Source organism: Marinobacter sp. F4216 (assembly GCF_019931195.1).
In the GTDB taxonomy this organism is placed as follows: domain Bacteria; phylum Pseudomonadota; class Gammaproteobacteria; order Pseudomonadales; family Oleiphilaceae; genus Marinobacter; species Marinobacter suaedae.
The window spans coordinates 1-115343 of sequence record NZ_JAIOUO010000008.1 but is presented as its reverse complement, the minus strand read 5'-3'; the positions used below and the strand labels follow the sequence as shown (position 1 = coordinate 115343).

The 115343-nt window shown below is 57.1% G+C and carries 96 protein-coding genes and 1 riboswitch (1 of these 97 running past the window's edge); of the genes, 68 read left to right on the top strand and 28 right to left on the bottom strand.

The features are described from left to right. From glnE to K8I84_RS15530, 3 genes are all read left to right on the top strand, one after another. Positions 1-2001 carry the 3' portion of a bifunctional [glutamate--ammonia ligase]-adenylyl-L-tyrosine phosphorylase/[glutamate--ammonia-ligase] adenylyltransferase gene (gene glnE / locus K8I84_RS15540; RefSeq protein ID WP_223795696.1) on the top strand. Its footprint begins 903 nt before the window's first position, so the window shows 2001 of its 2904 coding nt (coding positions 904-2904); its start codon lies beyond the left edge, outside the window; it ends in the stop codon at positions 1999-2001. A gap of 80 nt (positions 2002-2081) precedes the next feature. Next, positions 2082-3005: a branched-chain amino acid transaminase gene (locus tag K8I84_RS15535; protein WP_223795695.1), complete on the top strand. Its 924-nt coding sequence runs from the start codon at positions 2082-2084 to the stop codon at positions 3003-3005. A gap of 13 nt (positions 3006-3018) precedes the next feature. Further along, positions 3019-3729: a 3-deoxy-D-manno-octulosonic acid kinase gene (locus K8I84_RS15530; protein ID WP_223795694.1), complete on the top strand. Its 711-nt coding sequence runs from the start codon at positions 3019-3021 to the stop codon at positions 3727-3729. Here the strand turns inward: K8I84_RS15530 and K8I84_RS15525 are convergent, their stop codons facing one another. Then, a complete protein-coding gene (locus K8I84_RS15525) occupies positions 3730-4608 on the bottom strand; it encodes a lysophospholipid acyltransferase family protein (protein ID WP_223795693.1) in 879 nt (292 codons plus the stop codon). Positions 4609-4814: 206 nt separating this feature from the next. Here K8I84_RS15525 and K8I84_RS15520 point away from each other — a divergent pair, with 206 nt between their 5' ends. From K8I84_RS15520 to K8I84_RS17025, 3 genes are all read left to right on the top strand, one after another. Continuing rightward, positions 4815-5714, top strand: a complete 900-nt coding sequence (locus K8I84_RS15520) for a glycosyltransferase family 2 protein (protein WP_223795692.1) — start codon at positions 4815-4817, stop codon at positions 5712-5714. A gap of 99 nt (positions 5715-5813) precedes the next feature. Then, complete coding sequence (locus K8I84_RS15515; protein WP_223795691.1) at positions 5814-7031, top strand: hypothetical protein; 1218 nt, start codon at positions 5814-5816, stop codon at positions 7029-7031. 86 nt (positions 7032-7117) lie between these two features. Beyond that, complete coding sequence (locus K8I84_RS17025; RefSeq protein ID WP_223795690.1) at positions 7118-8401, top strand: O-antigen ligase family protein; 1284 nt, start codon at positions 7118-7120, stop codon at positions 8399-8401. Positions 8402-8426: 25 nt separating this feature from the next. Here K8I84_RS17025 and K8I84_RS15505 read toward each other — a convergent pair whose 3' ends face one another. From K8I84_RS15505 to K8I84_RS15495, 3 genes are all read right to left on the bottom strand, one after another. Next, a complete protein-coding gene (locus K8I84_RS15505; RefSeq protein ID WP_223795689.1) occupies positions 8427-9326 on the bottom strand; it encodes a glycosyltransferase family 2 protein in 900 nt (299 codons plus the stop codon). Continuing rightward, positions 9323-10147 carry a glycosyltransferase family 2 protein gene (locus K8I84_RS15500; protein WP_223795688.1) on the bottom strand — a complete coding sequence of 275 codons (825 nt, stop codon included), beginning with the start codon at positions 10145-10147 and terminating at the stop codon, positions 9323-9325. The genes K8I84_RS15505 and K8I84_RS15500 overlap by 4 nt, the downstream gene beginning before the upstream one ends. A 397-nt stretch (positions 10148-10544) precedes the next feature. Next, positions 10545-11960: a mannose-1-phosphate guanylyltransferase/mannose-6-phosphate isomerase gene (locus K8I84_RS15495; RefSeq protein WP_223795687.1), complete on the bottom strand. Its 1416-nt coding sequence runs from the start codon at positions 11958-11960 to the stop codon at positions 10545-10547. A gap of 147 nt (positions 11961-12107) precedes the next feature. On the opposite strand from K8I84_RS15495, the gene K8I84_RS15490 reads away from it, so the two are divergent. Next, positions 12108-12896: a glycosyltransferase family 2 protein gene (locus K8I84_RS15490; protein WP_223795686.1), complete on the top strand. Its 789-nt coding sequence runs from the start codon at positions 12108-12110 to the stop codon at positions 12894-12896. 15 nt (positions 12897-12911) lie between these two features. On the opposite strand, the gene K8I84_RS15485 is transcribed toward K8I84_RS15490, so the two are convergent. The 4 genes from K8I84_RS15485 to lpxL are packed head-to-tail and all read right to left on the bottom strand — an operon-like array spanning position 12912 to position 17054. Next, the gene (locus K8I84_RS15485) at positions 12912-13976 is read right to left on the bottom strand and encodes a glycosyltransferase (protein ID WP_223795685.1); all 1065 of its coding nucleotides are present in this window, start codon (positions 13974-13976) and stop codon (positions 12912-12914) included. Beyond that, complete coding sequence (locus K8I84_RS15480; RefSeq protein WP_223795684.1) at positions 13973-15088, bottom strand: glycosyltransferase family 4 protein; 1116 nt, start codon at positions 15086-15088, stop codon at positions 13973-13975. The genes K8I84_RS15485 and K8I84_RS15480 overlap by 4 nt, the downstream gene beginning before the upstream one ends. Next, positions 15085-16068 (bottom strand): mitochondrial fission ELM1 family protein, encoded by a 984-nt coding sequence (locus K8I84_RS15475; protein ID WP_223795766.1) that lies wholly within the window; start codon positions 16066-16068, stop codon positions 15085-15087. The genes K8I84_RS15480 and K8I84_RS15475 overlap by 4 nt, the downstream gene beginning before the upstream one ends. 38 nt (positions 16069-16106) lie before the next feature. Beyond that, the gene (gene lpxL / locus K8I84_RS15470; protein WP_223795683.1) at positions 16107-17054 is read right to left on the bottom strand and encodes an LpxL/LpxP family Kdo(2)-lipid IV(A) lauroyl/palmitoleoyl acyltransferase; all 948 of its coding nucleotides are present in this window, start codon (positions 17052-17054) and stop codon (positions 16107-16109) included. Positions 17055-17175: 121 nt separating this feature from the next. Here lpxL and waaA point away from each other — a divergent pair, with 121 nt between their 5' ends. Next, a complete protein-coding gene (gene waaA / locus K8I84_RS15465; RefSeq protein ID WP_223795765.1) occupies positions 17176-18429 on the top strand; it encodes a lipid IV(A) 3-deoxy-D-manno-octulosonic acid transferase in 1254 nt (417 codons plus the stop codon). Between the two features lie 34 nt (positions 18430-18463). Here the strand turns inward: waaA and K8I84_RS15460 are convergent, their stop codons facing one another. Continuing rightward, positions 18464-19843: a TolC family outer membrane protein gene (locus K8I84_RS15460; protein WP_223795682.1), complete on the bottom strand. Its 1380-nt coding sequence runs from the start codon at positions 19841-19843 to the stop codon at positions 18464-18466. Positions 19844-20027: 184 nt separating this feature from the next. Continuing rightward, positions 20028-20151, top strand: a riboswitch (TPP riboswitch). A gap of 105 nt (positions 20152-20256) precedes the next feature. On the opposite strand from K8I84_RS15460, the gene thiC reads away from it, so the two are divergent. The 6 genes from thiC to K8I84_RS15430 all read left to right on the top strand — a co-directional run bounded on the left by thiC (position 20257) and on the right by K8I84_RS15430 (position 26059). Next, positions 20257-22134 carry a phosphomethylpyrimidine synthase ThiC gene (thiC, locus tag K8I84_RS15455; RefSeq protein WP_223795681.1) on the top strand — a complete coding sequence of 626 codons (1878 nt, stop codon included), beginning with the start codon at positions 20257-20259 and terminating at the stop codon, positions 22132-22134. A gap of 97 nt (positions 22135-22231) precedes the next feature. Beyond that, positions 22232-22852 (top strand): NUDIX domain-containing protein, encoded by a 621-nt coding sequence (locus K8I84_RS15450; RefSeq protein WP_223795680.1) that lies wholly within the window; start codon positions 22232-22234, stop codon positions 22850-22852. Next, the gene (locus tag K8I84_RS15445) at positions 22849-23334 is read left to right on the top strand and encodes a DUF1249 domain-containing protein (RefSeq protein WP_223795679.1); all 486 of its coding nucleotides are present in this window, start codon (positions 22849-22851) and stop codon (positions 23332-23334) included. The genes K8I84_RS15450 and K8I84_RS15445 overlap by 4 nt, the downstream gene beginning before the upstream one ends. 197 nt (positions 23335-23531) lie before the next feature. Then, positions 23532-24338, top strand: a complete 807-nt coding sequence (gene cpdA, locus K8I84_RS15440; RefSeq protein ID WP_223795678.1) for a 3',5'-cyclic-AMP phosphodiesterase — start codon at positions 23532-23534, stop codon at positions 24336-24338. A gap of 108 nt (positions 24339-24446) precedes the next feature. Further along, the gene (gcvH, locus tag K8I84_RS15435) at positions 24447-24839 is read left to right on the top strand and encodes a glycine cleavage system protein GcvH (RefSeq protein ID WP_223795677.1); all 393 of its coding nucleotides are present in this window, start codon (positions 24447-24449) and stop codon (positions 24837-24839) included. 23 nt (positions 24840-24862) lie between these two features. Further along, positions 24863-26059, top strand: a complete 1197-nt coding sequence (locus K8I84_RS15430; RefSeq protein ID WP_223795676.1) for a class I SAM-dependent rRNA methyltransferase — start codon at positions 24863-24865, stop codon at positions 26057-26059. A 30-nt stretch (positions 26060-26089) separates the two neighbouring features. On the opposite strand, the gene K8I84_RS15425 is transcribed toward K8I84_RS15430, so the two are convergent. Next, positions 26090-26746, bottom strand: coding sequence for an HAD family hydrolase (locus K8I84_RS15425; protein ID WP_223795675.1), 657 nt, complete (start codon positions 26744-26746; stop codon positions 26090-26092). 173 nt (positions 26747-26919) lie between these two features. Here K8I84_RS15425 and K8I84_RS15420 point away from each other — a divergent pair, with 173 nt between their 5' ends. The 3 genes from K8I84_RS15420 (at position 26920) to K8I84_RS15410 (ending at position 31131) form a co-directional block, all read left to right on the top strand. Continuing rightward, complete coding sequence (locus K8I84_RS15420) at positions 26920-27459, top strand: RNA pyrophosphohydrolase (protein WP_223795674.1); 540 nt, start codon at positions 26920-26922, stop codon at positions 27457-27459. Positions 27460-27465: 6 nt separating this feature from the next. Continuing rightward, positions 27466-29772 carry a phosphoenolpyruvate--protein phosphotransferase gene (ptsP, locus tag K8I84_RS15415; protein ID WP_223795673.1) on the top strand — a complete coding sequence of 769 codons (2307 nt, stop codon included), beginning with the start codon at positions 27466-27468 and terminating at the stop codon, positions 29770-29772. A gap of 117 nt (positions 29773-29889) precedes the next feature. Then, positions 29890-31131, top strand: a complete 1242-nt coding sequence (locus K8I84_RS15410; protein ID WP_223795672.1) for a patatin-like phospholipase family protein — start codon at positions 29890-29892, stop codon at positions 31129-31131. A 47-nt stretch (positions 31132-31178) separates the two neighbouring features. On the opposite strand, the gene hslU is transcribed toward K8I84_RS15410, so the two are convergent. The 5 genes from hslU to K8I84_RS15385 all read right to left on the bottom strand — a co-directional run bounded on the left by hslU (position 31179) and on the right by K8I84_RS15385 (position 37844). Further along, positions 31179-32507, bottom strand: a complete 1329-nt coding sequence (gene hslU, locus K8I84_RS15405) for an ATP-dependent protease ATPase subunit HslU (RefSeq protein WP_223795671.1) — start codon at positions 32505-32507, stop codon at positions 31179-31181. 12 nt (positions 32508-32519) lie between these two features. Next, positions 32520-33050 (bottom strand): ATP-dependent protease subunit HslV, encoded by a 531-nt coding sequence (hslV, locus tag K8I84_RS15400; protein WP_223795670.1) that lies wholly within the window; start codon positions 33048-33050, stop codon positions 32520-32522. A gap of 144 nt (positions 33051-33194) precedes the next feature. After that, positions 33195-33701, bottom strand: a complete 507-nt coding sequence (locus tag K8I84_RS15395) for an SPOR domain-containing protein (protein ID WP_317848223.1) — start codon at positions 33699-33701, stop codon at positions 33195-33197. 150 nt (positions 33702-33851) lie between these two features. Further along, complete coding sequence (gene argS / locus K8I84_RS15390; protein WP_223795668.1) at positions 33852-35537, bottom strand: arginine--tRNA ligase; 1686 nt, start codon at positions 35535-35537, stop codon at positions 33852-33854. 132 nt (positions 35538-35669) lie between these two features. Further along, a complete protein-coding gene (locus tag K8I84_RS15385; protein ID WP_223795667.1) occupies positions 35670-37844 on the bottom strand; it encodes a primosomal protein N' in 2175 nt (724 codons plus the stop codon). 255 nt (positions 37845-38099) lie between these two features. Between K8I84_RS15385 and rpmE the strand changes: the two genes are divergently transcribed. After that, positions 38100-38321, top strand: a complete 222-nt coding sequence (rpmE, locus tag K8I84_RS15380) for a 50S ribosomal protein L31 (RefSeq protein WP_223795666.1) — start codon at positions 38100-38102, stop codon at positions 38319-38321. A 221-nt stretch (positions 38322-38542) separates the two neighbouring features. Beyond that, the gene (locus K8I84_RS15375; protein ID WP_223795665.1) at positions 38543-39808 is read left to right on the top strand and encodes a malic enzyme-like NAD(P)-binding protein; all 1266 of its coding nucleotides are present in this window, start codon (positions 38543-38545) and stop codon (positions 39806-39808) included. A 74-nt stretch (positions 39809-39882) separates the two neighbouring features. Here K8I84_RS15375 and K8I84_RS15370 read toward each other — a convergent pair whose 3' ends face one another. Beyond that, entirely contained in the window at positions 39883-42417 is a 2535-nt protein-coding gene (locus tag K8I84_RS15370; RefSeq protein ID WP_223795664.1) for a penicillin-binding protein 1A, read from the bottom strand. 193 nt (positions 42418-42610) lie between these two features. On the opposite strand from K8I84_RS15370, the gene K8I84_RS15365 reads away from it, so the two are divergent. The 11 genes from K8I84_RS15365 to K8I84_RS15315 all read left to right on the top strand — a co-directional run bounded on the left by K8I84_RS15365 (position 42611) and on the right by K8I84_RS15315 (position 57497). Continuing rightward, positions 42611-43675, top strand: coding sequence for a pilus assembly protein PilM (locus K8I84_RS15365; protein ID WP_223795663.1), 1065 nt, complete (start codon positions 42611-42613; stop codon positions 43673-43675). Then, positions 43675-44238 (top strand): PilN domain-containing protein, encoded by a 564-nt coding sequence (locus K8I84_RS15360; protein WP_223795662.1) that lies wholly within the window; start codon positions 43675-43677, stop codon positions 44236-44238. The genes K8I84_RS15365 and K8I84_RS15360 overlap by 1 nt, the downstream gene beginning before the upstream one ends. Then, on the top strand, positions 44238-44849 hold the full coding sequence (locus tag K8I84_RS15355) for a type 4a pilus biogenesis protein PilO (RefSeq protein ID WP_223795661.1): 612 nt from the start codon (positions 44238-44240) through the stop codon (positions 44847-44849). The genes K8I84_RS15360 and K8I84_RS15355 overlap by 1 nt, the downstream gene beginning before the upstream one ends. Positions 44850-44851: 2 nt before the next feature. Continuing rightward, positions 44852-45400 (top strand): pilus assembly protein PilP, encoded by a 549-nt coding sequence (locus tag K8I84_RS15350; protein ID WP_223795660.1) that lies wholly within the window; start codon positions 44852-44854, stop codon positions 45398-45400. A 65-nt stretch (positions 45401-45465) separates the two neighbouring features. After that, a complete protein-coding gene (gene pilQ / locus K8I84_RS15345; protein ID WP_223795659.1) occupies positions 45466-47535 on the top strand; it encodes a type IV pilus secretin PilQ in 2070 nt (689 codons plus the stop codon). A gap of 138 nt (positions 47536-47673) precedes the next feature. Then, positions 47674-48240 carry a shikimate kinase AroK gene (aroK, locus tag K8I84_RS15340; protein ID WP_223795658.1) on the top strand — a complete coding sequence of 189 codons (567 nt, stop codon included), beginning with the start codon at positions 47674-47676 and terminating at the stop codon, positions 48238-48240. Then, the gene (gene aroB, locus K8I84_RS15335; RefSeq protein WP_223795657.1) at positions 48233-49321 is read left to right on the top strand and encodes a 3-dehydroquinate synthase; all 1089 of its coding nucleotides are present in this window, start codon (positions 48233-48235) and stop codon (positions 49319-49321) included. Before aroK ends, aroB begins: the two co-directional genes overlap by 8 nt. A 530-nt stretch (positions 49322-49851) precedes the next feature. Further along, positions 49852-54300, top strand: a complete 4449-nt coding sequence (gltB, locus tag K8I84_RS15330; protein WP_223795656.1) for a glutamate synthase large subunit — start codon at positions 49852-49854, stop codon at positions 54298-54300. A gap of 79 nt (positions 54301-54379) precedes the next feature. Next, entirely contained in the window at positions 54380-55798 is a 1419-nt protein-coding gene (locus tag K8I84_RS15325) for an FAD-dependent oxidoreductase (RefSeq protein WP_223795655.1), read from the top strand. A 127-nt stretch (positions 55799-55925) separates the two neighbouring features. Further along, positions 55926-56990: a uroporphyrinogen decarboxylase gene (hemE, locus tag K8I84_RS15320; protein ID WP_223795654.1), complete on the top strand. Its 1065-nt coding sequence runs from the start codon at positions 55926-55928 to the stop codon at positions 56988-56990. Between the two features lie 138 nt (positions 56991-57128). Next, positions 57129-57497 carry a PilZ domain-containing protein gene (locus tag K8I84_RS15315; protein ID WP_223795653.1) on the top strand — a complete coding sequence of 123 codons (369 nt, stop codon included), beginning with the start codon at positions 57129-57131 and terminating at the stop codon, positions 57495-57497. A gap of 54 nt (positions 57498-57551) precedes the next feature. Here the strand turns inward: K8I84_RS15315 and radA are convergent, their stop codons facing one another. After that, complete coding sequence (radA, locus tag K8I84_RS15310) at positions 57552-58928, bottom strand: DNA repair protein RadA (protein WP_223795652.1); 1377 nt, start codon at positions 58926-58928, stop codon at positions 57552-57554. Continuing rightward, the gene (ettA, locus tag K8I84_RS15305; RefSeq protein WP_223795651.1) at positions 58928-60589 is read right to left on the bottom strand and encodes an energy-dependent translational throttle protein EttA; all 1662 of its coding nucleotides are present in this window, start codon (positions 60587-60589) and stop codon (positions 58928-58930) included. The genes radA and ettA overlap by 1 nt, the downstream gene beginning before the upstream one ends. A 263-nt stretch (positions 60590-60852) precedes the next feature. Between ettA and glyA the strand changes: the two genes are divergently transcribed. The 8 genes from glyA to K8I84_RS15265 all read left to right on the top strand — a co-directional run bounded on the left by glyA (position 60853) and on the right by K8I84_RS15265 (position 67463). After that, the gene (gene glyA / locus K8I84_RS15300) at positions 60853-62106 is read left to right on the top strand and encodes a serine hydroxymethyltransferase (protein ID WP_223795650.1); all 1254 of its coding nucleotides are present in this window, start codon (positions 60853-60855) and stop codon (positions 62104-62106) included. A 73-nt stretch (positions 62107-62179) separates the two neighbouring features. After that, positions 62180-62698, top strand: a complete 519-nt coding sequence (gene nrdR, locus K8I84_RS15295; RefSeq protein WP_223795649.1) for a transcriptional regulator NrdR — start codon at positions 62180-62182, stop codon at positions 62696-62698. After that, complete coding sequence (ribD, locus tag K8I84_RS15290; protein ID WP_223795648.1) at positions 62695-63810, top strand: bifunctional diaminohydroxyphosphoribosylaminopyrimidine deaminase/5-amino-6-(5-phosphoribosylamino)uracil reductase RibD; 1116 nt, start codon at positions 62695-62697, stop codon at positions 63808-63810. The genes nrdR and ribD overlap by 4 nt, the downstream gene beginning before the upstream one ends. A 61-nt stretch (positions 63811-63871) precedes the next feature. After that, the gene (ribBA, locus tag K8I84_RS15285) at positions 63872-64987 is read left to right on the top strand and encodes a bifunctional 3,4-dihydroxy-2-butanone-4-phosphate synthase/GTP cyclohydrolase II (RefSeq protein WP_223795647.1); all 1116 of its coding nucleotides are present in this window, start codon (positions 63872-63874) and stop codon (positions 64985-64987) included. Between the two features lie 45 nt (positions 64988-65032). Then, on the top strand, positions 65033-65509 hold the full coding sequence (ribE, locus tag K8I84_RS15280) for a 6,7-dimethyl-8-ribityllumazine synthase (protein WP_223795646.1): 477 nt from the start codon (positions 65033-65035) through the stop codon (positions 65507-65509). Then, positions 65509-65985 (top strand): transcription antitermination factor NusB, encoded by a 477-nt coding sequence (gene nusB / locus K8I84_RS15275; protein WP_223795764.1) that lies wholly within the window; start codon positions 65509-65511, stop codon positions 65983-65985. Before ribE ends, nusB begins: the two co-directional genes overlap by 1 nt. 3 nt (positions 65986-65988) lie before the next feature. Then, positions 65989-66939: a thiamine-phosphate kinase gene (gene thiL, locus K8I84_RS15270; protein ID WP_223795645.1), complete on the top strand. Its 951-nt coding sequence runs from the start codon at positions 65989-65991 to the stop codon at positions 66937-66939. Continuing rightward, entirely contained in the window at positions 66936-67463 is a 528-nt protein-coding gene (locus tag K8I84_RS15265) for a phosphatidylglycerophosphatase A (RefSeq protein ID WP_223795644.1), read from the top strand. The genes thiL and K8I84_RS15265 overlap by 4 nt, the downstream gene beginning before the upstream one ends. 13 nt (positions 67464-67476) lie before the next feature. Here the strand turns inward: K8I84_RS15265 and K8I84_RS15260 are convergent, their stop codons facing one another. Further along, a complete protein-coding gene (locus K8I84_RS15260) occupies positions 67477-67680 on the bottom strand; it encodes a DUF6316 family protein (RefSeq protein ID WP_223795643.1) in 204 nt (67 codons plus the stop codon). Between the two features lie 256 nt (positions 67681-67936). Here K8I84_RS15260 and K8I84_RS15255 point away from each other — a divergent pair, with 256 nt between their 5' ends. Further along, positions 67937-68617 carry a DUF2057 family protein gene (locus K8I84_RS15255; RefSeq protein ID WP_223795642.1) on the top strand — a complete coding sequence of 227 codons (681 nt, stop codon included), beginning with the start codon at positions 67937-67939 and terminating at the stop codon, positions 68615-68617. Positions 68618-68664: 47 nt separating this feature from the next. Here the strand turns inward: K8I84_RS15255 and K8I84_RS15250 are convergent, their stop codons facing one another. Together K8I84_RS15250 and K8I84_RS15245 are read right to left on the bottom strand one after the other, a co-directional pair. Continuing rightward, the gene (locus tag K8I84_RS15250; RefSeq protein ID WP_223795641.1) at positions 68665-70191 is read right to left on the bottom strand and encodes a WS/DGAT/MGAT family O-acyltransferase; all 1527 of its coding nucleotides are present in this window, start codon (positions 70189-70191) and stop codon (positions 68665-68667) included. A 97-nt stretch (positions 70192-70288) separates the two neighbouring features. Next, positions 70289-71212 carry a LysR substrate-binding domain-containing protein gene (locus tag K8I84_RS15245; RefSeq protein WP_223795640.1) on the bottom strand — a complete coding sequence of 308 codons (924 nt, stop codon included), beginning with the start codon at positions 71210-71212 and terminating at the stop codon, positions 70289-70291. 109 nt (positions 71213-71321) lie between these two features. Here K8I84_RS15245 and K8I84_RS15240 point away from each other — a divergent pair, with 109 nt between their 5' ends. Further along, positions 71322-72308, top strand: coding sequence for a glutathione S-transferase family protein (locus tag K8I84_RS15240; protein ID WP_223795639.1), 987 nt, complete (start codon positions 71322-71324; stop codon positions 72306-72308). Here the strand turns inward: K8I84_RS15240 and K8I84_RS15235 are convergent. Further along, complete coding sequence (locus K8I84_RS15235) at positions 72301-73269, bottom strand: polyprenyl synthetase family protein (protein ID WP_223795638.1); 969 nt, start codon at positions 73267-73269, stop codon at positions 72301-72303. The two genes, K8I84_RS15240 and K8I84_RS15235, sit on opposite strands and share 8 nt — an antisense overlap. A 242-nt stretch (positions 73270-73511) precedes the next feature. Between K8I84_RS15235 and rplU the strand changes: the two genes are divergently transcribed. The 5 genes from rplU to K8I84_RS15210 all read left to right on the top strand — a co-directional run bounded on the left by rplU (position 73512) and on the right by K8I84_RS15210 (position 82263). Beyond that, positions 73512-73823, top strand: coding sequence for a 50S ribosomal protein L21 (gene rplU / locus K8I84_RS15230; RefSeq protein WP_223795637.1), 312 nt, complete (start codon positions 73512-73514; stop codon positions 73821-73823). A gap of 36 nt (positions 73824-73859) precedes the next feature. Next, positions 73860-74120, top strand: a complete 261-nt coding sequence (gene rpmA, locus K8I84_RS15225) for a 50S ribosomal protein L27 (protein ID WP_223795636.1) — start codon at positions 73860-73862, stop codon at positions 74118-74120. 144 nt (positions 74121-74264) lie between these two features. Continuing rightward, positions 74265-75470 carry an Obg family GTPase CgtA gene (gene cgtA / locus K8I84_RS15220; RefSeq protein WP_223795635.1) on the top strand — a complete coding sequence of 402 codons (1206 nt, stop codon included), beginning with the start codon at positions 74265-74267 and terminating at the stop codon, positions 75468-75470. A 21-nt stretch (positions 75471-75491) separates the two neighbouring features. Beyond that, positions 75492-76616: a glutamate 5-kinase gene (gene proB / locus K8I84_RS15215; RefSeq protein ID WP_223795634.1), complete on the top strand. Its 1125-nt coding sequence runs from the start codon at positions 75492-75494 to the stop codon at positions 76614-76616. Positions 76617-77079: 463 nt separating this feature from the next. Then, on the top strand, positions 77080-82263 hold the full coding sequence (locus tag K8I84_RS15210; RefSeq protein WP_223795633.1) for a thrombospondin type 3 repeat-containing protein: 5184 nt from the start codon (positions 77080-77082) through the stop codon (positions 82261-82263). Positions 82264-82412: 149 nt separating this feature from the next. Here the strand turns inward: K8I84_RS15210 and rpsT are convergent, their stop codons facing one another. Beyond that, positions 82413-82682 carry a 30S ribosomal protein S20 gene (gene rpsT / locus K8I84_RS15205; protein ID WP_206645344.1) on the bottom strand — a complete coding sequence of 90 codons (270 nt, stop codon included), beginning with the start codon at positions 82680-82682 and terminating at the stop codon, positions 82413-82415. Between the two features lie 268 nt (positions 82683-82950). Between rpsT and murJ the strand changes: the two genes are divergently transcribed. From murJ to K8I84_RS15140, 13 genes are all read left to right on the top strand, one after another. Then, positions 82951-84531, top strand: a complete 1581-nt coding sequence (gene murJ / locus K8I84_RS15200) for a murein biosynthesis integral membrane protein MurJ (protein WP_223795632.1) — start codon at positions 82951-82953, stop codon at positions 84529-84531. Between the two features lie 102 nt (positions 84532-84633). Then, on the top strand, positions 84634-85605 hold the full coding sequence (gene ribF / locus K8I84_RS15195; RefSeq protein ID WP_223795631.1) for a bifunctional riboflavin kinase/FAD synthetase: 972 nt from the start codon (positions 84634-84636) through the stop codon (positions 85603-85605). A gap of 70 nt (positions 85606-85675) precedes the next feature. Next, a complete protein-coding gene (gene ileS / locus K8I84_RS15190) occupies positions 85676-88495 on the top strand; it encodes an isoleucine--tRNA ligase (RefSeq protein ID WP_223795630.1) in 2820 nt (939 codons plus the stop codon). Then, positions 88495-89025 (top strand): signal peptidase II, encoded by a 531-nt coding sequence (gene lspA / locus K8I84_RS15185; RefSeq protein WP_223795629.1) that lies wholly within the window; start codon positions 88495-88497, stop codon positions 89023-89025. The genes ileS and lspA overlap by 1 nt, the downstream gene beginning before the upstream one ends. Positions 89026-89030: 5 nt before the next feature. Next, the gene (fkpB, locus tag K8I84_RS15180) at positions 89031-89483 is read left to right on the top strand and encodes an FKBP-type peptidyl-prolyl cis-trans isomerase (RefSeq protein ID WP_223795628.1); all 453 of its coding nucleotides are present in this window, start codon (positions 89031-89033) and stop codon (positions 89481-89483) included. Positions 89484-89521: 38 nt separating this feature from the next. Next, positions 89522-90475, top strand: coding sequence for a 4-hydroxy-3-methylbut-2-enyl diphosphate reductase (ispH, locus tag K8I84_RS15175; RefSeq protein ID WP_223795627.1), 954 nt, complete (start codon positions 89522-89524; stop codon positions 90473-90475). Between the two features lie 211 nt (positions 90476-90686). Further along, a complete protein-coding gene (locus tag K8I84_RS15170) occupies positions 90687-91292 on the top strand; it encodes a GspH/FimT family protein (protein WP_223795626.1) in 606 nt (201 codons plus the stop codon). A 14-nt stretch (positions 91293-91306) separates the two neighbouring features. Next, on the top strand, positions 91307-91846 hold the full coding sequence (pilV, locus tag K8I84_RS15165; protein ID WP_223795625.1) for a type IV pilus modification protein PilV: 540 nt from the start codon (positions 91307-91309) through the stop codon (positions 91844-91846). 50 nt (positions 91847-91896) lie between these two features. Further along, the gene (locus K8I84_RS15160) at positions 91897-92952 is read left to right on the top strand and encodes a PilW family protein (RefSeq protein ID WP_263283186.1); all 1056 of its coding nucleotides are present in this window, start codon (positions 91897-91899) and stop codon (positions 92950-92952) included. A 10-nt stretch (positions 92953-92962) separates the two neighbouring features. Continuing rightward, positions 92963-93445 carry a PilX N-terminal domain-containing pilus assembly protein gene (locus tag K8I84_RS15155; protein ID WP_223795623.1) on the top strand — a complete coding sequence of 161 codons (483 nt, stop codon included), beginning with the start codon at positions 92963-92965 and terminating at the stop codon, positions 93443-93445. A 25-nt stretch (positions 93446-93470) separates the two neighbouring features. Beyond that, positions 93471-93842, top strand: a complete 372-nt coding sequence (locus K8I84_RS15150; protein WP_223795622.1) for a hypothetical protein — start codon at positions 93471-93473, stop codon at positions 93840-93842. A gap of 11 nt (positions 93843-93853) precedes the next feature. Then, on the top strand, positions 93854-96730 hold the full coding sequence (locus tag K8I84_RS15145; protein ID WP_223795621.1) for a pilus assembly protein: 2877 nt from the start codon (positions 93854-93856) through the stop codon (positions 96728-96730). Continuing rightward, complete coding sequence (locus K8I84_RS15140; protein ID WP_223795620.1) at positions 96731-97156, top strand: type IV pilin protein; 426 nt, start codon at positions 96731-96733, stop codon at positions 97154-97156. It begins immediately after the preceding gene. Positions 97157-97223: 67 nt separating this feature from the next. Here K8I84_RS15140 and K8I84_RS15135 read toward each other — a convergent pair whose 3' ends face one another. The 3 genes from K8I84_RS15135 to K8I84_RS15125 form a co-directional block, all read right to left on the bottom strand. After that, positions 97224-97787, bottom strand: a complete 564-nt coding sequence (locus K8I84_RS15135; RefSeq protein WP_223795619.1) for a GspH/FimT family pseudopilin — start codon at positions 97785-97787, stop codon at positions 97224-97226. A 109-nt stretch (positions 97788-97896) separates the two neighbouring features. Further along, on the bottom strand, positions 97897-99282 hold the full coding sequence (locus K8I84_RS15130; protein ID WP_223795618.1) for a sigma-54-dependent transcriptional regulator: 1386 nt from the start codon (positions 99280-99282) through the stop codon (positions 97897-97899). A 58-nt stretch (positions 99283-99340) separates the two neighbouring features. Continuing rightward, complete coding sequence (locus tag K8I84_RS15125) at positions 99341-100984, bottom strand: sensor histidine kinase (RefSeq protein ID WP_223795617.1); 1644 nt, start codon at positions 100982-100984, stop codon at positions 99341-99343. A gap of 92 nt (positions 100985-101076) precedes the next feature. On the opposite strand from K8I84_RS15125, the gene K8I84_RS15120 reads away from it, so the two are divergent. Then, positions 101077-102741 carry an NAD+ synthase gene (locus K8I84_RS15120; protein WP_223795616.1) on the top strand — a complete coding sequence of 555 codons (1665 nt, stop codon included), beginning with the start codon at positions 101077-101079 and terminating at the stop codon, positions 102739-102741. Positions 102742-102767: 26 nt separating this feature from the next. On the opposite strand, the gene K8I84_RS15115 is transcribed toward K8I84_RS15120, so the two are convergent. Then, positions 102768-103601 (bottom strand): outer membrane protein assembly factor BamD, encoded by an 834-nt coding sequence (locus tag K8I84_RS15115; RefSeq protein ID WP_223795763.1) that lies wholly within the window; start codon positions 103599-103601, stop codon positions 102768-102770. Between the two features lie 128 nt (positions 103602-103729). Between K8I84_RS15115 and rluD the strand changes: the two genes are divergently transcribed. The 3 genes from rluD (at position 103730) to clpB (ending at position 108189) form a co-directional block, all read left to right on the top strand. Beyond that, on the top strand, positions 103730-104707 hold the full coding sequence (rluD, locus tag K8I84_RS15110) for a 23S rRNA pseudouridine(1911/1915/1917) synthase RluD (protein ID WP_223795615.1): 978 nt from the start codon (positions 103730-103732) through the stop codon (positions 104705-104707). Next, positions 104697-105449 (top strand): peptidoglycan editing factor PgeF, encoded by a 753-nt coding sequence (gene pgeF, locus K8I84_RS15105; RefSeq protein WP_223795614.1) that lies wholly within the window; start codon positions 104697-104699, stop codon positions 105447-105449. Before rluD ends, pgeF begins: the two co-directional genes overlap by 11 nt. 163 nt (positions 105450-105612) lie before the next feature. Beyond that, positions 105613-108189, top strand: coding sequence for an ATP-dependent chaperone ClpB (gene clpB / locus K8I84_RS15100; protein ID WP_223795613.1), 2577 nt, complete (start codon positions 105613-105615; stop codon positions 108187-108189). A 70-nt stretch (positions 108190-108259) separates the two neighbouring features. Here the strand turns inward: clpB and K8I84_RS15095 are convergent, their stop codons facing one another. Next, positions 108260-108733: a DUF4124 domain-containing protein gene (locus tag K8I84_RS15095; RefSeq protein ID WP_223795612.1), complete on the bottom strand. Its 474-nt coding sequence runs from the start codon at positions 108731-108733 to the stop codon at positions 108260-108262. Between the two features lie 521 nt (positions 108734-109254). On the opposite strand from K8I84_RS15095, the gene K8I84_RS15090 reads away from it, so the two are divergent. The 6 genes from K8I84_RS15090 (at position 109255) to K8I84_RS15065 (ending at position 115218) form a co-directional block, all read left to right on the top strand. Continuing rightward, positions 109255-110973 (top strand): acetolactate synthase 3 large subunit, encoded by a 1719-nt coding sequence (locus tag K8I84_RS15090; RefSeq protein ID WP_223795611.1) that lies wholly within the window; start codon positions 109255-109257, stop codon positions 110971-110973. 2 nt (positions 110974-110975) lie between these two features. Next, positions 110976-111467: an acetolactate synthase small subunit gene (gene ilvN / locus K8I84_RS15085; RefSeq protein ID WP_223795610.1), complete on the top strand. Its 492-nt coding sequence runs from the start codon at positions 110976-110978 to the stop codon at positions 111465-111467. 67 nt (positions 111468-111534) lie between these two features. Further along, the gene (gene ilvC, locus K8I84_RS15080; protein WP_223795609.1) at positions 111535-112551 is read left to right on the top strand and encodes a ketol-acid reductoisomerase; all 1017 of its coding nucleotides are present in this window, start codon (positions 111535-111537) and stop codon (positions 112549-112551) included. An 89-nt stretch (positions 112552-112640) separates the two neighbouring features. Then, complete coding sequence (gene pssA, locus K8I84_RS15075) at positions 112641-113486, top strand: CDP-diacylglycerol--serine O-phosphatidyltransferase (RefSeq protein ID WP_223795608.1); 846 nt, start codon at positions 112641-112643, stop codon at positions 113484-113486. A 107-nt stretch (positions 113487-113593) separates the two neighbouring features. Further along, positions 113594-114568, top strand: a complete 975-nt coding sequence (gene msrP / locus K8I84_RS15070; RefSeq protein WP_223795607.1) for a protein-methionine-sulfoxide reductase catalytic subunit MsrP — start codon at positions 113594-113596, stop codon at positions 114566-114568. Continuing rightward, entirely contained in the window at positions 114568-115218 is a 651-nt protein-coding gene (locus K8I84_RS15065) for a sulfite oxidase heme-binding subunit YedZ (protein WP_223795606.1), read from the top strand. Before msrP ends, K8I84_RS15065 begins: the two co-directional genes overlap by 1 nt. Positions 115219-115343 lie beyond the last annotated feature (125 nt).

The following is a 115343-nucleotide window of genomic DNA, read 5'->3' as shown; positions in this document are numbered from 1 at the left end:
CGGAAATACATTGATTTCAGTGCCTTTGAGTCCTTGCGCAACATGAAAGCGATGATCAGCCGGGAAGTCAGGCGCAAGGGCATGGAAAATAACATCAAGCTGGGCAGTGGCGGTATCCGGGAAATCGAGTTTGTGGTGCAGGCGTTCCAGCTGATTCGCGGCGGACGAGATCGTGAACTGCAACAGCGGTCATTGCTGGTGATCCTCGGGGAGCTGGAAGCCCTGGAATTGCTGCCGGTAACGGTGGTGGCGGAGCTCCGGGAGGCCTATGTGTTCCTGCGCAATCTGGAGCATGCTCTGCAGGGGATGGAGGACCGGCAAACCCAGCTTCTGCCTGAGGACGATCTTTCACGAGCCCGAGTGGCGCTGATTATGGGGTTCGAGGACTGGGCTGACTGCTTGTCCGAGCTCGATCTTCACCGAAAGAACGTTGCTCGCCATTTTGCCAATATCATCGCCAGTGATGACGATGACCAGGCCGGTAGCGGCATGGTTGCCGAAGAGTGGTATGCATTGTGGCTGTCGGAGTTGGATCAGGCGTCATCGGTTGGCTGGCTTCGAAGCCACGATTTCGAGGATGCGGAGGATAGCTATCGGCTGCTGAAAGAATTAAAGCAGAACCGAACCGTCCAGACCATGCAGACTCAGGCGCGGCGACGGCTGAACCAGTTCATGCCAGTACTGCTGGAAGCGCTGACGCAGGTGGAAAATCCCTCTGAGACCCTGTCACGGGTGCTCCAGCTGGTGGAGGCCGTGCTTCGGCGAACCGCTTATCTGGTTCTGCTGCTGGAGAATCCGGGGGCTAGAACCCAGCTGGTCAAGCTCTGCAGCGATAGCCCCTGGATCGCCAGGCAACTGGCCGATACCCCTTTGCTGTTGGATGAGTTGCTCAACGCCGAAAGCCTCTATTACCCGCCCGCCAAGGCGGAACTTGAGGATGATCTTCGCCAGCAGATGCTGCGGATTCCGTTTGAAGATCTCGAAGAGCAGATGGAATCCCTGCGTCATTTCAAGAAGGCGCACGTGCTGCGGGTGGCGGCCGCGGAATTGAAGGGCACGTTACCGCTCATGAAGGTCAGTGACTATCTGACCTGGATAGCGGAGGTGGTGCTGGATCATGTGGTGGATGTGGCCTTTGCCAATCTGGTGAGTCGCCACGGGTATCCGGGGCGTTCGGATGGTGCGCCACCCGAAACAGACTTCGCGGTGATCGGGTATGGCAAATTGGGGGGAATTGAGCTGGGGTATTCGTCGGACCTGGACCTGGTGTTTGTCCATACGGCCGACGCCGAACTGTCCACCGATGGCGACAAACCGATAGATAACGCGGTTTTCTATACCCGGCTGGGCCAGCGCATTGTACATATTCTCAATACCCAGACACCCTCCGGGCAGCTTTATGAGGTCGACATGCGCCTTCGCCCCTCGGGGAATTCCGGTTTGCTGGTCAGTACGTTATCGGCGTTCGAGCGCTACCAGGAGAAAGACGCCTGGACCTGGGAACATCAGGCTCTGGCAAGGGCGCGGGGGGTTGCGGGTTGCGCAAACACGCTCTCGGGTTTTGAGGATATTCGCCATCGGATACTCTGCCAGCGTCGGGATGCGGAGGGGCTCCGGCAAGAAGTAGTAGAGATGCGAGAGAAAATGCGGGCGAGTCTCGCCACTCCCGACGGAAACCGGAACCAGGTCTTTCATATCAAGCATGACCCGGGCGGTCTGGTGGATATCGAGTTCATGGTTCAGTACCTGATGCTGACCCACAGCGCGGACCACCCGGAATTGACCCGCTGGTCCGACAACATACGTCAAATGGAGGCGTTGGGGCAGGTTGGGATATTGCCTGTTGAGGATGCGGAAAAGCTGCGTGACGTGTTCATTGCGCTCCGATCAACCATACATCGGCGAGCGCTCCAGAACCTCAGTAGCAAGGTGGAAGGGGATGCGTTCGAGGCGGAGCGCGAGTATGTGATCTCGGTCTGGAAGCGGGTGATGGGTGGGTAGAATCGTGTGTATTTTTCTTGTCAAATTTCCTGCTAGAATGCCATTTCCCCACGAAAACGGACTGTTAGGAGCAACAAAGAATGTCAATGGCTGATCGCGATGGCCTGATCTGGCTGGATGGTGAAATGGTTCCCTGGCGAGAAGCCAAAACCCATGTGCTGACTCACACTCTGCATTATGGCCTGGGCTGTTTTGAGGGTGTGCGTGCCTACCATACCGCGAACGGCCCTGCCATTTTTCGTTTGAAGGAACACACCGATCGGTTGTTCCGCTCCGCTCATATCCTGAACATGGAGATTCCGTTCAGCAAGGATGAGTTGAACGAAGCGCAACGTGCCGCAGTCCGAGAAAACAACCTGGATGAAGCTTACCTGCGTCCAATGGTGTTCTACGGTTCTGAGGGCATGGGTCTGCGGGCGGACAACCTCAAGGTGCACGTGATGGTTGCGGCCTGGAGCTGGCCCTCCTACATGTCGCCGGAAGCCAAGGAGATGGGGATCAAGGTGCGGACATCTTCCTACACCCGACACCATGTCAACATCACCATGTGTAAGGCCAAGGCCAACGGAAACTACATCAATTCCATGCTTGCGCTGAACGAAGCCATCGCCAGTGGCTGTGAAGAAGCATTATTGCTGGATAATGAGGGTTACGTTGCGGAGGGTTCAGGGGAAAATATCTTTATCATCCGTGATGGCGTGATGCACACGCCGGAACTGACCTCCTGCCTGGAGGGGATTACCCGGCAGACCATTCTGGACTTTGCCCGCGAACTGAACATTCCGGTGAAAGAGCGCCGTATCACGCGTGATGAAGTCTACATCGCTGAGGAAGCCTTCTTTACCGGCACTGCGGCAGAAGTCTTGCCTATCCGTGAACTGGACGGTCGCGTCATTGGCGCTGGCAAGCGTGGTCCCGTGACTGAGAAGTTGCAGGCTATGTACTTCGATGCTGTTAAAGGCAAGCTGCCAGAGCACAGCGGCTGGCTGACCCAGGTCAGATAGATCCCCACCACCGATGGGAAAAGAGTACATCAAGCACATTGGCGCCACCGGGGGATACCTGGTGGCGCCGTCATTTGAGGCCTCGTTCGAGGAAGGGTGGTTTGACCCTGACTTTTGGGGGGATTTGGCCGATCCGGTCAGTAAGGGCGGGCGAGGCGCGGCCTGGTTTATTCATGCCGCAGCTGGTGACTTGCTCCTTCGACATTTTTGCCGCGGCGGGCTTCCGGGGCGCTTCCTTCGACGAGACTACGTTTATACCAGAGTCAGCCAGGTCAGATCCTTTGTAGAGTTTCGGCTGCTACGCAAACTCTATAGCCAGGGTTTACCTGTTCCCGAACCCATTGCGGCCGGCTACCAGCGTCATGGTTCGGTGTTCTATCATGCGTCGATTCTCATGCGGCGCATACCCAATGCCATCCCTTTGTCCGATCATGCCGGTTTTTCCGATATGGGTGTTTGGCAAGACGCCGGGGCATGCATTCGTCGCTTCCATGACGTCGGTGTGTATCACGCCGACCTGAACTGCATGAATATTCTGGTTTCGGATCAGATCTATCTTATTGATTTTGATCGGGGACGTATCATTTCGGGCGGAAAGGGTAGCGACTGGAAAAAAGCCAACATCAATCGCTTGAAGCGATCCGTTGAAAAGCTACTGGGCCATCTGGACGCCAGTCTTCGGGAGCAGCTCTGGGAGTCATTGCTTTCGGGGTACCGGAGGTGATCAGTAGACTGGCTTTTCCCCGGGGGCTGTACGACGAAAGCGCTTGTATTCCCACTGGTATTGTTCTGGTACCTCGGCAATACACTTCTCAACCGATCGGTTCAGGGCGGTAAGGGACTCTGTCAGGTCTTTGGATGACAGGCCTGGCTCGGCCTCCCTGAGCACCATTTTAAAGCCCTTGCCTCCAGGAAGCCTTTGGGCATAGGTGACAATGGCCTTGGCGCCCGTCTTCTGAATGAGCTTGGACGCAAGCGTCATCGTGATCGTTGGAATACCGAAGAAAGGCGCAAATTCCCCGCCTTCGCGTCGGGGCGTCTGATCCGGAAGGATGCCAATCACGCCGCCTTCACGCAGGATGCTGAAGAGGCGAACAATGCCTTTCCGATCGGTGGGGACGAGTTCTGACCCGGTGCGGCTCCTGGCGGTTTTTATGTAATCTTCCAGTCCGGGTTGGTTGGGCGGGCTGTAGAGAGCAGCCATTTTGTAGCGAGAGGCAAAGAAAAGTCCGGCAAGTTCCCAGTTTCCATGGTGAGGGGCCAGTAATACCAACCCTTGTTTGCCCTGTTGGTAATCCCTCAGAAGTTCTTCTCCCTCGATTTCCTTTATCAGGTCCAGGCAGCGCTCGATGGGCCACTCCCACATCAGTGGAATCTCAAGAGCGGTTGCTGCCGTTTCCTGCATGCTTTTTCGGCCCAGTTCCTCGACTTCCTGTTCACTCACGGTGGGGTAGCATGCCCGAAGGTTTTTTCGCGTTGTTTCTACCGAGCGTCCGCCGAGTCGCCATGCCATGGCTCCGAGACTGCGGCCAACACGCTGAGCACTCTTGAGGCTGAGGAGAGAAATAAGGTGGAATGCAACTTTGATGAATTTGCCGGGCACAGTGTCATCCAGTGGAGGCCGAAAGCTCGAAGGGCGAAAACTACCATTGTCACTGCTGGCGTACAAGGCGCCAGAGCTAAGACTCGGGAGGGCTCGCTGCTTTTCAGGCCTTCTCCATGCTAGAATCTGGCGCTTTGGTTTCAGTAGCGCCTGACCTAGAATGCGGCGCATCTGGGCTCTATCTGGGGATTTCGGGCGAATATTCTATGTGGGATAAAATCAGGCTGGCATTTTTCAAATTTGCGGCAGGCGGCTGGATTCCAGCTGGGTGGTTTGAGCCGGACTTGCCGCCTGAACAAGAGCGATCGGCAAAAACCGGACACCTGAAACTTGAGGTGGTCAGCCACTGCTGGAATTACTCGCATTTTCTTGTGTATCAACTGAGCTCCCTGGTGCTGTATCCGCCCAAGGGACTTGATGTCACCATGACCGTGTATTACAGCTCCGAAGATGCGAAAACGGCAGAGTTGCTGGCTTATTTTGGCGAGCAAAATGTTCCCGGGGTGACGTGGAACTGGCAGGCAATCCCCAAGCAGGAGCTCTTCCGAAGAGGCATCGGGCGTAATCGGGCCGCGCTTGCAACCACCGCAGACTGGGTCTGGTTTACCGACTGTGACCTGATGTTCCGGCAGGGGTGTCTTGATGCCCTGGCAGAGGTGCTTCAAGGGCGGCGTGATGCTCTACTGTTCCCGGATGAGGAGCGCACGACCGATCTTCTGGCAGAAGATAACCCCATGCTAAAGGCTGGATCTGCCGGCCCTCAGGTACTGGATATTGACACATCGTCCTTCACCAGCCGTACCATCAGCAAGGCGACAGGGCCGTTACAGATTGCCCACGGTGATGTGTGTCGGGCGGTGGGCTATTGCAGGAACATTGGTATTTACCAGCAGCCAGAGGAGACCTTCGCCAAGTGCCACGAAGATCGGGCCTTCCGATGGCTACTCCGCAGTCAGGGTGAGCCTATCGAATTGCCTGGCGTCTATCGGATTCGGCATGTTGCCAAGGGCCGTTATTCGGGCAGTGAGACCCGTAGCCGATTGAGGACATGGCTGCGGGTCTGGCAGTCCCGATGGCGCGACTGGAAAGGAAGTCGCGAGTCCTGAAACGAAGGGTTCTGACTAAAAGGGCCTGTGGTGCAGTCCGGTCGCGATTCCAGTCGGTTGCTACCGAGTAAGTCGACCATCAACATGGCGGTAAATGTTATGAGCCAGTCTTCTGAAGTGCGTGTCGAGGATAAAACCGTTCACCTCGTCGTACTCGAACTGCACTACCACGCAGAGTTGATTAAGACCCTGTATGAAATACTGCAGTGCAGTAATTTCAAAATTACACTGGTTACGCTCCCCAGTGTTTTCAAGAAGACGGCTTTGCCGACCACTTCTGACGATGGTCAGCTCAGCGTGTACTTAAAGAAGGACAAGGAGTCCATTTCCGACTTCATGGGTCGTATGGATCCCGTGTTCAGATCCGCCGATATCCTGTACTTCAATACGATCAGACATTACTGGCGTGAGCTGAATGAGTTGCCTTTTGTAGCTACGTCGATGATCCGAATACACAATGCTCACTGTGATTTTGCTCGGTTTTCTCACCTTCACCGTCCTGTTATCAATTCCCTGGGTATTCTGTCTCACTTGATCCGAAAGGTACTAATAGGCAGGGAATGGAAGCTCAAAGCGCAGGTTTTTGAAAAGATCGACTACTTCATGTTTGCCAATCAGACGATCTCTGATTATGTCGTCAACAATGGTTGGGTTGATCAGCGAAAAGTCTTGCCTCCGGTGTTGCCATTCGGGTACCTGGGTGAGAAAGAATATTCTGCAGATCAAAAGGATACGAATACGGTCACGATTGCAATAACGGGGAAGGTGACCAACAGCAAGAAGGATTTCAATCAGGTATTCCAGGCGCTTGAAGCCTGCCTTGACGCACTGGATTATCCAATTCGGCTGGTTCTTCTGGGTAATGCCGGCCAGAAGCACGCGAAATCCATCATCAGAGACTTTAAGTCCATCGAGTCAGACAAGTTCTCTCTTGATTACAGTGAGGGGTATGTTCCGTCAGAGGTCTTTGAAGAAAAGGTTGCCGCTGTCGACTTCTTTATTGCACCCATTCAGGTGGATACCCATTTTCGCAAATATCATGAGGTTTACGGCAAGAGCAAGATGTCCGGAATCGAGAACGATATCCTGATTTATCGTAAGCCGTCGCTGGTGGTATCCCAGTACAGGATGTCGGAGCCACTTGATCGTGTCGTTGGTTATTTTGATCCGACACCGGATTCGCTTGCGTCAAAAATTGTTGAATGGACTAACAATCGTACCTTTGAAAAGGTCCAAAGCGCTTTTGACAACATGGACAGTTATAAACGTGATGTGATTGCTCATAATTTTTATAAATTATGCAGAGAGATAATGTGACGAATCCAGTCATTTACGCCTGATGCGGATAATGATTTGGAGCAATGTTGAATCTTCCGGGATGATGCTCGTCGGAGAACGAAGTAGTGGTAGAGCAAAGTAGTAGTCATCAAGTCAGTGATTCGCTGGGCAAGGTCAGTCAAAGCAGCTTTGCAGACAAGGTAAAAAGCAAAACACCAGCGCTGTTTGCAGTATGGCTTCTGGTCACTGTGCTGGCCCCCCATCAAGACCTCTACAAGGCATTTTTTCACGGCATTCTCATACCAACCGTCCTGATTCTCCTGTTCGCCCGGCGGGCGGGCATCAACTGGAGAGACCCGTTCCTGTTGGTTTCTCTGGCGTTTTTCGCCTATGCATCCATTAGCACGTTCGTGGTTGGCTTTGGTCCTATGAGCGAGCATGTGCGGGCCTTTCGCTGGGGTGTGGAGATAACCTTCGGTTTGCTCGCGCTTTATATCTGGATGCCTCATGTCGTTAAGTCGCCGCGATGGTGGGCCTATCTCTTCCTTTGGTGCGCGCTTTTCGGGGCGCTGGCCGCCGTTATTATGTTTGTTTTTTATTTTGATCTTCGAGGGCGGTTAACAGGGTTGGGAGCGTTGCATAACCCGATTCAGGCCGGATCCATTCTTCTGGTTTATTTCGCTATTGGTCACTTACTGCTGGCAAGTGTGCGTTCTGGCTTTACGAAAGGGGACAAGGCGCTTCTGGGCGCTTCATTGGCGAGTGTCTGTCTGGCCGTTTTGCTGTCAGAGAGTCGTGCGCCCATCGGGGCGATGGTGGTCTACCTGATGTACCTTGGTGTACTTGTTCTGGTGAAAGCATCCGACATGCGAAGCTTTCTGGCGGTCAGTGTGGTTTCAGCGGTTGTAGCATGGATCGTGGTGGCTCTTTATGGTGGAGACGCTTATGTCCAGCAGTTGCTCAGCAGGGGGGCGTCGTACCGGCTGGAGATCTGGGCAGGCTATCTGCAGTATCCGCCGGCATCATGGTGGCTTGGCTTCGGAGCAGGGACGCCGCCCGATGTCTTAACCGCAGCGGAAGCCTATTGGATACCGAACGGAGTTCCTGTCACCCACGCCCACAATTTGTTTATTGGCACCCTGGTTGAAACCGGCATAGTTGGCCTGTGTTTTCTGGCGACAATGATTGGATTGGTCGTGAGAAGCATCGTAATCAGCCATGCTGGCATGGAAGAGAAAGTTGGGCTTTTTGCACTGCTGGGGCTGGTTTTCATGTTGACCCTGACCGGGTCTCATACGGTGATCAGTTCGATCAAGGCCGTTTGGCTGTTCCTCTGGGTGCCTGTCGTTTTTATCCTGTTTTGGTCAGATCGTGACCGGTTGACGCGTTCAGCCAGTGAAACAGGCTGAACGCGTGTGGCGGAGCGGAGAGCCGCTATTTGAACAGTCGCCGTAGCGAGACTTCCGCCTGGTTCAGGGTTTTGATCCAGCCGGTGTTGGTCAGTGGATTGTAAGCCCAGGGCTTGGGGGGCTCATGATCTGCGCAGTGAAGAAAGTCCTCCGCAATCGGGAGAGCGCTTTCATGCCGCCCCTTGAGGTCGGTTATTTGGGATTCGCTCATCAGTGCGAAGGGGTAGTAGCCGCAGTTTCGCTTTTTTTCCGCAAGCTTCAGCCCCAGGGTTTTTTTCTTGCCCCGATAGGCGGGTACCTCCGGAAGCCACATGGCGAAGGGGGAGTGCAGGTAGCCCATGGGCATAAACTGGTTTCTGGCTTGCTGATTGTTCGCTGGTTCGGATTGCGCGAAAGACCACCCTGCGTCTTTCAGCCGCTTTGGTTTCATGATGAGCAGTGCCGAAAAATAAGTTCCTGAACTTCGCTGGGAATGTTCCCTGAAATAAAGCTTGAGCTCGGGGTTGTAAGCATATTGAGCGCCCCTGGTGAAATTTATGCCCCGGATGAAACATGGGTTTATAAAGCCCAGAGAGGGGGCTTTTTCGAACGTCTGCTCGATTCCTGCAAGGTCATCCTCGTCAAGCCTGCGAACCATCTGTGTGTCGTCTTGCAGATAGCAGACGAGGTCGGCATCCAGGTGTTCCTCAAATGCCCGCTGCATATTACCGTACAATCCGCCCAGGTGGTGGCGGGACCTTTCGTCCCGCTGGGGCTGGATGATGCGGTGTTTGGCGCGGAATTTTTCGAGCACTTGAACCGTTTCCGGATCCGTACTGTTGTCATCAAAGATCACAATCGGGGAACCGGGTGCGCAGGCTTCTATAGATCCAATGCAGTTTTCCAGATAGCGGCCCCGGTTAAAGGAGAAGACGCAGAAAATCATTCGGATGCCTCAAGCTGCTTGATGCCGCACGGGGTCACCTTGGTTTTCTCTTTTTCGGAGCCCACTCGCAAGGCCTTGTTCGCTGCCACCAGCTCCGGATCCTTATACCCGCGCTTGTGATCCAGATGAATCACAATGGCGTTGTAACGCACGTGTTTGGGCTTGATGCCGGAGTTGATCAGCCGCACCCCGAATTCCCGATCAAGTCCGCCCCAGGGCATGCGCTCATCAAAACCATTCACCGCCAGAATGTCCTCGAGCCAGGCGGAACCGTTCGAGCCCTTGAAGTTGCAGGCAGTAGGGGTGAGCGTATTGAAGATTTTTGCCTTGAGTGGCGTGGCGGTCAGCTTGCTGTTTTTGTAGCTGGACTTTAGTCCGTTTTCCTTTAGCCAGTTCAGGTCGAAACAGCGCCCACTGACGATGTCGTCCCTGGTTATCGTTTGGCTCGTGCTCATGGGCAGCTTGTGGTACCCGCCAGACAAATAGCGGCCTGGCTCGGCCTCTTTTGCGTGCACTTCAAGGAAGTCTTTGCGAGGTATGCAATCGCCGTCGGTAAATACCACATACTCTGATTCAACTTCGACAATCGATTTGTTGAGGATACGGCACTTACGAAAACCCTTGTCCTCCTGCCAGACGTGTTTGATCGTCATTCCGGTTTCTTCGCGAATGCGATCAATTACCTCACGGGTCTCTTCCGTTGACCCGTCGTCACCAATCACCAGCTCAAAATCGTTATGAGTCTGAACGCTGTAGCCCCAGAGGACTTTCTCCAGCCATTCCGGTGAGTTGTAGGTGGTCATGATAACGGAAAGTTTCATGCATGCAGTCCTGTAGAAAATAGGTTGAATCGTGCTCAGTCTGCCAGATCCCGAGGCTCCTCGAATGATTGTGACTAAACGGGCAAAACTCTAACACGATTCTGACCGAACTCTTATCGTAGGATCCCGAAGGGGGCAGTGGCTCCGCTGATATGGTTGGGCACAATTTTAACGACTCAGGGAATGATTTGCCGCAGCAAAATCAGTGGAGTTTTGAGCATATCGAGTTAGCAAACGGCCCTGAGCTTGGCAAGCAACGTCGAGGCGATGGGCTTCTGGGATGGCCACCGAGCCTTATCAAAAAGGCAAGCTCTGTTAGATCTGATCTGACGAAGGTACGGCTTAAACAGGTCGGGTGCGCCGCATTGCGCACCCTTGTGTTTGCGAGTAGTTATCGTCAGGTTCTTCCGTATTTATCCTCGAAACGTACAATGTCATCCTCGCCCAGGTAAGAGCCGGACTGGACTTCAATCAGTTCCAGGTCAATGACGCCGGGGTTTTCCAGTGAGTGAGTCTGTCCGACGGGTATAAAGGTTGACTGGTTTTCAGTGACCAGATAGGTCTTCTCGCCGTTGGTCACCTTGGCGGTGCCGCTGACCACGATCCAGTGTTCGGCGCGGTGGTGGTGCATCTGTACTGACAATTTGGCACCGGGCTTCACGGTGATCCGTTTCACCTGGTAACGGGATCCGTTGTCGATAGAGTCGTAAACTCCCCAGGGGCGGTAGACCTCGCGATGGTTCATGTGTTCGTGGCGGCCATCGTCACGGATCCGTTCCACGATGTTTTTCACGTCCTGAACTCTGTCCCGGTGTGCAACCAGCAACGCGTCCTTGGTTTCGATGACCACCAGGTTGTCTACGCCAACGGTCGCGACCAGTCGGCTGTCGGCCCGGACAAGGGTGTTGCGGGTATCGTGGGTAATGACATCGCCACTCAGGCAGTTTCCTGCCTCATCTTTTTCGCTGACATCCCACAGGGCGGACCATGAGCCGATATCACTCCAGCCGGCGTCCAGGGAGACAACAGCGGCTTTTTCGGTCTTTTCCATCACCGCAAAGTCGATGGAATCCGATGGACACTGAGCAAAGGCGTCTGCGTCGACCCGGGTGAAGTGAAGGTCCTGGCTGGCGCAGGACATGGCGGTTTTGCAGGCGGCGAGAATATCCGGGCGGTGCGCTTCCAGCTCGTTCAGGTAGTCCTGGGCGCTGAACAGGAACATGCCGCTGTTCCAGAGATAATCACCGGAGGTCAGATATGCCTTGGCGGTGTCCAGGTCGGGTTTTTCCACAAAGCTGTCAACCGTGAAGCAATTCATCGCCAGCTCGTTGCCCCGATGGATGTATCCGTACCCGGTCTCCGGATGCTGGGGCACGATGCCAAAGGTTACCAGACTGCCTGCCTGAGCCAGAGGAATCGCTTTCTTGACGCCATCCTGGAAGGCTTTGGTGTCTTGAATAAGGTGGTCTGCGGCGAGTACCAGCATGAGTGGATTGGCTTCGCTGCTTCTTTCCACCAACTGAAGTGCCGCCAGGGCAATGGCCGGGGCGGTGTTTCGGCCACAGGGCTCGAGGATTATATCGGCCTGTTCCTTGCCGGCTTGGCGCATTTGTTCGGCCGCCAGGAAGCGGTGCTCTTCGTTACAGATCAGCAGGGGCTCTTTGGCGTCCATGCCATCCAGACGAGCCACGGTCGCTTGCAGCATGGACAAGGGTCCGTCCGTCAATTTCAGAAACTGTTTGGGGTTCAGCTGCCGGGACATCGGCCATAGCCTGGAACCGGTTCCACCGGCCATAATGACGGGGTGAATCATGGGTATACTCCGTGTCTGGTCTAGAGCGCGTTTTGCCCGCTGCGCATCGGTTGTTACATCCGTTATTTAGCTCGTCATCTTACCATAGGGGTAGCACATAATTGTCCCGCAGGTACACGAAAATGAAGGTTTAGCAAGGAGCTTCGAATGCCGTTGCCACTGTCGGTTTATTTTATTACCCGGAATGAGGAGCTGAGGCTGCCGGAATCCATTGCCAAAGTTCAGGGGTGGGTCGATGAGATTATCGTGGTGGACTCGGGCAGCGTGGATCGAACCTGCGAGATTGCCAGGGAGGCCGGTGCCCGGGTCGTGCATCGAGATTGGCAAGGTTTCGCCTGTCAGAAGGCGTATGCTGCCTCCCTGTGTCGGAACGATTGGGTGCTGGACCTGGATGCCGATGAGGTTCTGTCGGATACCCTGGTGAGGAACATTCAGGCACTGTTTGCCAGCCCGATGCCACAGGATGTCGCGGGCTATCGAATGCGCTGGGTGTTATCCCCGCCCATACAAGGACACCCTTTCCGTCACGACAAATCGAAGAAAATTCTCCGGCTGTATAACCGCAAGAGGGCGATGATTGTTGCTGAGCGAGACAGCAATAACGATCGCCCTCAGGTTCAGGAGGGGAGGGTGCTGGAGCTCAAGGGCGACGTGTTACACCGGACGCTGGTCTCGCTTGAGCAAATGGAACGCAAGTACTGTCAGCTGTCATCCGAACAGGCCAGGTATATGCACGGCAAAGGCCGGCGCATCAGTTCCATCCGGTTGTTCGCGGAATTTCCTGTCAAGTTTTTGAAGTATTACCTTTTGCATCGGCAGGTCCTGAATGGCTGGTTTGGTCTGAGTGTGGCTATCACCGCTGCCAATCGGAATTTCATGCGTCTGGCAAAGGCCCGAGAGCTTCAATTGATGGACGAACTTAATCGTCGTCAGTAGAGCGGTTACCCATTCTCAGGGAGTCCCAGTGTGGTGGCATTGCAAGGTTTCCAGATAAAAACTTTCGGTATTGGCGATCATGTTTTCCAGGGTCAGGTGCGTGCGCGCAAAAATGATCGCTTCTGTTTCCAGCACTCTCAGATCTGGCAGGTTTGACAGCCAGGAGCTCAGCAGCTGGGCAAGGCTTTCGACCGAATGGGCTGTGCTGACGGCCTGTTCTGGCAGCAGGGCCTGAATGGCTGGAATGGGGGTGGAAACTACGGGGCAACCAGCCAGGAGGCTCTCGATCAACACATAGGACAGCGCCTCGCGCTCTGAGCTGATGATGGTCAGGTCCGCTTCCTGGTAGACCTGCTCCATCGCAGGCTGGAAGCCTGCCAAGGTGACTGATTTTGCAAGACTGTGGCGATTGATCAACTGCGCCAGTCTGGGCCGCTCGGAGCCTTCACCATAAATGGTCAAATGGTAGTGGCGTTCGTCCGGGACGAGGTTGCTCCAGGCTTCTATCAGTTTCGAAAATCCTTTCACGGGTTCCAGGCGACCAACGGCAATCGCATTGATGGTGCCATCGGGCTGGCTGGTGACTGCTGGAGCGCTTTGGCCGCGAGTGAGTGGGGCCGGCACGCCATTCGGGACAAGTCGCTTCCGAGGATGTTCCAGTGCAACAAATATTGGTTGGCTTACAGCGATGACCGCATCCAGGTGTTGAAACGCCCGGTGGTTCGATTTAATGCCATGAACGGTACCTAATCGCAGTGTGCTCAGGGAAAGGCTGGACCGGCTGACAAGGTCAGCCGCCTTGCTCCCCTGCGCATGGACAATATCAGGCGAAATATCTCTGAGGCAGCGAGTTATCGTCCACTGCAGCCATGGGTTTTTTCGGCCCAGTTGCACCGGTTGGCGGTGAAACGTCACGGGGGGAGGGAAGTGGTCGTGGTAACTCTTATGTCCAAGAACATGCACGGTGTGCCCGCGCTCGGCCATCCCCTTGGCGAGGTCTACGGTGTGCCGTTCCATACCCCCCCAGTTGGTACCCGGAGTGGCAATCACAAACGCCAGCGTCAGGTGACGTTCCGTCATGATAAGGCCCGGCGCCCGGTCACAAGCTGCTGGTAGATCCGAAGCGTTGCCTCTGTTTGGGCCTCCAGTCGGAAGCGGTCGGGAATCTGTATGTCCGGCGTTGGCCCGTCAAGTAACCGGACAACTGTTTCGGTAAATGCTTCTGTGTCGTCCGGAGTGACCAGCCCTTCACGGAAACAGGCCTGCAGTGTTTCAGCCGCGCCACCTCGGTTGAAGGCGGCTACGGGCGTGCCTGACGCCAGAGCCTCGGTGACCGTCCTGCCAAACGGCTCAGGTTTGGTGGACAGGTGACATACCAGGTCGGAGAGAAGATACAGTTCAGCCATGTCGTTTCTCTGGCCCAGGAAGGTGACATGCTTCGACAGGCCAAGCGCTTCGCAACGCTTTTTCAGCTCCTCCATGAAATGCTCTTTGCCGGGCTCTGCACCGCCGACGATGATGCCGTGGCAGTCATTGCGCTCCCGGATCAGTTGCGCCATAACCTCAAGAAAGGTCAGTTGGCCTTTCCAGCGGGAAATACGCCCCGGCATCATCAATATTTTCTGGTCTTTGAGTTGCGGGTAGGTCGCTAAAAGGGCATGGGTCCAGGATGGATCCAAGCGATGTTCGCGGAACTGGTCCACATCGACCCCTCGTTGTATAACGGTCAGTTTTTCCCGCGCAACATTGAAGTTGTTCAGCACGTAGTCCCGGACGCAGTTTGAAACGGCGATGATGTGATTGGCCTTGGTCATGACAGCGCTGTACGGATTCACCGAATACATGCCGTGAAACGTCGATACGATCAGTGGCCGTTCGGCAGCGGGCAGGCTGAGCCAGGCAAGGTGAATGATCCAGGCTGGCATGCGGGACCGGACATGGATGATGTCTGGCCGAATCCGACGAATCAGTCTCCGCATGGGAAGGATTTGGCCGAAGGAGGCCGGCGATTTCCTGTGTATCGGCATCTGGACGTGGGTGCTGCCGTTCTCGTGCAGATGTTGGACCATTGGCCCGCCGTTGGAGACGACGAATGACTCATGTTCACGTTTGACCAGTTCAGCCGCGAACTCAACGGTGCCCCGTTCCACGCCCCCGCTGTGCAGGGCTGGCAAAGCCTGCAGGACTCTCACCCCACTCTCCCTCCGGTGAGTTCTTCCTGCGGCGGTGTTGGCAGCAGTTCCTTCTCCAGTACCCAGCGCGCCGCGCGATCCGCCTCCCAGAAAGGCTGTCCTCGAAGGGGCTTTTCTGTCATGACCGACGCGTGGTCTGACCATCGGGCGATACGGCCGTTCTTTACCAGCTGGTCGATTCCGGTTGCCACTCGACTGCCAGCCACCGGAGTAAGCTGGAATATCCCCGTGGGAGCGCCGGAGGTGGCCGCCTCGCACACCATGGACATACTGTCCGGGCTTACCCAGACCGCACGGGATGCGGATAACTGGTGATTAAGCCAGTCTTGATGGGTGCGCTCCGGATGGACGACGGAAATCTTCAGTCCGGCCAGCTCCTCCAGTTTGCCCAACAGCGGCTCCGGAGTCCGCCGCGAACCGCTGATGGTCCAGCGCCAACCTGTATAGTGGTTGATCAGATGGTGGATCTGGCCAAGCAGAACGTCCTCATCCCAGTCAAAGTGGGGAGAGGGCCCGCCCACCAGAATCAACGCCTCTGGCTTGTCAGTGATTCGGGCCAGTGGTGTCACGGTGTTGATCACGCCCTCGGTCAGCAGAACATTGGGCCCCTCGGCAACGCGATCGTGGGCCGGTGTAATGACCGCACTGACCCAGCCGAGCGGGAATCCGGGCTTCATCAATACCAGAGTGGAGACGTTTTTTTTTCGCCGTAGCGCCAGCAGCAAGCGGTGCGTGCCCGAGCCCGCGCCGACAATCAGGTCGGGTTCTGCCGGTGGATAGTCGGCAGCGGGCGGCATGCCCAGAAACGACCGCCAGAGGGGAACGGCAATCGACTCTGTATCAACCCAGTGAAGGTTGGCACCGGCCAGCGCACGCAGTCGGTTGCCCAGGCCTTTGAGTTGGTTTCGATGACCTGGCTTGTTGTCCGTCAGCAGCCAGACCACCGGCGGTTCGCTTCTTTCCCTGTCGAGTGTCGCCATAGTTTGAGGCACGGTGTGCCCGTCTCCATTGGGTCTGTCTACTTGCGTTGATAAAAGCCCGGATCGTCAGGGTCCGGTCGGGTTTTGAACCGGCGGTGCATCCAGAGGTACTGGTCCGGGGCTTTGCGGATTTCCTGCTCGATCGTCCGGTTGATCAGGGTTGCGTCCTGCAAATCGTTTCCACTGGGAAAGTTCTCCAGCGCAGGATGGAAGTAGATGTCGTAGCCGGGTTTGTCTTCCCGGCGTGTGTGGCTGAACGGGACAACGACACAGCCACTTCGTTCGGCGATCCGCGATGTCGCGGTGATGGTTCCTGCAGGTATTCCGAAAAATGGCGCAAACACAATGTCCTTGCGGCCGTAATCCTGATCTGTGGCATACCACACTGCATGGTTCTGTCGCAGGCTTCTGAACAGGCCCCTCAGGTCCCTGGCACCGAGCACAGTGCCGTAACGCCGCTCTCTCGCCCTTGTCATTACCGCGTTCATGAGTGGGTTGTTATGATCGCGCTGCATCACATCGGCTGCAATGTGTTCCGTGACCAGCGCGCCGCCCAGATCCAGTGTGCTGTAATGCCCGCCAAGCAGCAGTACACCCTTCCCCTGAGCGCGAGCCTGCTCGAAAAATTCCAGTCCATGCACCCTGGTGATGTCCAGAAAATGTTTCGGGTTGCGGAACCAGGCGAGGCCAAGCTCCATCAGGCCAATGCCATTGGCAATAAAGGATTTTCGAACCAATGCCGATTGTTGCTCTGTTGTCAGCTCCGGAAAGCATAGTCGGATATTGGTTTCGGTTATCCGTCGTCGGCGAGCTGCAAGCCGCAAGGCAAGCAGGCCGGCAAGTTTGCCAAGCCACCACTGCAGGCGCAGGGGCAGGTGCGCCAGTAACCACATGAGGCCGATCACACACCAGGTGGGCCACCAGCGTGGATGCCGGTACGCTGAAAAGTCTGTGTTTCGTGGGGGTTTACGATATGTCTTGTTCACTTGCAAACAGATCCTTGAAGGTGCCGGATTCCATGCACATCCCGTTGCGCTGTTTTCCCGGTTAGAGGAAAAAACACTGGATTTCCGCTATGATAGCGTACTGTTTGGTTGGGAGTCGTCTGTGCTTCACTTTATCTATTCCCTGTTAATTCGGCTACTGCTGCCTTTCATTTTACTTCGGTTATGGTGGCATGGACGAAAGGCACCGGACCTGCGGAATAACTGGCGCAACAGGGTTGGCTTTGTACCGCCCGTGGATGGGGCGGTTGTCTGGGTTCACGCCGTGTCGGTGGGGGAGACCATCGCTGCGGGTCCGATGGTTCGGAGGCTATTGGCACAAAAGGCGGGTATCACCATCCTGATGACCGCGATGACGGATACCGGCCTGGCGCAGGCCCGGAAAATGTTCGGGGATCAGGTCCAGTATGCTTATGCACCCTACGATACACCTGGCTCTATCAGGCGCTTCCTCGCACGGGTTCAGCCCAGAATTCTTGTCATCATGGAAACCGAGCTCTGGCCGAACATGATTCGTCAAAGTCGTGCCCTCGGTGTGCCTATTTTCCTGATTAACGCCCGGCTATCTGAGCGCTCTGCTCGTGGTTACGAGCGGGTTAAAGGACTCACCGGTCCGATTATGCAAAGTCTCAGCTGGGTGGCCGCACAGGCGGAGAAGGACGCTGAGCGTTTTTGTCGGCTGGGTGTGGAGCCTAGCCGTGTATCGGTCACCGGAAGCGTGAAATTCGATGTGGATATCCCAGCAAATGTTCACGCGTCTGCACGAACATTGAAAGCGGCATTCGGAAACCGAGTGGTCTGGGTGGCCGGCAGTACCCATGAAGGTGAAGACGAGATGCTGCTGGCGGCGCATCAGCAGGTACTGGCAGCGCACCCCAGGACCTTGCTGATACTGGTTCCCCGTCACCCCGACCGGTTTGATTCTGTGGCAGACAAGGTGACCAGAGCCGGTCTGTCCCTTGCTCGCCGGTCAGGCTCGGACGAGCCCACGACCGCGCAGGTCTATCTGGGGGATACCATGGGGGAGCTGATGATGCTGTATGGCGCCAGTGACATCGCCTTCGTCGGCGGTTCACTGATTACCCGTGGTGGCCATAATCCCCTGGAACCGGCGGTCTGGGGGATTCCGGTGTTTTCCGGCCCTCACGTTTTTAACTTTGAAACCATTTACCAGCGATTGCGGGAAGATCAGGGGGTAACCATGGTGTCTGGCGCCAGTGAGCTGGCGCAACATCTGGTTGATCTGGTGGGAGATCCAGAGGCCCGGCGAGCCTCCGGTGAGCGGGCACTGGCGGTGGTTGAAAAAAACCGGGGCGCCCTGGACAGGGTAGTCAGCGGAATCATCGAGCGTTTGTGACGGCGGGCTTGCCTTCAGGCGCCCGCCTCGCCGTTCACTGGGTCGGGTCTTCCAGTACCTCGTTCTCGTTTGCCAGTGCTTCAATGCCCGGTGCCGTTTCGCTCAGCCAGTTGTTCAGCACGATAAGGTCCTTCGGACTCAGTGTACCGGCGGCCTGTTGCAGGCGCAGGGTATTGACCACGTAATCGTAGCGGGCATTGGCGTAGTCACGGAGCGCCACGTAGTAAGCACGCTCGGCATCCAATACCTCGACAATATTCCGGGTTCCCACTTCATAACCTGCGCGGGTTGCATCCAGCGCGCTGCGTCGGGACACGATGGTCTGTTCAAGGGCTGAAGCGGTCTCGATGTTATTGTTTACTGTCAGGAACAGGCTGCGGGTGGTGACACGAACATCCCGGCGCACCGTGTTCAGGGTTTCTTCGGCGACGTCCAGCAGAGAGCGCTGTTGGCGAACTGAGGCCTGGGTGCCGCCACCGGTATAGATTGGCACGTTCAGCGTTAGCCCGATTACACCCTGGGTGGTGGTGCCGTCCCGCTGGGTAAACGTCGCGCCTGGCTCTTCCAGCCCATCAATGTCGGATTTGCCGTAGGAAGCGTTCAAATCCAGGGTGGGGTAATGCCCTGCTTTGGCTGCCCTCAGATTGGCTTCACTGGTGTTTAGATCATAAACAGCGGACTGAATTGACCAGTTCTGCTCCAGGGCCGTTTTCTCCCAGGCGGCGGGATCGGCCGGCTCCGGGCGTCCAAGGGGGAAGTTTTCGCGCAGGTTTTCCAGTTCCTCGGTGTACTCGCCGGTCAGGCGGGCCAGTTGTTCCCTGGCAACGTTGAGCTGGTTCTCTGCAACAATACGCCGGCTGCGGGTGTCATCGAACAACGCCCGGGCTTCATAGACTTCAGTGATGGCTATCAGGCCGACATCAAAGCGCTCCTGAGCCTGTTCGTATTGTCTTTGGATGGCGGCTTCCGCTGCCAGAGTGGTGGTCACCGTGTCCTGGGCGAGCAGCACATTGAAGTAAGCCGTCGCCACGTCAAGAATCAGTTGCTGCTGGGCAAGGTTGAACTGGGCGCGGGCCGATTCGGTCTGAAACTGGCTGGCATCGAAGCGATACCAGGCATCAGCGCGAAACACAGGCTGGGTCAGCTGCGCCCCAAAGCCCAGTTCGCGGTAACCGGCATCCTGGTTGGGGCCGTCGACATCAATGTAGTTTGCATCGCCGAAAGCGCCGATTTGGGGTAACAACGCACTCCGGGTAACATCGCTGGCGGCTTCCTGTGCCTCAAAGCGGGCTTGTGCGGCCGCTATGCCGGAATCGTAAGACAATGCTTTCTCGTAGGTCTCTACCAGATCCATGGAAAAAACGGACTGGGTCGCGAAAAGCCCTATCAGCCCGGAAAGCAGTTGCTTCTTCATAGTGTCTCCTGAATACCTGTGCACGAACGTGTCCCGCGATTGAAGGTTGTAACTTCCTATAAAACAGAAAAAAAATCCAATCGCAGTTGATCCTTGGGAAGCTGGACGGCCATTATGGACAATAAATGGGCATAGCTCTACACTTGCTAGGCGCACTTATTCGAGGTGCCACACAATCAAGTTTCGCGTCTTGACGGGGTGCTGACCAGTTTACTGTTTTAAACGGTGAACGGTCGGCTGAGATTGCACAGCAGAACCCGCAACCTGATCCGGATAATACCGGCGTAGGAATCAACGACCATACCGATCACTGGCAAGCGTTTTAACGACGCGCACGGGCACTGATTCAATGTCCGTTGAGCCGGGCTCTGTCATGCGCGACCACCGTTCCTTTGACAGACCCGGAGCCAGTGATGACAGACGAAATCTCCTACCTCAAAGACTCTGCCCGCGTGGATCCGGCTGCGGTTGAGCCGCTGCCCAGTTCCCGAAAAGTGTATGTGCAAGGTTCCCGCTCCGATCTCCGGGTGCCGATGCGAGCCATCAGCCAGAGTATCACTCCCACCGATATGGGCGGCGAATCCAATCCTGACGTGCTGGTGTACGACACCTCTGGCCCGTACACGGATCCGGAGGCCCGAATCGATATTCGCAAGGGTCTCGACCCCTTGCGCGGGGACTGGATTCGAGAGCGTGGGGATGTGGAGCAACTGTCCCGGTACACCTCGGCATTTACCCGTCGGCGAAACGCCGACCCGACACTGGATCCCCTGAGATTTTTTGAGGGGCGAAAGCCGTTGCGGGCGAAGGCCGGGAAGAACGTGAGCCAAATGCATTACGCCCGCCAGGGCATCATTACGCCGGAGATGGAGTTCATCGCCATCCGGGAAAATCTCAAATTGCAGGAGGCCCGCGAGCGGGGGCTGCTCGAATCCCAGCATCCCGGCCAGTCACATGGGGCTTCGTTGCCCAAGGTAATTACCCCGGAGTTCGTGCGGGATGAAGTGGCTCAAGGACGGGCAATCATCCCCGCCAACATCAATCATCCGGAACTGGAGCCGATGATCATTGGCCGCAACTTCCTGGTAAAGATTAATGGCAACATAGGGAACTCGGCGGTCAGCTCGTCCATTGAGGACGAAATCGAAAAACTGACCTGGGGCATCCGATGGGGCGCGGATACCATCATGGACCTCTCCACCGGCAAACATATCCATGAAACCCGGGAGTGGATCATTCGCAACTCCCCGGTCCCGGTCGGCACCGTACCTATCTACCAGGCGCTGGAAAAAGTGGGCGGTGTGGCGGAAGACCTCACCTGGGATATCTTCCGCGACACCCTGATCGAGCAGGCCGAGCAGGGTGTCGATTATTTCACCATCCATGCCGGGGTGCGGCTGCACCATGTACCGCTCACCGCCAATCGGGTCACCGGTATTGTCTCCCGTGGCGGTTCCATCATGGCCAAGTGGTGTCTGGCCCACCATCGGGAGAGCTTCCTGTATGAACACTTCGAAGACATCTGCCAGATCGTGAAGGCCTACGATGTGTCCTTCAGTCTTGGCGATGGCTTGCGGCCAGGATCCGTGGCGGACGCAAACGACGCGGCGCAGTTTGGTGAACTGGAAACCTTGGGCGAGCTGACCAAAATCGCATGGAAGCACGATGTGCAGGTCATGATCGAAGGACCGGGGCATGTGCCGATGCACCTGATCAAGGAAAACATGGACAAGCAGCAGACATGCTGTGATGAGGCACCTTTCTACACACTGGGTCCGCTGGTGACGGACATTGCGCCGGGATACGACCACATCACCTCCGGCATCGGTGCTGCCATGATTGGCTGGTATGGCTGTGCCATGCTCTGCTACGTGACGCCCAAGGAGCACCTCGGGCTGCCGAATAAAGAGGACGTGAAAACCGGCATCATCACCTACAAGATTGCCGCCCATGCCGCAGACCTCGCCAAAGGTCACCCTGGCGCCCAGGTCCGTGATGACGCGCTCTCCAAGGCCCGGTTTGAGTTCCGGTGGGAGGATCAGTTCAACCTGGGACTGGATCCGGACACTGCTCGCTCGTTCCACGATGAAACCCTGCCGAAGGAGTCCGCCAAGGTGGCACATTTCTGTTCCATGTGCGGCCCGAAATTCTGCTCCATGCAGATTTCCCAGGAGGTGAGGGATTACGCACGGGCCCGTGATCTGGACGAAAATTCGGCGCTGGCAACCGGGATGCAGGAAAAATCCCGGGAATTCATGGAGTCCGGAGGTAAGCTCTACGACAAGATCTGATCGTCACGTTTTTGGTGTGTTCACAGCGGCTTCGGCCTGCTTGCAATGGGTCGGAATCACCGGCTATTGTTCAGAATTGGTTTCGATTGGAGAAAAAATGTCCAGTCCCTTTCAGTTCAGTGCCAGCGATGTCCATATCGAAAGGAGGGAAACCGTGTTTCAGGGGTTTTTCCGTCTGGACAAGCTGTGGCTGACGCACGCCCGCTTCGACGGGAAGAATATGCCGGTGTTCACCCGTGAGCTTTTCATCCGGGGTGATGCGACCTGCGTATTGCCCTACGATCCGGTCCGTGACGAAGTGGTGTTGCTGGAACAGTTCCGGCTTGGGGCGCTGGGGCGAGACCAGTCGCCCTGGTTGCTGGAACTCGTTGCCGGGATGAATGAAGACGGAGAGACGCCGGAAGAAGTCGCGCGAAGGGAAGGCCAGGAAGAAGCTGGTCTGACCTTCCGCAGTCTGGAGCGTATCTGCGATTACCTGGTATCGCCGGGGGGGACGTCGGAACTGGTCCACCTGTACTGTGGGTTGGTCAGTACCGAGTCGGCGGGTGGCCTATATGGTATGGAGCACGAACACGAAGATATCCGTGCACACGTTTTCTCCTCGCACGAGGCCATTGAAATGATTCGTGACGGACGAATAAACAACGCGGCGGCCATTATCGCCCTTCAATGGTTGCAGCTGAACCGTTCGAGACTGCGTAACGAGGTGGGTCTATGACTGAGTGGACCATCAAACCCAAAGCTTATGTGCCGGATCTCCAGCGCCTGGGTGCACTGTGTGACGGCAACTACCAGCGCCTTCGCCGGTTGCGCCAGCTCGAGTTGAACGGCAGGTCGATCAATGCATTCGAGTTACGCCGTGAGAGCCTCTACCTTGGCAGGGTTCAGATCAAGGTGCTGCAGACAGCAAAATACACGGAAACCCTGCTACTTGAGCAGATCCACAACTCAGGCCGCTGGCTGAACAATCCGGAAATGACCGTGCGGGTCTATCACGATGCATCGATGGCCGAAGTGATCAGTTGCTATCGCGATCGTCAGATCGCGCCGGTTAACGACTACCCGAACCGTTTCATGCATCACCCGGATGAGAAAGTCCAGGTGAACGGTTTCCTGGCGGACTGGCTCGATTTCTGCCTCCGGTTTGGTCATCTGCCCATCGATCAGGCAGCCTGGCCTGCCGGCGAGGGTGTGGACTGAGCGGTCTTTGACCATCGTCTTATTGACCTGGTTTTTGAGAGGCCGGGCTCATGTCTGAGTTGTTAAAAATCGCAATATATCGCCAGACACTACTGAGAATGTGATGCCCGTGGCATTCAGGGGCAATAAAATCTTACCTCGACAACGTACACTCAAATCTCGACCAAGTGACGCGTAGTAAGGCGAAACTGATTACCATGACCATGCCAAACGAAACCCGACCTCTCCGGGTTCTGCATCTTACCGATCCCCATCTGATGGCAAACGCCAGCGGGCAACTGCTGGGTGTGAACACCCGGGACAGTTTCTCTGCCGTTGTCGATGAGGTTTTGAAGTCCCATGGTCAGCCTGATCTGGTCCTCGCCACCGGCGATCTCGCTCAGGACGGTTCGGAAGAAGCCTATCGGGTGTTTGGCCAGCGGTTGACTGTCTTTCAGTGCCAGACCGCCTGGTCACCAGGCAACCACGATGACGCTGGCACCCTCAAGCAGGTAGCGGAGGAGTTCGGTGCCAATCATCGTCGTATCCTGATGGGTGGCTGGCAGTTCATCCTGCTGGATTCGTCCGTTCCAGGAAAGGTTCATGGCGAGCTGTTGCAGTCCGAGCTGGCGTTTCTTGAGCAGGTGTTGTCCGAGTATCCGGAGATGCCGGCGGTGGTGTCCCTTCATCATCACCCCGTTGATATCGGGTGTGCCTGGCTGGAAAACATTGGCCTTAAAAATCGAGAGGCTTTCTGGCAGGTTATCGAACGCTTCCCTCAAGTGAAAGTCGTGCTATGGGGCCATATTCACCAGGAACAGAACATAGTTCGTGACGGTGTGCGCCTGCTTTCAACTCCGTCTACCTGTATCCAATTCACCACCGGCTCATCCGACTTCTCCGTGGAGCCGCTGGCACCGGGGTACCGCTGGTTCGAGTTTGATGCCGATGGCAGCTTTACTACCCGGGTTCACCGTGCTCTGGACTTCAGTTTCGAGCTTGACCAGTCCAGCAGCGGATATTGAATTCCAAATTCCCTCATACTGATTCTCGGTTCTTCCCCTGCGTCCGCGCTCACGTTTTGCTAGCTTCTTGAGTTACACTGCGCAAAATTTTCACCAGGGAATCCGACCATGAGCGACATACCTGCAGATCTGAAATACATCGACACTCATCAATGGGTCCGTGTAGCCGATGATGGAACGGCGACCGTAGGCATCACAAATTTCGCCCAGGAACAGCTTGGGGATGTGGTGTATGTTGGTGTGCCCGATCTGGGCGTCACCGTTAACGGTGGGGAAGAGGCGGGGGTTGCCGAATCGGTCAAGTCGGCTTCCGATGTGTTCAGTCCCGTTACCGGTGAAGTGATCGCAGTAAATGAAGCACTGGAAGATGAGCCGGAAAAAGTGAATGAAGACCCCTACGGTGAGGGTTGGATGTTCCGGGTCAGGCTGGCGGATGAAGGTGAGCTGGACGGTCTGATGGATGCGGACGCTTACGCGGATCACGTTGCCGCAGAGATGTAACTCTTTCCCCTCGGATAACCGAAATGAACTTACCTGTCTTGTATCTTCGAAAAGGTGCGGAGCGACGTCTTCGTGCCGGTCATCTTTGGGTCTACAGCAACGAGGTGGACACTCGCCGATCGCCGCTCTCCGGGTTTGAAGCCGGTGCCCAGGCGGAACTCAGGGCTGCCAATGATAAGCCTCTGGGGTCGGTATTTGTGAACCCTCATGCACTGATCTGCGGACGACTGATCAGCCGGGATCCGTCTCATGGTATGACGCCCCAGCGGCTGACGCACCGGCTTGAGACGGCACTGGCGCTTAGGGAAACGCTGTTTGAACGCCCTTTCTACCGCTGGGTCTTTGGCGACAGTGACGGACTGTCAGGCCTGGTGGTGGACCGCTTCGGAGATATCGTGGTCATTCAGATCTCCACGGCGGGCATGGAACAGATGAAAGGCTCCATCATCCGGGCCGTTCAGCGCCTCGTTCATCCAAAGTCCATCGTGCTCAAGAATGACGGCAAGATGCGCAAGGTTGAAGGGCTGGAGAATTACGTCGAGCAGGCCCATGGGCCAGAAGTGTCCGTGCTGCCGGTGGAAGAGAACGGGGTTCGGTTTGAAGTCTCGTTGGCGGAGGGACAGAAGACTGGCTGGTTCTATGATCATCGCATGAATCGCCGGCGCCTGCAGGCGTATGCGCCGGGCAAGCGAGTGCTTGATGTCTTCAGTTATGTCGGCGGCTGGGGGGTCCAGGCTGCGTCGGCGGGCGCCAGCCAGGTAACCTGTGTGGACAGCTCGGCATCGGCGATTGATAGCGTGCATCACAATGCTGCGCTCAATGGGCTGGAGAATGTGGAGACCCTTCAGGGCGATGCTTTTGAAGCACTCAAGGCGTTGTGCGACGAAAAGGAAAAATTCGATATCGTGGTGCTGGATCCGCCGGCCCTGATTCCCCGCCGCCGTGATCAGAAGGCCGGTGAACAGGCCTATGCCCGGCTGAACCAGCTTGGGCTCAGATTGCTGGAGCGCGAGGGCATTCTCGTGTCGGCCTCCTGCTCCATGCATCTGTCACAGAGCCAGCTTGTGGATATTATTCGCAGCAGTGGCCGCAAGATTGACCGGTTTGTGCAGCTGTTGGAGCAGGGGCATCAGGCGCCGGATCATCCGGTGGTTCCCGGTATTCCGGAAACCGATTACATCAAGGCCTGCTTCGTGCGGTCACTGACCAGCTTCCTTTAAGGGAGCTGGTCGGATTCCCTCACGTGCCTGTCAGTCTCTTAGCGACAGGATTTTCCAGTTTCTTTTCCGCGCCAGTGATTCCAGGGTCGGGTCCGGGTCCACAGCGACGGGATTGTCCACAGCTTCAAGCAGTGGCACATCGTTATGGGAATCGCTGAAGAACCAGGCGCCGTCCAGACTCTCTCCAGTATCCGCCAGCCAGTGGTTCAGCCGGGAAACCTTGCCATCCTGGAAGCTGGGTGTGCCGGCGACCTGGCCCGTGTACCGCCCATCCTTCAATTCCGGTTCAGTCGCAATCAGGTGCTCTATCCCCAGCTCGGCAGCAATAGGCTCTGTCACAAAGTGGTTGGTGGCGGTGATGATCATCAGGGTGTGGCCCAGGGTGCGGTGAGTATCCAGCAGCTCACCCGCTTTACGCTGCATCATCGGGCGAACTTTCTTCTCCATGAACTGATCGCGCCACGCCAGGAGCTGTGACATTTCGTGCTTTGCCAGTGGCTGAAGGGCAAAGCTCAGATAGCGAAGGATGTTCAGTTCGCCGTTCAGGTATTCCTGATAGAAGCGATCGTTGGCCTTGCGGTACTCCTCGGGATCAACGATGCCTTCTTCCACCAGAAATTCGCCCCAGGCGTGATCGCTGTCTCCCGCCAGCAGGGTGTTATCGAGATCAAAGATAGCGAGCGTCAACTTTTTACCTCCGGAACGCAAACCGTGTCTTGGAAAGCGGCTAGTCTACCATGGCCGAACGTGCGCAGCTCCGTTTGCTGTGGCCGTGCGTTTCTGCAAGAATGAAAACAACTTGGATAATTGTGGCCGTTCGAAATATGAACTGCCCGACCGACTTATAAGAGGACTGTGCCGTGATAGATTCAGACGGTTTCAGACCCAACGTCGGAATCATTTTGGCCAACCACAGGGGTGAAGTGCTGTGGGCTAGGCGTGTCGGGCAGGATGCCTGGCAGTTTCCTCAGGGCGGAATCAATGCCAACGAATCGCCGGAGGAAGCATTATACCGGGAGCTCGGAGAAGAAATCGGTCTTGCCGCCAGCGATGTGGAAATCATCAGCTGTACGCGGGGCTGGCTCAGGTATCGGCTGCCAAAGCGGATGGTGCGTCATAACTCGCATCCCGTCTGCGTCGGCCAAAAACAAAAATGGTTCCTGTTGAGGATGCTGTCGCCGGACGCGCGGGTTTGCGTGGACGGAACCGATTCGCCGGAATTCGATGGATGGCAGTGGGTTAGCTACTGGTATCCATTGGGGCAGGTTGTCTCGTTCAAACGTGAAGTCTACCGGCGGGCGCTGAGGGAGCTGGCTCCCCGCTTGTTCCATGAGATGGAACAGTGGCAGCGGCGCGAACAGACTCGACGAGCCCGGGAGCCCCAGACGGTGACGGACTAAACGCGCATGCTGAGCATATTGCGAAGTCTTGTACAAGAGGTGAACAGCGCCCGGGATCTCCAGGAGGCGCTGGATATCATCGTCTCGCGTGTGCAGAAGGCCATGGGCACCGAAGTGTGCTCCGTTTACCTGCTGGATCCGGCAACCAATCGATATATCCTGATGGCCACCGAGGGGCTCTATCCAGATGCGGTAGGGCAGGTCACCCTGGCTTATTCCGAGGGCCTGGTTGGCCTGGTTGGTTCCCGCGAAGAGCCGATCAACCTGGAAGATGCGCCGTCTCATCCCCGATACCGCTATTTCCCGGAAACCGGTGAAGAACGTTTCCGGTCCTTCCTGGGTGTTCCCATCATCCACCACCGCCGAGTACTGGGGGTTCTGGTTGTTCAGCAGCGGGAGAACACACGAACCTTCGATGAGGGTGAAGAAGCCTTCCTGGTGACTGTGTCGGCCCAGTTGGCGGGCGTGATTGCTCACAGTGAAGCCACCGGTGTGATCAGCGGTCTTTCCCTGACCGGTGAAGAGGCCCGGGACGTTAGTTTCAATGGTGTGCCAGGCGCTCCGGGAGTCGCGATCGGCCAGAGTGTCGTGGTTTACCCTTCAGCCGACCTGGACGCCGTTCCGGAAAAAGCGCCAGAGGATGTTGAACAGGAAGTTGTTCTGTTCCAGTCAGCGGTAAAGGCTGTTCGGGATGACATCGAACGGGTCGCCGAGCGCCTCGCCTCACAGCTCCGGCCGGAGGAACTGGCGTTATTTGATGTCTACTTGAGAATGCTCGGCGATGACGCTTTGCCGGGCGAGGTGACGAACAAAATCCGCGAAGGAATCTGGGCTCAGGGGGCCCTGAAGCAGGTCGTTCAGCAGTACGTGCGCCACTTCGAGATGATGGATGATCATTACCTGCAGGAGCGGGCGGTGGATATCCGGGACCTTGGTCGCCGGCTTTTGTCCCACCTTCAGGAGCGCGGGCAGGAACAACTCGAATACCCGGAACGTACGGTGCTGGTCAGCGAAGAGCTGACTCCTGCGATGCTGGGGGAGGTGCCGAAAGGCCAGTTGGTCGGACTTGTTTCGGTCAAGGGCTCCAGTAACTCTCACGTCGCCATTCTGGCCCGGGCCATGGGCGTACCTACCGTGATGGGACTGGTGGATATCCCCGTCAATCAACTGGACGGCAAGGAACTGGTTGTTGATGGTTTTGAAGGCCAGATTTTTGCCTCGCCCTCGGATGATCTGCGCGCGTTTTACCAGGCCATTTGTGAAGAAGAAGATGAGCTGATCCGCGGGCTGGAAGCACTGCGGGATCAGCCCTGCGAGACGATTGATCATCACCGGGTGTCGCTGCTGGTGAACACCGGCTTGATGACCGATGTGGTCCGTTCCCTGTCGCACGGTGCCGAAGGCATTGGGCTGTACCGGACCGAAGTGCCCTTTATGATCAAGGACCGCTTCCCGTCGGAACAGGAGCAGCGCGAGTATTACCGGGAACAGCTCGAGGCTTTTGCGCCAAATCCCGTAACCATGCGGACCTTAGACATTGGCGGTGATAAATCCCTGACCTATTTCCCCATTCAGGAAGAAAACCCTTTCCTGGGTTGGCGTGGCATTCGGGTCACGCTCGATCACCCGGAAATCTTCCTGGTTCAGGTTCGTGCCATGCTGAAAGCCAGTGAGGGCCTGAATAATCTGCAGATCATGTTACCGATGATTAGCAATGTATCGGAGGTGGAAGAGTCGCTGCACCTGATTTACCGGGTTTATCATGAGGTCCGGGAAGAGGGCTATGACATTCACATGCCGAAAGTGGGCGTGATGGTGGAAGTGCCGGCGGCGGTGTACCAGATCCGTGAACTGGCCGAACGGGTGGACTTCCTGTCGGTAGGCTCCAACGATTTGACCCAGTATCTGCTGGCGGTCGACCGTAACAACCCCCGGGTGGCCCAGCTATACCATTCCTACCATCCGGCGGTGCTTCAGGCGCTTGTTCGAATCGCGCAGGATGCCCATGTGGTGGGCAAGCCGGTTGGTATTTGTGGTGAATTGGCGGGTGACCCGGGTGGTGCCCTCCTGCTGATGGCGATGGGCTATGACTCCCTGTCGATGAACGCCGCCAGTCTGCCGAAGGTCAAGTCGGTGATTCGCAGTGTCAGTCGTGAGTGGGCCATGCAGCTGTTGGAGGATGTGTTGCTCCTGGACTCGCCCCACGTCATCAAAAGTTGTGTAGATCTGGCCCTTCGCAATGCTGGATTTGGCCGTTACCTCCGGCCAGGCAAATCGAACAGTGCGGCTTACGCAGAACGAGCGGCCTCCTGAGTCAGCGGGCTGTAATGAATGATTATAGGGTGAGAACTCTAAATCCTGCTGGTAGTTTGGACTAGGGTAGGTCTAACAAGGGCCATTCCCATGTTGCCAATCGGAATAGGATGAACCATGACAGCGCCAACCGATCTGAAAACCGCTCCTCGTGTCGGACTCGCCCTAGGTGGTGGTGGCCCGCTGGGCGGCATATACGAGATCGGCGCCTTGCGGGCGCTCGATGAAGCCCTTGATGGTCTCGACTTCAATAACATTGATGTGTATGTGGGCGTCAACGCGGGCTCTTTCGTGGCGGCCAATCTCGCCAACCAGATGACCACCGCTCAGCTGTGCCGGATTTTCGTCCGGAACGAAGCGGAAGTACATCCGTTCCACCCAGAGGTTTTCTATCGTCCGGCATTTCGTGAGATCGGTCGTCGTCTTCTGGCCGTGCCGGGCTTGGTGTCTACCGCCCTTCAGCGGTTTGCTAACAACCCTTATGACCAGAGCCTGCTGGAAGCGATGACGATTCTCGCCCAGGCCGCGCCGTCAGGACTGTTCGATAACGAAGGCTTGCACGACTACCTGAAGCGCGCTTTCACCATGCTGGGCAGGACGAATGATTTCCGGGAACTCAAGCGCAGCCTTTACATTGTCGCTGCGGACGTGGAAAGCACCGATGCGGTCTGTTTTGGCGCGCCGGGCTTTGATCACGTCCCGATTTCAAAGGCCATTCAGGCCAGCACGTCCTCACCCGGGCTGTATGTGCCGGTCGATATTGATGGTCGTTATTACGTGGACGGTACGCTGCGTAAAGGGTTGCACGCCTCGGTCGCGTTCGAAGACGGTGCGGATCTCGTGTTCGCGGTAAATCCTCAGGTGCCGATAGACGCCAGTGCCGCTGTCCGTTCCGGCTCTATGAAACCGGGCGAGTTGACCCGGGCGGGGATGCCTAACCTGCTGTCACAAATGTTCCGGACCATGGTGTATTCGCGCATGCAATCGGGCATTGCCCAATACGCCCGCGACTATCCAGACAAGGACATCTTGCTGTTTGAACCCACCCGGGACGACGCGAAGCTCTTCTTCTCCAACGTGTTCAGTTTCCAATCCCGAAGAATGGTGTGCGAACATGCTTATCAGATGACTCGTCGCGATCTGCTCAAGCGAGCGGATGAGCTAGAGCCCCGTCTGGCCAAATACGGAATTACTCTGCGCCGTGATCGGCTGGAGGATGAGCAACGCACCATCAGTACCAGTCTGTATGGCGAAATGTTGCCGCTGTATGTGGCCAAAGGCAGGAAGAAAAGGGCGGAGAAGGGCAGGCTGGCGTCCAGCTTTGAAAACGTCAGCCATCTATTCAGTAAGGCCCAGTGAATTAAGCAGCCGGGGTTCGGCAGATTCGCGAACCCCGGCAGCCTTGGTTAGAGAATATAGCGGCTCAGATCTTCGTCCTCGGCCAACTCCCCAAGCTTTTCATTTACATAGGCAGAGGTCACTTCAAATGTCTCGGTGACCTTGTCGCCCGCATCGAAGGACAAACTTTCCAGCAGACGTTCCAGCACGGTATGCAGGCGGCGAGCACCGATGTTTTCGGTGGTTTCGTTAACCTTGCAGGCCACCTCGGCAATCCGGGCGATGGCATCCTCACTGAACGTGAGCTTAACCCCTTCGGTGCCCATCAGCGCCTCGTACTGCTCAACGAGTGACGCATCCGGCTCAGTCAGTATGCGCTTGAAGTCATCCGGAGTAAGTGCCTGAAGCTCGACCCGAATCGGCAAACGGCCCTGTAGTTCGGGAATCAGGTCGGACGGTTTTGACAGGTGGAACGCGCCGGAGGCGATAAACAGAATGTGATCCGTGCGTACGGAACCGTATTTTGTGCTCACCGTGCTGCCTTCAATCAGAGGGAGCAGGTCGCGCTGAACGCCTTCACGAGATACATCCGAGGAGGTGTTTTCCGAGCGCTTGGCGACTTTGTCGATCTCATCGATGAAGACGATGCCATTCTGCTCGACCGCCTGAATGGCCTTCTGCTTGATTTCTTCCTCGTTCACCAGCTTCGCCGCTTCTTCGTCTTTCACCCGGCGTAAGGCATCTGCCACCTTCATCTTCCGGGTCTTGCGCTTGTCGGAAGACAGGTTGGAGAACATGCTCTGGAGCTGGCTGGTCATCTCCTCCATGCCGGGAGGCGCCATGATCTCGACGCCTGCGGAGCTGGCGCTCAGGTCAATTTCGATGTCCTTGTCGTCCAGGTCGCCTTCCCGCAGCTTTTTGCGGAACATCTGCCGGGTGGCAGAGTCGGCCGGCTTCTGGCTGTCTTCGTTAAAGTCCCTGGGTGGTGGCAGCAGGGCGTCGAGGATGCGCTCCTCAGCCGCATCCAGAGCGCGGTTCTCGTGGCGCTTCATCTCCTGCTCGCGCAGCATCTTTATAGCTGCATCCGCCAGGTCCCGGATGATGGACTCCACATCCCGGCCAACGTAACCAACCTCGGTAAACTTGGTGGCCTCGACTTTCAAAAACGGGGCATCGGCCAGCTTGGCCAGTCGGCGGGCGATCTCGGTTTTACCGACGCCCGTTGGGCCGATCATCAGGATATTCTTGGGGGTGATTTCGTCTCGCAGGCTGTTATCCAGCTGCATCCGGCGCCAGCGGTTGCGCAGCGCGATGGCGACGGCCCGTTTGGCTTCTTCCTGGCCTACGATGTGTTTGTTGAGTTCGTGAACAATCTCGCGGGGTGTCATTCCAGCCATGGTCGCTCCGGATCAGTCGTTAGTAGGCAGCACTTCGAGGGTGCGATTGTGGTTGGTGTAAACACAGATATCCGCCGCAATGTTCAGGCCTTTCTCGACGATCTCATGGGCTGGCAAATCGGTGTTTTCCAGAAGCGCCCGGGCGGATGCCTGGGCGTAGGGGCCGCCGGAGCCAATGGCAATCAGGCCCTGTTCGGGCTCGATGACATCTCCGTTCCCGGTAATGATGAGGGAGGCCGTCTCATCAGCGACTGCCAGCAGGGCTTCCAGGCGACGCAGTGCCCGGTCCGTTCGCCAGTCTTTGGCCAGTTCAACGGCGGCTCGGGTGAGATTGCCTTGATGCTTTTCCAGCTGGGCTTCGAAGCGTTCGAAGAGCGTAAATGCATCAGCGGTGCCACCGGCAAATCCGGCAAGCACCTTTCCGTTGTAGAGTCGACGGACCTTGCGTGCGTTTCCTTTCATGACGGTATTGCCCAGTGAGACCTGGCCATCGCCTCCCATGGCAACTTCGTCATCACGTCGGACCGAAAGTATGGTAGTCATTTGGGCTCCAATTGCCTGATTAAAATCGGTATCAAGGCACTATGGAGGCAGGCGGGAAGAATTCAAGTGGGTATCGGGCCACCGGCTCTGGCGTTCACTGCCTGTGGCCCGACAGGCTCGCAGCCATCCCTGGCGAGTGTTAGGTCAGCCCTTTTTCGGGATCTTGCGAACCAGCGGTTCTATGTTGATGGATACCAGCTTGTCGATGGCTGAGTTCATCTGGCTGCGAGAGACAAAGGGGCCCACATTGACCCGGTACCAGGTTGAGCCGTTGTCCAGATCAATACGCTGAACCTGAGCACGCAGGCCCTGGAAAGCAATCTGGGCTCGCTGGCGCTCCGCATCGGCCTTGCTGCGGAATGAGCCGGATTGCACCAGGTAGTCGAAGTCCTGCTTGGCCGGGCCGGGAGTGTATTCCTCCACCTTTGGGGGAACGACTTCCGATTCCGGCAGCATTTCATAGAAGCGAAACCCGGGCTTCTTCTCTTCTTCTACCTTGGCCGTGTTCTGGGGCGGCGTGACCACCTTGGTGGCGGGTTGCTCTGCCTGCTGGGGAACGTTGTTCGCAGATTGGCCGGACGGCAAAGAGTTCAGGTAGACGATGAATCCGATAAACCCGCCGACTGCGGCCAGGGACAGAATCCACTTCACAGACAATCCCCCTCTCTGGTTTTTGGTTGGCGCCGCGGCCCTCGGCTGCTTTTTAGTCTGGCGCGAGGGCTTGGCGGGTTTCTTTTTTGGCGTTGCTGAGGGCGATGCCGTCCGGTACTTCCGGGCATAATCTCTTGCCATGGCAAATAGTTACATCTCTTCTGGTGCGCTTACGCCAAGCAGGTCTAGGCCATTGGCAATGACCTGGCGGATGGCCAGGTACAGACTAACACGGGCGTCCCTGAGCGCCGAGTCTTCTACCAGAACTTTGTGAGCGTTGTAGTAAGTGTGGAACTGTCCCGCCAGGTCACGCAGGTAGTGCGTCAGGTGATGGGGTTCCCGCTGGGCGGCGGAATTGGCAATCAGTTCCGGTAACTTGGCCAGCTGATTGGCCAGTTCTTTCTCTTCGTCCAGAGTCAGCAGTGACAGGTCACCAACGCATTCGTTACGTCCGCGCTCAACGCCTTCGTCCGCCAGTTTACGCAGGACACTGCAGATCCGAGCGTGGGCATACTGGATGTAGTAGACCGGGTTCTCGTTGGTCTGGGACCGGGCCAGGTCAATGTCGAAGGTCAGCTGCGAATCCACACGGCGGGCCGCCAGGAAGAAACGGGTCGCATCCCGGCCTACTTCGTCAATCAGATCGCGTACGGTCACGTAGCTTCCAGCACGCTTGGAAATTTTTACTTCCTGGCCGGAGCGGGTGACCATCACCATCTGGTGCAGGACGTAATCCGGCCATCCTTGCGGGATGTCGGCTTTCAGGGCCTGAAGCCCGGCCCGCACTCGGGTCACGGTCGAATGGTGGTCGGCCCCCTGTTCGTTGATGACGGTGCTGAAACCGCGCTGCCACTTATCCAGATGGTATGCCACGTCTGGCAGGAAGTAGGTGTAGCCGCCGTCCTTCTTGCGCATGACACGGTCTTTGTCATCACCGAATTCGGTGGTTTTCAGCCAGATGGCGCCTTCGCTTTCGTAGGTGTATCCGTTCTCGTTCAGGCGCTCGACGGCTGCTTCCACTTTGCCGTCCTTATACAGGGATGACTCGAGGAAATAGACATCGAAGTGGACTCCGAAAGCCTTCAGGTCGAGATCCTGCTCACGGCGCAGGTAGGCAACGGCAAAGTCCCGAATGGCATCGAGGTCTTCCGGATCGGCCTTGCCGATCACATGACGATCGTCGGCATCGATTTTCTCACCAGCGAGGTAGGATTTGGCCACGTCGATAATGTAGTCGCCCCGGTAGCCGTCAGCGGGCCAGCTTTCGTGTTCCGGCGTCAGGCCTTTTACCCGGGCCTGAACGGACAGCGCCAGGTTATTGATCTGGGCACCGGCGTCGTTGTAATAGAACTCGCGGGTGACGTCGTAGCCATTGGCTTCCAACAGCCGGCACAGGCAGTCGCCGATGGCGGCACCGCGACCATGGCCAACGTGCAGAGGCCCCGTCGGGTTGGCAGAGACAAATTCCACCTGAACTTTCTCGCCTTTGCCGTGTTCGTTTCGGCCAAACTGTTCCGCCCGCTCCAGAATGGTGCCGACAATTTCAAACGCGCTGGCGGTACTCATGAAAAAGTTGATGAAGCCTGGTCCAGCAATCTCCACCTTTTCAACCGCTGAACTGTCAGGCAATCGTGCCACCAGTTCCTCGGCGAGTTTTCGTGGCGGACAACCTGCAGCCTTCGCGGCGACCAGTGCAATGTTGCAGGCGTAGTCACCGTGGGATTTGTCCTTGGTGTTGCCTACTTGCGGGGTAAAGGTCTGGTCGGCTGGCAGAGTGCCTTCAGACTGAAGCGCGGCCAGTGCGGACTGGAGCAGATCGGAAACGGTCTCTTTCATGCTGTCGGATGACTCGGTTGGCTGGAAACGTGAAAAAACGAGGCCGGATGGCCGATGACGAATATAAGGGGAGCATTATCCCGGAAAGGGCGGGGCGACTCAAATAGTGGAAAGCCTTAGGGGCGGATGGGCTTAGCCCGTCTCCAGCGGGTCCACGTCAATCATCCAGCGGACCTTTCCGCGGGTAGCAGCCAGGTCAAGGTGGTGGCAAATTTGTCTTAGCAGATGGTTCAAAGATTTCCGGGTGCCTGAATTGATAATCAGCTGGGCCCGATGGCGATCCGCTCGGCGTGCGATAAGGGCGGGCAATGGTCCCCAGGTTTCGATGCCGGGCCTCTGGGTCATAGGTTTGACCGAGTCCAGGAACTGCAAGCTTTGCTCCATGGTGTTGCCTTCGGCTCGAAGGATGGCCATCGCTCGAAAAGGGGGGAGCAGACCGGACTCCCGTTCGGCCAGCAGTTGATCGGTGATTTCCAGGTAGTTGCCCCGGCACAGTGCTTTCAGCAAGGGGTGGTCGCTATGGCATGTCTGGATCAGTACTTCGCCTGGTTTTGCGCCTCGGCCTGCTCGTCCGCTCACTTGTAGAAGGGTCTGGATCAGCTGCTCGGGGGCGCGAAAGTCCACACTGAAAAGCCCGCCATCGGCATTTACAACAACGACCAGTGTCACGTTCGGAAAGTCATGGCCTTTTGCCAGCATCTGGGTTCCGACAAGAATGCAGGGTTCGCCCTTGTTCACCTGTTTCAGGATCGCCTGGATACTGCCTTTTCGCTGAGTGCTGTCCCGATCCACGCGAACCACCGGGGTATCCGGAAACGCCTCACCGAGTATGTCTTCCGTCCGCTCGGTGCCTTGCCCCACGGGTTTAAAGGCCTCGCTCTGGCACTCCGGACAGGCTTCGGTTGCCGCCGTCTGGTAATCACAGTGGTGGCAGCGCATGGCGCGGTCGCGTCGATGGTAGGTCAGGCGGGTGTCGCAGCGAGGGCATTCGACGGTGTGTCCACAATCGAAGCACATCATCACTGGCGCAAACCCCCGGCGATTGACGAAAACCAGTGCCTGTTCTCCTTTGTTCAGCGCTTGCTGGATGGCTGAGATAGCCGGGCGAGAGAGGCCTCCTTCGAGAGGCCGGCTGCGTATGTCGAGCAGGCTCAGTGAGGGTGGCGCAGCGTTTTTTGCCCGTTCCTCAAGCCGCACCAGTTTGTATTTTCCCTGCTTTGCATTGTTCAGGGATTCGAGGGAGGGCGTGGCGGAGCCAAGAATAATCGGGCAATGGTTCAGGTGCGCTCGGTAGACGGCCACGTCCCGGGCCGAGTAGCGGAAGCCGTCGCCCTGTTTGTAGGAACTGTCGTGTTCCTCATCGACAATGATTGCACTGAGTTGCGTGAAAGGAAGAAGGGCGGCCGATCGGGTGCCTATCAGTATGATCGGCTCACCGTTTCTTATTTTAAGCCAGGTCTCAAGGCGCTCCCTGTCGTTCAGCGCGGAATGCCACACAGCAATGCGGGCGCCAAAGTAACGCTGGAAACGGGCGACCGTCTGGGGGGTAAGATTGATTTCCGGAACGAGAACCAGTGCTTGCTTGTCCCTTGCCAGGTTTTTCTTCAGGTAATCGAGGTAGATTTCCGTTTTACCGCTGCCGGTGATGCCGAATAGCAGGCAGGGGTTAAACCCGTTCTCGCCTTCAACTAGCTGTTCAGCTGCATTTTCCTGCGCAGGCGACAGCGTTGGTCCTGTGGTGACGTCCGAATCTGCCGTATGGGAGGCGGGTTCCGGTTTCCGTATTAGTGATTCGGCCAGTCCCTTGCCGGCGAGGCTCTTCAGTTGCTGTTGTGTGTAGCCAGATTTGGTGATGGCGCTCGTTGCCAGCCCTTCAGGGTGCTCCTGCAACAAGGTGAGAAGTGCCTTTTGTTTGTGCGCATTTGCTGGCAGTTCCGGGGAAGCGGACGTTGCGCGCCAGCAAATCTCGGGTTTTTCCTCGGCAGGTTGACCCCGTCGAAGGGCTGGCGGCAAGGCGGTAAACAGGCATTCGCCCAGTGGATGCTGGTAGTAATCGCTGGCCCAGCTTAATAGGCGGAAAGTTTCCGCTGGAAGGGCTGGCCAGTCCTCCAATGCGTACGATACGGGCTTCAAAGTTATGCCCGCAGGAGGTTTGGATCCCGTTTCCACAACAATGCCAGTGATCTTTTGGCGACCGAAAGGTACGTGAACTCTCTGTCCCGGTTGCAGTTGGAGTTCCACCGGAACGGTGTAGTCGAATAATTGGCGAATTGGGCGGTTCAGGGCAATGCGTGCGGTGGATGACACTCGATCTTCCCGTAGGTTGTGGTATTTGCGTACGCTTGAGAACTGCCGTGTGGTGCGCAAAACCACCGTTGAACGGCGCTCAGAGCCCCGGGCTGCTTGCCTGAAGGGGGGATTGCAAGTAAGATGCGCGGTCTGTTCGGACAGGGCACGATTTTGCCCTGTCTTTTACATTGGTTCAAACATGCGGTGCCTGACGCTCTGGTCTGTTATTAGTAGACGGCGATTGGGTAGCGGCATGACCTAAAGAGGTTCGCCATGAAAGAAGGTATTCACCCAAAGTATGAAGACGTTACCGCTACCTGCTCTTGCGGTAATGTAATCAAGACCCGCTCTACTGTTGGTCATGACCTGCAGCTGGACGTTTGTTCTCAGTGTCATCCGTTCTACACTGGCAAGCAGAAGGTTATGGACACCGGCGGTCGTATCGATCGGTTCCAGAAGCGTTTTGGTGGTCGTATCGGCGGCAAGAAAGCCTGATAGCACCAACGCTTACGAAAAGCGCCCCGCGGGGCGCTTTTTTTGTGCCTGACAGGAGTGTGTGCCGTGATTCTGGGTAGGTAGTAGTAACTATTGAGGCCTCACAAAACTCTACTGCGAGACTTGTTGTTTATCAGGCAGCGGGCCATAATGGCGCGCTCCGGAGGGTGGAGTCCCTGCGGTTAATGACCTAATTAAACGTGACAAACGGAACAGTGGCAATGTCTCAAGATCTGAAAGAAGCGGCCCTTGAATACCACGCCAAGCCGCGGGCAGGTAAGCTGAGTGTTGAAATCACCAAGCCAACCAAAACGTCCCGTGATCTGTCGTTGGCGTATAGCCCCGGGGTTGCCGAACCGGTCCGCGAGATCGCAAAAGACCCGGAGAATGCATACAAATATACCGCCAAGGGCAACCTGGTGGCCGTAATCTCTGATGGCTCGGCGATTCTTGGTCTGGGTAACCTGGGTCCTCTGGCGAGTAAGCCAGTCATGGAAGGCAAAGGCGTACTGTTCAAGCGCTTTGCTGGTATCGATGTATTTGATATTGAGGTGAACTCCGAAAGTCCTCAGGCATTTATCGAAACGGTTGAGCGTATCGCGGATACCTTCGGTGGTATCAACCTGGAAGATATCAAGGCACCTGAGTGCTTCGAGGTTGAGCGTGCTCTGATTGAAAAGTGCAGTGTGCCTATTTTTCACGATGATCAGCATGGTACAGCCATCGTTACGGCTGCTGGCATGATTAACGCGCTCGAGCTTCAGGGAAAGAAGATTGATGAGGCCAAGGTCGTTTGTCTGGGTGCCGGCGCGGCGGCGATTGCCTGTATGAAGCTGCTGATCAGCTGCGGTGTCCGCTCTGAAAATATCTACATGCTGGATCGGAAGGGTGTGATTCACTCAGGTCGTGATGATCTGAATCAGTATAAGGCGATGTTCGCTAACGAAACGGACAAGCGCACTCTGGATGATGCCATCGACGGCGCAGATGTATTCCTCGGCTTGTCCGGTCCGGACCTGCTGACGGCTGACCAGCTCAAGAAAATGGCGCCAAACCCCATCGTTTTCGCATGTTCCAATCCGGATCCCGAGATCAGTCCGGAAGTGGCTTTGGCCGCCCGCGACGATTTAATCATGGCGACTGGTCGGTCGGATTACCCGAACCAAGTGAATAATGTTCTTGGCTTCCCCTTCATCTTCCGTGGTGCGCTTGATGTGCGTGCTACCGCAATCAATGAAGAAATGAAGGTTGCAGCAGTGCACGCTATCCGTGAGCTGGCCAAAGAGCCCGTGCCTCAGGAAATCTGTGAAGCCTATGGTGTCGACAGCTTCGAGTTTGGCAAGGAATACATCATTCCTAAGCCAATGGATGTTCGCCTGCTGGAAGTTGTTCCTGCGGCCGTCGCTCGCGCTGCGGTAGACTCCGGTGTGGCACGTCATCCATACCCGGCTCATTACCCGCTGAAATCCATGGACGACATCATTTAAGTCGTTTCTGGGAAATAAAAAACCGGCGGAATTCCCGCCGGTTTTTTTATGGCTGCGCTTCGTGGTGTGACTGCCTAGAAGATCTGCCGGGACAGGTCTTCGCTGTCACCGTTGCCGCTCGTAGAGTTTTCTTCGGCGGTAATGGGCGCAGGCGCGTCCTCCTCGCGAAACAGTTCGAACACGCCTTCTTCACCTGGACGGGCCCGCTTGCCTGTTTCCGGGTTGATCCGGATGTTAACAATCCCGTTCGGGCGGGGCATGGTGGCCGCGGGCATGCCATCAAGTGCGACTTTCATGTAATCGATCCAGATAGGCAGTGCGGTGCTTGCGCCGAACTCGCGTCTTCCCAGTGGTGCTGGTTGGTCGAAGCCCACCCAGGCCGTGGTGGCGATCTTGTTGTTGAAACCTCCGAACCAGGTGTCCTTCTGTTCGTTAGTGGTCCCGGTTTTGCCCGCAATGTCTGAACGTCCCAGTGCCAGGGCTCGTCTACCGGTACCCATGCGAATGACGTCCTGCATCATCGAGTGCAGGATGTAGACGGATCTTTCATCGGCCAGGCGCATCATATAGCGCGTGTCCGGGCTTTCAATTTTGCCGCCCTCTTCCTTTGCCGTTGGTTCGTCTTTCGGTGCGGTGCTTTCTGTTAGATTCCCTTCTGTGTTCTCGGTGATCGCAATGAGAGGTTCCGGGTTTTCAGGCTGTTCGGTTTGTTGCTTTATGCAGGCCTCATCGCATAAGACCGTTTCAGGTGCGTTATAGAGGGTGTCTCCGTTGGCATCTTCGATCCGTTCGATGAGGTAGGGGGAGACATCAAAGCCGCCGTTGGCGATAACGGCAAAACCCCGGGCCAGTTCCATCGGTGACAGTTGACCGCTGCCGAGCGAGAGCGACAGGTTCTCCGGCATGTTATCGGCAGGGATCTTCAGTTGCCTGAGGTAGTCCAGGGTGTTTTCGATGCCAACATCTCTCAACAGGCGGATCGATACGATATTTCGGGAGCGGTAGAGGGCTTCCCTCAGGCGTGTCGGGCCATAAAACTGCCCTGAAGAGTTTTGTGGGCGCCAGGCTGTTTCCAGTTCGTCGTCTTCAAAGACAATGGGGGCGTCATTGTAAACGGTGGCGGGCGTTATTCCGTTCTCCAGGGCAGTCAAGTACAGGAACGGCTTGAACGTGGAGCCGGGCTGCCGCTTCGCCTGGGTCGCGCGATTGTACTTGCTCTGCCGGAAGCTGTAGCCGCCCGCAAGCGCCTCGATGGCTCCGGTTTGAGCGTTCAGGGAGATCAGGGCGCCCTCGACCCGGGGTACCTGTGCCAGCGATACCGAAGGAAGGGTCGGGGTCTCCCTGTTCTCTGGCTCTTCGCTGCGGTGGTGGACGTAGATTACATCGCCAGTGGCCAGCACATCCGAAGGTTTCTCCGGGCTGGGTCCGCGCAGGTCTTCGGTTTTGAAGCGCTGTGCCCAGGTCATGGTTTCAAAGGGCATGATGGCGTCGCCGATACCCCGGGCGTGTACTTTGGCTTGCAGGTTCTCGTCGTTCACCTCTGTGACCAATGCTGGAATCAGTGAAGCGACGTAGGGGTAGTTCAAGACAAGGTCGGACGCTTCCTGACTGTCGAGGGTTTCCTGGTCGATCTGCCCTATGGGGCCCCGGAAGCCGTGGCGGCGGTCATAGGCTTCAAGGCCGGCGCGCAGGGCGTTGGTGGCTGTCTGCTGGTTGTTGCTGTCCACCGTGAGTGTCACTACATAGCCGTCGGTGTAGGCGTCTTCACCGTAGCGACGAACCAGTTCGGATCTCGCCATTTCGGCCACGTAATCGGCGTCGACCTCGACATCGGTGGCGTTGTAGCTGGCGGTTAGAGGTGCAGAGGTGGCGAGCTCATGGGCGTCTTCGGTGATGTATCCGAGATCGCGCATGCGGCCAATGATCCAGTTGCGGCGAATAAGCGCCCGCTCTGGGTTCGCCAGGGGGTTAAAGGCGGAGGGGGCCTTGGGAAGGCCTGCCAGCATCGCCATCTGGGCAAGTGACAGCTCGTTGATGGGTTTGTCGTAATACACCTGGGCTGCCGCTGCAATACCGTAGGCGCGGTTGCCCAAATAGATCTTGTTCAGGTACAGCTCGAGAATCTGATTTTTAGTCAGCTCGCGTTCGATCTGAAGAGCAAGGAGTATCTCGTTGAACTTACGGATAAATGTTCGATCCCGTGACAGGAAGTAATTTTTTGCAACCTGCATGGTGATGGTGCTACCGCCGGACTGGATGGATCCGGTAGATATCAGTTCGATGGCAGCCCGCGCCAAGCCTTTGATGTCCACACCGAAGTGCTCGTAAAAACGTGCGTCCTCCGCGGCCATAAAGGCTTGTAACTGAATTGTTGGGATCTGTTCGATTGTGATAGGTGCCCTTCTCTTTTCCCCGAATTCTGCTATTAATCTGCTGTCTTTGCTGTAGATCCGAAGTGGTGTTTGCAACTTGATATCAAGAAGTTGTTCCACGGCCGGGAGTCCGGGGCGGAGATAAAGGTAGAAGCCTGAGGTTACGATGATGGCGACACTCAGTCCGGTGAAAAATAACCAGGCTAAAACACGAGATGTACGCAGCAAATGTGACATTTTTTTCTGACAACTGTTGGATATAGGGCTATTATTTGAGAAATTGCTTTAGGTTATGAAGGTTACCTTCGCTGGTGCAATGCTTCTCATTTAAGGAAGGCCATTGTAGACGGAAAACAAAAGAAATTCTCTTAAATAAAAAACACATAAATAACGACACCGGTGTTGTCTGACCAGGTATTAAGGTGAGCGCGTGTTCGGATTGTTTGGAAAGAAATCCAGTGCAGTGCTGGGCATGGACGTTAGTTCAAGTTCAGTCAAGCTTTTGGAACTGTCAAAGCAGGGCGACCGATTCAAGGTCGAAAGTTATGCGGTGGAGCCGTTACCGGCGAACGCCGTGGTCGAAAAGAATGTCACTGACGTTGAGGCCGTCGGCGAAGCGTTGAACAAGGTGGCGTCAAAGTCGCGCACCGGAGTGAAGCAGGTTGCAGTAGCGGTATCCGGTTCTGCGGTGATCACCAAGATCATCCAGATGGACGCCGGGCTTAACGAATTTGAAATGGAAGATCAGATCGCCCTCGAGGCCGATCAGTACATTCCTTATCCCCTCGATGAAGTTGCCATCGATTTCGAAGTTCAAGGGGCTTCCGAAACCAACCCCGACCAGGTCGATGTGCTTCTGGCGGCGTGCCGGAAAGAAAACGTCGATATTCGTGAGGATGCGCTGGAAATTGCAGGTCTTTCCACCAAGGTGGTGGACGTTGAGGCCTACGCACTTGAGCGCGCTTATTCGTTACTTGAACCACAACTCGATTCCCAGGGCGAAGAGCTGGTTGTTGCGATCGTTGATATAGGCGCGACGATGACAACCCTCAGTGTTCTCGCTGGCGGCAAGACCGTTTACACGCGAGAGCAGATTTTCGGTGGTAAGCAGTTGACCGAAGAGATTCAGCGTCGATACGGCCTTTCCCAGGAAGAGGCCGGCCTGGCTAAGAAGCAGGGCGGATTGCCGGATGACTATGAGTCTGAAGTGCTCAGCCCGTTCCGTGAAGCCGTTGTGCAACAGGTGGCCCGGGCGCTGCAGTTCTTCTTTGGCGCCAGTCAATACAATGCGGTCGACTATGTGATTCTGGCAGGTGGTACTGCCTCTATACAGGGGCTGACAGAAATGGTCGAAGAAAAAACAGCAACGCCTACGTTGGTCGCAAACCCCTTTGCGGATATGGCGGTGGGCTCCAAGGTTAATGCGTCCACCCTCGGTAACGATGCCCCCTCACTGATGATTGCCTGCGGTTTGGCAATGAGGAGCTTCGACTGATGGCAAGGATAAACCTCCGGCCCTGGCGTGAAGAACTCAGGGCAGAAAAGCAGAAACAGTTCGTCGTCATGATCTTCGGTGCCGCTGTTATCGCGGCAGGCCTCGCGTTTTTGTGGGTATCCGATGTGGATGGTCGAATCGCCCATCAGCAGTCACGTAACGCCTATATCGAAACTGCGATGCAACAGCTCGATAAGCAGATCAAGGAAATCGAGGACCTCAAGCGAAAGCGCGATGAATTGCTGGCTCGTATGCAGGTGATTCAGGATCTTCAGGGGAAACGCCCGGTTATCGTCCGTGTCTTTGATGAAATGGTCAGAACATTGCCGGATGGCCTTTTTTACACCGAGTTGGAGAAGACCGGCGACACGGTTGAAATCGTAGGCATGGCCGAGTCCAACGGCCGGATTTCATCTTTGATGCGCCGTTTTGAAGAGTCGGACTGGTTCGCGGATCCGAGACTTTCCAACGTCTTGGAAGCAGACAGCAAGAAAGCCGGGTACAGTCAGTTTAACCTGTCGGTGAAACAAAAGACGCCGGAGCCCGAAGGGGAGGAGAAGTAATGAGCCTCGCGGACTCAATGAAAAGTTTGAACGAGTTGGATCTGAATGATCTCGACTTCAATAACGCTGGTATTTGGCCTGCACCGGTCAAGTTTATTTTTGCTCTGATCGTGTTTGGCCTGATTCTGGGAGGCGGTTACTGGTTCTTCGTGAAGGACAAGTACGCGCAGCTGGAGAGGGTGGAGCAAAAGGAGCAGGAGCTACGGCAGCAATACGAACAGAAGGCCTATCGCGTCGCCAATCTGGAGGTGTTCAAGGCCCAGATGGCGGAGATGGAAGAGACCTTTGGCGCTTTGGTTCGGCAGTTGCCGAGTGAGACGGAGGTCCCGGGTTTGCTGGAAGACATCACCAATACGGCGCTGGGCAGCGGGTTGGCTTTACGGGAAGTAGAGCTGCAACCAGAGCAGCAGCGGGATTTCTATGCTGAGTTGCCGATCGACATTCGTGTATCGGGCACTTATCACGAGCTTGCGTCTTTCGTGAGCAGTGTTGCGAGTCTGCCGCGCATCGTGACCTTGCACGACTTAACTATCAAACCAACTAGCGAAGATGCCGAGCAGCTTGATATGCAGGTTGTTGCGCGCACTTATCGCTACCGGGCTGGAGAATGAGCATGGCAGTAAAGCATGCAGGAAAAGCCTGGCTGGGTGTATGCCTGGTATCTCTGATGACGGCGTGCACGCAAGGCAGTGGTTTCTCCGATCTAGACAAATTCATGGCGGATACCCGGGCAAAGCCCCGCGGGCACGTTGAGCCGCTTCCCGAGTTCAAGGCTTATGAGGCTTTTACTTATTCCGCCGCGGATCGACGGGCACCTTTTGAGGCTCCCATTGATGTGCAGCTCACCATGGCAGAACAGCAGCCCGATAGTCAGGTCGAGCCTGATCTGGATCGGCCTAAAGAAGTGCTGGAAACCTTTGACCTGAAAGAGCTTGCTATGGTCGGTACTCTGCGAGGGACCTCTGGCTCTCTGTATGCCCTGATAAGGGACGACGCAGGAGGTATCCATCGTGTTCGGACCGGCAATTATATGGGGCAGAATTACGGGCGGATTGTTGGCTTGAATGAAACCCGGGTCGAGTTGCTCGAAATCGTTCCGAATGGTCAGGGTGGTTGGATAGAACGTCCGCGCTCCATGACATTGGACGGAGAGGAAGGCTAGGGAGCGGCATAATGATAATCGTAAGAAAAATGCATGAACAAAAAAGTTTGGGGTCGAGGCTAGCGATGTTTAAGAAACTCAATGTATACGTCGGCGTGATCACTCTGGGGCTGTTGTCCAGCCTGGCTCACGCGGTCACGCTGGAAGACGTTTCATTCTCGTCGCTGCCGGGAGAGCGCCTCGAGGTTACGTTGGCCTTTGATGGTCAGCCCCCGACGCCAACCGGATACACCATCGAGCGTCCTGCACGGATCGCGGTGGACTTGCAGGACACGACAAGTGGCCTGGATACCCGCAGTATTCCGCTGGGTTCGGGAAACGCCCAGAGTATGACGGTGGTTGAAACCAAAGATCGTACCCGGCTGATTTTCAATCTGATTGAACTAGCCCCCTACGACACCGTAAGAAGCGGCAACTCGCTGGTTCTGACCATTGGTGGTGACTCGTCCACAGCGCAACCTGCTGTCGCCGCAACCTCGTCAGCAGCTGCCTCCAGCTCGCCTCGTCGCGCAGACACCCTGGCGGGCGTCGATTTCCGCAGAGGCAAGGACGGGGAAGGCCGGGTCATTGTTGACCTGGGTAGCGAGCGCACTTCCGTCGACCTTGCCGAGCAGGCTGGTAAGATCCGGCTGACCATGTCCGGCCTGTCCGTGCCGGAAAATCTGCGCCGCCGCCTGGATGTGACGGACTTTGCAACCCCTGTACACCGCGTCGATACCTTCATGGAAGGTGGTAATGCCGTGGTTGAGATTCGTCCGGAAGGAAGCTACGACTACATCGCTTATCAGTCTGGAAGCGAGTTCACGGTGAGTGTTGAACAGCTGAGTGAAGAAGAAGCCGAAGCCCGTCGTGAAGAGAAGTTCCCATACACTGGCGACAAACTGTCCCTGAACTTCCAGGACATTGAGGTCCGCTCTGTTCTCCAGTTGATTGCTGATTTCACCGGACTGAACCTGGTGGCCAGTGACACGGTTGGCGGAAGCATCACGCTCCGTCTTCAGAATGTTCCCTGGGATCAGGCTCTGGACCTGATTCTGAAAACCAAGGGTCTGGATAAGCGTCAGATCGGTAACGTCCTTCTTGTTGCTCCGGCTGACGAAATCGCTGCCCGCGAGAAGCTTGAACTTGAAACCAACAAACAGATCGCTGAACTGGCGCCGGTTCGCCTGGAGATCATTCAGGTTAACTATGCCAAGGCTGCGGATGTGGTTGCTTTGATTGAGGCTGATGCCGAGCTGATTTCGGAGCGTGGCTTTGTTTCTTCCGATAATCGCACCAACACGATCAGTGTGAGAGAAACAGCAGAAAATCTGGAAGAAATCCGCCGTCTCGTCTCAACTTGGGATGTGCCGGTTCGTCAAGTATCTATTGAAGCGCGAATAGTCCGCGCTCAGACCAATGTTGCCGAGGATCTGGGTGTTCGCTGGGGCGGCGCAGCATACGATGTTAGAGGAGACGGTAGCATCATTTCCGGAGGCGGATCGCTTGATGCCGTGCAGGATGGCAGGGATTCCGCAGCGCCTGGAGTCGGATTCGAAACGACTTTCCCGGGAGCTTTGGCGGTAGATCTGGGTGTATCGAAAGATGGTGCTTCCTCTTTTGCCATCGGCTGGGGCAGCGATGACTTCCTGGTGGATCTGGAACTGTCTGCACTGGAAAGTGACGGTCAGGCTGAGGTGGTTTCCCAGCCGCGAGTTGTGACTGCTGACCGTCAGACTGCGTCTATCAAGTCGGGTGAAGAGATTCCATACCAGGAAGCCTCGTCCAGCGGTGCAACGTCTGTATCCTTTAAGGAAGCGGTACTGTCTCTGGAGGTCACCCCGCAGATTACGCCGGACGACAAGATCATCATGGACCTGGTGGTCAATCAGGATTCCCGTGGTGAAGTGACGGCAGGTATCCCGTCGATCAATACCAATGAAGTGACCACTCAGGTACTGGTGGGTAATGGCGAGACGGTCGTGCTCGGCGGTATCTTCCAGTCCGAGGTTGCGACTCAGATCACTAAGACGCCGTTCCTGGGTGATATCCCTTATCTCGGACGCCTGTTCAAGCGTACCGAGCACATTGATGAGCGTAGTGAGTTGCTGATTTTCATCACTCCGAAAATCGTCAAGAGTGATCTGATTCAGTAAATGCTCCGAGCAAAAAAGCCGCCGCGTAAAACCGGCGGCTTTTTTGTGTGACAGAGGTGTTCTAACGAGAAGGGTTATTTAGGGAAATTGTTGCCCTGTGCTATTCTCAGCGACCTGAAAAACCATCGAGCGGAAGTCATGTCATTGCCCAAGCGCGTTGTCCTGGTTGGCCCCATGGGGGCAGGGAAAAGTACGATCGGTCGGCTCCTCGCCAAGGAACTGGGTTATCAGTTTATGGATTCGGACCGGATTATCGAGGAGCGTTGTGGGGCGAATATTCCCTGGATCTTTGATGTGGAAGGGGAGGACGGTTTCCGTCAGCGGGAAACCGCCATGCTCCGCGAGCTTGCGGAACAAGATCAGGCTGTCCTGGCCACCGGTGGGGGCGCGATTATGCGACCGGAAAACCGGGAGGTTCTCAAACAGGACGCGATCGTCATTTATCTGAGAACGTCTATCGAGCAGCAGGTCGAGCGAACACGTAAAGACCGGAATCGTCCTCTTCTGCAAAATGAGGATCCTGAGGCGGTTTTGCGGAAACTCTTTTCAATTAGGGACCCTCTGTATACCGGGTTGGCAGACATCGTCATGCAAACCGACCGGAAGAGCCCCCGTCTTGTGGTTCGGCAGCTTGTGAACAGATTGAACCCCAAGACTCCCAGGCACAAACGCAAGGTTTATAAGGAGGGACGCCACCATGTCTGAGATTCTCCATGAGCTGAACGTGGATCTGGGAGATCGGAGTTATCCGATCGTCATTGGTCAACAGTTGCTGGGAAACTACGATCTGACACCCTGGGTCGGCGGCAGCCAGGTGATGATCGTGACCAACGAAACCGTGGCTCCGCTGTATCTTGAGCGTGCGATCCGGAGCTTCCCCGGCCTTCAGGTAGACACTGTCGTCTTGCCTGATGGTGAGCAATACAAGGATTGGGGAACGCTAAACCGAATTTTCGATGCTTTGTTGGAAAAGCGTCATAGCCGAAAGACCACACTGGTAGCCCTCGGTGGGGGGGTTGTGGGAGACATGACCGGTTTCGCAGCAGCCTGCTACCAGCGTGGAGTGCCTTTTATTCAAATCCCGACCACCCTGCTATCACAGGTTGATTCATCGGTGGGAGGAAAGACGGGCATTAACCATCCCCTTGGCAAGAATATGATCGGGGCTTTTCACCAGCCCGACGTCGTGCTCATCGATACCGCCAGCCTGACGACTCTGCCGTCCAGGGAAGTTTCTGCGGGCCTGGCTGAGGTCATCAAGTATGGCCTGATCCGCGATCTGGATTTTCTCGCTTGGCTAGAAGCTGAAATGGAGCGCCTAGTGGCACTTGATTCTGAAGCGCTTGCTGAAGCCATTTATCGCTCATGCCGTTGCAAGGCCGAAGTGGTTGCTCTGGACGAAAGAGAAGGTGGGCTGCGCGCTATTTTGAATCTCGGCCACACCTTCGGTCACGCCATCGAAACCTTCGCTGGCTACGGTAACTGGCTGCATGGTGAGGCGGTTGGTACCGGCATGATCATGGCCGCTGATCTTTCTGCCCGGGAAGGTATGATCTCTGATGTCGATGAGCGTCGTGTCAGGGATATCGTTCGTCGTGCGGAATTGCCCGCTCGACCGCCGGAGGGGATGAGCCCTGATGACTTTATGGCCTTGATGGCGGTCGACAAAAAAAATATCGACGGCAAGCTTCGGCTGGTCTTGCTGGCTCATGTCGGTCAGGCGGTGGTGACCGCAGATTCCAAACCGGAAAACCTGACCGAAACCCTGGCGAAGTTTTGTCGCTAGGTTTTCGTCGGTAGAGGCATCGAACCGTGCGTAGTGTAAATCGCTGACAGGAAAGCCTTGTGATCGAGGATCGTCTCAATGCCTGAGATACCGACGGTGTTTTCCCCTGTTGCAGGAGCGATTTGGCTTGCGCGCCAATCCCCTGGAATCGGTACGCAGTGAATCGCCCCGCCTGCATTCGCAGGCATCGATCAAACGGCAGAGCAGATTGGTCCGGATTTGGCTGCCTCGGGCGTCCATCAGATTCGCTTGTTGCACACAAGAGACCAGCTAAACGATGCTCCCTGAGTCCGCTGTGCTGCAGCTCTTTGAACCTGCTTGGCAAAAACTTTCCGATTCCCGGGTCTAAACCCCGTTCGAGAGGCGCAAATGCGCCGAACTCCGCAGAATAAAGCATGCTGCCATTTGAGTACGTATTTCTACGCGTGTAAAATGGCCAGCCCCCTTATTTTCAGTGTCAGAGGGTGGTTAGTTGGCCCTTTAGCGGCTAACCCTCTGATTGAAAAGCATATCTACGCGAGAGTACGCTTATGATGACAGGTTTGTATCATCCCGAAGAATTCAGGGACAACTGTGGCTTCGGCTTGATCGCCCATATGAAAGGCGAGGCCAGTCACAAGTTACTGCAAACTGCCATCGAGTCGCTGACGTGCATGACCCATCGTGGCGGTATTGCTGCCGATGGTAAGACTGGCGATGGTTGTGGCCTGCTGATTCAGAGTCCGGACGCCTTCTTGCGGAAGGCTGCCAAGGCCGCCTTTGGCAAAGAGCCCGGCGATGTCTTTGCCGTAGGGCAGGTGTTTCTGAATCAGGACGAGAGCAAAGCAGAGGCTGGACGGGCTGCCGTTGAAAAACGCCTGGTCGAGCAGGGGCTGGAAATCATGGGCTGGCGAGAAGTGCCGGTCGATGTGAGCTGTCTGGGGCCAATGGCCCTGGATTGCCTGCCCCGAATCGAGCAGGTGTTCGTGGTCCCGGCGGGGAAAGCGGAAAAAGAGTTCGCCATCAGCCTGTTTGTTGGCCGTCGTCACGCTGAGCGCGACATGGCCGACGATTCAGAGTTCTACATCTGCAGTCTGTCCCATCGCACACTGGCCTATAAAGGCCTGATGATGCCGGCGGACCTCGCCAACTTCTACAAGGATCTCGGCGACCCGGACTTGCAGACGGCCATCTGTGTGTTCCACCAGCGCTTTTCCACCAACACCATGCCGCGCTGGCCACTGGCCCAGCCGTTTCGCTACCTGGCCCATAACGGTGAAATCAACACCATCGACGGCAACCGTAACTGGGCCATCGCCCGCGCGGCCAAGTTCAGCTCACCGGAGCTGCCAGACCTGCAGACCCTGCAGCCGCTGGTTAACCTGACCGGTTCTGATTCTTCCAGTATGGACAACATGCTGGAGATCCTTCTGGCCGGAGGTGTAGAACTGTTCCGCGCCGTTCGCATGATGATTCCGCCTGCCTGGCAGAACGTTGATAGCATGGACCCGGAGCTGCGCGCTTTCTACGAGTACAACTCCATGCACATGGAGCCCTGGGATGGCCCCGCCGGGTTGGTTATGTCCGATGGTCGCTATGCGTTGTGTATGCTCGACCGTAACGGCCTGCGCCCGGCTCGCTGGGTCATCACCAAGGATGATTTCATCACCCTGGCGTCTGAAATCGGGACCTACGATTACCAGCCGGACGATGTGGTTGCCAAAGGCAGGGTGGGCCCGGGTCAGATGCTCGTGGTGGATACCGAAACCGGCGAGGTGCTGCACACCGATGACATCGACCAGCGCCTGAAGACAGCCCAACCCTACCGGAGCTGGTTGCGCCAGAACGGTCTGCGTGTAGAAACCACGTTGAACCAGCAGACTCCGGAATTCAAACTGATGGATTCTGATGATCTTCTGGTTCACCAGAAAATGTTCAATGTGTCTTTTGAGGAGCGGGATCAGGTCCTGCGTCCGTTGGCCGAGAGTGGTCAGGAGGCGGTTGGCTCCATGGGGGACGATACGCCCATGGCTGTGCTCTCCAGCAAGGTGCGCCATGTCGGTGATTATTTCCGGCAGAAGTTTGCCCAGGTAACCAACCCGGCGATCGATCCGCTGCGGGAATCCATCGTCATGTCGCTGGAAACCTGCCTCGGCGCTGAACAGAATGTGTTTCAGGAAACCGCGGAGCACGCGAACCGGATCATCCTGTCGACACCGGTGCTGTCTCCGGCCAAGTTCCTGAAGGTCGTCAATAACGGCCGGCCTGGCTTCGAAGTGGCCAACATTCACCTGAGCTACCGTCCTGAACTGGGCCTTGAAGGCGCTATCCGGGGCATCTGCGAACAGGCCGAGCAGGCCGTTCGTGACGGCAAGGTGATTCTGGTCCTGACGGACCGAGAGCTCAAGGACGGCGAACTTCCGATCAACTCGCTGATGGCTACCGGTGCCGTGCATCACCATCTGGTTGAGCGTGGTCTGCGTTGTGATTCCAACCTGCTGGTCGAAACCGGCTGGGCCCGGGATCCCCATCAGTTCGCGGTTTTGTTTGGCTTCGGTGCGACCGCCGTGTACCCCTACCTGGCCTACCAGGTGCTGAACGATCTGATCCGTACCGGCGAAATGCTGATGGACCCGATCGAGGCCAAGAACAATTACCGTCGAGGCGTCAACAAGGGGCTGCTGAAAATCCTGTCCAAGATGGGTATCTCAACCATTACCTCCTATCGGGGTGCCCAGCTGTTCGAAGCCATTGGTCTGGCGGATGATGTGGTGGATCTGTGCTTCAAGGGCGTGCCCAGCCGAATCCAGGGCGCTGGCTTCTTCGATTTTCAGCAGGATCAGGAGCAGTTGGCGGCTCTGGCCCGGAGTTCCCGCAAACCGATCACTCCGGGAGGTTTGCTCAAGTACGTGCACGGGCAGGAATATCACGCCTTCAATCCTGATGTGGTTGCCAAACTGCAAGAGGCTGTGACTAATGGCAATTACGGTCACTACAAGGAATACGCGGCGCTGGTTAACGAGCGCCCGGTGGCTACGTTGCGGGACCTGTTGTCCCTGCGCAAGGACGTGACGCAAATTGACCTGTCGGATGTTGAGCCGGTGGAGAAGATCTTCCCGCGTTTCGACTCGGCCGCGATGTCCCTTGGTGCTCTGTCACCCGAAGCCCACGAAGCGCTGGCTGTGGCGATGAACACCCTTGGTGGACGCTCCAACTCCGGTGAGGGTGGTGAGGATCCGGCTCGCCATGGCACTGAGAAGCGTTCCAAGATCAAACAGGTGGCTTCGGGGCGTTTCGGTGTGACCGCCGAATACCTGCGCAGTGCCGATGTCATGCAGATCAAAGTGGCTCAGGGTGCCAAGCCGGGTGAGGGTGGCCAGTTGCCGGGTGGCAAGGTGAACGACCTGATCGCTCGCCTGCGATACTCGGTACCAGGCGTTACCCTGATTTCGCCGCCCCCGCACCACGACATTTATTCGATCGAGGATCTGGCCCAGCTGATTTTTGACCTCAAGCAGGTCAATCCGGATGCGCTGGTATCGGTGAAGCTGGTGTCTGAGCCGGGCGTTGGCACCATTGCCGCGGGCGTGGCCAAGGCTTACGCGGACCTGATCACCGTTTCCGGTTACGACGGTGGTACTGCCGCCAGCCCGCTGACATCGATCCGTTACGCCGGTTCTCCCTGGGAGCTGGGGCTGACCGAGACCCATCAGGCTCTCCGTGCCAACGACCTGCGGGGCAAGATTCGCCTGCAGACGGACGGTGGCATCAAGACCGGTCTGGATGTGGTGAAGGCGGCCATTCTGGGTGCGGAAAGCTTCGGCTTCGGCACCACACCGATGGTGGCACTGGGTTGTAAGTACCTGCGTATCTGTCACCTGAACAACTGTGCAACCGGTGTGGCAACCCAGAACGAGCATCTGCGGGAAGAGCATTTCAAGGGCACGGTTGAAATGGCCATGAACTTCTTCCGTTTCGTAGCGGAAGAAACCCGTGAATGGATGTCCAAGCTGGGTGTCCGGACTCTGGAAGAGCTGGTCGGTCGTGTCGACCTGCTGGAACGCCTGCCTGGCAATACCGAGCGCCAGAAGAAACTGGATCTGTCCCGGTTGCTGTCCAATGACCATATTCCGGCGGACAAACCGCACACCTGTCAGGTCGAGCACAACCATCCGTTCGACAGGGGCGCCCTGGCCGAGCAGATGATCAAGGACACGGCGACCGCTATTGAGAACGCTTCCGGCGGTGCCTGGTCCTACAAGGTGACCAACTGTGATCGCTCAATCGGTGCCCGTCTTTCCGGTGAGATCGCCGCGCGGCATGGTAATCAGGGCATGGCGGACGCTCCGATTACCCTGGACCTGACCGGTACGGCCGGCCAGAGTTTTGGTGTGTGGAACGTAGGCGGTCTGAATCTGATTCTTGAAGGTGACGCGAACGACTACGTGGGCAAGGGCATGACCGGCGGCAAGCTGGTGGTGAAGCCGCCCCGTGGCAGCGAGTTCAAGACTCAGGAAACGTCCATTGTCGGTAACACCTGCCTATACGGTGCAACCGGAGGCAAATTGTTCGCCGCTGGCACCGCGGGCGAGCGTTTCGCCGTGCGTAACTCCGGTGCCCATGCTGTCGTTGAGGGCGCGGGCGACCACTGTTGTGAATACATGACCGGCGGGCTTGTGACTGTGCTTGGCAATACCGGCCATAACTTCGGCGCCGGTATGACTGGCGGCTTTGCTTATGTGCTGGACCGCAACAACACGTTTGTTGACAAGTACAACCACGAACTCGTGGAGATCCAGAGGATTTCAAGTGAAGACATGGAGTCCTACCGCAACCACCTGCGTGGCGTCATCCGCGAGCACATCTCGGAGACGGGCAGTGAGTGGGCCGCGCACATCCTTGAAAATTTCGAAGATTACATCGGCCGTTTCTGGCTGGTTAAACCCAAGGCTGCCAACCTACGCAGCCTGCTGGCTAGCACCCGGGCAAGACCGGAATAAGGTCTCCCGTTAAGACAGGGTTTAAGGGCGGCCTAGGGATGGCCGCCCTGGTCGAAATTGAGCTGATGAGAGTAGCAAGATGAAAGAACGACTGAGTAACGACTTCCAGTTTGTTGAGGTTGGTCGGGTAGACCCGAAAAAAGTGCCTGCCAGAAAGCGCAAACAGGAGTTTGGTGAGATTTATCATCCTTTCACGGCTGGTGCCGCCTCTTCCCAGGCCCATCGCTGTCTGGAGTGTGGCAACCCGTACTGTGAATGGAAATGCCCGGTACACAACTATATCCCCAACTGGCTGAAGCTGGTGTCCGAGGGCAATGTGATGAAGGCGGTGGAGTTGTGCCATCAGACCAACTCATTGCCCGAAGTGTGCGGTCGTGTGTGTCCACAGGACCGTCTGTGTGAAGGTGCCTGTACGCTGAATGACGGCTATGGCGCGGTGACCATCGGGTCGGTGGAGAAGTACATCACCGACACCGCTTTCGCACTTGGCTGGAAGCCGGACATGTCTTCGGTTAAGTGGACTGACAAGAAGGTCGCCGTCATAGGCGCCGGTCCTGCTGGCCTTGGCTGCGCCGATATTCTGGTCCGCAACGGCGTTAAGCCGGTGGTGTTTGATCGGTATCCGGAAATCGGTGGCCTGCTGACTTTCGGTATCCCTGAGTTCAAGCTGGAAAAATCGGTGATGAGCCGTCGTCGTCAGGTATTCGAAGAAATGGGCGTGGAATTCCGCCTGTCCACCGAGGTGGGTAAGGATGTCATGCTTCAGGACATCATCGATGAGTACGATGCGGTCTTTATGGGCATGGGCACCTACACCTACATGAAAGGCGGCTTCCCCGGTGAGAACCTGCCTGGCGTTTACGATGCCCTGCCATTCCTGGTTTCCAACGTGAACCGCCGTCTCGGTTTTGAAGAGGACCCGGCTGACTTCATTGATATGAAGGGCAAGCGAGTGGTGGTTCTTGGTGGTGGTGATACCGCGATGGACTGCAACCGAACCTCTATCCGTCAGCAGGCTGAGAGTGTGACCTGTGCCTATCGTCGGGACGAAGAGAACATGCCGGGTTCCCGTCGCGAAGTAGCCAACGCGAAGGAAGAGGGTGTGAAATTCCTGTTCAACCGTCAGCCCATCGCCATTATTGGTGAGGATCAGGTGGAAGGTGTGAAGGTGGTATCCACGCGTCTGGGCGATCCGGACGAGAATGGTCGTCGTCGCCCTGAAGTTGTGCCGGGCAGTGAGGAGGTGATTCCTGCGGACGCGGTACTGGTCGCCTTCGGTTTCCGCCCCAGCCCGGCGGACTGGTTTGACGAGATGAACGTCCGTACCGACGATTCCGGACGTGTGGAGGCACCGGAGGAAGCTGCGTACGCTTTCCAAACGAGCAATCCGAAGATCTTTGCGGGTGGCGATATGGTTCGCGGTTCCGACCTGGTGGTCACGGCCATCTGGGAAGGGCGCCAGGCGGCCGAAGGCATTCTGGACTACCTCGAAGTCTGATTCCTGTCCGAACGCAGAAAAGGGCGGCTTACTCGTGGTAAGCCGCCCTTTTTTATTGCTGCAAACGGGGTATCATTGCTCCCCATTCGGATAGAACCACTCACCGACCAGGAATGCTGGAATGTCTATGACTGAGTTGAAGAACGATCGCTTTCTGCGCGCGCTGATGCGCCAGCCTGTGGACCGTACCCCTGTGTGGATGATGCGTCAGGCCGGACGATACCTGCCGGAATACCGGGCGACCCGGGCCAAGGCCGGCGACTTCCTCAGCCTGTGCAAGAATACGGAGCTGGCCTGTGAGGTCACGCTTCAGCCGCTGGAGCGCTACCCACTGGACGCAGCGATCCTGTTCTCGGACATTCTGACCATTCCCGATGCACTGGGTCTGGGCCTGTATTTCGAAACCGGCGAAGGCCCCAAGTTCAAGAGAACCATCCGCTCCGAAGCCGATGTAGACGCCTTACCGACGCTGAATGCGACAGTCGATCTTGATTACGTGATGAATGCGGTGTCGACCATTCGTGGCGCGCTCGGTGGGCGGGTTCCGTTGATCGGTTTCTCCGGCAGTCCCTGGACCCTGGCCACCTATATGATCGAGGGAGGTTCGTCCAAGGACTTCCGTGAGGCCAAGAAATTGATGTATGGCCAGCCCGAAGTCATGCACCGGTTGCTGGATCATCTGGCGGACTCGGTCATTGATTACCTGAACGGCCAGATCGATGCGGGTGCCCAGGCGGTGCAGATTTTTGATACCTGGGGTGGGGTACTGAGCAGCTGGGCCTATGAGGAGTTTTCGCTTCGTTACATGAAGAAGATTGTGGCCGGGCTTAAGCGTGAAAACGATGGCCGGAAAGTGCCGGTGATTCTGTTCACCAAGAACGGTGGTCAGTGGCTGGAGTCCATCGCGGATGTCGGTGCGGATGCGGTTGGACTGGACTGGACTACAGACATCGGCAATGCCCGTGCCCGTATCGGCGACCGGGTTGCCCTGCAGGGCAACATGGATCCGGCCATGCTGTACGCGCCGCCGGCCCGAATCCGACAGGAGGTTGCCGACATTCTGCGCCGCTTCGGGTCCGGAACGGGACATATCTTCAACCTCGGTCACGGCATTACGCCGGACGTGGACCCGGAACACGCCGGTGCCTTTATCGAGGCGGTGGTTGAGCTGAGCCCCCAATATCACCAGTAATCTGGTGGTTCCTGCAGGGGTGTGGTCAGGCTGCACCCCATTCCTCGATTTGTGAAACAGGCACCAGAATGGTCGCTGGCAGGATAGTGATGGCGGGTTTATAGTCGGGTAAAACCACGCAGGTAACAGGAGCGCCCCTTGTCAGCCTTAGCCGCGGAAAAACGCCGTTTCCATCGAATCGAATTCGACGCTCCCTGTGAGTTGCACTGGCAGGATGAGGTGTGGGAAACGACGGTTCTGGATATCTCTCTCAAGGGTGTCCTGGTTCGGCGGCCGGAGGCGTGGGACGTGCCGCTGAAAGACCCCTGTGAAGTGATAATCCATCTGAATGATCGAGAGATCGGTATCGTGATGGCGGTGGCCCTGCGACATGTGGAAACCCACAGGCTGGGTTTCAAGTGTCAGTACATTGATCTGGAGAGTGCGAGCCACCTGAAGCGGTTGGTGGAATTAAACCTCGGGGATCAGGCGTTGCTGGAGCGGGAATTCGCTCACCTGCTCGAATAGGGGGCGTTTTTCATTTCCATGCTCTAACGAAAAAAGGCCCATCAGGGCCTTTTTTCAGAACTCTTCAAGTGCCGCCAGCGCGTCACTCAGTCGGGTAACCGCGGTTACCTTCATGCCCTCTATGGGCTTTCTCGGAGCGTTGGCTTTTGGCACCAGGGCGCGGGTGAATCCGTGCTTGGCCGCTTCGTAGATGCGTTCCTGGCCGCTGGGTACCGGTCGGATTTCGCCAGACAGGCCCACCTCACCGAAAATCACCACATCCTGTGGCAGCGCGCGATCCCGGAAGGACGACACGATCGATGCCAGCAGCGCCAGATCGGCACTGGTTTCGGCCACCTTGACGCCGCCCACCACGTTGACGAACACGTCCTGATCGGACACGTGCATGCCGCCGTGCCGATGCAGAACGGCCAGCAACATGGCCAAACGGTTCTGATCCAGGCCCACGGCCACGCGGCGGGGGTAACCCCCTTGCGCCATGTCCACGAGCGCCTGGATTTCTACCAGCATGGGCCGGGTGCCTTCCCACACCACCATCACCACACTGCCCGGTGCGGCTTCTTCACCCCGGTTGAGAAAAATAGCGCTGGGGTTTTTCACTTCTTTCAGACCCTGCTCCAGCATGGCGAACACGCCAAGCTCGTTAACTGCGCCAAAGCGGTTTTTGATGCCCCGCAGGGTTCGATAACGACTGTCACTGGAACCTTCCAGCAGGATGGAGCAGTCGATCATGTGTTCCAGTACTTTCGGGCCGGCAAGGCTGCCGTCCTTGGTAACATGGCCCACGAGGAACAGAATGGTGCCGCTTTGCTTGGCGAAGCGGGTCAGAAAGGCGGCGCTCTCCCGCACCTGAGATACCGAGCCCGGGGCTGACTCGATGTCGGACATATGCATGACCTGAATACTGTCGACCACCAGAATACGGGGGTTCTCCGTCTCGGCAATCTGAATTACCCGCTCCACGCTGGTTTCGGACAGCATCTTGAGATCTTTGGTGGGTAGTCCCAGGCGCTTGGCGCGCATGGCGACTTGCTGCAGGGATTCCTCCCCGGTGACATACAGAGCCGGCACGCTTTCCGCCAGATGGCAGACTGCCTGAAGCAGTAGAGTGCTTTTACCCGCGCCGGGATGCCCGCCCATCAGCACAGCTGAGCCTTCGACGAGGCCGCCGCCCAGTACCCGATCGAACTCCTGCATACCGGTGCTGATGCGTGGCTGCTCCGCCAGGCTCACGTCATCCAATCTCTGGATTTCGGTCAGACTGCCGGCAAACCCTTCAAAGCGGGCGCCGCGAGCGCCCTTGGGCTGACTCCCAACGCCACGAACTTCACTGATGGTGTTCCATTCGTGGCAGGCACTGCACTGGCCCTGCCACTTGGAGTAGTCTGCACCGCATTCGGTGCAGACGTATGACGTTTTGGTCTTTGCCATCAGGCCAGCTTCTTGTACTTCATGCGCTGGGGCACCATGGCGGAGTCACCCTTGCGCTTCTTGTGGTCTTCGTCGTATTCGTTGAAGTTACCTTCGAAGTACACCACTTCGCCATCGTCCTCGAACGCCAGGATGTGGGTGGCGACGCGGTCCAGGAACCAGCGGTCGTGGGAGATCACCAGGGCGGCTCCCGGGAAGTTGAGCAGGGCTTCTTCCAGCGCTCGCAGGGTTTCCACGTCCAGGTCGTTGGTCGGTTCGTCCAGCAGCAGAACGTTGCCGCCTTCTTTCAGCAGCTTGGCCAGGTGCAGGCGGTTGCGCTCCCCACCGGACAGATCACCAACCCGCTTTTGCTGGTCGGAGCCCTTGAAGTTGAAGCGGCCAACATAGGCGCGGGACGGAGTCTCGTAGTTGCCCACCTTGATGATGTCCTGGCCGTCACTGAGTTCTTCCCAGACGGTCTTGTCGCCTTCGAGGTCGCGCATCTGGTCCACGTAGGCCAGTTTGACCGTCTCGCCGACAGTGATGGAGCCACTGTCGGGCTGGTCCTTGCCGGAGATCATGCGGAACAGGGTGGACTTGCCGGCCCCGTTGCCGCCGATGATGCCGACTATGGCTCCGGGCGGTACGTTGAACGAGACGTTTTCGTACAGCAGACGGTCGTCGAAGGACTTGCTGATGCCGTCCACCTCGATGACCTTGTCGCCCAGGCGGGGGCCAGGCGGAATGTACAGCTCGTTGGTTTCGTTACGCTTCTGGAATTCCTGGGATGACATTTCCTCGAAGCGGGCCAGGCGGGCCTTGCTTTTGGACTGACGGCCCTTGGCGTTGGAGCGCACCCACTCAAGCTCGTGCTTGATGGCTTTCTGGTGGGCGGCTTCCTGCTTGGCTTCCATCTCCAGACGCTTCTCTTTGTTCTCCAGCCACTGGCTGTAGTTGCCCTCGAACGGGATGCCGTGGCCCCGGTCGAGTTCCAGAATCCAGCCGGCGACGTTGTCCAGGAAGTAACGGTCGTGGGTAATGGCTACGACAGTGCCTTCGTAGTCGTGCAGGAAACGCTCCAGCCAGGCGACGGATTCGGCGTCCAGGTGGTTGGTGGGCTCGTCCAGCAGCAGCATGTCCGGGCCCGACAGCAACAGGCGGCACAGGGCAACCCGGCGACGCTCACCACCGGACAGGTTTTTTACCATCTGGTCCCAGGCTGGCAGGCGCAGTGCGTCGGCGGCGACTTCCATCTTGCGCTCGATGTCGTGGCCGTCGGTGGCCTGGATATAGGCCTCCAGTTCGCCCTGCTTCTTGGCCAGAGCGTCAAAGTCGGCATCCGGTTCGGCATAGGCGGCGTAAACCTTGTCCAGTTCGGCCAGCGCCTCGTGGACGCCGGAAACCGCCTCGTCGACAATTTCCTTCACGGTTTTGTTGTCGTCCAGTTCCGGCTCCTGGGGCAGGTAACCAACGTTGATGCCCGGCTGGGGACGGGCTTCACCGATGTAATCCTGATCAACACCCGCCATGATGCGCAGCAGGGTGGACTTACCGGCGCCATTCAGACCCAAAACACCGATTTTGGCGCCGGGGAAGAAGCTCAGGGAGATGTCTTTGAGGATTTCGCGCTTGGGTGGTACCACCTTGCCGACGCGATTCATACTGAATACGTATTGGGCCATAACGAGCTGTGTCCTCTGTTGAATTCGGAGGTGATCAAAATATGACTTGGGGATTAGGCACGTAAGGTAGCGAAACCGCATCGCTATAGCAATTGAGGGAAAGTCGAAGCACCGTGGTGTGAGGGTTTGTCCTGAGCCGGTAATAGCGGTACAAAAGATGATTTTTTACCGGTATCTAAGCTAGAATAGCGGCCCAATTTTTCAGGGTGTACGGATGGGCACAGCGCCCCCGTACCAGCCACACATACAGGGGCAGCGCATCCATGTTTAATCGTGATATGAAAATCGCCGGCTTTGACGATGAACTCTGGAACGCCATGCAGGCGGAAGAGAAGCGTCAGGAAGCTCATATCGAGCTGATTGCATCCGAGAACTACACCAGTCCGCGGGTGATGGAAGCTCAGGGCAGCAAGCTGACCAACAAGTACGCCGAAGGCTACCCCGGCAAGCGCTACTACGGTGGCTGCGAATACGTCGATGTGGCTGAGCAGCTGGCCATCGACCGTGCCAAGGAACTGTTCGGTGCGGCCTACGCCAACGTGCAGCCGCACTCCGGCTCGCAGGCTAACTCGGCCGTGTTCATGGCTCTGCTGAAGCCAGGTGACACGGTTCTGGGCATGAGCCTGGCTCACGGTGGCCACCTGACCCACGGTGCCAGCGTGAACTTCTCAGGCAAGATCTACCAGGCCGTCCAGTACGGTCTGAACCCGGAAACCGGCCTGATCGACTACGACGAAGTGGAAGCACTGGCGGTTGAACACAAGCCGAAGATGATCATTGCCGGCTTCTCCGCTTACTCACAGGAGCTGGATTTTGCCCGTTTCCGTGAGATTGCAGACAAAGTAGGCGCCTACCTGTTTGTTGATATGGCGCACGTGGCTGGTCTGGTTGCCGCTGGTGTTTACCCGGACCCGGTGCCTCACGCCCACGTGGTTGCGACCACCACACACAAGACCCTGCGTGGTCCTCGCGGTGGCCTGATCCTGGCCTGCGACGACGCTGACCTGCAGAAGAAGCTGAACTCCGCCGTTTTCCCGGGTGGCCAGGGTGGCCCTCTGATGCACGTGATCGCCGCCAAGGCTGTGTGCTTCAAGGAAGCCATGAGCGATGAGTTCAAGGCTTACCAGCAGCAGGTTGTGAAGAATGCCGGCGCGATGGCTGAAGTGTTCGTTAATCGCGGTTACGACGTGGTTTCCGGTGGCACCAGGAATCACCTGTTCCTGCTGAGCCTGATCAAGCAGGACATCACTGGTAAAGATGCCGATGCGGCTCTGGGCCGTGCTCACATCACCGTGAACAAGAACGCCGTGCCGAACGATCCGCGTTCCCCGTTCGTGACCTCGGGCCTGCGCATCGGTACCCCGGCGATCACCACCCGCGGTTTCGGTGAAGCCGAGTGCCGCGAGCTGGCCGGCTGGATCTGTGACATCCTCGATAACATGGATGACGAGTCCATCATCGAGCGGGTACGTGGCCAGGTTGAGGCCGTGTGTGCCCGATTCCCGGTCTACGGCTAAACTTTCCGTCAAGACCTGCCGGGCCGTGTGTCTCAGGCGCACGGCCCGGCCTCCGTTCTGGAGCCTCTGAGTTATGCATTGTCCCTTCTGTGGTGAAGCAGATACGAAAGTCATCGACTCGCGCCTTGTGGCCGAGGGCGATCAGGTTCGCCGCCGCAGGGAATGTCTGTCCTGTCATGAGCGTTTCACGACCTTTGAAAGCGCCGAACTGGTGATGCCCCGGGTGGTTAAGCAGGATGGCGTCCGGCAGCCCTTCGATGAAGAGAAGCTTCGCTCCGGTTTGATGAAGGCGCTTGAGAAGCGTCCCGTGAGCATCGAGCAGATTGATGCGGCGTTGAACCGGATCAAGTACCGCCTGCGGGCGACCGGGGAACGGGAAGTCAAATCCATGCAAGTGGGTGAAGAGGTCATGACCGAGCTGCGCCAGCTGGACCAGGTGGCGTACGTTCGCTTTGCTTCGGTGTATCGAAGTTTCCAGGACATCAATGAATTCAAGGAAGAGATTGAACGCCTGGCCGAGGCCAATGGTGAGCATCCGGTGGATGTGGCCAAGGCACTTGCGGATAACCATCCTGCGAAAGGGAAAGCATGACGGACGTCCGTGACAGGGCCATGATGGCGCGGGCGATTCAGCTTGCCTGGCGTGGTCGCTACTCGACGCATCCCAACCCGAGGGTGGGGTGTGTTATCGCCCGGGGCAATGTCATCCTGGGTGAAGGCTGGCACGAGCGTGCCGGTGAAGCCCACGCTGAAATCCGCGCGCTGAGCCAGGCCGGTCCGTCCGCCCGGGGCGCAACGGCCTACGTCACGCTGGAGCCATGCAGCCATTTTGGCCGGACTCCGCCCTGCGCCCGCGCATTGATTGATGCCGGTGTGGCACGAGTGGTTGCCGCCACCAAGGACCCCAATCCGGCAGTCTCGGGCCGCGGGCTGGAGTTGCTGATTGAAGCCGGTATTCAGGTGGAAGTCGGGGTGCTGGCGGATGAGGCAGCGCGACTGAATCCGGGGTTTATGAAACGAATGAATACCGGGCGGCCGTATGTTCGCCTGAAGATGGCGGCCAGCCTGGATGGACGCACGGCGATGGCATCTGGTGAAAGTCAGTGGATTACAGGACCGGAAGCCCGCAAGGATGTTCAGCGTCTGCGGGCAATCAGCGACGCTATTCTGACAGGCGTGGGCACCGTGCTGGCGGACGATCCCTCGCTGACCGTAAGACGGACCGAGTTGGGGGATATCGGCGACGCAACCGAGCCTTCCCGCCAGCCGCTTCGGGTGATTGCTGACCGGGATGCCCGCACGCCACCAACGGCGAAGATTCTGCACGGAGGCAACGTGCAGCTGTTTTGCGCATCATCCACGTTGCCCACGGCGCCGGCGCAAGATCTGGCAGCACTGGGTGTGAGTATCAACGGGGTGGCCTGGAAGGACAACGGCATTGACCTGTCGGAGTTACTGGACGCTCTGGGTGACCTGGGTATTAACGAATTGCTGGTGGAAGCCGGTCCGACGCTGGCGGGTACGTTTATTCAGGAGCAGCTGGTTGATGAGCTCTGGCTCTATCAGGCCCCGGTATTTCTTGGCAGTACTGGCCGGCCAACGGCCCACCTGCCGCTGGAAAGTATGGCCGACAAGGTTTCCTGGATCGTCCGGGATCGTCGCCAGGTCGGCGACGATCAGCGCCTGATTCTGGTGCGTAGCTAATTCTTAAATTCACGGTGAACGGCAGTTCAACTGTCTATCAACCGCAAGGGTACAAGACCGTATGGCACTGAATACCATTGAAGAGATCATTGAAGACATCCGTCAGGGCAAGATGGTCATCCTGATGGATGACGAGGATCGTGAGAACGAAGGCGATCTGGTCATGGCGGCGGAACACTGTACCCCGGAAGCCATCAATTTCATGGCCCGCTTCGGTCGTGGCCTGATCTGCATGCCGATGACCCGTGACCGCTGTGCGCAGCTGGGCTTGCCGCTGATGGTTCAGCAGAACGCATCCGGTTTTGGCACCAAGTTCACCCTGTCCATTGAGGCAAAAGAAGGGGTGACTACCGGTATCTCTGCCGCCGACCGCGCACGCACCGTTCAGGCTGCCGTGGCTCGCGATGCCAAGGCCTCCGATCTGGTTCAGCCCGGTCACATTTTCCCGCTGATGTCCGATCCGGGCGGCGTCTTGAGCCGAGCGGGGCATACCGAGGCCTCCTGCGACCTGGCGGCGCTCGCAGGATCTGAGCCGGCAGGTGTGATTTGTGAAATTATGAACGACGACGGCTCCATGGCACGTCGTGAAGACCTCGAGCGATTTGCCGAAGAGCACGATCTCAAGATTGGCACCATCGCCGATCTGATTCACTACCGCACCATGAATGAACGCACCATCGAGTGTGTGGAAGAGAACGAGCTGGACACCGAATACGGTGTGTTCAAGCTGCACACCTATCGGGACAGCATTCAGGGCTCGACCCACCTGGCTATGGTGATGGGTGATATTCGTGAAGATGAGCCTGTCCACGTTCGCGTGCACATCACCGATACCCTTCGGGACTTACTCGGTGCCCGTCGCAAAGACTCCCGTAGCTGGCCCCTGCACCGTGCGCTGGAGAAGGTGGCGGCCGAAGGCCAGGGGGTTGTGGTTCTGCTCAACAGTGGTGAGGACAGCTACAATCTGGAAGACCGCATTCACGATTTCTTCGGCGAGGAGCGGGGTTCCGCTGGCAAAGGCAGCTCGGGTGTCTATTTCACTGTCGGGACCGGCTCACAGATCCTGCGCGATGTGGGTGTTCGCAAGATGCGACTGCTGAGTCCGCCCATCAAGTTTTCAGCCATTTCCGGATTCGATCTGGAAGTGGTGGAGTACGTTCCCTACACCCCTGACTAAGTAACCCGGTCAGGGCGTGTGCCCTGGCCTGACAAGGAGCCATGCATGGCAGATATTAAAGTAATCGAAGGTGACTTCACTCAGTGCAGTGGTCGCTATGCGCTTGTGGTTGGCCGGTTTAACGGTTTCGTGGTTGAGAGTCTGGTGGAAGGCGCGATTGATACGCTGCGTCGCCATGGTATTTCCGAGGACGACATTGCCATCATTCGCGTGCCAGGTGCCTACGAAATGCCGTTGGCGGTCAAGCGCGTTGCCGAGACTCAGGATTACGATGCAATCATCGCCCTGGGTGCCGTGATCCGCGGTGGAACTCCGCACTTTGATTATGTCGCCGGCGAAGCCTCCAGTGGCCTGGGTGCCGTGAGCCTGGAGACCGACGTGCCTGTTACCTTCGGTGTCCTGACCGTTGATTCCATTGAACAGGCCATTGAGCGTTCCGGCACCAAGGCGGGTAACAAGGGCGCGGAAGCCGCCATTACCGCGCTGGAAATGGTCAGCCTGTTCAAGAAACTGGGTGAGTGATGAACACAACCGACGATAACACCTCCGGACCAGCGCCGGGCAGCAAGCCAAAGGCTGGTGACCGCCGCCGCGCTCGTGCGCTGGCGATGCAGGGGCTGTATCAGCGTCACTTCAGCAAGAGCTCGATTTCCGATATTGAAGCGGAGTTCATGGTCGACAATGATATGACCAAGGTCGATCTGCTGTATTTCCGTGACCTCCTGAAAGGTGTTCATCGGGAGCAAGGGGATCTGGATACCCTGATTGAGCCCTTCCTTGATCGGCCGCTGGCGGAAGTGGACCCGATTGAACTGGCCATTGTGCGTCTTGGCGCCTATGAGCTCAAGCACCGGCTTGATGTGCCCTACAAGGTCGTCATCAATGAAGGCATTGAAATGGCCAAGCGCTTCGGTGGTACCGAGGGGCACAAGTTCGTCAATAGCGTGCTGGACAAGCTCAGCCGCCGACTGCGAACTGCAGAGACTCGCGCGCGCTAGACGATGGGTGAGTTCGAGCTGATCCGCCGCTTTTTTCAGCCGCTGGCGGGACGGTCCGCCTCATCCAGCCTGATTCTCGGCCCCGGTGACGACTGTGCCATACAGCGTGTGCCGGACGGTCGGGATCTGGTATTTTCCGTCGACACTCTGGTCGAGGATGTCCACTTCCCAAAAGCCTACCCCTCCGACAAACTCGCCTGGCGCGCCCTCGCTGCTGCTGCCAGTGATCTTGCCGCCATGGGGGCTGAACCTGTCTGCTTTACGCTCGCCCTGACTTTGCCTTGCGCCGATGAATCCTGGCTGTCTGCCTTCTCTCGTGGTCTCTCTCAGGCTGCAGAAGAATTTGGACTGGCGCTCGCGGGGGGCGATACCACGCGGGGTCCTCTGGTGGTGACGCTGCAAGTTCATGGCGTGGTTCCGAAAGGGCAGGGGCTTCACCGCAACGGCGCAAAAAACGGCGATCTGGTGTGTGTTTCCGGTTGCCTTGGTGATGCAGGGGCAGCTCTTGAATATCTGGCGGAGCCGGACCCGACGCAAGACATGCAGGCGGTGCTCCAGCGCTACCACCAGCCTCTACCTCGTCTGGCGCTTGGCCAGCAACTGTCTGGCGTGGCATCGGCTGCCATTGATATATCCGATGGCTTGGCGGCAGATCTGGAGCACATCCTGGAAGCCTCCGGGGTGGGAGCCAGTATTCGCGCCGAGGCCATTCCACTCTCACCGGCACTGGTGCGGCTAACGGGCGATCAGGCGGTGGATTACGCGTTGCGATCGGGCGACGATTACGAACTGTGCGTTACCCTTCCGCCGGCAGGTTGGCAGGCCTTGCCATCGGATATTCGTCAGCAGCTTTCGGTGATTGGCTCGATTGAGCCCGAGCCGGGGTTGAGGATTCAGGGTTGGCAGGGAACTGCCGACCAACACGGGTTTGATCATTTCAGGAGTATGTCATGAGCCGGGAGGATTCCGTTCAGGAACCGGACGTACCGCAGGCCCTGCTACCCCCGGGGTTTCTCAAGCACCCGGTACACCTGTTGGCCTTCGGTTTTGGCAGTGGTGCTGCCTCCCGGGCCCCGGGAACCTGGGGCAGTCTTGCGGCTATTCCCCTGTGGTATACCTTCTCGTGGCTGCCGCCGGTGGCCTATTGGGTGGTGGTGGTGATCGCCTTGCTGGTGGGGATCTGGCTGTGTGGGAAAACTGCCGACGACCTGAAGGTCCATGACCACGGAGGCATCGTGTGGGACGAATTCGTGGGTATGTGGATCGCCCTGGGATTGTTTCCGTCCAATGCGATTGGTGTGTTGACGGCGTTTGCGCTTTTCCGGCTGTTCGATATCGCCAAGCCCTGGCCGATCGGCTGGTTGGATGAACGCCTGCCCGGTGGCTTTGGCATCATGATGGACGATGTGGTCGCGGGTATCATGGCGCTGGTGAGTCTTTACGCCATAGACCGTTGGGTTGTGGCTATTCTGATGTAGGCCGCGGCCGCCCTCAATGGGTGACCGCATCTTCTGGCAGCAGATTAACCACATGTAAGAAGCGGCGAAGGCCGGTTTCTGCACGTTCGCGGCTTGCGAAAGGCCCGCTGTCGAAACCTTCCCGTGTGGCAAAGTACCACTGGCTGCCAACGCTGAAGAAACGACTGCTTCTGAATGGGGTCGGGCCGGCTTCTCCGGTCCTGCGATGGGTATCCATATCTCCTCCAGTTCCCCAAGTGTCACCAAGGAGCCGAGCGGTTGCGCCTTTTGGCAGGCCTTCCTTCCAATTTAAACCAAAAAGCCCTGTGTTCAAGAAAGCGTTTCCGTTTTTGTGGACCACGGTATCCGCATTGCTGGCGCTGAAATGACTCACTTTCAGAGTTATACGTCGGCTTGCCCTCAGAGAGTTCACTCGTCAGAATGCTTTTTTGATTTCCCTCTCCCAACCAGTTCCGCCTACTCAAGGAGAATAAATGCGTACTTTTTCGAATCCGGCCGTTGTTCGGCGACCTGTGTGGCGACCGGTGCATGGTGCCCGCGCGCTGCTTTTCGCTCTGTTGGCTTTGGCGATCACCGGCTGTGCGTCCAGCGTGTCCAGGGTAGAAACCTGGGATGGCTCCCCGGCGGGTGCCTCTGATGCCGCCACGCTCAAGGCACCGGGTGAAATTCAGGTGTCTGAAGTGAACGGTCGCCGTGTCGGCAACTTCCTGATGGATGATCTTGCCCTGGATTATGCGCTGCTGCCGGGCCAGAACGAGGTCGTGTTTACCTACAAAACCATCTGGGCCAAGACAGAAGTGGTCGGCAACGGCGAGTCCAAAGTGCACGTGGTCGAAAGTAAACCGCAGGTGGTTCGTTTCGATGCCCAGCCCAACGAGGTGTACACCTTCCTGTTCGACAAGCCGGGCACGAAGGTTGAAGCCGAACAGATGATGGCAGGCTTTTCCGCAACGGTGGTTGGGGCTGATGGGATAGCGGTCGCCAAGTCTTCTGAGCGGGCCTTGGATCAGGTTGCCGCGCGAACGCCGGTTCCTGCGGCTACCGCTGCCCCGGTCGGCGGCACTGATGCGAGCGCACTTGATACGCTGAAGGCCGTGTGGGAAACCGCCTCCGAGGACGAGAAAAAAGCCTTCCTGCGCTGGGCTTTCGAATAACTCTGCAGCAAGACTCGGGGCCGCCCTTATTGGGTAGGCCCCTTTTTCTAGGGTCTCAGCCGGTGAATGGCTTTCTTGAGGGCCCCTTCCAATGCGTTCAGCACATCATCCGCAAGGGTGGGTTGTGTGGAATCTGCCTCTGTTTGTTGCAACGCTTCATCCCCCACATAGGCTGCTGCTTCCTCGATGGCCGACAGGCTGTCCTCAATGTAGCTGGCCAGTGACTCCCCGTTAGGGACTGCGTCGGGACACAGGGTGAAGTTGATGGTCAGTTGTCCCTGATAGCTGACCGCGACGATAACCAGTCCCAGGCCGTCGAACAGTGGTGCCGTGTTGTACTGCTGGACCAGTCGAGCGCCCTGGAGGTACAGAGGGACCTGAGGTCCCGGAACATTTGTGATCGGCAGGTTGAATGCAGGCTGGTAGCGTTGCGCCACCTGCAGCTCGGAGTAGAGCCGCGCCGACAGCGCCAGCAGGGTGGATGGCAGCAACTCGGTCAGGCGGTCGGCAGCAATCGCTTCCCGGTAAGGTTCGGACACCACAGCATTGCGGTGAATGTTGTGAATCCGGAGCGCCGGGTTGGGCTCGGTGGTGGCGAGATCCAGAAGCATTGCGGACATCTGGTTGCCGGTCGCCCGGCGAAGGCTGCTGGAGCGCACGGAAATGGGCGTCATCGCTACCAGCGACCGGCTGACATCGGCGCCCTGGTCATCCATGTAACGTCGGAGACTCTCGGCGCACAGTCCCAGCACCACATCATTGAGGGTCACGCTGCCCAGATTGGCCTTGACTGTTTTCAGCCGCGACAACGCCACCTGGCAAGAAATGATCTGGCGATTGGCAGTCACTTGCCGGTTGAACGGACTCTGGGGAGCAGAAAACAATGGAAATGGCATGGGGAGCTTTCGAAGCTGTTTCTGGACGATGCCCCGGGTGGTCGCTTCCATGGCGTTGATGGCCAGGGAGGTAAACTGAAGCGGCGTTTTCAGGAGGTTTGCGCCGGCTTGCAGTATCACCCGTTCCTCCGATGGGGCCGGGCGGGGGCTCCAGGGTCGGGGCGGGTGGACGGGGCGCGGCTCTGGCGTGTATTCCAGCAGCTTGCTGATGATGTCCTCACCACTGAAGGCGTCAATGGCCGCGTGGTGCAGTTTGACAATAAGCGCGAAACCACCGTCTTCAGATGTGTCATCCAGCTTGAATCCGTCGACAAACGTGATGTGCCACAGGGGGCGATCACGTTTGAGGGGCTCTTCCATGATCTTGGCCGCGAGTGTGGTGAGGTTATCCCTTGAGCCATGCCCACCCAGGCTGACATAGGCCAGGTGACGTTCGATGCTGAAGTCCGTGTCATCAATCCAGTAGGGGCGGCCCAGTCGCATGGGGATTTCTTTCAGGCGCTGGCGAAATACCGGAACCACGTGCAGGCGGCTGCGCAGATAGGCTACGAAGTTTCCGTAGCTCAGCGGGGTTGCCTGTTCACTGGCATCAAAGAGGTAAATCCCCCCGATGTGCATCGGGGTGGTTTCCGATTCCAGATACAAAAACGAGGCATCCAGTTCCGACAACTGACGCATCTATGGGCTCCATTACGGTTGGCGTTCGCGCAGTATAAACGAGTACGGGCGCCAGTCGCTTGGCTTATCCGTCGGTTTTTCTCATTTGAGCAGCCAGTTACACGGGGCTCTGGTGTGTCAGCCAGTCTGTCACTGAGGGATCGTTACTGAGCCGCTCCCAAAACCACGTCAGGGCCTTGCCCTGGGACTCACTGTGTCTTGCCAGGTGCAGCAGGACCGGTGGCCTGGGTTCGACAACGGCTTTGCTGACCAGGGTGCCGTGTTCCAGTTGTTCCCGGATTCGTCCCTGGGGCAGCCAGCCCACTGCCAGCCCGGAAACCTGCAGGGCTATTTTCTGGTCCACGTTGGCCACCGTCAGGGTACGCTGTTGGCTGAAAATGCCGGCGTGGCCGTGGGGCAGGGAGCGCGATGTGTCGGCTGCCACGGCCGCTGGATAGCGGGCAATATCCGCTTCGGTGAGCGGCTCCTGTGCGCTGGCCAGCGGATGATTCGGGGCAACGGCAAATTCGAACGGCATTTCCCCGAGCGGGTGGATGGTGTAGTGCCCGGCAGGCTTGCTCAGGTGATCGGCGCCCACCACCAGATCGACGCGATGGTCTTTCAGGGCATCCCAGGCGCCGGCGAATACCTCCTCGACGACCTGAACATCAACCGGAACACGGAGTTCGCAAAAGGCTCTCAGGGCGGGAAACAGGCAGTGGGCGGGTAACAGCGAATTGATGCCGATGCGCAGGCGGGTTTCCCAGCCCTGGGCCACCTGTCGGGTGGTGTGCGCCAGGTTCTCTGCGGCCTCCAGCAGCGAGCGCCCTTCCTCAAGAAGGTACCGGCCCGCTGGGGTGAGTGCTGCCCGGTGGCCACTGCGATCGAAGATGGCGACATCCAGGTCTTCTTCGAGTTTCTGAACGGTGTAACTGATGGCGGACGGCACCCGAAACAATTCATTGGCGGCGCCGGCGAAACTGCCTTTACGGTCAATAGCGTCGAGCACCTTCAGGGCGTCGATGGTGATGGCTGTATGCATGTTCGAATTATCTGAGGAAGTTGGCCAGAAATGCTTGTTTGAGAGGGTAGCAGGGTCGCCGGTATTCTGCTGGCTAATATTCCGTAAATGAACAGTAGGGAGGTGGCGCATGGGGCTGCTCGTCGATGGCAAGTGGCAGGATAAGTGGTACGACACGGATAAAACCGGCGGCAAATTTGAACGAGAGGCCGCTCGCTTTCGAAACTGGGTAACAGCAGGTGGTGAACCCGGCCCTCGGGGCGAAGGCGGATTTCCTGCAGAGAGTGGGCGCTACCATCTGTACGTGTCGATGGCGTGCCCCTGGGCGCACCGGACCCTGATTTTCCGCAAGCTGAAGGGGCTGGATGCCCATATTTCCATATCGGTTGTCAGTCCGGACATGCTGGAAAACGGCTGGGAATTCCGCCCCGGAGAGGATGCGCACGAGGATCACCTCTACGGCAGCCAGTTTATGCACCAGATCTACACCCGTGCAGCACCGGATTACACCGGGCGGGTGACGGTTCCTGTGCTCTGGGATCACCGGCGGGAAACCATTGTCAGCAATGAATCTGCTGAGATTATCCGTATGTTCAATTCGGCGTTTAACGGTATGGAAGGTGTGAAGGCCGGGCTGGACTTTTGCCCGGACACGCTTCGGGATGAAATTGATGAGATCAATGAGCGCGTCTATCACACCATCAATAACGGCGTGTACAAGGCGGGCTTCGCCACCGCGCAGGATAAATACGAAGTCGCCTACGACGAGTTGTTCGAATCGCTTGACTGGTTGGAGGACCGGCTCGGTAGTCAGCGGTATCTGGTGGGCGGCCAGTTAACCGAGGCAGACTGGCGGCTGTTCACAACGCTGGTGCGCTTCGATGCCGTGTATTTTGGGCACTTCAAGTGCAATCGGAACAGGATTTTGGATTTCCCGGCCCTGTCGGCCTATGTTCGTGACCTTTACCAGGTGCCGGGTGTCGCAGATACGGTGGATATGGGGCAGATCAAGCGCCATTACTATTTCAGTCACACCATGATCAACCCGACTCAGGTGGTACCGAAAGGGCCCGAGCAGAACTTCGACGCCCCGCACGGACGGGACAGGCTCAGTTAACTCGGGCGACTGCGAGTTCGCTCAGCAGAGCCATGGCGGTCTTGTGAGCTGATTCTTCCAGTGTGGAGAGGCAGTCTCTGGCTTTCTCCGATTCTTCGCGAGCCCGCTGCATGGTGTATTCAAGCGCTCCGGTGGTCTCCACGATGTCCCCGATGCGGGACAGGTCGTCGAGGCCGCCTTTGCGGATGGCCTGGCGAATCAGGTCAGCATCCTCTTTCTTGCCCGTCGCCATGGCTTGGATCAGGGGCAAGGTGACCTTGCCCTCGGCCAAGTCATCGCCCACGTTCTTGCCCATGGTTTCGGCATCGCCCCGGTAGTCGAGCACGTCGTCCACCAGTTGGAAGGCGAGCCCGAGGTGTTTGCCGTAGTCCCGCAGAGCCTTTTCCTGCGTTTCGTCCGCGCCGGCCAACAGTGCGCCGGTATGGGAAGCCGCTTCAAACAGCTTGGCGGTCTTGTCGTGAATGACCTTCATGTACTGATCTTCGGTCAGCTTGGGGTTCTTCACGTTCATCAGTTGCATCACCTCGCCCTCGGCGATGACCGCCGTGGCGTGGGATAGAACCTCCATGATGGCCAGGTTTTTCAGTTCCACCATCATCTCGAAAGCGCGCGCGTAGAGGAAATCCCCTACCAGCACACTCGGTGCATTGCCCCAGCGTGCGTTGGCGGTGCTGCGGCCCCGGCGCATGTCGGAGGTGTCCACCACATCATCGTGCAGAAGGGTGGCGGTATGCAGAAACTCGATGACCGCCGCAAGCTTCAGGTGGTCGTCTTTCTTGTAGCCCGCAGCCTGGCTGGAAAGCAGCACCAGCAGAGGTCTGAGGCGTTTTCCGCCACTTTCGACAAGGTATTGGGCGATCTTTTCCACCAGGGGAACCTCGGATCCAAGCCGCTCGAGAATGAGGTCGTTTACCCGGCTAAACTCCTCGGACACGGTGTCGTATATGCGCTCGGCTGTCATGCGGCTTGTGAATCCTTGATGCTGCGTTAGGTGGTTCTGAAATAAGCAAAAACAGGGCAGGTCGCGGCAATGCTAGGTATTACGGGCTTTAGTGTCAACTTGGCTTGTATTGCCCGGCGGCTTTTCGTACAATCACGCGCCCAACTCATCCCAACCTGCGCTCCCTGCTATAGGGTTGCCGAAGCGCTTCCCTTAGAACCAGGTGGATAAGAGCAGGGATGGGTCAATCGCGGAGAAGGTAAATGTACGCAGTTATTGTTAGCGGTGGTAAGCAGCACCGTGTGAAAGAAGGCGAAACTCTGAAGCTGGAAAAGCTGGAAGTTGAAACCGGTGGCAACGTTGAGTTCGATCGCGTTCTGCTGGTCGCCGACGGTGACAACGTTAAGGTCGGTGCTCCGGTCGTTGACGGTGCCAAGGTTACCGCTGAAGTGGTTAGCCACGGTCGTCACGATAAAGTGAACATCATCAAGTTCCGTCGTCGTAAGCATCACATGAAGCGTCAGGGCCACCGTCAGTGGTTTACTGAAGTTAAGATCACGGGTATCCAGGGCTAAGGCTCTCGAATTACCCCTTAGATAAGGAGGCTGGTAATGGCTCATAAGAAGGCAGCAGGTAGTACCCGTAACGGTCGCGATTCCGAGTCGAAACGACTTGGTGTCAAGCGCTTCGGCGGCGAAGCTGTATCTGCAGGCAGCATCATCGTTCGTCAGCGCGGCACCCGTTTCCACGCTGGTAGCAACGTAGGCATTGGCAAGGACCACACCCTGTTTGCAAAAGCAGACGGCCAGGTGAAGTTCGAAACCAAAGGCCCGCAGAACCGCAAGTTCGTGAGCATCGTTCCGGCTGCGTAAGCAGCGGCGATCCGGTTCTGTCGAACCTTGGGTAGCATTGATATCCTGATATAGTCAGTGATCAATGATGCCAGGAGCCCCGCAAAGCTTCCCTGAGGCTGCGGGGCTTTTTTCGTTTAAGCGCGAAGCGCAAAGGGTTAAACCATGAAATTCGTAGACGAAGCCACCATCATCGTTGAAGCCGGCAAGGGCGGGCATGGCTGTCTCAGTTTCCGGCGGGAAAAATACGTGCCCAAGGGCGGTCCCGACGGCGGGGATGGTGGTGACGGTGGCTCCGTATATCTGGAGGCGGACGAGGCGCTCAATACGCTGATCGATTATCGCTTCCAGCGTAAGCACAAAGCGCAGAACGGTGAGCCGGGCTCCGGGCGCAACTGTACCGGGACCAAGGGCGAGGATCTTGTGTTGCCGGTACCGGTGGGCACGACTGTGGTTGACATGGATACCCATGAGGTACTCGGCGATCTGACCAAAATTGGTCAGCGTCTGAAGGTGGCCCAGGGCGGTTTTCATGGGCTGGGCAATACCCGCTTCAAGTCCTCGGTAAACCGGGCGCCTCGCCAGACCACCAAAGGCTCCGAAGGCGAACTGCGCAACCTTCGTCTCGAGCTGAAGGTGCTGGCCGACGTGGGCTTGCTGGGGATGCCTAATGCGGGCAAGTCGACCTTCATTCGTTCTGTATCTGCTGCTCGTCCCAAGGTGGCGGATTACCCGTTTACCACGCTGGTGCCCAACCTGGGTGTGGTGAGCGTGCAGGCGCACCAGAGCTTTGTCATTGCCGATATTCCGGGGTTGATCGAAGGCGCGGCCGAGGGTGCGGGGCTGGGTATCCGTTTCCTCAAGCATCTGGTCAGAACCCGGCTGCTGCTGCACCTGGTGGATGTTGCCCCCTACGACGGCTCATCCCCGGTCGAGTCGGTCCGCGCTATCGAGCATGAGCTGGAAAAGTTCAGCGAAACCCTGGCGAACCGGGAGCGCTGGCTGGTGCTCAACAAGGTGGATATGGTCGCGGAAGAAGATCGCGACGCCCAGTGTCAGGCCATCATTGACGAACTTGACTGGCAGGGGCCGGTGTTCCGTATTTCCGCGCTCAGTGGCGAAGGGACCAAGCCTCTGGTTCAGGCGGTGATGCGCTGGATTGAGGAGCAGGCCGAGGAAGAGGCGCAGAATCCTGAGTTTGCCGAGCGCGAAGCGGCGCGGCGTCGCCGGATGGATGAAGAGGCCCGGGCCCGAATCCAGGCAGAGCGGGAGGCTCGCCGGGCTGCCCGCGAAGATGGCGCTGAGGATGATGACGATGACGACTTTGATGACGACGATTACGACGTTGAAGTGGTCTACGCCCCGGAATAATAAGAGAGAAGCACGCGCGTTATGAGTGAACGTACCCAGCTGCGCCAGGCCCGTCGTCTGGTGATCAAGATCGGAAGTGCCTTGCTGACCAACGATGGCAAAGGTCTCGACGTGGCATCGCTGGGTTTGTGGGTGGACCAGATTGCCGAGCTGATCAGCAGTGGTGTGGAAGTCGTAATTGTCTCCTCCGGGTCCGTGGCTGAAGGCATGAGCCGGCTGGGGTGGTCGGAGCGGCCGCAACAGTTACACCTTTTGCAGGCTGCTGCGGCAACCGGGCAGATGGGGCTGGTACAGACCTGGGAAGCCCAGTTCAAACGCCACGGGCTGCACAGTGCCCAGATTCTTCTTACCCATGATGATCTGTCGGATCGTAAGCGCTACCTCAACGGCCGCAGTACCCTTCGTGCACTACTGGATGTGGGTGTGGTGCCCATCGTGAACGAAAACGACACGGTGGTTACCGACGAGATTCGCTTCGGTGACAACGACACGCTGGGCGCTCTGGTCGCGAACCTGATCGAAGCCGATGGCCTGATTATTCTGACCGACCAGCTCGGGCTCTTTGATAAGGATCCCCGAAAGCACGACGATGCCTCCCTGGTGACCGAGTGCAAAGCAAGCGATTCGTCGCTGGATGCCATGGCTGGCGGTGGCGCCGGAGCGCTGGGACGCGGTGGCATGCTCACCAAGCTGAGGGCAGCCCGGTTGGCGGCTCGTTCCGGCGCTTTCACGGTGATTGTCGGTGGTCGAATCGAGCACGTGGTCACTCGCCTGCGTGAAGGCGAGGTGCTGGGTACCTTGCTTTTGCCCGAGCAGGGCCGAACCGCGGCACGCAAGCAGTGGCTGGCGAGTCACCTCCAAACCCGCGGAAAGCTGGTTCTGGATGATGGCGCGGTCCGCATGGTGTGCCTCAACGGGCGCAGCCTTTTGCCGGTGGGTGTGAAAGAGGTGTCGGGCACATTTCGTCGCGGGGAAATGGTGTCTTGCGTGGATCTCTCCGGCAAGGAGGTGGCCCGGGGGCTGGTTAACTACGATGCGGCGGAGGCTCGAGCGATTGCAGGCCAGTCCAGTGATCGCATTGTTGAGGTTCTCGGCTATGCGTCGGGTGAAGAGATGATTCACCGGGATAATCTGGTGGTTGTCTGATGAGTCTCTGGGGCCGTCCTTGTGGTGGTTCCAGCGGCTCGTATTGAAGCATCCTGTCAGTCTAATTCGTAGTCAGCTCATACTCTCAAGCCTTTCCCGTTACCTCCCGGCTGAGCCTCGGGGCTCAGGTTTTCCTGACCGTCAAAAGAAGCGTATTGCGCTTTCTGCATCATTGGCCCTGCAACCACAGTGTTTTATCCATTTCCTGCATGGCACGCTTGGCGCCGTCGATAAGCAGCGGATGATCAGCGGCATTGGGAAATAGTATGAACTACGTCTCATTTTATGGGCGTTGCTTCGATTTATTGCCTTTACCTGCTGACCCTGCCCGTTCTTTACACTATACCTTCTTGATGTAACAAAAATTTAACAATGGACTGCGTGCGGCCTAACCGTTAGATGTCCTCGCATTTGAGGCGGTAAGGAGCGGTTACTGGCAGGCAGCAAGATGACGTGAGGGAATATGTCGACTCTAAGGGAAGGCCTGTCGGGTGCTGAAGAATTCCGGTTTGTAAATTCCGGTTGTCAGGTGGCGCAGGGAATCAGAGTTGTATTGGTGCTGTTACTGGCTCTTGCGCTCTCTGCTTGCGGTGGGGATTCCGGCGAATCTGATTCTGGCTCGGTTGAGGTGAGTGCAGGAGAATTGCCGGCAATTTCCAAAGTTGCCTCCCTGAGTCGAAACTATGTTGAAGTTGAGTTCGCTCAACCCGCGGATACTGATGCCTCGGGTAATCCTCTGAACTACAACGTCACGTTGTCGAACGGAAACCGGGTGGTTGTGGTTGGCGCCTACCCGGGGCCAGACGGGAAAACAGTTCTGCTTCAGCTTGCTCCGGAGGAAGAGGATATCCAGTTGATTCCGAACGGAACACTTCAGCTGGATCTGGCGAATGTTAACGACGAGCCCGTTCTGTTCATCGGTGATGGCAGCGAGGAGCCGCGGCTGCTGGCACTCACGTCCCTCAGTGACACCGTTGTGTTTTTGCGGTTCAGTGAGCCGGTTTCGGATGCGGCCGGTGACATCAAGAACTATCGCCTGACCTCCTATGCCGGCAACGGTCTCAAAATTACTCAGGTTGTCTTGGGCGCTGAGGCAGATACCGTTGTCTTGACCACAGAGTCTCAGAATGACGCCTACTACGATCTCGAACTGAGCAAGGTGACCGGCCTCGTGAGCGGTCTGCCACTGTATATGCTGCCTTCCGACAAGAGCTTCCTGGGCATGTCCCTTGAGACCGCGATTGCGGAGCCGCCGTCCTTGGTCAGCGCGGCATCGCTGGATAACACCCATGTGCAGGTCACCTTCAGCAAGCCGATGAGCGAGCAGACGCCAGGCTCTGCAACTTTCTCTATTACCCAGGCCAATGTGAACCCTGAGTCCGGCGTTCTGGCGGTGCTTGAGGCTCGGTTTGCCAGTGCCGATCGTCGGGTTGTTGAGCTTGCCACCCGTTCCCAGAGTGAGCTGACTTATCAGGTTGCTGTAACCAACGCTACCGACATGTATGGCCAGCAGTTGAAGGTTAACGATGGTGTGGTCTCATTCCAGACCGCCAACACGGCGATTTTTGCCGGAACGCCGGCGCATGCGCTTGAGCTGGTGGACACCGATGGCGACGGCCTTTACGACAGTGAAGAACAAGCCGGTACCTCGGTTATTGTTGAGCTTGCAAACGGTGAGATCGTCACGCGTCAGGTGACCAGTGATCCAGACCGGGCGGACACCGATGGCGATGGCGTTGATGATTTCGTTGAGCTGCAGTTCGGTATGAACCCTCGGGCAACCGACACCGATGGGGATACTCTCGACGACAATCTGGAGCTTAACATCGTGTACAGTAATCCGTTCGCTCAGGATACTGACCTGGACGGACTGCCGGATGGCTGGGAGCACTTTGATCTCGGGACCTCGCCAGTGCTGGCGGATACCGATGGTGATCAGCTCGACGACTACCGGGAGCTGTTCGAGCTGAACCGGAATCCGCGGATTTCCGACGTACCCAAGGTGGCAATTAGCGTGGGCGACGTTCGGCTTCAGCTTGACGAGCGGTTCAGCTATACCGACGAAACCGGTGAGGTGGTCACGGAAGAATCGAATACCAGCACGACGCTGACAAAGAGTGAAAATACTTCGTTTTCCAAATCCGACAGCCAAACCGATGAGTTTGGGGGCGGAGGCGGTATTCGTACTGGTATTGGTTCCGGCAACTTCTTTGGTGGTGGAAACAACAATGTTTCTGGAGGGATTGAGGTTACAGGCTACGGTTACTATACCGGCACCAATAACTGGCAAAGCGAACGTAGTTCAGCCCGCGAATCGCAGCAAGCTTATGAACAATCCCTGGCCAAAGGTCAAGAGTTAAGCAGCACTCAAACGGTCACTCGCGAAGTGATTGGCGCCAGCATTGATGTACCCCTGAGTATCACTAATGAAGGTAATGTGCCCTTTACCCTGCGCAATCTGGAGGTGACCGTTTTGCAGCAGGTGGGGGGGCGTGACACCTTTTTGCCGGTGGCAACACTGGTATCGAGTTCCGAGCTGGCCACTGGAACTCCGCTGTCGATTAATCTGGGCGGCAACTCAAACGAGCGGGGTCCCTTTCTGTTCAGCAGTCGCGAGGTGTTCCCCAATCTGGTCGAGAGTCTGATGCGTAACCCCGCCTCCCTGGTGTTTCGCGTCGCCAATTACGATGTCGAGGATGAGTTGGGGCGTAACTATACGTTTATCAGCCAGGTAGCACGGGACCGCACCGGCAGTATCGTATTGGACTTCGGCGATGCCGGTGCGGCAGAAAACTACCTGTTGGCGACCGCCGGGGTGCTGCAAGACGATCAGTATCTGGGCGGATTCAGTCCGTCGGGGCGTGCGCTCGGTCTGCCCCTGAGTTACCTGTTGGAATCGACCATTGGCTTGCCGCGACACCAGACCAGTCAGGACTATATTTCCGCCGGCTTTGATGGCGTTCTGAATACTGCCGCCCAGGGCGACGATGTTCTGGACGTGGATGCAGGGGTGATTCGCGCGGGTGCGAACGGTTGGCTGGAGACCTCGCCGGGTGGTGACGATTACATTGCCAACCCGACCGGTGTTAGCGGTATTGTCGCTGGTTTGAATAAAGCGGCGAACAGTATCGCCCAGGGCGACGATATTCAGCTGGTCCCCGTGGGCACAGATGGCTTGAGCCTCGGCACCATTGTGATTGGCCCCGGTGAAAACGGGGTGCTGGATACTCCGGCCAGAGACGATGACATCGTTGATTTTATTGGCGGATATGAAACTAGTCGCACTTGCTCTGCATTCTCGGAGAACGCGGGTACTATTTGCCGGGTTGATGGCGAATGCGTGAGCGGTACCTGCAGCGGCCCGCAGAAGCTGGCCCGAATCAAGTCTTTGCGTAATGGCGACTTCAACAGGGGGTGGGTGATCCTGACCTCCGGTCAACTGCCGGATGCGGCCGATTTTGATCAGATTACTGTTGAGCCGGGTAACAACCTCAGCCTCGCGTTCCTGCAGGACCTGGATGGTGATGGGCTGTTTGCCCGTAATGAGTTCCTGTTTGGTTCGACAGACAGTGACCGTGACCGCTTTGACAACGAGCTTTTTGGCCCGGCTTTCTCGGGGCAGGCGGGCTCCGATGGCGTACCGGATTCGGTGGACAGCGACCAGGACGGGTTGAGCGACTTTGCGGAAGTGTTTGTTGGCTGGAAGGTCGCCGTAGACGGCGGAGCCCTGCGTCAGACCTTTTCGTCGCCCCGGTTTGGCGATACCGATGGCGATGGCCTTTGGGATGTTGAGGAGCAGGATCTGCGGGGCTTTTGCGAGCCGGGCGATAACCGTACGCAAGCGCTTTGTGCTTTCCAGGATGACGATCCGGTCAGTCAGGCGGACGCTATCGGTATTATTGCTGGTCCAAACAAGACGGCGGACACTACGGCCGTGGGCGATGATGAGCAATTGACACCACCGCAAACGGCCGGCCTGGCGTACGGTACACCGGTTATCGGGCCTGGTCCGAATGGCATTCTGGATACAGAGCTCGATGGCGATGACGTCTATGAAGCAGTCTCAAGTATTCCGCCGGCAACAGACCCTGCCGAGCCGGATACCGACCGGGACGGCATTCCAGATGCTGAGGAGCTGGGGGGAGTCGATGCGCTTCTGGCCATTATTGATGGTGGTGATGGTGTCGCGGACACCCTTGCCAGTGGCGACGATATCCAGCGAGCCTTTATCAACAACCCGGTTCCCGTCGGCAATGTGATTGTTCTGCCGGGATCCAATTCCATTATCGATAGCACCCCTGAAGGGGATGATGTATTGCGTCAAGCAGAGACGGTTCTGACAGATCCGCTTCGCCGCGACACCGATGATGACTCGGTGGCTGATGGTAGTGAAATTGTCCGCGGTTCTGACCCGACTGTGGATGATAGGGCGGATTTCTTTGACGCGGATCAGGATGGTTTGACCGATGGCGAGGAAGATTTGGGCTGGCTGGTTTCAGTCAATGGCGGTGCAGGGCGGCAGGTTACCTCCAGTAAGTCGTTGCCAGATACTGATTTCGACGGCTTACCGGATTTTGTCGAGCGCGATCTCCGTACGGATCCGCGCAGCGTAGACACCGATGGGGATACCATCAGTGATTATGACGAGGTGGCGGATTTGTCCAAGTACCTGAGCATTGCCGCGTTGTATCCGAACATGAACATCACATCGGCCAATACCGGTGGTTATGGTACGGATCCCAAAAAATCGGATAGTGACGGCGATGGCTTGCTGGATCAGGTCGAACTCATTTCGGGCTCGCGACTCCTTTTTCCTGGCGAGACAACCGCAACCACGATCTTTACGTCCCCTGTGTACCCGGATACCGATCTGGATGGTCTGAACGACGGTGATGAGATTGCTGCTCGGACGGATCCGACCAATGCGGATACCGATGGCGATGGTCGCACGGACGGGTCGGAGCTCACCGTGGGTACGGATCCGCTGGTTCCCGATGTTGCTTTCGAGGTCGTTATGCGTGACATCATCATTAACAACCAATGCAAGGACGGCTCAGAAGGGAGTGCTGATGAGCAAGCAGGCGAGGTGATGTGGTGGGTTGTGGTGGAAGACCCTCAGACCGGTCAGAAGAAATTACTCTCTGACGCGCTGGATGCCGAAGCGTTTCAGAATAGTGATGAAGACCTGGGGGCCATTTTCTACCAGCCAGCGACCTTTGATGGCGTAAATTATGACCTGAGGGACCGAGTGCCTCCTAATGTACCGGACCGTAGTGCAGATGAACGTCGTGCCTGCTACTACAAGCGTGTTTGGAGCCAAAGTACCTGGTTGCAGTTGGAGGATTCATGGGTTGGGCAATCTAACTTAGTAAATGTGCTGAGCTTGAAGCCCGGAGAATCGTTTGGCATCCAGGCGGCATTTCTTGAGGCAGATGCCTTTATCTCGGATGATTGCGGCACCGCGCCCAATTTCATTCCTTCAACGATCACTGCGAGTGAGATCCATAAAACGCTTCGCAAGCGGTACAGCTATGACGATCTGGCTGGTTCGGGAGGTATCTCCCTGACCGGGGCCGATGCAAACGATGTGGTTAACAAAAGCACCTGCAATATCGATTTCCGGATTGATATCGAGATAGTGCGTTAACCATCTGGTAGCTGGTCTGTCCTTGTGGGCAGATCGCTTCAAGGGTTTTTTATCGTGAGGTCAGGGGTGGGCTTGCTGGCTTTTATCGGAAACTGACACAAAAAAACCGGCCATTTGGCCGGTTTTTTCAGTTCTGAAGGAAAGCTCGCTTACGCGCTCTTCAGAGCCTTAATCTTGGCGCTCAGGCGGCTCTTGCTGCGAGCAACCTTGTTCTTGGCGAAGATGCCCTTGTTGACCATGCTGTCCAGGATAGGCTGGGCCTTCTGGAAAGCGGCCTGCGCTTCTTCGTAGTTACCGGCTTCGATAGTCGCCTGTACTTTCTTCACGTAGGTACGAGCCATGGAACGCAGGCTTGCGTTGTGCTTGCGGTTTTTCTCGTTCTGACGAGCGCGCTTCTTGGCTTGCGGGGAATTTGCCACCGTAAAACTCCTGAAAGTTCTGTATTCGTTGCTGAGTGATTCGTTACATCACGGGCGCGCCAAAAACAGCGCGTCGAAATAAATGACGCGGAACTATGCCGCCGAAACCCCGAAATGTCAAGACTAAAACCCAATTCATGCCGCGGCCCGCAAGGCCTGTGTTACACTCGCGGCACGCTTTGGCAGGGGGTGGACGGAAGCACGTAATTCCCGAAATGCCACTTAGTTTTTCCTTTTAGTCGATTGCTCAGGACCAGACCAGCACGCCATGTCATCGCAACCAGAGAATTCCCCGGAAAAACACCAGCCGCCCAGGGCCCCGGGACTGCTCAGATCTTCCGGCGTGGTCGGTGTCATGACCATGCTGTCCCGGGTGCTGGGGTTGGTGCGGGATATGGTTATCGCCCGCTATTTTGGCGCCGGCGCCGGGGCGGATGCTTTTTTCGTGGCCTTCAAGATTCCCAACTTTTTGCGCCGGCTGTTTGCCGAAGGGGCCTTTTCCCAGGCCTTTGTGCCGGTGCTGTCGTCCTATCGGGAAAAGCAGGATATCTCGGACGTAAAGCGTCTGGTGGATGCGGTGGCGGGATCGCTCGGGGTGGTTTTGCTGGCGGTCACTCTGGTGGCCATGTTGGGGGCACCGGTATTGACGGCGGTGTTTGCCCCCGGGTTTCTTGATGACGACCTGAAGTTTTCCCTCACCAGCGACATGCTGCGTATCACCTTTCCTTATTTACTGCTGATATCGCTGACTGCATTTGCTGGTGGAATACTTAACAGCTATGACCGGTTTGCGATACCTGCGTTTACCCCGGTGCTGCTGAATCTTGCCATGATTGGCGCTGCGATTTTTTTGACGCCTTTAATGGATGAGCCAGTGCTGGCATTGGCCTGGGGTGTGCTGATTGCCGGGGCGCTGCAGCTGTTTTTCCAGTTGCCTTTCCTTATGCGTCTTGGTCTGTTGCCTCGTCCCCGGGTGGATTATCGCCATGAAGGCGTGTCCCGGATTCTGAAGCTGATGGCACCGGCTCTGTTCGGCGTTTCCGTCAGTCAGGTGAATCTGCTGCTCGATACGGTCTTGGCGTCGTTCCTCCAGACCGGCAGCGTCTCATGGCTCTATTACTCGGACCGGTTGTCGGAGTTGCCGCTCGGGGTGTTCGGGATCGCCATTGCTACCGTCATTCTCCCGAGCCTGTCCCGCAAGCATGCGGCGGCCTCTGCGGACCAATTCGCTGCCACCCTGGACTGGGCGGTTCGCGCCGTCTTGCTGATCGGGTTGCCCGCTGCGCTGGCGCTTGCTTTATTGGCGGAGCCGCTGATCGCCACGCTGTTTCATTACGGCGCGGTTACCGATCGTGATGTGATGATGTCAGCCCAGAGTCTCAGGGCGTATTCCGCCGGTCTGCTGGCGTTCATGCTCATCAAGGTGCTGGCGCCGGGTTTCTTCGCCCGGGAGAATACCCGCACACCGGTCAAGATTGGCATCATCGCCATGGTGGCGAACATGGTGTTCAATCTGATCCTGATTTTCCCGCTGGCCCACGCGGGGCTGGCTTTGGCCACATCGTTGTCGGCCTGGCTGAACGGCTTTTTGCTCTGGCGGGGGCTGCGCAAAGAAGGTGCCTGGCAGAGTCAGTCCGGTTGGCCCAGGTTCCTTGTCCAGTTGGCGGTGGCTAATTCGGTGTTGGCTGCGGTGATTCTCTGGCTCAAGGCACCGGTGAATGTCTGGCTGGCGGCAGGTGGTTTTGATCGGGCTGCGGATATGGCGGTGCTGGTGTCGGCCGGTGTTGGCGCTTACTTCCTCTCGCTCGCCGTGGTAGGGGTGCGGGTAAGACATTTTCGCCACAGGTAGGGTATAATCGCGCGTTTTCTCACCAATGGGTCCGTCGCATGGGCTCGAAGGCAGGGAAGCGAAAACACCAAAAGCCAGCTGGCAATTGAAGGTTTGCATTGCATGCGTCTTATCCGAGGTCTCGCCAACCTGAAACAACTCGCCCAACAGGCGGATTCACCACTGGCCAGCGGCTGCGTGGCGACCATCGGTAATTTCGATGGTGTGCATATCGGTCACCAGACCATTTTGCAGCAAGTAAAAGAGAAGGCCGCCAGTCTGGGATTGCCGTCCGTGGTAATGGTGTTTGAGCCGCAGCCCCGGGAGTTTTTTCAGGGCGATCAGGCGCCGCCCCGTTTGATGTCTTTTCGCCAGAAGTTCGAAGCGTTGACCGCTGCGGGCGTGGACTACGTATTGTGCCTTAACTTCAATGGTCGTTTTCGCCGCCTGACCAGCCAGGCCTTTATTGAAGAGGTGTTGGTGGATGGCCTGGGTGTTCGTCATCTGGTGGTGGGAGACGACTTCCGTTTTGGCTGCGACCGTACGGGCGACTTCATGCTGCTGCGGGAAACCGGACGGACCAAGGGGTTTACGGTGGAAAATACCCGGACAGTCACCCTGGATGGTGAACGGGTAAGCAGCACCCGGATTCGTGAGTGCTTGAACGTGAATCGCCTGGAAGAAGCGGAAACCCTGCTTGGGCATCCTTACCGGATTCGCGGCACTGTGGTTTATGGGCGCCAGCTTGGACGGGAAATCGGTGCGCCGACTGCAAATATCCGTTTGAAGCGTATGGCACCCTTACAGGGTGTGTATGTGGTCAGCGCGACACTGGATGACGGTTCGGTATACGATGGCGTCGCCAACATCGGCCTTCGTCCTACGGTAGATGGCAAGCAGCCGGCACTCGAAGTGCACCTGTTTGACTTTACTGGCACACTTTATGGCCGCCACATTGAGGTGGTTTTCCGCCACGGGCTGCGGGAAGAAATCCGTTTTGCCTCCGTGGATGCGCTGAAGCAACAGATCGCCAAAGACTTTGAAGCTGGCCGGGCCTGGCTTGCTGAACATGGCTCCGCCCGGGCAACAAGCTGAACAACGCCGGATAACACCGGCACAATTGATGACTGACCGAAACTGACCTGAAAGAGTACGCACAGAGACCATGAGCGACTACAAAGATACCCTGAATCTGCCGGAAACCGCGTTTCCCATGCGTGGTAACCTGGCCAAGCGTGAGCCCGAGATGCTCAAGCGCTGGCAGGACCTGGATGTCTACGGCAACCTGCGCAAGCAGCGTGAAGGTCGGGACAAGTTCATTCTTCACGATGGCCCTCCTTACGCCAACGGCAGCATTCATATCGGTCACGCGGTCAATAAGATTCTCAAGGACATGATCGTCAAGTCCCGCGGTTTCATGGGCTTCGACGCGCCCTACGTGCCGGGATGGGACTGTCATGGCCTGCCGATCGAGCACAAGGTCGAGCAGGAAATTGGTAAAGCCGGCGTGAAGGTGGACTACAAGACTTTTCGCCAGGCGTGTCGCGACTATGCCGCCAAGCAGGTGGAAGGCCAGAAAACCGATTTTATCCGCCTGGGTGTGATGGGTGAGTGGGACAAGCCTTACCTGACCATGGACCCGAAGGTTGAGGCAGGCATTGTCCGCGCCCTCGGCAAGATCGTTGCCAATGGTCACCTGGTTCGTGGTTACAAGCCCGTCTACTGGAGTGTGGTTGGTCAGTCCGCACTGGCAGAGGCCGAGGTTGAATACCAGGACAAGACATCGACCCAGATTGACGTGCGTTTCACTGCGGTGGATCAGGATAAGACGTTGGCCCTGTTCGATACCCGGAAAGGTGAGGGAAGTGTTTCCGTGGTGATCTGGACCACCACGCCCTGGACTATTCCGGCCAACCAGGCGGTATCCCTGAACGCTGATCTCCAATACGCGCTGGTTCAGACCGATGTTGGCCATGGTCCCGAGCGCCTGATTCTGGCGGCGGACATGGTCGACGGCATCATGAGTCGCTGGGAAGTTGAGGCTTTCGAGGTGCTGGCCACTTGTGCCGGTTCGGATCTCGAAAACCTGGCCCTGCAACACCCGTTCTACGACAAGCAGGTACCGGTGATTCTGGGCGACCACGTCTCTACGGATGCCGGTACTGGCGCCGTTCATACCGCGCCGGATCACGGTCTGGAAGACTTTGAGGTGGGCAAGGCTTACGGTATCGATACCCTGAACCTGGTGCAGGCCGACGGTACCTACACCAGTGCTGCCGGCGAACTGGCCGGTATTCATGTCTACAAGGCGGACGAACCTGTGTGTGCCGCGCTGGAACGGGAAGGCAAACTGGTGCGTTCCGAGAAGTTCCGGCACAGCTATCCGCACTGCTGGCGAACCAAGACCCCGCTGATCTACCGCGCCACGCCGCAGTGGTTCATCAGTATGGACAAGAAGTACCTCCGTGCCGACGCGCTTGAGGCCATCCAGGGTGTTCGCTGGGTGCCGGGCTGGGGTAAAAACCGTATCGAAGCCATGTTCGAGCAATCCCCGGACTGGTGTATCTCCCGTCAGCGTACCTGGGGTGTTCCGATTACCCTGTTTGTTCACAAGGAAACCCAGGATCTGCATCCGGACACCGAGCGTCTCATCGAGCGCGTGGCCGAGCACATCGAAACCGACGGTATCGATGCCTGGTACGACCTGGACGCGAAAACCCTGCTGGGTGACGATGCCGATCAGTATGAGAAAGTCACGGATACCCTGGATGTCTGGTTTGACTCCGGCGTGACTCACGATTCTGTCCTCCGGGCACGGCCTGAACTGGGGCAGTTCCCGGCGGATATGTATCTGGAAGGTTCCGATCAGCACCGTGGCTGGTTCCAGTCTTCGTTGAAAACGTCCATCGCCATGAATGGCGTCGCACCCTACAAGCAGGTGCTGACTCATGGTTTCACCGTTGATGGCAAAGGGCACAAGATGTCCAAATCCCTTGGCAACGTCATCGCGCCCCAAGAAGTGATGAATGAGCTGGGCGCGGATATCCTTCGCCTGTGGGTGGCCGCCACCGACTACAGCGGCGAGATGACCGTGTCCAAGGATATCCTGCGCCAGACCGCGGATGGCTACCGCCGGATCCGTAACACCGCACGCTTCCTGTTAAGCAACCTGACCGGCTTCGATCCGGAACAGCACATGGTTGCCCCGAAGGAGATGATCGCACTGGATCGTTGGATGGTGGATCGGACGCTTCAGTTACAGAACGAATTGCGGGAAGACTACGAGAACTACGCGTTCCTGCGGATCTATCAGAAAGTGTACAACTTCTGTGAGGCGACCCTTGGCGGCTTCTATCTGGATATCATCAAGGATCGCCAGTACACCACTCCGGCGGACAGTCTGGCGCGCCGGTCCTGCCAGACCGCTCTGTACCATGTGGCTGAAGCCATGGTGCGCTGGATTGCGCCGATCCTGAGCTTCACGGCCGACGAGATCTGGCAGCACCTCCCGGGTGAGCGAGGCGATACCGTGTTCTACGAAACCTGGTATGAGGGCCTGAAGGCATTGCCGGATAACGCCGAGCTGGGTCGCGATTACTGGCGCGATATCTTCGGTGTGAAGGAAGCCGTCAACAAGTGCCTGGAAGATGCGCGTGCCCGGGGTGAAATCAAAGGCTCCCTGAGTGCCGAAGTCACGCTGTACTGCGAGGGTGACCTGGCCGCAAACCTGAAGCATCTGGGTTCCGAACTGCGTTTCGTGTTGATCACCTCCGAAGCGACGGTTAAGCCAGTGTCCGAGGCGGGCGATGCCGAGTTGACCGGGTATGAAGGCCTGCGTGTGGCGGTTACCCCCGCTTCTCACGACAAGTGCGAGCGCTGCTGGCACCACCGCGAGGATGTCGGTCGCAACGCCAAGTACAAGGATCTTTGCAGCCGCTGCGTGACCAACATCGAAGGGCCGGGTGAGGCCCGTTCGTTCGCCTGATGGATACGGCAATGACAGAAACGCAGACAACCGGAAGCAAGCTCAAATGGCTCTGGCTCGCGGTGCTGGTGATCATTATTGATCTAGGCACCAAGGCCATGGCCACTGCCATGCTGACCTACGCGACACCGGTGCCTGTGTTCCCCATGTTTAATCTGACGCTGTTGCACAACACTGGCGCAGCGTTCAGTTTCCTGGCCGGGGCAGATGGCTGGCAGCGCTGGTTCTTCGTGGTCCTGGCGCTTGGGGTCAGTTGCGTACTGGTGTACTGGCTGCGCAATCTGAAGCGCCATGAAACCTGGATGGCGGTGGCCATCGTACTCATTCTTGGCGGGGCCTTGGGTAATGTGTACGACCGGGTTGTCCACGGGTACGTGGTGGATTTCCTGCATTTTTACTGGCGCGACTGGCATTTTCCGGCGTTTAACATTGCCGATACGGCCATCACCATCGGCGCCGCGATGATGATTCTGGATATGTTTCGCAACTCCGACCGTGAAGGTGACGGGGATGCGGAGAGGAGCGAATAATTCCCATGAAAGAACTTCCCGTAGACAAGGGTACGCGAGTCAAGCTGCATTTTGCCCTGCGTATGGACGACGGTGAGGTCATCGATTCCACCTTTGACAAGGAGCCTGCGACCCTCGAAATCGGCGATGAAAATCTGCCTGAGAACTTCGAGGCATTGCTGATGGGCATGCAGGCGGGCGATCGCGATACCTTCCAGGTTCCGCCCGAGAAAGGCTTCGGTCAGCGTAATCCGAACAATCAACAGACGTTCAAACGCCATGAATTCAGCGCCGATATGGTGCTGGAGCCAGGGGTGGTCATTTCCTTTGCCGATGCCAGCCAGAGCGAGTTGCCCGGCGTGGTGATACGCGTTGAAGGGGACGAGGTGGAAGTGGACTTCAATCATCCTCTGGCCGGGCGTACACTGACGTTCGAGGTGGAAATTCTCGACGTCGAGCCAGCGAAACCGACGCACTGATTTCAAATTTTCCCATCGATTACCAGCGGGACACCAGCATGCAGATCCGACTCGCCAATCCCCGTGGCTTTTGCGCCGGCGTTGATCGCGCCATCGAAATCGTTAACCGCGCTCTGGACGTATTCGGCGCTCCGATCTACGTGCGTCACGAAGTGGTCCACAACAAGTTTGTGGTGGATAACCTTCGCGATCGCGGAGCCATTTTCGTGGATGAACTGCATGAAGTGCCGGACGACACGCTGGTGATCTTCAGTGCCCACGGTGTATCCCAGGCCGTGCAGAACGAAGCGGCCCGGCGTGGACTGAAAGTATTCGATGCCACCTGTCCGCTGGTCACCAAGGTGCATATGGAAGTGATGCGCTACAGCCGCGATGGACGGGAATGCATTCTGATCGGTCACCATGGCCACCCGGAAGTGGAGGGCACCATGGGACAGTACGATCACAGCAATGGCGGTGACATCTACCTGGTGGAGAACGAACAGGATGTTGAGAAGCTTGAAGTTCGTGACCCGGCTCGCCTTGCCTATGTCACCCAGACCACTTTGTCCATGGACGACACGGCCCGGGTGATCGACGCCCTGCGCGTCAAATTTCCGGACATCCAGGGGCCGCGCAAGGACGATATCTGCTACGCCACCCAGAACCGTCAGGACGCGGTAAAGCAGCTCGCGGGTGACTGTGACCTGATGCTTGTCGTCGGTTCCCCCAACAGCTCAAACTCCAACCGCCTCCGCGAGCTCGCCGAACGCATGGGCACCCCTGCTCACCTGATCGACAATGCCTCCCAGATTGATCCCTCCTGGCTTGATGGCAAGTTGTCAGTTGGTGTCACCGCTGGCGCTTCTGCCCCGGAAGTTCTGGTTAATGATGTGGTATCTCGCTTGCAGGATTTGGGTGGGGAAGCGCCTCAAGAGGTGGATGGGCGCGAGGAAAATATCGTGTTTTCCATGCCGAAAGAATTGAGGATCGATGTGGTTGAGGTTTCCTGATCTCCGGTCTCGTGCTCAGACCAGTAGCGCCTGAAGCTCTGGTCTGTGCGCTTGCAATTTCGCCCTTCTCCGGCTCAAAAATGTGAGCTTAATCCCATTTTTTTCCGCTGGTTAGCCGTTTATCCGCCATAAGCTTCCGCTTGTCGAATGCCACTGGTGAACTTGCCCCGTGTCCGAATAGCCTATAAGTCGGTCTTAATAGGAATCGACTATGTATCGGTATCAACGCGCTGCGGGTTTTACGCTCATTGAGCTGATTGTCACAATCATCATCATCGCGATTTTGGCAAGCCTTGCCATTCCGTCCTTTCGCGACACCGTCATGAACAATCGTCTGGCGGCCCAGGTCAACGAAACCACCAGCATGATCAGTTTTGCACGAAGTGAAGCCACCAAGCTACGCTCCGGCGTCGTTACGGCGTGTGGTTCGACCAATCTCGCCAGCTGTTCTGGCAATGCCGCCTGGGAAACCGGCTGGATTATTTTCCGGGATATTGACGGCGACCGGACCCTGGACGCGGGAGACGGTGATGCACTGCTGAAGGTAAGGGAGGTCCTTGATGGGGGCAACTCTCTGCGGCTGGTGGACGCCACCAGTGACAGCGGTAACTTTATTCAGTTTGCCAGTAACGGCTTTCCTATCCCCTCTGCCACGGGTAATGCCGCTGGTACATTTGTGATTTGTGATGATCGTGGTGCTGCTCAGGCCAGGGCGGTGGTTGTCGGGGTGTCCGGGCAGACCCGACTTGCCCGCGACAGCGGCGGCACTGCCGGAGTCCTCGATGACCATGATGGCAACGACGTTACCTGTCCATAAAGGGTGAGTTTCAGATGTTTAAAAAAAATCCTCAGGTATTCCGCCTTGTGAAAGGCCGTGCCGGTGGCCAGCGTGAAAAGGGTTTCACCTTGATCGAAATCCTGGTCACGCTGTTCATCCTCGCTATCGGATTGCTTGGCCTGGCCAGCCTGCTTTTTGAAGGTATGCTCAACAACCAGGGTGCCTATCTTCGCACCCAGGCCAGTATCCTCGCCTACGACATGGCTGACCGGATGCGGGCCAATAAAGATCAGGCCACCGCCTACGACAATTTCACTACCGACGGAGCATCAACAGCCCTCCCGGCCTGCGCCAGTCAAGCAGCCGGCTGTTCGGCTGCCGGCCTTGTTGATTACGACAAGGCCGCCTGGACTCGCCAGATCCAGAACGTTGGCAGCAACATGACCATGATCCCCGGCGGCATTGGCACCATCAGCCACGATGCCGCCACCAATACCTACACCATCAGCGTGCAGTGGCAGGAGGGCAGTCGGAGCAATGCTGCCGGCCAGATAGCCGGTGACAACTCCTACACCGTGAGCTTTACGCTGTGAGGGCAGAAACCATGAAATTGTTGGATGTTCGAAGGAACAGGCTTTTGAGAATGCAGGCAGGTCTCTCGCTGGTCGAGATGATGGTTGCCCTGACAGTCAGTTCGATACTTCTGCTTGGCATTTTTACCGTCTATATCGATTCCAGCCAGACATCCCGGCTTGCCAACTCCCTGGCACGGGTGCAAGAGTCCGGCCGGATTGGCACTGATATCATGGCTCGGGACATGCGGATGGTCGGTTTTCAGGGGTGTGCCGACCCGGATGATGTGACTTTGAATATCATCGCCGAAAATCCTCCGACGGGAAGTTTTTTCGACTCGACCCTTCGGGGCTGGGAAGTGGACGACGCCAGCTGGGCCGATGGCACCGAGTTTGATGGAACCAGCATCGAGACCCGCGCTGTTGTGGGTAGCGATGTCCTGGCGGTGCAGCGCGGGGAGTCGGTCGAAGTCGAGCTAACCGGTAACATGTCGGCCGACAACGCCAATATTCAGGTGCAGGGGTCTGACGTAGGGTTGTTCAGCCAGGGGCAAATTGTCCTTATTTCAGACTGTGAGGCGGCGGACCTGTTTCGGATTTCCAGTCAGCCCAGTTCTGATACCTGGGCCCATGCCAATAACGTGAATACCAGCAACCGACTGAGCCAGGCCTACACCGACTCGGCTCGAGTCATGCAGTTTTCCGCCACGGTGTACTTTGTTGCCGATACAGGCCGTGACGATGCCCGCGGCAACGACATCCGGGCCCTTTATAGGGCCACCAACAATCTGCTGAATGCTGCCACTCCCACGTTCCAGATTGATGAGATTGTGGAGGGTGTTGAGAGCATGCAGCTGGAATATGGTGAGCTCTTGCCAACCGGCAATGTTCGTTACGGAACCGCTGACCAGGTGGGCGATATGACCAATGTCATCACCGTTCGTGTCGGCCTGTTGATCAGTGACGCGGATGGATCCAGCAATTTTACCGACACCATCGATTACCCCCTGCCTGGGGAGACCATTGTCGCAGCAGGTGGCGCAGCAGCCGGTGCAGTGACGCATCCGGAAGATGACCGGGTTCGTCGTACCTTTATTTCCACCGTTATGCTTCGTAACCGCGACTAAAGGGGGAGTTATGAATCACCTGAAAACCACTGTCATGTCCAGGTACCAGGATGGGGCGGCATTGATTACCAGCCTGATCGTTCTACTGGTGCTGACTCTGATCGGTGTCGCGGGCATGAACTCGTCAATTATGCAGGAGCGTATGGCTGTTAACGCCCAGAACTCCAACCGTGCCTTCCAGGCGGCCGAGGCAACTGTCGGCGCACTCACCAATCAATTGAAGGCCAATAATCTCGATACACTCCGGGAGTCCATGCAGTCCGCCTCTGGTTACAGTAGTGAAGAGGCTCAGACCATAGATAGCTCCAATGGTGTTTCCGGCTCATATCAGGTTCGCTATCTCGGAGAAATTATCGTAACCAGCGGCACCTCGATGAATGCCGATGAGGGCTCAAACAATCTGAAAGGGTTTCGCTACGAGCTGATCGGTGAGGGTTCCATGGCCAACACCGGCGCTGAGGCCCGGGTGTTTAAAGGCGTCGAGTACTACTGAACGGCTAGTCATAGAGGGATTAGAAATGACGATGAAAAGAATGTGCAGTGTTTTTGTGGCCGGCCTGGTGCTCGGCCTGCTCTCCGTGACAGGTAACGCAGAGCAGGAGCGATCCATGCTGGATGGCGATTTGCTGGCTGCGGAAATCATGAGTGTTGAATTGGTGTTCAATTCCAGCGGCGAAGTCGTTCAGGTCCGGCTGGAAGATTGTGCGCAGTGCGAATTGCCCGGATACCTGCCGTCCCGAAAATTGCGTTTCTCTTATGGCGGGCAATCAGTCTCCTCCAGCCAGGTACGTAGCCTGAACGGAAATCCGGGGACCGTGGTTATCAACAGGGAAACCGGGATGGTTGAGCAAGTGATGTTTTGGCGTGGTCGCGGGGCGGAGGCAGAATAATGAAAACAAGCATGAGTCGTATTCTTACCACGGTGTGTTCCGCCGCTTACTTTTCCATGGCAGGGGTCGCTGCTGTGGCAGACGACACCGAAATTTTCTTCAACAACGCTCAGAACACCGTTAAACCCAATATCATGCTGATACTGGACGCGTCGGGGAGCATGGGAACGGAAGATGTCGATGGTGTGTCGCGTCTGTCGGTCATGAAAGATGCAGCCGAGGACCTGCTGGATAGTCTTTCCGGCGTAAACGTGGGTCTCATGGTGTTTGGCGGAAGTGAAGGTGCTTATTTCAAAGCGCCTGTGGCTGATATTGGTATTGAGGGTCGAGCCGACAGCTTGATCGGCCAGGTGAATGCTTTGACGGATAGTGGTGGTACTCCGTTGGCGGAGAGTCTGTTTCAGGCCATGCGGTACTATCAGGGCGAAGAAGTGTTCATTCGCGATACCGACGAGGACAATGGCGCCGTTTCGGGTGTTTCAAGCGGAGGCAGCTTCACCAGCCCGATCGAGTACTCCTGCCAGCCGAGCTATGCCGTTGTTCTGACAGACGGTGAGCCCAGTGCTCAGGACTATAACCATGAGCTCGATTTCGAGGGCGTCATCGGAGCCGATGCCTGCACCGATAACTGTCTTGATGAAATCGCGGAGTACATGTATGGCAACGACATGATTCCAGATGAGCTGCCCGGCGATCAGAAAGTGGTGACTTATACGGTCGGCTTTAAAACGGATCAAACTCTTCTGGCTGAGACCGCCAGAAAGGGCGGCGGGCAATATATTCTGGCGGACAACGCCGCAGAGCTTACCTCGGCTTTCGAGAGGATTGTTGAGGAAGTCAAGGCGCGCTCAACCACTTATGTGGCACCCGGGGTGGCGGTCAATACGTTTGACCGATTGAATCACCTGAACATGCTGTATTACGCCCTGTTCCAATCCGGTAAAGGCTCTATCTGGGATGGCAACCTGAAACGCTATGAGCTTGCGATCGCCACGGATCCGGACACGGGGGAGAAGACAGCCTATATTGAAGACGTCAACGGAAACGCGGCGATTGACCTGGCAACGGGCTTTTTCAAGGACACTGCCAAGAGCTGGTGGAGTCCGGTTGCAGATGGTGCAAGCGTAAGAAAAGGTGGCGCAGCCTCCCAGCTTCCGGCTACGGCGGCAAGCCGGGCGGTTTATTCCAACCTGAATGATCAGCGAAGCGATCTGTCCGACGCTTCCAATGCCGTTGTTGCGACTAATACCGAGTTGACCGGAGCGGACTTCGGCGATGCGTCCATGGCTGATGCGGATCTTGCGAAAATCATAAACTGGACGCGCGGCGTGGATGTCAATGACGAAGATGAAGATGCGGATACCACCGAGGGCCGGAAATTCCTCGCCGACCCCCTTCATTCGGTGCCTCAACTGGCGATCTATGATGCAACAACCGATCCCCAGGACATCACCATTTTCTACAGTGACAACCAGGGCTTTATCCACGGCGTGAACGGCGAAAGCGGGGCCAGCCATTTCTCCTTCATTCCGCGGGAACTTCTGGTAAACCAGCCTGCACTGATGAACAGCACTGATTCATCCTCCAAGCTCTATGGCATGGATGGCACTCTGGTTCAGTGGACCAAAGATGCCGATTACAATGGGAAAATCGATGGAAATGATGACTTCGTGCGCATCTTTGGTGGCATGCGCCGGGGCGGAAAGAGTTATTACGCTTTGGATGTCACCGACAGGACTTCTCCCGAACTGATGTGGTCCATCACTGGCGGCGTTGCCGGAACCGACTTTGCGGAGCTGGCACAGACCTGGTCCAAGCCGGTGAAAACCAAGGTGGAAATTGCAAATTCACTCCATGAAGTGCTTATTTTTGCCGGGGGTTACGATACCAATCAGGACTCTGTTTCGGTTCGAACTCCCGATTCGTCAGGTCGAGCCCTTTACATTGTTGATGCGGAAACGGGCGATCTGCTGTGGTGGGCGGGGCCAACTGATAGCGGTGCCACCCTGGAACTGGCCAATATGCAGTACAGCATTCCCGCCTCGCCAAGAGTTCTGGATGTCAACGGTGATGGCTTGGCAGACCAGGTTTATGTGGGTGACATGGGCGGCCAGATTTTCCGTTTTGATTTCACGAACGGCAATCGGCTGAGCGAATTCGCAACCGGAGGCCGGATTGCTGATCTGGCCGGAGAAGGCGAACAGAACAATCGCCGGTTCTATCACAGTCCGGATTTGTTCGGCATCAAGATTGGCGGTACGAGATATCTGGGATTGGTTATCGGTTCCGGTTATCAGGCAAGTCCTCTGGATGAGGCAGTAGATGATCGAATCTACATGCTGAAGATTGCAGCAGTCAGCAGCGCTCCATTGGATCCCGACGATCCGGACCAACTGGATGTTCTCTATGAAACGGCGACGGAAGCAGATCTTTATGACACTACCGACAACCTGATTCAACAGGGAACAGCGACTGAGAAAGAAGCGGCCGCTAATTCGCTCGCCGGTTCGAAAGGTTGGTTGATCAAACTGGAAAACGATGGTGAAAAAGTGCTGTCTGCGGCCACCACCATTAACAGTGAGGTGTTCATAACAACCTATGAGCCTGAGGTAAGTGAAAATCCTTGTCAGCCACCGACAGGTACTTCGCGCCTTTACCATATCTCGGCGCTGAACGGCAGTGCGGTTCGAAACTATGACGCTATCGGTGGGGACGCGAGCAACGAGCTAACAGCTACTGACCGGCCTGTCCTGGTGAATGTTCCGGGACTCCCGCCGTCGCCTCAGCGCATGCGGGTGGACGACACTGACGTTATTTGTGTGGGTACCGAGTGCCAGACGTTCGAAACTGTCAAAGGTGTTGTTGAAACCTACTGGTATGAGGACTAAATGGTGAGCAAGCTACGTCAGACCGAAAAGGGTTTTACGCTGATAGAGTTGATGATTGTGGTTGCGATCATTGGCATCATTGCCGCGATTGCGTATCCCAGCTATCAGAGCCAGGTCGATCGCACTCGCCGGGTTGATGGCCAGGGTGCGCTGATGGAGATGGCGGCTGCCATGGAACGTCATTTTGCAGGTAACAATAGCTACCAGGGGGCAGCAACCGGTGGGGGCGATACCGGTGCCCCTGCCATCTTCCCGGACGAGGCACCGGTGTCAGGTGACACCAAATACTATGACCTGACCATCCAGGCTGCGACAGCCACCACCTACACCCTCCGGGCCACGCCGAAAGGTGCCCAGGCGGGCGATGGGGTACTCGAGCTGGATTCAACAGGTGTAAAGCGTTGGAATGGGAATTTGGGCTGGTAATAGGATGGCCTTAGAGGCATTTCCTTTACCGTCATAAAAAGAGCCGGCAAAGCCGGCTCTTTTTCGTTCAGCAGCTGATGAGACCGCCCCAGGAAAGTCGTATTCTCCCATCGCGATCGTTGTCCTTCTCGACCCGGAAACGACCCGCCATATTGACGGGCATGTAACTCATGGTTCCCTCCGATGTATTGGTCGGGCAGAGCACCAGGCTGCCCATGGCCCCCGAACTCATGCCCTCGTCATTGAATCGGAAATAGCCTCGTCCGCCCGTTCGTGAGTTCAGAGAAAACGGAGCAAGTTCAATCCCGCTCTGGCTGAGGATTTCGCCATTATCAGGTCTGCGGTCCTTATCTTCGTCGACGAAGATCGAGACAGGGCGTTGCCAGTCGTCGACGCACTGACCGGTTGCGGACAGGGGGCAGACCGTTACCGTTTTTCGCAGACTGGCTGCGGACCATCGCGCGAAGGCGAAAAGTGAGTGGTAATGCTCCAGTATCGCTCTTTGCCGGGACTGGTTGACCCAGGTGCCCCAACTGTGTGTGGCGAGTCCTGACAGGATGCCGATGATCGCCAGAGTGACGACAAGCTCAAGCAGGCTAAAGCCTGCCGACCGGAAAAGTGGCATTCGCATAGTTACAGTCCTTGTAACAGTTAAACGAAAAATTGCAGCTAGCCGGCTTCCTGCCGGCTAGCTGGTCAGTATAGAGAGAGTTGATGTGGTCGGGGAGGGTTATCTGGGCCTAGTCCATATCGAGCTTCTTTAACCGATATCGCAAAGCCCGGAAGGTGATGCCCAGGCGCTTGGCCGCCGCCGTTTTGTTCCATCGCGTCGCTTCCAGCGCTTTCTCGATGGTCTTCCGTTCGATATCTTCCAGGTATCCTTCCAGATCTATATCGCCCTCGGGAATGGCGACTTCGGATGTGGGGGGCTGGTGGTCCCCGGCTGTTGCCCCGGGAACCGGCGTCTGGGTTCCGTTACCCAGTTGCAGGTCGGCAGCATCAATGGTGTCGTCATCACACAGGGTAAAGGCCCGCTCGAGGGCGTTTTCCAGCTCACGGACGTTGCCGGGAAATGCGTAGCCCTGAAGTCGATCCAAGGCCGCCGGGGTTAGGTGTGCCGGGGCGCATTCGTACTCGCGGGCGATGCGGTTCAGGATGTGGTCAGCGAGCAACGGGATATCATCGGCGCGCTCGCGCAAAGGCGGCACGGCCAGTTCGATGACGTTGATCCGATAAAACAGGTCTTGCCTGAAAAGCCCGTCCTGTACCAGTTGAGGTAGGTTCTTGTGAGTGGCGCTGAGCACGCGGATATCCACCGGCACTTCCTTGCTCTCTCCCACCGGTCGAACGGCTTTTTCCTGGATGGCTCGTAATAACTTCACCTGCATGGCCAGGGGCAGGTCCGCCACTTCGTCGAGGAAGAGGGTGCCGCCGCTGGCGGATCGGAACAGGCCCTCCTTGTTCTCCACGGCGCCGGTAAAACTACCTTTTTTATGGCCAAAGAATTCGCTTTCCATCAGTTCTGAGGGTATGGCGCCACAGTTCACTGCGATGAAGGGGCCATCCTCTCTTGGACCCTGCAGATGGATCATCCGGGCGACCAGTTCCTTACCACTTCCAGATTCCCCGCTGATAAACACCGGCGCCTGGCTACGAGCCAGTTTCTGGGTTTGCTTGCGCAGTTTGCGGATCTGGTCGGATTGGCCGAGGAGGAGGCCGGGCTCTTCGTCGTCGGGGGTCTGCTCCGCTTTCTGAGGCGCGAGTTTCAGAGCGCTGTTGATCAGCTCCCGGAGTCGGGGCAGTTCCACCGGCTTGGAAACAAAGTCAAACGCACCGGCCTTCAGTGAATCAATAGCGGCGTCCATGCTGCCGTACGCTGTAATAACGGCGACCGGTGTCGATGGAACGTGTTGCTGTATCCACTGGACCAGCTCAATGCCATTGCCGTCTGGCAGGTTCATGTCCGTCAGACAAAGATTGAAGGTCTGGTCGTTCAGCAGCCGGTAGGCGCTCGCCAGGTCAGGTGCAGTCTCGACGCTGATACCCATGCGAAAAAGCGTGATTTCTAGCAAATCACGAATATCCGGTTCGTCATCAATTATCAGAGCTGATGGGGCGTTAGTCATGGTTATCGAGTTGGTTCCTGGTCGAAATTCAGGCGCGCTTCCAGGGAAGGTGGCACCTTCAGATCAGTCGTCCCGGGTGGGCGAACGTGATGCGGAAACAGCAGCCCGGCTGGGCATCGTCCAATACGGACAAATGAGCCTGGTTAGACTCGCACAGTTCCCTGGCCAGATAAAGGCCAAGTCCTGTTCCGCTTTTGTCGGTCGTGAAGAAGGGCTCGAAGACGGAGCTTTTTTGCTCCGGATCGATGCCGGGTCCCTCGTCACGGATGTCGATATAGCTCCGCTCCCCGTCGGCCGATGTGCCGGCATGAATCTTAACCGAGTATCGGCCGGTTTTCTGGTGACTGTAGCGAAGCCCGTTATCACACAGGTTTATCATCACTTGTTCGAACTGGCTCTTGTCGAACCGGGCTGGTGGCAGGTTGTCATCAAAGGTGAGATCAATGGTCGCTGAGGCGCGATCACCGTCCTGGGTTTGCAGGTAGTCAGACACAAATTCTTGCAGCCAGTCTGAGAGGTCAATCTGATCAGCCTGCGCTACCTGTCGTCTAGACAGGTCCAGCACGTTCTCGATGATCCCATTCACGCGCCGGGAGTGACGTCGGATGATGTCCAGCATCCGATGATCCCCCTCAGAAAGCGTGGGGGATTCTTCCATTAACTGGGCTGCGTGACTTATGGCGCCCAGAGGGTTGCGGATCTCATGGGCAATCCCGGCCGTTAGTCTTCCCAAAGAGGCCAGCTTCATTTGCTGGGCCTGTTGGGTCACCTTACCTATGTCTTCTATGAATACCAGGATGTGATCCTTGCGGCTGACGTCCAGTTCCGTGAAATTGGCCTGCAGGCGCGGTGAGGTCGGAAATGGCTGAAAAGGTTCTATGCGTTGGCCGGGATTGCGAATCCAGGCCTCCAGCCCAAGTTTCAACGGTTGGGGCAGAACACGGCTTGGGGGCAGTTGCTGATTTGGGCTGGAGGGCGTCCCAAACAACAGTTCCTCGGCTGCCACATTGACCAGGCGAATCTGCCCATGGCGGTCGAGCACCAGAATACCGGTGCGCATCCGTTGGATGATCTGTTTGTTGATCTGCTCGAGTTCTTCAAGGCTCCGGGCCCTGCTACTGGCCAGGGCTTCGCTGCGCATCATTCGGCGGGAGACATACTGGAGCGTAAACGCGGCAGCAAAATACAGGATGCCCAGGGAGCCGGCGCGAACCAGATCGTCTGCGGATGCATCGAGAACCAACGTGGCCCAACCAGAGATGCCAAGGGAGCAGAGCGCGGCGAGTGCGGCATAGAAGGTACCGACCCGGGTCGGGGTCAGAATATTGCCGGCAGCAACCGAAATAATCACCAGGTTGGCGAGGCCGTTAGTAATCCCCGTGCTGGTAAAAAGCAGCCAGTGGATAATCAGGATATCGAGCAGGATGGACAGGATAATGTGTCTGCGGATTGGCTGGAAACCTGCCACAATAATCAGCGCGATGAAGGCGTTCAGGCCAAGGTATCCGGCGGAACCAGCGAGGTAATAGTCCGGCAGCCGGAACTGGGAGTCGAAGTTGACCGGATCGATCAACAGCAGCGCCAGCAGCATAATACTGACCACCAGCCGGTAATGGTTGTAGATACGAAACAGTTTCGCCTGCTGAGGCAGTGTGGGGGATTGGAGGGCTGGTCCCGCGAGGGACGGTTTGTCTACTGCCATGGGATAGAGAGTCCGCTGTTCGTATAAAGAAATCCTAGCTTCCGCCGGGTTATAATAGCCTTTTAGTGGCAATGAGTTACAGGAGCCGATTTATGTCCTCTTCCGGGAGTCGAACATCCCTCAACGCATCTCCCCAGAAACTGCGGGTCGTCATGGCTCAGCAAGACTTTTTGGTGGGCGATATTCCCGGGAATACGGACCTGGTGATCGAAACGGTCCGGCGCGCGGAACAGGAACATCAGGCTGATATCGTGGTGTTCCCGGAATTGTGTCTGACGGGGTATCCGCCGGAAGACCTGCTGTTGCGACCGAGCCTGGACCTGCGCGTCAGGGAAGCACTGGAACGAATCCAGGATGCCCAGCTGGCCCCTGCCATCGTCATTGGTGCCCCGGTTCGTGACGGGGCTTTGCTATACAACGCAGCGCTGGTGATCGAAAACGGACAGGTCACCGGGCGCTACTTCAAGCGGTATCCGCCTAATTATCAGGTCTTTGACGAAAAGCGTTATTTCGCCGAGGGGTGGGATCCGGTAGTCGTTGAGATTCGTGGTGTCCCAGTGGGGTTGACCGTCTGCGAAGACATCTGGCGGGAAGGCCCGGTTGAGGACGCGGCAGCCGCTGGCGCACGGTTAATTCTGAACATCAATGCATCGCCCTTCGATCTCGACAAGCAGGAACGACGCAAGGCGCTGATCGAGCGCAAGGCCCGGGAAAACCTGGTTAGCATTGTTTACCTGAACCTGGTGGGCGGCCAGGACGAACTGGTGTTCGACGGTGGCTCCATGGTGTATGACCATTCCGGTGAGTTGGCGGTGGAGGTGCCCCAGTTTGCGGAAGGACTCTATCCGGTTGATTTCCTGTATGAACACCATTGCCAGCCTATATCCCAGCCGCTGCCCGAGGCACAGAGCCTGGAAGCCAAGGTGTACAGTGCCCTGGTGACCGGTGTGCGGGACTACGTCAACAAAAACGGTTTCAAGTCGGTGGTGCTTGGCCTGTCGGGTGGCATTGATTCAGCCGTCACCCTGGCGGTTGCCGTTGATGCGCTGGGCAAAGAGCGGGTGCGTGCGGTCATGATGCCGTTCCGGTACACCTCCAGCATGAGCCTGGAAGATGCAGAATCAGAAGCCAACGCGCTGGACGTTCAGTACGACGTCTTCTCCATCGAGCCCATGTACGATGCCTTTATGGCCACCCTTGAGAAACCCTTCGAGGGCACCCGGCCGGATACAACTGAAGAAAATCTCCAGGCCCGCCTTCGTGGTGTGCTACTGATGTCGTTGTCCAACAAGTTCGGTTCGCTGGTGCTCACCACGGGCAACAAGAGCGAAATGGCGGTGGGGTATTCCACGCTGTATGGCGATATGGCCGGTGGTTTTGATGTGCTCAAGGATGTGCCAAAGACACTTGTGTTCCGGCTGGCCCGCTACCGAAACACTGTTTCCCCGGTCATACCGGAGCGGGTCATTACTCGCCCACCGTCCGCGGAACTGGCGCCGGATCAGAAAGATGAGGACAGCCTGCCCGGTTATGACGTGCTGGACCAGATTCTCAATCTCTACGTAGAGCGGGATCTGAGCGCCGATGCGATTGTTGCCGAAGGGTTTGATCGAGTTGATGTCGAGCGGGTCGTCCGCCTGGTGGATATCAATGAGTACAAGCGTCGCCAGGCCCCGATTGGGGTGCGGATTACCGAGCGAGGCTTTGGCAAGGACCGCCGCTATCCCATTACCAATGGTTGGAAGAGCGGCAAGTAAGCGGGCAGGCGTTCGGGGGCGACGACTCAGTCGTCGCCCATCAGGCCGAAGGTCACCACGTTAGACAGGGAGCGGCTTTCAGCGTTGAGCAGGTTTGCTTCGAACTCACCCTGCGGATTGAACGCCTTGCTCTCCGGGAAGTTTTGCTTGAGCAGTGCAATAGCATCCTGTGAGTCCTCTGGCAGCTCCAGGGCCCGGAAGGTTTCCGCCATGATCACCAATGCTTCCTCCACAGACGGCGTGGTCGGGAAGTTTTCCACCACGTAACGGGCACGGTTGTTCGCCGCTACGTAGGCGCTTCGCTTGATGTAGTATCGGGCAGTATAGATTTCCAGCTCTGCCATGCGGTTGCGGATGGCAACCATGCGCTGGCGGGCGTCAGCGACATACTGGCTCTCGGGGTACCGGTTCAGGAGTTCAGAGAAATCCCGAAAGGCTTGCTCCTGTTCACCGGGGGACCGGGCGCCCACATCGATCGGGAAATAGCGGGCCGCTAACCCAAGGTCCAGATTGTAGGACGCCAGTCCTCGCATATAGAGCGCGTAATCGGCGTGATCGCTCTGGGGATTCAGGCGCAGGAAGCGGTCAGCCGCAGCACGGGCGCCTTCCAGGTCCAGGTTCTGGTAGCGGGCGAAAATCAGGTCAAGCTGCGCCTGTTCAGCGTAACGGCCGAACGGGTAGTAGGTCTCCAGAGCGTCCAGGTTCTCCTCGGCTTCGGTAAAGTTGCCGGAGTTCATGGCCTCGCGAGCGTTCTCGTAGTAAGTCTTCTCCGGCAGCACCTCCTCCTGTTGATTGGAGGCGCAGGCACTGACCAGAACGACCATAGTGGTCAGTAGCAATGAACGAACAACTGATCTCATGCCGGAATCCCGTATAATGTTGATGAGTTCAAAAGAGACGCCATTGTAGCGGGGATGTCGCCGGATGTGCAGAGTGGTCTGGCCTTTTGATTCAATCATACGAAACCTACATCGGCCCTGGGGGCTTAATGTCATCTGAAAACCGAATTACAGCCAGTTTTGCGGTGCCACCCGAACTGAGCGATCGACGCCTGGATCAGGCCGCCGCCGAACTGATGCCCGAGCATTCACGCTCCCGCCTTCAAAGCTGGATCAAGAGCGGTGCTTTGACCGTGAATGGCGAAAAGCGCAAACCCCGTGACAAGGTCATGCTCGATGATCAGATTAATCTTGATGCGGAGCCCGAGGCACAGGTCAGTTGGGAAGCCGAGGACATCACCCTGGATATCGTCTACGAGGATGAGCACCTGCTGGTCATCAACAAACCGGCGGGATTGGTGGTGCACCCGGCAGCAGGACATGCGGCTGGCACTCTGGTGAACGCCCTGCTCAATTACGCGCCGGAAGTGGAGAATCTGCCCCGTGCGGGGATTGTCCATCGTCTGGATAAAGACACCTCAGGCATTATGGTGGCGGCGCGCAGTCTGGTTGCCCACACATCGTTAGTCGATCAGCTGCAGACCCGAACCATGGGGCGGGAATACGATGCTGTGGTGGTCGGGGAACTGACCGGCGGTGGAACCGTAGATGCGCCCATTGGTCGTCACCCTCGGGAACGCAAGAAAATGGCGGTGGTGGCCTCCGGCAAACCGGCCGTCACCCACTATCGCTTGGCGGAGCGGTTTGCTGCCCATACCCATATCCGATGCAAGCTGGAAAGCGGTCGGACCCACCAGATCCGGGTGCACATGGCGCACGTCAAGCACCCGCTGGTCGGAGATCCTCTCTACGGTGGGCGCCTGCGCCTGCCGAAGGGAACCACCGAAGAACTCCGGGAGGCTCTGGCGGCGTTCAACCGGCAGGCACTCCATGCCCGGCAACTGACGCTGGAACACCCGGAATCTGGCGAGATCCTCTCCTGGGAAGTGCCTCTGCCAGAGGATATGCAGGCCCTGCTGGCGGCCCTGCGCAAACACGTCGAAGACCTGGCGAGCGATGTCTACTGATCTCCCCCTGATCACGCCTGACTGGCCGGCACCTGCCAGGGTGCGGGCCGTCTGCACAACTCGTGCGGGCGGTGTCAGTGAGGTGCCCTGGCAGTCGTTGAATCTGGCCATGCATGTGGGGGACGATCCTTCCCGCGTGGACGTCAACCGACGGCGGCTGGCGGGCCACCTGAACCTCGAGCCAGAGGCTTTTGGATGGCTGGATCAGGTGCACGGTACCGATGTGGTGGAGCTCCCCGTCGCGCCGCGAGTTCCCAGTGCGGATGCTGCCATGACGGTCCACTCGCGACAGGTGTGTGCGATTCTGACCGCCGATTGCCTGCCGGTATTGTTATGTGATCGCGCTGGCAACCAGGTGGCTGCCGCCCACGCCGGATGGCGGGGGCTTTGTCAGGGGGTGCTGGAAAATGTGATTGGTCAGTTCCGCTCGTCCCCTGCCGAGCTGTTGGCTTGGCTTGGGCCGGCAATTGGTCCTGAGCGGTTTGAAGTTGGGCCTGAAGTTCGCGAGTCCTTTCTCGCTTCCAACCCGCTCGCCGAAAAGGCCTTTCACAAGCAGGGCGCCCGCCCCGGCCATTACATGGCAGATCTATACCAGTTGGCTCGCATCCGGCTGTCTGCGCTGGGGGTGACGTCGGTTTTCGGTGAGCCAGTGTGCACGGTTTCAGACCCTTCCCGTTTTTACTCCTACCGGCGAGATGGCCAGACCGGTCGTATGGCCAGCCTGATTTGGCTCACCCCCTGATTCGCTCTTCCTCAAGAGTATGATGCCGATCAATTTTTCAGCAGCTTGATTGTTCCCCTGCTTGAAGTCGCTCTGCGTGCCCCTACATTTACTTTCAAAGCATGATGGGTGTGGAGGCGTCGATAAGCCGACACCCGGGCAACTCAATTGGGGATACGAGTTTATGAGAATTGATAAGCTGACCAGCCGGTTACAGACGGCGTTAGCCGATGCCCAGTCCCTCGCGGTGGGTAAGGATCACAACTTTATCGAGCCTCTGCATTTGATGCAGGCACTTTTGGATCAGGACGGTAGCTCCATCAAACCCCTGCTAAAGCAGGCCGGCTGTGAGCCCGGCAGAGTTCGTCAGGCGGTGGCCCGGGAACTCGAAAAATTGCCCGAAGTTCAGGGCTCGGCAGGCGACGTGTCCATGTCCAACGACATGGGGCGTTTGTTCAATATTGCAGACAAGCTGGCGCAAAAGCGTAAGGACCAGTTCATTTCCAGTGAGCTTATGCTGCTGGCGGCCCTGGAAGACCGTGGCACCCTTGGCCGGGTGCTGAACGAACAGGGGCTGAACAAAGCGGCCTTGGAAAAAGCTATTGATGAGGTGCGTGGTGGGGAAGCAGTGAATGATCCGGGCGCCGAAGAAAGCCGTCAGGCGCTGTCCAAGTACACCATTGACCTGACCGAGCGAGCGGAGTCCGGGAAGCTGGACCCGGTGATTGGCCGGGATGATGAAATCCGCCGGACCATTCAGGTGCTCCAGCGTCGCCGGAAGAACAACCCGGTTCTGATCGGTGAGCCCGGCGTGGGCAAGACCGCCATTGTTGAGGGTTTGGCCCAGCGCATCGTCAACGGCGAAGTGCCCGAAGGCCTGAAAGACAAAAAAGTGCTCTCTCTGGACATGGGTGCCCTGATTGCCGGTGCCAAATTCAGGGGTGAGTTTGAAGAGCGCTTGAAGGCCGTGTTGAACGAACTGGCCAAGCAGGAAGGTCAGATCATCCTGTTCATCGACGAAATCCACACCATGGTTGGTGCCGGTAAAGCTGAGGGCTCCATGGATGCGGGCAATATGCTCAAGCCAGCTTTGGCCCGCGGCGAGCTTCATTGTGTGGGCGCCACCACGCTGGACGAGTACAGGGAAAACATTGAAAAAGATGCCGCCCTTGAGCGTCGTTTCCAGAAAGTATTGGTGAGCGAACCAACCGAGGAAGACACCATTGCCATCCTGCGGGGGCTGAAAGAACGCTACGAAGTTCACCACGGGGTCGAAGTGACCGACGGCGCCATCATCGCCGCGTCCAAGCTGTCCCATCGTTACATCACCGACCGTCAGTTGCCGGACAAGGCCATCGATCTTGTGGATGAGGCAGCCAGCCAGATTCGTATGGAGATGGATTCCAAGCCGGAAGCGCTGGACCGTCTGGAGCGCCGCCTGATTCAGCTCAAGATTGAGCGTGAAGCCTTGAAGAAGGAAACGGATGCGGCGTCCAAGAAGCGTCTGGATGAGCTGTCCGACGTGATCTCCGGAATTGAGCGCGAATACGCGGATCTTGAAGAGGTCTGGAACACCGAGAAGGCGGCGTTGCACGGCTCTCAGAAGATCAAAAGCAAACTTGAGCAGGCGCGTATTGATCTTGAAAATGCTCGCCGTGCTGGTGACCTGGGCCGCATGTCCGAACTCCAGTACGGACAGATCCCCGAGCTGGAGCGGCAGCACGACATGGCCAGCCAGGCGGAAATGATGGAGATGAAACTCCTGCGTAATCGCGTCACCGATGAGGAAATCGCCGAAGTGGTCTCCAAGTGGACCGGTATCCCCGTGTCCAAGATGCTGGAAGGTGAGCGCGACAAATTGATGCGTATGGAAGAGGCCCTGCACGAGCGGGTCATTGGTCAGGATGAGGCGGTTGAGGCCGTGGCTAATGCGGTTCGCCGTTCCCGGGCCGGGTTGTCTGACCCGAATCGTCCTAACGGTTCGTTCCTGTTCCTCGGGCCAACCGGTGTGGGTAAAACCGAGCTGTGTAAATCCCTGGCGTCATTCCTGTTTGATACCGAAGAGGCCATGGTGCGGATCGATATGTCCGAGTTCATGGAGAAACACTCGGTGGCAAGGTTGATCGGTGCGCCTCCCGGCTACGTCGGGTATGAAGAGGGGGGTTACCTGACGGAAGCGGTTCGTCGTCGGCCTTACTCGGTACTGCTGCTGGATGAGGTGGAGAAAGCCCACCCGGATGTCTTCAACATCCTGCTGCAGGTCCTGGAAGATGGTCGCCTGACCGATGGCCAGGGTCGGACAGTGGATTTCCGGAACACCGTCATTGTTATGACTTCCAACCTGGGCTCAGACATCATCCAGCAGAAGGCGGGTGAGGAAAACTACGAGTCCATGAAGAACGCGGTGATGGAGGTGGTTGGTACGCACTTCCGGCCGGAGTTCATCAACCGTGTGGACGAGGTTGTGGTCTTCCATCCGCTGGCGGAAAGCCAGATTCAGGGCATTGCGCGGATTCAGATCGAATCCCTGAACAAGCGCCTGAAGGAGCAGGATATCGCTCTGGAGCTGGATGATACCGCGATGGAGTTCCTGTCCGAGGTGGGGTATGACCCGGTGTATGGCGCGCGTCCGTTGAAGCGGGCTATTCAGCGGCTGATCGAGAACCCGTTAGCCCAGCGGTTGTTGCAGGGCGAGTTCGTGCCCGGAGACACAATCCATGGCACCGTCAGGGACCACAATTTGGAGTTTGTGAAGGCCTGAAACGCAAGCGGGGTATCCGGACCGGATACCCCGCTGTATTTGCCTTAATCGATAGGCGTCGCCAAAAGGATCAGTTGGCAGCCGTGGTCTTTTCCGGGCCGCAGTTTTCTTCGGCGACTTGCTGGAATTTCTGGCGCTGTTCGGCGATTTCTTCCGGTGACAGGTAGCGTTTCTCGCCATTGTCTTCAACATGAATGCGGGCGTTGCTGTCAATCACCTTCAGGTTGCTGCGGGCTGTTTCACAGTTGGCCGCGCGCTGCTTTTCTCTGGCTTCCATTTCAGCCCGCTCACGGGCGGTCAGGTTTTCCTTTTCCTTTTCTTTTTCCATGTCGGCCAGCCGCTCCTGCGGACTTGCTTTCTGGCTGGCGGCGCTGGCGGGAACGCCGGCACGCACATTCACGCGTTCCGCGGACTTGCCCGTCGGCTGCCGATCCCCGAAGTGCGTTACCCCATTTTCATCAGTCCACTTGTAAACTGATGCGCTCATTGAAATGCCCGGTACAACGGCCAGCAAGGCGGCCAGCGTCAGAATCTTCTTATTCATGGGTACATCCACTCGGTGTTTACTACTCCCGGTTCCAGGGGAGACCCTGACAGGCCGGGTACTGTTCTTGAATGACTGACCGCTATCATGCCACTCAACACAGCAGATTTCTTCCATCTGGTTCAAAACTCTGTTCTGGTTTTGTTTCCGAGTGTGGCCGGCCTATCGTTTCGCAGCCAAATCAAAGCTAACTGACCTATTGACAGGGAGTTTCCCGCTGTCAGAATTACCGTTTGCCTGAGGACTGGGGTCAATACGGCAGGCAATCCCGAGCGAGTATCCCCCATCACACACCACACCCAACGCTCTGCGCATGATGTTGCAGGGTGGTTGTTGCTGACACGCAACCCGTTGATTGGTCGTTCTCCGCAACCCTCAGGAGGGCGGCTGGCCAGGAGACAACCTCTGATCAGGGTGTGGAGGAGCAGTCGGTTCCGCTTTCACAAGAAGCAGGGAAACCGTGAATCCAGGCAACCGGGCAGGAGCCCGGAACATTCACAATTAGAAGAGGGTAGAAAACCGTGGAGTTATTGTCTGGCGCCGATATGCTGATCCGGTCCTTGCAGGACGAAGGTATCGAATACATATACGGCTATCCGGGTGGTGCAGCACTTCATATCTATGATGCGCTGTTCAGACAGGACAAGGTCAAACACATCCTGGTTCGACACGAGCAGGCAGCGGTCCATATGGCCGATGGCTATGCCCGTGCAACCGGCAAGCCGGGTACCGTTCTGGTCACCTCCGGCCCCGGAGCCACCAACACCATCACCGGCATCGCGACCGCGTTTATGGATTCCATCCCCATGGTCGTTCTGTGTGGCCAGGTGGCATCCACACTGATCGGCGAGGATGCGTTCCAGGAAACCGATATGATCGGTGTCTCCCGGCCGGTGGTGAAGCACAACCTCAGCGTGCGTCATCCGGAAGAAATCCCGGAAGTGATTCGCAAGGCGTACTACATTGCGGCAACCGGCCGTCCCGGCCCGGTCGTGGTGGATATCCCCAAGGATATGACCACCCCCAACGAGCGCTACGAATACGCCTATCCCAAGAAGGTCAAACTGCGCTCCTATAACCCGGCCATTCGCGGCCATGCCGGCCAGATCAAGAAAGCGGTGGATATGCTGCTGGCAGCCCGTCGACCGGTGATCTACGCCGGTGGTGGCGTGGTGCTGGGCAAGGCGTCCGATCAACTGACCGAGCTGGTTCGCAAGCTCGGGTACCCGATCACCAATACCCTGATGGGGATTGGCTGTTATCCGGCAAGCGACAAGCAGCATCTGGGTTGGCTCGGCATGCACGGAACCTACGAAGCTAACATGGCGATGCACCATGCCGATCTGATTCTGGCGATCGGTGCGCGCTTTGATGATCGTGTGACCAATGCCACCGAGAAGTTCTGCCCGGGCGCCCGCATCATCCATGTGGACATTGATCCGGCCTCGATTTCCAAAACCGTGGAAGCCGATGTGCCCATCGTGGGCCCGGTGGATGCAGTGCTGAAAGAAATGCTGTCGCTGGTCAAGGAGAGCAAGCAGAAGCCTGACGCGGACGCGATTGCGGCCTGGTGGAAGCAGATCGAGGAGTGGCGGGCGTTTCATGGCATGCGTTACGAGACCAGTGACGACGTCATCAAGCCGCAAGAGGTGATCGAAATCCTCCACAGGCTCACCAATGGCGAGGCGTTTGTCACCTCCGATGTTGGTCAGCACCAGATGTTTGCCGCGCAATACTACAAGTTCGACAAGCCCAACCGGTGGATCAACTCCGGTGGTCTCGGCACCATGGGCTTTGGCCTGCCGGCTGCCATGGGCGTCAAGCTGACTCATCCGGATGATGAGGTTTTGTGTATCACCGGCGAAGGCAGTATCCAGATGAACATTCAGGAACTGTCCACCTGCAAGCAGTACAACCTGCCGGTGAAAATCATCAACCTCAACAACCAGGCCCTGGGTATGGTGAAACAGTGGCAGGACATGAACTACGAGTCCCGCCATTCCCAGTCCTACATGGAATCTCTGCCGGACTTCATCAAGCTGGCGGAATCCTATGGCCATAAAGGCGTTCGGATTGAGAAGAAGGCAGAGCTGGAGTCTAAGTTGAAAGAAGTTCTGGCCATGAAGGACGAGCTGGTATTCGTGGACATCTACGTGGATCGGTTTGAACACGTCTATCCGATGCAGGTCGCTCGTGGCTCCATGAAAGATATGTGGCTCAGCAAGACGGAGAGGGTGTGATCATGCGTCGAATCATTTCTGTTTTGCTGGAAAACGAGCCTGGAGCACTGTCCCGCGTGGTGGGGCTTTTCTCCCAGCGTAACTACAACATTGAAACCCTCACGGTCGCTCCGACAGAAGATGAGACCCTGTCCCGGCTCACGGTGACCACAACCGGTTCCGACAAGGTCATCGAGCAGATCACCAAGCAGCTCAACAAGCTGATTGAAGTGGTCAAGCTTGTAGACCTGACGGAAGGCGCCCACATTGAGCGGGAGCTGATGCTGATCAAGCTCAAGGCCACCGGGTCCCAGCGTGCGGAAATCAAGCGCACCGTGGACATCTTCCGGGGGCAGATTGTCGATGTCACCAGTTCGGTGTATACCGTCCAGCTGGCTGGCGACAGCGAGAAGCTCGATGGCTTTATCCAGGCGGTGGGTACCTCCGGTGTTCTGGAGGTGGTACGGTCCGGGGTTTCAGGTATTGCACGCGGCGAGAAAGTGCTCAGCCTTTAACAACCGACAACGAACATATTTAAAACACGTGGCCCGCTGAGGCCAATACTAAGAACAGAGGTTTCACATGCAGGTTTATTACGATAAGGATTGCGATCTTTCCATCATCCAGGGCAAGAAAGTTGCCATCATCGGTTTCGGTTCCCAGGGTCACGCGCACGCGTGCAACCTGAAGGATTCCGGTGTTGACGTAACGGTGGGTCTGCGCCCGGGTTCTTCCTCCATTGCCAAGGCGGAAGCCTACGGCCTGAAGACCAGTGACGTTCCGTCTGCAGTAGCTGCAGCCGATGTGGTGATGGTTCTGACCCCAGACGAGTTCCAGGCGCAGCTGTATAAGGCGGAAATCGAGCCGAACCTGAAGCAGGGCGCTACTCTGGCGTTCGCCCACGGTTTCGCGATTCACTACAACCAGATCGTTCCCCGCAAGGATCTGGACGTGATCATGGTGGCGCCGAAGGCTCCGGGTCACACCGTGCGCACCGAGTTCACCAAGGGCGGCGGTATTCCTGACCTGATCGCCATCTTCCAGGACGCATCCGGCAGCGCCAAGAACCTGGCCCTGTCCTATGCAAGCGGCATCGGTGGCGGTCGTACCGGTATCATCGAAACCACCTTCAAGGACGAGACTGAAACCGACCTGTTCGGTGAGCAGGCGGTCCTGTGCGGTGGCGCGGTAGAGCTGGTAAAAGCAGGCTTCGAAACCCTGACCGAGGCAGGCTACGCTCCGGAGATGGCCTACTTCGAGTGTCTGCACGAGCTCAAGCTGATCGTTGACCTGATGTACGAAGGCGGTATCGCCAACATGAACTACTCCATCTCCAACAACGCGGAGTATGGTGAGTACGTGACCGGTCCTGAGGTGATCAACGAGCAGTCCCGCGAAGCCATGCGTAACGCACTCAAGCGTATCCAGAGCGGTGAATATGCCAAGATGTTCATCTCTGAAGGCGCTCTGAACTATCCGTCCATGACGGCACGTCGTCGCCAGAATGCTGCTCACGAAATCGAAGTGGTGGGCGAGAAGCTGCGTGGCATGATGCCGTGGATCTCTGCGAACAAGATCGTAGATAAAGAAAAGAACTGATCGGAAATTCGAACAGTTCAGGAAAGCGCGGCTCGGGTAGCCGCGTTTTTCGTATATACTCCGCCCAAACGCTTTCCGGAGTGATGGCAATGACTGACGAAAAGAAATCTGCTGATATGGAGCCTGAGAGTTCACCATCGGCAAACACTGAAAAGCAAACCTCGGAAGACGAGTTGCAGATTTTCGAGGTGGTCGAAGAGGAGTTGGTTGAGGGCGCCCCGGTTCGTCGCAAGGGGATTTATTTGCTGCCCAACTCACTCACCACCGCGTCACTGTTTTCGGGTTTTTACGCCATCGTGTCTGCGGCAAATGGCGTATTTGATAACGCCGCCATCGCGATCTTTGTATCGATGATTCTCGATGGGCTCGATGGGCGTGTCGCCCGTATGACCAATACCCAAAGCAAGTTTGGTGAGGAATACGACTCGCTGGCGGACATGGTTGCCTTCGGCGTGGCCCCCGGACTGGTGGCTTTCTTCTGGTCCCTCAATAATCTTGGCAAGGTCGGTTGGGCCATCACCTTTATCTATGTCGCGGGTGCGGCTTTGCGCCTGGCTCGTTTCAATACCCAGATCGGGTCGGTCGACAAAAAATACTTTGTCGGTCTCGCCAGTCCATCGGCAGCCGCCTGTGTTGCTGGCCTGGTGTGGTGCTTCCATCAGTTCGAGCCGTCGTCGTGGCTAACCCTGTTGACCATGGTGGTGGTCGGTGGCACGGGCATATTGATGGTCAGCAACATTTTGTACCGAAGCTTCAAGGATTTGAATCTCCGTGGGCGTGTACCGTTTGCTGCTATTCTGTTGGTGGTGCTGATCTTCGTGGTGATCGCACTTGATCCCGCGACCGTACTGTTCAGCATCTTCCTGATGTACGCGTTGTCCGGCCCGGTTCGTGCAATCTTTCGGAAAAAACCGCGCCGCAGTGCTGGCGGCTGATTAAAGTCCCAGAGTTCCCGGTGATAACAACGCCGGGAATTCCGCCGGCAGGCTCCGGTCAACCGCGTCAGTTGTTATGAACTGAATGGCCGGACCGGAGAATGCCGATGCCTATCCACAAGCGCCCTTCCTGGGCACTTCCGTACTCCGCAGTGACGCCCGAGCGCGTCTTTCTCAATCGCCGAACGTTCATGGCCGGTCTTGCCATCGGCACGGCGGGCCTGTGTGCGCCGATGAGTTTATCTGCGGCCTTTCGTCCGGATTCGCTCGAAGACCTGGATTTCACGCCGGCGCCGGACTTCTCCACCGATGAGGAAAAAACCCCTTTCGAAGATGTGGTTCGCTACAACAATTTTTATGAATTCGGCACAGGAAAGGACGATCCCGTCCGTTACGCCCATGAAATGAGCGTCGATCCCTGGTCGGTGGTGGTTGATGGGGAGTGTGGCAAGCCGGGGACCTATGCTTTGGAGGATCTGGTAAAACCACACACCTTGGAAGAGCGGGTATACCGACTGCGCTGCGTGGAAGCCTGGTCGATGGTGATTCCGTGGATTGGAATTCCCCTCGCAGACATGCTGAAGCGATTCGAACCTACCTCCCGGGCCAAGTTTGTGTATTTCGAAACCCTGCATGAACCGGATGAAATGCGCGGGCAGCGGTCGTTGTTCAGTACCATCGACTGGCCTTACCGGGAAGGCCTGCGTATGGACGAGGCGATGAACGAACTCAGCTTCATGGCCGTTGGCTTGTACGGAAAGACCCTGCCAAACCAGAATGGTGCGCCGATTCGACTTGTCGTGCCCTGGAAATATGGCTTCAAGAGCATCAAGTCAATCGTCCGAATCCGCTTCCAGGAAGATCAGCCCGCAACCACCTGGGAAATGATTGCCCCCCAGGAATACGGCTTCTACGCCAACGTGAATCCTGAGGTAGACCATCCTAGGTGGAGTCAGAAGCGGGAGCGTCGTCTCCCGTCGGGGTTGCTCAGCCCAAACTGGGTCGAGACGCAGAAATTCAATGGTTATGGTGAGCAGGTAGCGCATCTCTACAAGGGGATGGACCTGCGGCGATTTTACTGATGGAGCTCTCTGGCTGGCGTCAAAGTCGGGCCTTCCTGCTGTGCTTTCGGGTGGGTGTTGCCCTGTTGGCGTCAGTGCCACTGTTTGTGCTGATCGGGCGCATAGCCTCTGGAAATCTTGGTCCGGATCCTGGTCAGGAAGTGACGCAGGCCCTTGGTATAGCCGCGTTTCAGTTGTTAATAGCCACACTGTGTATAACTCCGATGCAGCGTTGGACGAGGTGGGCTGGCTGGATTCGGGTGCGCCGAATGCTGGGGCTGTTCGCCTTTTTCTACGCCTGTCTGCATGTGCTGTCGTTTTTGCAGTTTATTCTGGGGTGGCAGGACCTGTGGGCTACCTTCACCAAGCGCCCGTACATTGTTGCGGGGTCAGTTGCCTTTTTGGTCCTGGTGCCGCTGGCACTGACATCCACGAAGGGGATGATGAGGCGCCTGGCCTCTGACTGGAAACGGTTGCATCGCCTCATCTACGTGTCGGTCGTTGCGGCCTGGATTCATTTCATCTGGCAGGCGCGGAGCGACGTGGGTGAGATGGTGGTTTATGGCGTGCTCATCGGAGGATTATTGTGGCTCCGTGCTCGCTGGAACGGGTGGGGCGTTCTCGTTCCGTTTGTTCGAAATCCAAGAGTGGTCAAACGCCGATCAATATGAGCGAAATATGAGCGACCTTGAGGTGTCGCTGTAGGTGGAAACCGAAGCATCGTGAGAAATGTCAAAATCCGGCGTTGACAGTTTTCCTGAGGGCTGTAGAATGCGCCCCACTTCTGACGGACACG

Coding starts and splice junctions, on each gene's coding strand:
- K8I84_RS15535 (WP_223795695.1), top strand. CDS start 2,082: ATGTCAATGGCTGATCGCGATGGCCTGATCTGGCTGGATGGTGAAATG.
- K8I84_RS15530 (WP_223795694.1), top strand. CDS start 3,019: ATGGGAAAAGAGTACATCAAGCACATTGGCGCCACCGGGGGATACCTG.
- K8I84_RS15520 (WP_223795692.1), top strand. CDS start 4,815: ATGTGGGATAAAATCAGGCTGGCATTTTTCAAATTTGCGGCAGGCGGC.
- K8I84_RS15515 (WP_223795691.1), top strand. CDS start 5,814: ATGAGCCAGTCTTCTGAAGTGCGTGTCGAGGATAAAACCGTTCACCTC.
- K8I84_RS15505 (WP_223795689.1), bottom strand. CDS start 9,326: ATGATTTTCTGCGTCTTCTCCTTTAACCGGGGCCGCTATCTGGAAAAC.
- K8I84_RS15500 (WP_223795688.1), bottom strand. CDS start 10,147: ATGAAACTTTCCGTTATCATGACCACCTACAACTCACCGGAATGGCTG.
- K8I84_RS15495 (WP_223795687.1), bottom strand. CDS start 11,960: ATGATTCACCCCGTCATTATGGCCGGTGGAACCGGTTCCAGGCTATGG.
- K8I84_RS15490 (WP_223795686.1), top strand. CDS start 12,108: ATGCCGTTGCCACTGTCGGTTTATTTTATTACCCGGAATGAGGAGCTG.
- K8I84_RS15485 (WP_223795685.1), bottom strand. CDS start 13,976: ATGACGGAACGTCACCTGACGCTGGCGTTTGTGATTGCCACTCCGGGT.
- K8I84_RS15475 (WP_223795766.1), bottom strand. CDS start 16,068: ATGGCGACACTCGACAGGGAAAGAAGCGAACCGCCGGTGGTCTGGCTG.
- K8I84_RS15460 (WP_223795682.1), bottom strand. CDS start 19,843: ATGAAGAAGCAACTGCTTTCCGGGCTGATAGGGCTTTTCGCGACCCAG.
- thiC (WP_223795681.1), top strand. CDS start 20,257: ATGACAGACGAAATCTCCTACCTCAAAGACTCTGCCCGCGTGGATCCG.
- K8I84_RS15450 (WP_223795680.1), top strand. CDS start 22,232: ATGTCCAGTCCCTTTCAGTTCAGTGCCAGCGATGTCCATATCGAAAGG.
- K8I84_RS15445 (WP_223795679.1), top strand. CDS start 22,849: ATGACTGAGTGGACCATCAAACCCAAAGCTTATGTGCCGGATCTCCAG.
- cpdA (WP_223795678.1), top strand. CDS start 23,532: ATGACCATGCCAAACGAAACCCGACCTCTCCGGGTTCTGCATCTTACC.
- gcvH (WP_223795677.1), top strand. CDS start 24,447: ATGAGCGACATACCTGCAGATCTGAAATACATCGACACTCATCAATGG.
- K8I84_RS15430 (WP_223795676.1), top strand. CDS start 24,863: ATGAACTTACCTGTCTTGTATCTTCGAAAAGGTGCGGAGCGACGTCTT.
- ptsP (WP_223795673.1), top strand. CDS start 27,466: ATGCTGAGCATATTGCGAAGTCTTGTACAAGAGGTGAACAGCGCCCGG.
- K8I84_RS15410 (WP_223795672.1), top strand. CDS start 29,890: ATGACAGCGCCAACCGATCTGAAAACCGCTCCTCGTGTCGGACTCGCC.
- hslU (WP_223795671.1), bottom strand. CDS start 32,507: ATGGCTGGAATGACACCCCGCGAGATTGTTCACGAACTCAACAAACAC.
- hslV (WP_223795670.1), bottom strand. CDS start 33,050: ATGACTACCATACTTTCGGTCCGACGTGATGACGAAGTTGCCATGGGA.
- argS (WP_223795668.1), bottom strand. CDS start 35,537: ATGAAAGAGACCGTTTCCGATCTGCTCCAGTCCGCACTGGCCGCGCTT.
- rpmE (WP_223795666.1), top strand. CDS start 38,100: ATGAAAGAAGGTATTCACCCAAAGTATGAAGACGTTACCGCTACCTGC.
- K8I84_RS15375 (WP_223795665.1), top strand. CDS start 38,543: ATGTCTCAAGATCTGAAAGAAGCGGCCCTTGAATACCACGCCAAGCCG.
- K8I84_RS15370 (WP_223795664.1), bottom strand. CDS start 42,417: ATGTCACATTTGCTGCGTACATCTCGTGTTTTAGCCTGGTTATTTTTC.
- K8I84_RS15360 (WP_223795662.1), top strand. CDS start 43,675: ATGGCAAGGATAAACCTCCGGCCCTGGCGTGAAGAACTCAGGGCAGAA.
- K8I84_RS15355 (WP_223795661.1), top strand. CDS start 44,238: ATGAGCCTCGCGGACTCAATGAAAAGTTTGAACGAGTTGGATCTGAAT.
- K8I84_RS15350 (WP_223795660.1), top strand. CDS start 44,852: ATGGCAGTAAAGCATGCAGGAAAAGCCTGGCTGGGTGTATGCCTGGTA.
- pilQ (WP_223795659.1), top strand. CDS start 45,466: ATGTTTAAGAAACTCAATGTATACGTCGGCGTGATCACTCTGGGGCTG.
- aroK (WP_223795658.1), top strand. CDS start 47,674: ATGTCATTGCCCAAGCGCGTTGTCCTGGTTGGCCCCATGGGGGCAGGG.
- aroB (WP_223795657.1), top strand. CDS start 48,233: ATGTCTGAGATTCTCCATGAGCTGAACGTGGATCTGGGAGATCGGAGT.
- gltB (WP_223795656.1), top strand. CDS start 49,852: ATGATGACAGGTTTGTATCATCCCGAAGAATTCAGGGACAACTGTGGC.
- K8I84_RS15325 (WP_223795655.1), top strand. CDS start 54,380: ATGAAAGAACGACTGAGTAACGACTTCCAGTTTGTTGAGGTTGGTCGG.
- hemE (WP_223795654.1), top strand. CDS start 55,926: ATGACTGAGTTGAAGAACGATCGCTTTCTGCGCGCGCTGATGCGCCAG.
- radA (WP_223795652.1), bottom strand. CDS start 58,928: ATGGCAAAGACCAAAACGTCATACGTCTGCACCGAATGCGGTGCAGAC.
- ettA (WP_223795651.1), bottom strand. CDS start 60,589: ATGGCCCAATACGTATTCAGTATGAATCGCGTCGGCAAGGTGGTACCA.
- glyA (WP_223795650.1), top strand. CDS start 60,853: ATGTTTAATCGTGATATGAAAATCGCCGGCTTTGACGATGAACTCTGG.
- nrdR (WP_223795649.1), top strand. CDS start 62,180: ATGCATTGTCCCTTCTGTGGTGAAGCAGATACGAAAGTCATCGACTCG.
- ribD (WP_223795648.1), top strand. CDS start 62,695: ATGACGGACGTCCGTGACAGGGCCATGATGGCGCGGGCGATTCAGCTT.
- ribBA (WP_223795647.1), top strand. CDS start 63,872: ATGGCACTGAATACCATTGAAGAGATCATTGAAGACATCCGTCAGGGC.
- ribE (WP_223795646.1), top strand. CDS start 65,033: ATGGCAGATATTAAAGTAATCGAAGGTGACTTCACTCAGTGCAGTGGT.
- nusB (WP_223795764.1), top strand. CDS start 65,509: ATGAACACAACCGACGATAACACCTCCGGACCAGCGCCGGGCAGCAAG.
- thiL (WP_223795645.1), top strand. CDS start 65,989: ATGGGTGAGTTCGAGCTGATCCGCCGCTTTTTTCAGCCGCTGGCGGGA.
- K8I84_RS15265 (WP_223795644.1), top strand. CDS start 66,936: ATGAGCCGGGAGGATTCCGTTCAGGAACCGGACGTACCGCAGGCCCTG.
- K8I84_RS15260 (WP_223795643.1), bottom strand. CDS start 67,680: ATGGATACCCATCGCAGGACCGGAGAAGCCGGCCCGACCCCATTCAGA.
- K8I84_RS15255 (WP_223795642.1), top strand. CDS start 67,937: ATGCGTACTTTTTCGAATCCGGCCGTTGTTCGGCGACCTGTGTGGCGA.
- K8I84_RS15250 (WP_223795641.1), bottom strand. CDS start 70,191: ATGCGTCAGTTGTCGGAACTGGATGCCTCGTTTTTGTATCTGGAATCG.
- K8I84_RS15245 (WP_223795640.1), bottom strand. CDS start 71,212: ATGCATACAGCCATCACCATCGACGCCCTGAAGGTGCTCGACGCTATT.
- K8I84_RS15240 (WP_223795639.1), top strand. CDS start 71,322: ATGGGGCTGCTCGTCGATGGCAAGTGGCAGGATAAGTGGTACGACACG.
- K8I84_RS15235 (WP_223795638.1), bottom strand. CDS start 73,269: ATGACAGCCGAGCGCATATACGACACCGTGTCCGAGGAGTTTAGCCGG.
- rplU (WP_223795637.1), top strand. CDS start 73,512: ATGTACGCAGTTATTGTTAGCGGTGGTAAGCAGCACCGTGTGAAAGAA.
- rpmA (WP_223795636.1), top strand. CDS start 73,860: ATGGCTCATAAGAAGGCAGCAGGTAGTACCCGTAACGGTCGCGATTCC.
- cgtA (WP_223795635.1), top strand. CDS start 74,265: ATGAAATTCGTAGACGAAGCCACCATCATCGTTGAAGCCGGCAAGGGC.
- proB (WP_223795634.1), top strand. CDS start 75,492: ATGAGTGAACGTACCCAGCTGCGCCAGGCCCGTCGTCTGGTGATCAAG.
- K8I84_RS15210 (WP_223795633.1), top strand. CDS start 77,080: ATGTCGACTCTAAGGGAAGGCCTGTCGGGTGCTGAAGAATTCCGGTTT.
- murJ (WP_223795632.1), top strand. CDS start 82,951: ATGTCATCGCAACCAGAGAATTCCCCGGAAAAACACCAGCCGCCCAGG.
- ribF (WP_223795631.1), top strand. CDS start 84,634: ATGCGTCTTATCCGAGGTCTCGCCAACCTGAAACAACTCGCCCAACAG.
- ileS (WP_223795630.1), top strand. CDS start 85,676: ATGAGCGACTACAAAGATACCCTGAATCTGCCGGAAACCGCGTTTCCC.
- lspA (WP_223795629.1), top strand. CDS start 88,495: ATGGATACGGCAATGACAGAAACGCAGACAACCGGAAGCAAGCTCAAA.
- fkpB (WP_223795628.1), top strand. CDS start 89,031: ATGAAAGAACTTCCCGTAGACAAGGGTACGCGAGTCAAGCTGCATTTT.
- ispH (WP_223795627.1), top strand. CDS start 89,522: ATGCAGATCCGACTCGCCAATCCCCGTGGCTTTTGCGCCGGCGTTGAT.
- K8I84_RS15170 (WP_223795626.1), top strand. CDS start 90,687: ATGTATCGGTATCAACGCGCTGCGGGTTTTACGCTCATTGAGCTGATT.
- pilV (WP_223795625.1), top strand. CDS start 91,307: ATGTTTAAAAAAAATCCTCAGGTATTCCGCCTTGTGAAAGGCCGTGCC.
- K8I84_RS15160 (WP_263283186.1), top strand. CDS start 91,897: ATGCAGGCAGGTCTCTCGCTGGTCGAGATGATGGTTGCCCTGACAGTC.
- K8I84_RS15155 (WP_223795623.1), top strand. CDS start 92,963: ATGAATCACCTGAAAACCACTGTCATGTCCAGGTACCAGGATGGGGCG.
- K8I84_RS15150 (WP_223795622.1), top strand. CDS start 93,471: ATGACGATGAAAAGAATGTGCAGTGTTTTTGTGGCCGGCCTGGTGCTC.
- K8I84_RS15145 (WP_223795621.1), top strand. CDS start 93,854: ATGAGTCGTATTCTTACCACGGTGTGTTCCGCCGCTTACTTTTCCATG.
- K8I84_RS15140 (WP_223795620.1), top strand. CDS start 96,731: ATGGTGAGCAAGCTACGTCAGACCGAAAAGGGTTTTACGCTGATAGAG.
- K8I84_RS15135 (WP_223795619.1), bottom strand. CDS start 97,787: ATGCGAATGCCACTTTTCCGGTCGGCAGGCTTTAGCCTGCTTGAGCTT.
- K8I84_RS15130 (WP_223795618.1), bottom strand. CDS start 99,282: ATGACTAACGCCCCATCAGCTCTGATAATTGATGACGAACCGGATATT.
- K8I84_RS15125 (WP_223795617.1), bottom strand. CDS start 100,984: ATGGCAGTAGACAAACCGTCCCTCGCGGGACCAGCCCTCCAATCCCCC.
- K8I84_RS15120 (WP_223795616.1), top strand. CDS start 101,077: ATGTCCTCTTCCGGGAGTCGAACATCCCTCAACGCATCTCCCCAGAAA.
- K8I84_RS15115 (WP_223795763.1), bottom strand. CDS start 103,601: ATGAGATCAGTTGTTCGTTCATTGCTACTGACCACTATGGTCGTTCTG.
- rluD (WP_223795615.1), top strand. CDS start 103,730: ATGTCATCTGAAAACCGAATTACAGCCAGTTTTGCGGTGCCACCCGAA.
- pgeF (WP_223795614.1), top strand. CDS start 104,697: ATGTCTACTGATCTCCCCCTGATCACGCCTGACTGGCCGGCACCTGCC.
- clpB (WP_223795613.1), top strand. CDS start 105,613: ATGAGAATTGATAAGCTGACCAGCCGGTTACAGACGGCGTTAGCCGAT.
- K8I84_RS15095 (WP_223795612.1), bottom strand. CDS start 108,733: ATGAATAAGAAGATTCTGACGCTGGCCGCCTTGCTGGCCGTTGTACCG.
- ilvN (WP_223795610.1), top strand. CDS start 110,976: ATGCGTCGAATCATTTCTGTTTTGCTGGAAAACGAGCCTGGAGCACTG.
- ilvC (WP_223795609.1), top strand. CDS start 111,535: ATGCAGGTTTATTACGATAAGGATTGCGATCTTTCCATCATCCAGGGC.
- pssA (WP_223795608.1), top strand. CDS start 112,641: ATGACTGACGAAAAGAAATCTGCTGATATGGAGCCTGAGAGTTCACCA.
- msrP (WP_223795607.1), top strand. CDS start 113,594: ATGCCTATCCACAAGCGCCCTTCCTGGGCACTTCCGTACTCCGCAGTG.
- K8I84_RS15065 (WP_223795606.1), top strand. CDS start 114,568: ATGGAGCTCTCTGGCTGGCGTCAAAGTCGGGCCTTCCTGCTGTGCTTT.